The organism is Streptomyces sp. NPDC044044, assembly GCF_056434405.1.
Map to the genome: position 1 here is coordinate 340,713 of NZ_JBWKFG010000009.1, position 111,090 is coordinate 451,802.

108 protein-coding genes and 7 tRNA genes (2 of these 115 running past the window's edge) are annotated in these 111,090 nt (G+C 71.0%); 75 read left to right on the forward strand and 40 right to left on the reverse strand.

Features of this window, described 5'->3' with window-relative positions:
* Positions 1–1,104: the 3' portion of a glycoside hydrolase family 10-like protein gene (locus tag AC07AG_RS32265; RefSeq protein WP_478759656.1), read on the forward strand. The gene continues 129 nt to the left of window position 1, outside the view; 1,104 of the gene's 1,233 nt are visible here — the last part of the coding sequence; its start codon lies beyond the left edge, outside the window; its stop codon occupies positions 1,102–1,104.
* Between the two features lie 19 nt (positions 1,105–1,123).
* Here the strand turns inward: AC07AG_RS32265 and AC07AG_RS32270 are convergent, their stop codons facing one another.
* Together AC07AG_RS32270 and AC07AG_RS32275 are read right to left on the reverse strand one after the other, a co-directional pair.
* Positions 1,124–1,318, reverse strand: a complete 195-nt coding sequence (locus AC07AG_RS32270; protein ID WP_344528111.1) for a DUF1918 domain-containing protein — start codon at positions 1,316–1,318, stop codon at positions 1,124–1,126.
* A gap of 91 nt (positions 1,319–1,409) precedes the next feature.
* Positions 1,410–2,375: a DMT family transporter gene (locus tag AC07AG_RS32275; protein WP_478759657.1), complete on the reverse strand. Its 966-nt coding sequence runs from the start codon at positions 2,373–2,375 to the stop codon at positions 1,410–1,412.
* Between AC07AG_RS32275 and AC07AG_RS32280 the strand changes: the two genes are divergently transcribed.
* From AC07AG_RS32280 to AC07AG_RS32290, 3 genes are all read left to right on the forward strand, one after another.
* The gene (locus AC07AG_RS32280; protein WP_478759658.1) at positions 2,374–3,819 is read left to right on the forward strand and encodes an aminotransferase-like domain-containing protein; all 1,446 of its coding nucleotides are present in this window, start codon (positions 2,374–2,376) and stop codon (positions 3,817–3,819) included. The genes AC07AG_RS32275 and AC07AG_RS32280 overlap by 2 nt on opposite strands.
* A gap of 112 nt (positions 3,820–3,931) precedes the next feature.
* Positions 3,932–4,372, forward strand: a complete 441-nt coding sequence (locus AC07AG_RS32285) for a GNAT family N-acetyltransferase (RefSeq protein ID WP_478759659.1) — start codon at positions 3,932–3,934, stop codon at positions 4,370–4,372.
* Positions 4,373–4,453: 81 nt separating this feature from the next.
* Positions 4,454–5,062: a histidine phosphatase family protein gene (locus AC07AG_RS32290; RefSeq protein ID WP_478759660.1), complete on the forward strand. Its 609-nt coding sequence runs from the start codon at positions 4,454–4,456 to the stop codon at positions 5,060–5,062.
* Positions 5,063–5,151: 89 nt separating this feature from the next.
* Here the strand turns inward: AC07AG_RS32290 and AC07AG_RS32295 are convergent, their stop codons facing one another.
* From AC07AG_RS32295 to AC07AG_RS32315, 5 genes are all read right to left on the reverse strand, one after another.
* On the reverse strand, positions 5,152–5,595 hold the full coding sequence (locus tag AC07AG_RS32295) for a DUF6314 family protein (RefSeq protein ID WP_478759661.1): 444 nt from the start codon (positions 5,593–5,595) through the stop codon (positions 5,152–5,154).
* Positions 5,592–6,185, reverse strand: coding sequence for a GrpB family protein (locus tag AC07AG_RS32300; RefSeq protein WP_478759662.1), 594 nt, complete (start codon positions 6,183–6,185; stop codon positions 5,592–5,594). Before AC07AG_RS32300 ends, AC07AG_RS32295 begins: the two co-directional genes overlap by 4 nt.
* Positions 6,186–6,263: 78 nt before the next feature.
* Positions 6,264–7,250, reverse strand: coding sequence for an aldo/keto reductase (locus AC07AG_RS32305; RefSeq protein ID WP_478759663.1), 987 nt, complete (start codon positions 7,248–7,250; stop codon positions 6,264–6,266).
* A 120-nt stretch (positions 7,251–7,370) separates the two neighbouring features.
* Positions 7,371–7,844 carry a VOC family protein gene (locus AC07AG_RS32310; protein ID WP_478759664.1) on the reverse strand — a complete coding sequence of 158 codons (474 nt, stop codon included), beginning with the start codon at positions 7,842–7,844 and terminating at the stop codon, positions 7,371–7,373.
* Between the two features lie 130 nt (positions 7,845–7,974).
* Entirely contained in the window at positions 7,975–8,199 is a 225-nt protein-coding gene (locus AC07AG_RS32315; RefSeq protein WP_478759665.1) for a hypothetical protein, read from the reverse strand.
* Between the two features lie 148 nt (positions 8,200–8,347).
* Between AC07AG_RS32315 and argC the strand changes: the two genes are divergently transcribed.
* Genes argC through AC07AG_RS32340 form a run of 5 tightly spaced genes read left to right on the forward strand, consistent with a single transcriptional unit; the run spans position 8,348 to position 13,226 of the window.
* Positions 8,348–9,376, forward strand: a complete 1,029-nt coding sequence (argC, locus tag AC07AG_RS32320) for an N-acetyl-gamma-glutamyl-phosphate reductase (RefSeq protein WP_478759666.1) — start codon at positions 8,348–8,350, stop codon at positions 9,374–9,376.
* Positions 9,373–10,527 (forward strand): bifunctional glutamate N-acetyltransferase/amino-acid acetyltransferase ArgJ, encoded by a 1,155-nt coding sequence (argJ, locus tag AC07AG_RS32325; protein WP_478759667.1) that lies wholly within the window; start codon positions 9,373–9,375, stop codon positions 10,525–10,527. The genes argC and argJ overlap by 4 nt, the downstream gene beginning before the upstream one ends.
* Positions 10,524–11,462 (forward strand): acetylglutamate kinase, encoded by a 939-nt coding sequence (gene argB, locus AC07AG_RS32330; protein ID WP_478759668.1) that lies wholly within the window; start codon positions 10,524–10,526, stop codon positions 11,460–11,462. The genes argJ and argB overlap by 4 nt, the downstream gene beginning before the upstream one ends.
* Positions 11,459–12,667: an acetylornithine transaminase gene (locus AC07AG_RS32335; RefSeq protein ID WP_478759669.1), complete on the forward strand. Its 1,209-nt coding sequence runs from the start codon at positions 11,459–11,461 to the stop codon at positions 12,665–12,667. Before argB ends, AC07AG_RS32335 begins: the two co-directional genes overlap by 4 nt.
* 7 nt (positions 12,668–12,674) lie before the next feature.
* Positions 12,675–13,226, forward strand: coding sequence for an arginine repressor (locus AC07AG_RS32340; protein WP_478759670.1), 552 nt, complete (start codon positions 12,675–12,677; stop codon positions 13,224–13,226).
* A gap of 49 nt (positions 13,227–13,275) precedes the next feature.
* Here the strand turns inward: AC07AG_RS32340 and AC07AG_RS32345 are convergent, their stop codons facing one another.
* From AC07AG_RS32345 to AC07AG_RS32375, 7 genes are all read right to left on the reverse strand, one after another.
* Entirely contained in the window at positions 13,276–14,253 is a 978-nt protein-coding gene (locus AC07AG_RS32345; protein WP_478759671.1) for a PfkB family carbohydrate kinase, read from the reverse strand.
* Positions 14,250–15,716 carry a purine-cytosine permease family protein gene (locus tag AC07AG_RS32350; RefSeq protein ID WP_478759672.1) on the reverse strand — a complete coding sequence of 489 codons (1,467 nt, stop codon included), beginning with the start codon at positions 15,714–15,716 and terminating at the stop codon, positions 14,250–14,252. The genes AC07AG_RS32345 and AC07AG_RS32350 overlap by 4 nt, the downstream gene beginning before the upstream one ends.
* A gap of 64 nt (positions 15,717–15,780) precedes the next feature.
* The gene (locus tag AC07AG_RS32355; protein WP_478759673.1) at positions 15,781–16,785 is read right to left on the reverse strand and encodes an ADP-ribosylglycohydrolase family protein; all 1,005 of its coding nucleotides are present in this window, start codon (positions 16,783–16,785) and stop codon (positions 15,781–15,783) included.
* Positions 16,785–17,501: a GntR family transcriptional regulator gene (locus tag AC07AG_RS32360; RefSeq protein WP_478759674.1), complete on the reverse strand. Its 717-nt coding sequence runs from the start codon at positions 17,499–17,501 to the stop codon at positions 16,785–16,787. Before AC07AG_RS32360 ends, AC07AG_RS32355 begins: the two co-directional genes overlap by 1 nt.
* Positions 17,502–17,605: 104 nt before the next feature.
* Positions 17,606–18,622: a bile acid:sodium symporter family protein gene (locus AC07AG_RS32365; RefSeq protein WP_478759956.1), complete on the reverse strand. Its 1,017-nt coding sequence runs from the start codon at positions 18,620–18,622 to the stop codon at positions 17,606–17,608.
* Positions 18,623–18,725: 103 nt separating this feature from the next.
* Entirely contained in the window at positions 18,726–19,439 is a 714-nt protein-coding gene (locus AC07AG_RS32370; RefSeq protein ID WP_478759675.1) for a L,D-transpeptidase family protein, read from the reverse strand.
* 3 nt (positions 19,440–19,442) lie between these two features.
* The gene (locus tag AC07AG_RS32375; protein WP_478759676.1) at positions 19,443–20,027 is read right to left on the reverse strand and encodes a pyridoxamine 5'-phosphate oxidase family protein; all 585 of its coding nucleotides are present in this window, start codon (positions 20,025–20,027) and stop codon (positions 19,443–19,445) included.
* A gap of 138 nt (positions 20,028–20,165) precedes the next feature.
* On the opposite strand from AC07AG_RS32375, the gene argH reads away from it, so the two are divergent.
* The 4 genes from argH to AC07AG_RS32395 all read left to right on the forward strand — a co-directional run bounded on the left by argH (position 20,166) and on the right by AC07AG_RS32395 (position 24,851).
* Complete coding sequence (gene argH, locus AC07AG_RS32380; RefSeq protein WP_478759677.1) at positions 20,166–21,617, forward strand: argininosuccinate lyase; 1,452 nt, start codon at positions 20,166–20,168, stop codon at positions 21,615–21,617.
* 88 nt (positions 21,618–21,705) lie between these two features.
* Positions 21,706–22,680 (forward strand): aldo/keto reductase, encoded by a 975-nt coding sequence (locus AC07AG_RS32385; protein WP_478759678.1) that lies wholly within the window; start codon positions 21,706–21,708, stop codon positions 22,678–22,680.
* Between the two features lie 81 nt (positions 22,681–22,761).
* On the forward strand, positions 22,762–23,313 hold the full coding sequence (locus AC07AG_RS32390; protein WP_249591060.1) for a TetR/AcrR family transcriptional regulator: 552 nt from the start codon (positions 22,762–22,764) through the stop codon (positions 23,311–23,313).
* Positions 23,310–24,851, forward strand: a complete 1,542-nt coding sequence (locus AC07AG_RS32395; RefSeq protein ID WP_478759679.1) for an MFS transporter — start codon at positions 23,310–23,312, stop codon at positions 24,849–24,851. Before AC07AG_RS32390 ends, AC07AG_RS32395 begins: the two co-directional genes overlap by 4 nt.
* A 135-nt stretch (positions 24,852–24,986) precedes the next feature.
* Here the strand turns inward: AC07AG_RS32395 and AC07AG_RS32400 are convergent, their stop codons facing one another.
* Positions 24,987–25,607: a lysophospholipid acyltransferase family protein gene (locus AC07AG_RS32400; RefSeq protein ID WP_361056899.1), complete on the reverse strand. Its 621-nt coding sequence runs from the start codon at positions 25,605–25,607 to the stop codon at positions 24,987–24,989.
* A gap of 454 nt (positions 25,608–26,061) precedes the next feature.
* On the opposite strand from AC07AG_RS32400, the gene AC07AG_RS32405 reads away from it, so the two are divergent.
* From AC07AG_RS32405 to AC07AG_RS32415, 3 genes are all read left to right on the forward strand, one after another.
* Entirely contained in the window at positions 26,062–27,240 is a 1,179-nt protein-coding gene (locus AC07AG_RS32405; RefSeq protein ID WP_478759680.1) for a glycerophosphodiester phosphodiesterase, read from the forward strand.
* A gap of 74 nt (positions 27,241–27,314) precedes the next feature.
* Entirely contained in the window at positions 27,315–27,833 is a 519-nt protein-coding gene (locus tag AC07AG_RS32410) for a sigma-70 family RNA polymerase sigma factor (RefSeq protein ID WP_478759681.1), read from the forward strand.
* Positions 27,834–27,870: 37 nt separating this feature from the next.
* The gene (locus AC07AG_RS32415; RefSeq protein ID WP_478759682.1) at positions 27,871–28,374 is read left to right on the forward strand and encodes a GNAT family N-acetyltransferase; all 504 of its coding nucleotides are present in this window, start codon (positions 27,871–27,873) and stop codon (positions 28,372–28,374) included.
* On the opposite strand, the gene AC07AG_RS32420 is transcribed toward AC07AG_RS32415, so the two are convergent.
* A complete protein-coding gene (locus AC07AG_RS32420; protein WP_478759683.1) occupies positions 28,371–28,802 on the reverse strand; it encodes a hypothetical protein in 432 nt (143 codons plus the stop codon). The two genes, AC07AG_RS32415 and AC07AG_RS32420, sit on opposite strands and share 4 nt — an antisense overlap.
* A gap of 1 nt (position 28,803) precedes the next feature.
* Positions 28,804–29,163, reverse strand: coding sequence for a hypothetical protein (locus AC07AG_RS32425; RefSeq protein ID WP_478759684.1), 360 nt, complete (start codon positions 29,161–29,163; stop codon positions 28,804–28,806).
* Positions 29,164–29,233: 70 nt separating this feature from the next.
* Between AC07AG_RS32425 and AC07AG_RS32430 the strand changes: the two genes are divergently transcribed.
* The 10 genes from AC07AG_RS32430 (at position 29,234) to AC07AG_RS32475 (ending at position 42,810) form a co-directional block, all read left to right on the forward strand.
* Entirely contained in the window at positions 29,234–29,881 is a 648-nt protein-coding gene (locus tag AC07AG_RS32430; RefSeq protein WP_478759685.1) for an HAD family hydrolase, read from the forward strand.
* A 406-nt stretch (positions 29,882–30,287) separates the two neighbouring features.
* Positions 30,288–31,346, forward strand: coding sequence for a methionine ABC transporter ATP-binding protein (locus tag AC07AG_RS32435; protein ID WP_478759686.1), 1,059 nt, complete (start codon positions 30,288–30,290; stop codon positions 31,344–31,346).
* On the forward strand, positions 31,343–32,068 hold the full coding sequence (locus tag AC07AG_RS32440) for a methionine ABC transporter permease (protein ID WP_478759687.1): 726 nt from the start codon (positions 31,343–31,345) through the stop codon (positions 32,066–32,068). Before AC07AG_RS32435 ends, AC07AG_RS32440 begins: the two co-directional genes overlap by 4 nt.
* A 67-nt stretch (positions 32,069–32,135) precedes the next feature.
* Positions 32,136–32,978 (forward strand): MetQ/NlpA family ABC transporter substrate-binding protein, encoded by an 843-nt coding sequence (locus tag AC07AG_RS32445; RefSeq protein ID WP_478759688.1) that lies wholly within the window; start codon positions 32,136–32,138, stop codon positions 32,976–32,978.
* Between the two features lie 2 nt (positions 32,979–32,980).
* On the forward strand, positions 32,981–33,805 hold the full coding sequence (locus AC07AG_RS32450) for a MetQ/NlpA family ABC transporter substrate-binding protein (protein WP_478759689.1): 825 nt from the start codon (positions 32,981–32,983) through the stop codon (positions 33,803–33,805).
* Positions 33,806–33,940: 135 nt separating this feature from the next.
* A complete protein-coding gene (locus AC07AG_RS32455; RefSeq protein ID WP_478759690.1) occupies positions 33,941–34,585 on the forward strand; it encodes a GNAT family N-acetyltransferase in 645 nt (214 codons plus the stop codon).
* 185 nt (positions 34,586–34,770) lie between these two features.
* Positions 34,771–35,982 (forward strand): precorrin-6y C5,15-methyltransferase (decarboxylating) subunit CbiE, encoded by a 1,212-nt coding sequence (gene cbiE / locus AC07AG_RS32460; RefSeq protein ID WP_478759691.1) that lies wholly within the window; start codon positions 34,771–34,773, stop codon positions 35,980–35,982.
* 354 nt (positions 35,983–36,336) lie between these two features.
* Positions 36,337–40,425, forward strand: coding sequence for a nicotinate-nucleotide--dimethylbenzimidazole phosphoribosyltransferase (gene cobT / locus AC07AG_RS32465; RefSeq protein ID WP_478759692.1), 4,089 nt, complete (start codon positions 36,337–36,339; stop codon positions 40,423–40,425).
* Between the two features lie 227 nt (positions 40,426–40,652).
* Positions 40,653–41,885 carry a uroporphyrinogen-III C-methyltransferase gene (gene cobA / locus AC07AG_RS32470; RefSeq protein ID WP_478759693.1) on the forward strand — a complete coding sequence of 411 codons (1,233 nt, stop codon included), beginning with the start codon at positions 40,653–40,655 and terminating at the stop codon, positions 41,883–41,885.
* Positions 41,886–41,991: 106 nt separating this feature from the next.
* Positions 41,992–42,810: a TrmH family RNA methyltransferase gene (locus AC07AG_RS32475; RefSeq protein WP_478759694.1), complete on the forward strand. Its 819-nt coding sequence runs from the start codon at positions 41,992–41,994 to the stop codon at positions 42,808–42,810.
* A gap of 24 nt (positions 42,811–42,834) precedes the next feature.
* Here AC07AG_RS32475 and AC07AG_RS32480 read toward each other — a convergent pair whose 3' ends face one another.
* Positions 42,835–44,181, reverse strand: a complete 1,347-nt coding sequence (locus AC07AG_RS32480) for a serine/threonine-protein kinase (RefSeq protein WP_478759695.1) — start codon at positions 44,179–44,181, stop codon at positions 42,835–42,837.
* A 201-nt stretch (positions 44,182–44,382) separates the two neighbouring features.
* Between AC07AG_RS32480 and AC07AG_RS32485 the strand changes: the two genes are divergently transcribed.
* From AC07AG_RS32485 to AC07AG_RS32500, 4 genes are all read left to right on the forward strand, one after another.
* Positions 44,383–44,649 carry a hypothetical protein gene (locus AC07AG_RS32485; RefSeq protein ID WP_365820979.1) on the forward strand — a complete coding sequence of 89 codons (267 nt, stop codon included), beginning with the start codon at positions 44,383–44,385 and terminating at the stop codon, positions 44,647–44,649.
* A gap of 198 nt (positions 44,650–44,847) precedes the next feature.
* Positions 44,848–45,054, forward strand: a complete 207-nt coding sequence (locus tag AC07AG_RS32490) for a hypothetical protein (protein WP_351164871.1) — start codon at positions 44,848–44,850, stop codon at positions 45,052–45,054.
* Between the two features lie 265 nt (positions 45,055–45,319).
* Positions 45,320–46,258 carry an aminoglycoside phosphotransferase family protein gene (locus tag AC07AG_RS32495; RefSeq protein WP_478759696.1) on the forward strand — a complete coding sequence of 313 codons (939 nt, stop codon included), beginning with the start codon at positions 45,320–45,322 and terminating at the stop codon, positions 46,256–46,258.
* A gap of 69 nt (positions 46,259–46,327) precedes the next feature.
* Positions 46,328–46,642, forward strand: coding sequence for a TFIIB-type zinc ribbon-containing protein (locus AC07AG_RS32500; RefSeq protein ID WP_361056847.1), 315 nt, complete (start codon positions 46,328–46,330; stop codon positions 46,640–46,642).
* 54 nt (positions 46,643–46,696) lie between these two features.
* On the opposite strand, the gene AC07AG_RS32505 is transcribed toward AC07AG_RS32500, so the two are convergent.
* The 5 genes from AC07AG_RS32505 to AC07AG_RS32525 form a co-directional block, all read right to left on the reverse strand.
* A tRNA-Val gene (locus AC07AG_RS32505) sits at positions 46,697–46,771 on the reverse strand.
* 29 nt (positions 46,772–46,800) lie between these two features.
* A tRNA-Val gene (locus AC07AG_RS32510) sits at positions 46,801–46,872 on the reverse strand.
* 41 nt (positions 46,873–46,913) lie between these two features.
* A tRNA-Val gene (locus AC07AG_RS32515) sits at positions 46,914–46,985 on the reverse strand.
* A gap of 1 nt (position 46,986) precedes the next feature.
* Positions 46,987–47,060 (reverse strand) — tRNA-Cys (locus tag AC07AG_RS32520).
* Positions 47,061–47,099: 39 nt separating this feature from the next.
* A tRNA-Gly gene (locus AC07AG_RS32525) sits at positions 47,100–47,172 on the reverse strand.
* Positions 47,173–47,335: 163 nt separating this feature from the next.
* On the opposite strand from AC07AG_RS32525, the gene AC07AG_RS32530 reads away from it, so the two are divergent.
* From AC07AG_RS32530 to AC07AG_RS32540, 3 genes are all read left to right on the forward strand, one after another.
* Positions 47,336–48,406, forward strand: coding sequence for a chorismate-binding protein (locus AC07AG_RS32530; protein WP_478759957.1), 1,071 nt, complete (start codon positions 47,336–47,338; stop codon positions 48,404–48,406).
* Positions 48,403–49,224, forward strand: a complete 822-nt coding sequence (locus tag AC07AG_RS32535) for an aminotransferase class IV (RefSeq protein ID WP_478759697.1) — start codon at positions 48,403–48,405, stop codon at positions 49,222–49,224. Before AC07AG_RS32530 ends, AC07AG_RS32535 begins: the two co-directional genes overlap by 4 nt.
* 74 nt (positions 49,225–49,298) lie before the next feature.
* Complete coding sequence (locus AC07AG_RS32540) at positions 49,299–50,123, forward strand: GNAT family N-acetyltransferase (protein ID WP_478759698.1); 825 nt, start codon at positions 49,299–49,301, stop codon at positions 50,121–50,123.
* Positions 50,124–50,138: 15 nt separating this feature from the next.
* On the opposite strand, the gene AC07AG_RS32545 is transcribed toward AC07AG_RS32540, so the two are convergent.
* Positions 50,139–50,675, reverse strand: coding sequence for a DsbA family protein (locus tag AC07AG_RS32545; protein WP_478759699.1), 537 nt, complete (start codon positions 50,673–50,675; stop codon positions 50,139–50,141).
* A gap of 197 nt (positions 50,676–50,872) precedes the next feature.
* On the opposite strand from AC07AG_RS32545, the gene AC07AG_RS32550 reads away from it, so the two are divergent.
* The gene (locus tag AC07AG_RS32550; protein WP_478759700.1) at positions 50,873–51,319 is read left to right on the forward strand and encodes a hypothetical protein; all 447 of its coding nucleotides are present in this window, start codon (positions 50,873–50,875) and stop codon (positions 51,317–51,319) included.
* 47 nt (positions 51,320–51,366) lie between these two features.
* Here AC07AG_RS32550 and AC07AG_RS32555 read toward each other — a convergent pair whose 3' ends face one another.
* Positions 51,367–52,932 carry a DUF4874 domain-containing protein gene (locus AC07AG_RS32555; RefSeq protein ID WP_478759701.1) on the reverse strand — a complete coding sequence of 522 codons (1,566 nt, stop codon included), beginning with the start codon at positions 52,930–52,932 and terminating at the stop codon, positions 51,367–51,369.
* A 178-nt stretch (positions 52,933–53,110) separates the two neighbouring features.
* Here AC07AG_RS32555 and AC07AG_RS32560 point away from each other — a divergent pair, with 178 nt between their 5' ends.
* A complete protein-coding gene (locus AC07AG_RS32560; RefSeq protein ID WP_351164862.1) occupies positions 53,111–53,281 on the forward strand; it encodes a hypothetical protein in 171 nt (56 codons plus the stop codon).
* 76 nt (positions 53,282–53,357) lie between these two features.
* On the opposite strand, the gene AC07AG_RS32565 is transcribed toward AC07AG_RS32560, so the two are convergent.
* The gene (locus tag AC07AG_RS32565; RefSeq protein ID WP_478759702.1) at positions 53,358–53,921 is read right to left on the reverse strand and encodes a CGNR zinc finger domain-containing protein; all 564 of its coding nucleotides are present in this window, start codon (positions 53,919–53,921) and stop codon (positions 53,358–53,360) included.
* Positions 53,922–54,150: 229 nt separating this feature from the next.
* Positions 54,151–54,564, reverse strand: a complete 414-nt coding sequence (locus tag AC07AG_RS32570) for an SsgA family sporulation/cell division regulator (RefSeq protein ID WP_003959770.1) — start codon at positions 54,562–54,564, stop codon at positions 54,151–54,153.
* A 191-nt stretch (positions 54,565–54,755) separates the two neighbouring features.
* Between AC07AG_RS32570 and AC07AG_RS32575 the strand changes: the two genes are divergently transcribed.
* A complete protein-coding gene (locus tag AC07AG_RS32575) occupies positions 54,756–55,187 on the forward strand; it encodes a TIGR02611 family protein (protein ID WP_361056827.1) in 432 nt (143 codons plus the stop codon).
* Between the two features lie 65 nt (positions 55,188–55,252).
* A tRNA-Val gene (locus AC07AG_RS32580) sits at positions 55,253–55,324 on the forward strand.
* A 116-nt stretch (positions 55,325–55,440) separates the two neighbouring features.
* Here the strand turns inward: AC07AG_RS32580 and AC07AG_RS32585 are convergent.
* Complete coding sequence (locus AC07AG_RS32585) at positions 55,441–58,077, reverse strand: SCO7613 C-terminal domain-containing membrane protein (RefSeq protein WP_478759703.1); 2,637 nt, start codon at positions 58,075–58,077, stop codon at positions 55,441–55,443.
* A gap of 92 nt (positions 58,078–58,169) precedes the next feature.
* On the opposite strand from AC07AG_RS32585, the gene AC07AG_RS32590 reads away from it, so the two are divergent.
* Positions 58,170–58,628: an SRPBCC family protein gene (locus AC07AG_RS32590; RefSeq protein WP_478759704.1), complete on the forward strand. Its 459-nt coding sequence runs from the start codon at positions 58,170–58,172 to the stop codon at positions 58,626–58,628.
* 73 nt (positions 58,629–58,701) lie between these two features.
* Positions 58,702–58,773 (forward strand) — tRNA-Val (locus tag AC07AG_RS32595).
* A 79-nt stretch (positions 58,774–58,852) separates the two neighbouring features.
* Here AC07AG_RS32595 and AC07AG_RS32600 read toward each other — a convergent pair.
* Positions 58,853–59,578: a 3'-5' exonuclease gene (locus AC07AG_RS32600; protein ID WP_361056818.1), complete on the reverse strand. Its 726-nt coding sequence runs from the start codon at positions 59,576–59,578 to the stop codon at positions 58,853–58,855.
* 168 nt (positions 59,579–59,746) lie between these two features.
* Between AC07AG_RS32600 and AC07AG_RS32605 the strand changes: the two genes are divergently transcribed.
* The 3 genes from AC07AG_RS32605 (at position 59,747) to thrS (ending at position 63,650) form a co-directional block, all read left to right on the forward strand.
* The gene (locus AC07AG_RS32605) at positions 59,747–60,313 is read left to right on the forward strand and encodes a DUF4365 domain-containing protein (protein WP_478759705.1); all 567 of its coding nucleotides are present in this window, start codon (positions 59,747–59,749) and stop codon (positions 60,311–60,313) included.
* Positions 60,310–61,542 carry a hypothetical protein gene (locus tag AC07AG_RS32610; protein ID WP_478759959.1) on the forward strand — a complete coding sequence of 411 codons (1,233 nt, stop codon included), beginning with the start codon at positions 60,310–60,312 and terminating at the stop codon, positions 61,540–61,542. Before AC07AG_RS32605 ends, AC07AG_RS32610 begins: the two co-directional genes overlap by 4 nt.
* A 131-nt stretch (positions 61,543–61,673) precedes the next feature.
* On the forward strand, positions 61,674–63,650 hold the full coding sequence (gene thrS / locus AC07AG_RS32615) for a threonine--tRNA ligase (protein ID WP_478759706.1): 1,977 nt from the start codon (positions 61,674–61,676) through the stop codon (positions 63,648–63,650).
* A 39-nt stretch (positions 63,651–63,689) separates the two neighbouring features.
* On the opposite strand, the gene AC07AG_RS32620 is transcribed toward thrS, so the two are convergent.
* The gene (locus AC07AG_RS32620) at positions 63,690–64,346 is read right to left on the reverse strand and encodes an ion channel (RefSeq protein ID WP_478759707.1); all 657 of its coding nucleotides are present in this window, start codon (positions 64,344–64,346) and stop codon (positions 63,690–63,692) included.
* A gap of 67 nt (positions 64,347–64,413) precedes the next feature.
* Between AC07AG_RS32620 and AC07AG_RS32625 the strand changes: the two genes are divergently transcribed.
* Entirely contained in the window at positions 64,414–64,977 is a 564-nt protein-coding gene (locus tag AC07AG_RS32625; RefSeq protein WP_478759708.1) for an HIT family protein, read from the forward strand.
* Positions 64,978–64,983: 6 nt separating this feature from the next.
* On the opposite strand, the gene AC07AG_RS32630 is transcribed toward AC07AG_RS32625, so the two are convergent.
* Both AC07AG_RS32630 and AC07AG_RS32635 read right to left on the reverse strand, forming a co-directional pair.
* Positions 64,984–66,651: a hypothetical protein gene (locus AC07AG_RS32630; RefSeq protein ID WP_478759709.1), complete on the reverse strand. Its 1,668-nt coding sequence runs from the start codon at positions 66,649–66,651 to the stop codon at positions 64,984–64,986.
* A gap of 134 nt (positions 66,652–66,785) precedes the next feature.
* A complete protein-coding gene (locus AC07AG_RS32635; RefSeq protein WP_478759710.1) occupies positions 66,786–68,993 on the reverse strand; it encodes an elongation factor G-like protein EF-G2 in 2,208 nt (735 codons plus the stop codon).
* A gap of 258 nt (positions 68,994–69,251) precedes the next feature.
* Between AC07AG_RS32635 and pgsA the strand changes: the two genes are divergently transcribed.
* The 13 genes from pgsA (at position 69,252) to secF (ending at position 81,278) form a co-directional block, all read left to right on the forward strand.
* Positions 69,252–69,923 (forward strand): phosphatidylinositol phosphate synthase, encoded by a 672-nt coding sequence (gene pgsA / locus AC07AG_RS32640; RefSeq protein ID WP_478759711.1) that lies wholly within the window; start codon positions 69,252–69,254, stop codon positions 69,921–69,923.
* Positions 69,920–70,858, forward strand: coding sequence for a phosphatidylinositol mannoside acyltransferase (locus AC07AG_RS32645; RefSeq protein ID WP_478759712.1), 939 nt, complete (start codon positions 69,920–69,922; stop codon positions 70,856–70,858). Before pgsA ends, AC07AG_RS32645 begins: the two co-directional genes overlap by 4 nt.
* On the forward strand, positions 70,855–72,015 hold the full coding sequence (locus tag AC07AG_RS32650; RefSeq protein WP_478759713.1) for a glycosyltransferase family 4 protein: 1,161 nt from the start codon (positions 70,855–70,857) through the stop codon (positions 72,013–72,015). Before AC07AG_RS32645 ends, AC07AG_RS32650 begins: the two co-directional genes overlap by 4 nt.
* A gap of 109 nt (positions 72,016–72,124) precedes the next feature.
* Positions 72,125–72,670, forward strand: a complete 546-nt coding sequence (locus AC07AG_RS32655; protein WP_451214277.1) for a LemA family protein — start codon at positions 72,125–72,127, stop codon at positions 72,668–72,670.
* 138 nt (positions 72,671–72,808) lie between these two features.
* Positions 72,809–73,723 (forward strand): pyridoxal 5'-phosphate synthase lyase subunit PdxS, encoded by a 915-nt coding sequence (gene pdxS / locus AC07AG_RS32660; protein ID WP_160503800.1) that lies wholly within the window; start codon positions 72,809–72,811, stop codon positions 73,721–73,723.
* Between the two features lie 12 nt (positions 73,724–73,735).
* Positions 73,736–74,341 (forward strand): pyridoxal 5'-phosphate synthase glutaminase subunit PdxT, encoded by a 606-nt coding sequence (gene pdxT, locus AC07AG_RS32665; RefSeq protein WP_478759714.1) that lies wholly within the window; start codon positions 73,736–73,738, stop codon positions 74,339–74,341.
* A gap of 48 nt (positions 74,342–74,389) precedes the next feature.
* The gene (locus AC07AG_RS32670) at positions 74,390–75,142 is read left to right on the forward strand and encodes a YebC/PmpR family DNA-binding transcriptional regulator (RefSeq protein ID WP_478759715.1); all 753 of its coding nucleotides are present in this window, start codon (positions 74,390–74,392) and stop codon (positions 75,140–75,142) included.
* 131 nt (positions 75,143–75,273) lie between these two features.
* Positions 75,274–75,876 (forward strand): crossover junction endodeoxyribonuclease RuvC, encoded by a 603-nt coding sequence (ruvC, locus tag AC07AG_RS32675; RefSeq protein WP_478759716.1) that lies wholly within the window; start codon positions 75,274–75,276, stop codon positions 75,874–75,876.
* Entirely contained in the window at positions 75,873–76,481 is a 609-nt protein-coding gene (gene ruvA, locus AC07AG_RS32680; RefSeq protein ID WP_478759717.1) for a Holliday junction branch migration protein RuvA, read from the forward strand. The genes ruvC and ruvA overlap by 4 nt, the downstream gene beginning before the upstream one ends.
* Before the next feature lie 50 nt (positions 76,482–76,531).
* Positions 76,532–77,614, forward strand: a complete 1,083-nt coding sequence (ruvB, locus tag AC07AG_RS32685) for a Holliday junction branch migration DNA helicase RuvB (RefSeq protein WP_478759718.1) — start codon at positions 76,532–76,534, stop codon at positions 77,612–77,614.
* Between the two features lie 164 nt (positions 77,615–77,778).
* A complete protein-coding gene (gene yajC / locus AC07AG_RS32690) occupies positions 77,779–78,246 on the forward strand; it encodes a preprotein translocase subunit YajC (protein WP_478759719.1) in 468 nt (155 codons plus the stop codon).
* A gap of 142 nt (positions 78,247–78,388) precedes the next feature.
* On the forward strand, positions 78,389–80,149 hold the full coding sequence (secD, locus tag AC07AG_RS32695; RefSeq protein WP_478759720.1) for a protein translocase subunit SecD: 1,761 nt from the start codon (positions 78,389–78,391) through the stop codon (positions 80,147–80,149).
* A gap of 1 nt (position 80,150) precedes the next feature.
* Positions 80,151–81,278 (forward strand): protein translocase subunit SecF, encoded by a 1,128-nt coding sequence (gene secF / locus AC07AG_RS32700; protein ID WP_478759721.1) that lies wholly within the window; start codon positions 80,151–80,153, stop codon positions 81,276–81,278.
* 122 nt (positions 81,279–81,400) lie between these two features.
* Here the strand turns inward: secF and AC07AG_RS32705 are convergent, their stop codons facing one another.
* Positions 81,401–81,832, reverse strand: coding sequence for a hypothetical protein (locus AC07AG_RS32705; RefSeq protein ID WP_478759722.1), 432 nt, complete (start codon positions 81,830–81,832; stop codon positions 81,401–81,403).
* A gap of 304 nt (positions 81,833–82,136) precedes the next feature.
* Here AC07AG_RS32705 and AC07AG_RS32710 point away from each other — a divergent pair, with 304 nt between their 5' ends.
* On the forward strand, positions 82,137–82,676 hold the full coding sequence (locus tag AC07AG_RS32710; protein WP_478759723.1) for an adenine phosphoribosyltransferase: 540 nt from the start codon (positions 82,137–82,139) through the stop codon (positions 82,674–82,676).
* 216 nt (positions 82,677–82,892) lie between these two features.
* Positions 82,893–85,472, forward strand: a complete 2,580-nt coding sequence (locus tag AC07AG_RS32715; protein ID WP_478759724.1) for a RelA/SpoT family protein — start codon at positions 82,893–82,895, stop codon at positions 85,470–85,472.
* Positions 85,473–85,551: 79 nt separating this feature from the next.
* Here the strand turns inward: AC07AG_RS32715 and AC07AG_RS32720 are convergent, their stop codons facing one another.
* Positions 85,552–86,784, reverse strand: a complete 1,233-nt coding sequence (locus tag AC07AG_RS32720) for a DUF349 domain-containing protein (protein WP_478759725.1) — start codon at positions 86,782–86,784, stop codon at positions 85,552–85,554.
* A gap of 133 nt (positions 86,785–86,917) precedes the next feature.
* Positions 86,918–87,739, reverse strand: coding sequence for a peptidylprolyl isomerase (locus AC07AG_RS32725; protein WP_478759726.1), 822 nt, complete (start codon positions 87,737–87,739; stop codon positions 86,918–86,920).
* 146 nt (positions 87,740–87,885) lie between these two features.
* Between AC07AG_RS32725 and AC07AG_RS32730 the strand changes: the two genes are divergently transcribed.
* Positions 87,886–88,590, forward strand: coding sequence for an MBL fold metallo-hydrolase (locus tag AC07AG_RS32730; protein ID WP_160503787.1), 705 nt, complete (start codon positions 87,886–87,888; stop codon positions 88,588–88,590).
* Positions 88,591–88,603: 13 nt separating this feature from the next.
* A complete protein-coding gene (gene hisS, locus AC07AG_RS32735; protein WP_478759727.1) occupies positions 88,604–89,866 on the forward strand; it encodes a histidine--tRNA ligase in 1,263 nt (420 codons plus the stop codon).
* A gap of 41 nt (positions 89,867–89,907) precedes the next feature.
* Here the strand turns inward: hisS and AC07AG_RS32740 are convergent, their stop codons facing one another.
* From AC07AG_RS32740 to AC07AG_RS32755, 4 genes are read right to left on the reverse strand one after another with little or no spacing between them, the layout of a single operon-like run.
* Complete coding sequence (locus AC07AG_RS32740) at positions 89,908–90,534, reverse strand: response regulator (RefSeq protein WP_478759728.1); 627 nt, start codon at positions 90,532–90,534, stop codon at positions 89,908–89,910.
* Entirely contained in the window at positions 90,531–91,727 is a 1,197-nt protein-coding gene (locus AC07AG_RS32745) for a sensor histidine kinase (RefSeq protein ID WP_478759960.1), read from the reverse strand. The genes AC07AG_RS32740 and AC07AG_RS32745 overlap by 4 nt, the downstream gene beginning before the upstream one ends.
* Positions 91,724–92,578 (reverse strand): ABC transporter permease, encoded by an 855-nt coding sequence (locus AC07AG_RS32750; protein ID WP_478759729.1) that lies wholly within the window; start codon positions 92,576–92,578, stop codon positions 91,724–91,726. The genes AC07AG_RS32745 and AC07AG_RS32750 overlap by 4 nt, the downstream gene beginning before the upstream one ends.
* Positions 92,575–93,462, reverse strand: coding sequence for an ABC transporter ATP-binding protein (locus tag AC07AG_RS32755; RefSeq protein WP_478759730.1), 888 nt, complete (start codon positions 93,460–93,462; stop codon positions 92,575–92,577). The genes AC07AG_RS32750 and AC07AG_RS32755 overlap by 4 nt, the downstream gene beginning before the upstream one ends.
* 138 nt (positions 93,463–93,600) lie before the next feature.
* Between AC07AG_RS32755 and AC07AG_RS32760 the strand changes: the two genes are divergently transcribed.
* The 4 genes from AC07AG_RS32760 (at position 93,601) to rpsD (ending at position 97,429) form a co-directional block, all read left to right on the forward strand.
* Positions 93,601–94,260 (forward strand): vitamin K epoxide reductase family protein, encoded by a 660-nt coding sequence (locus tag AC07AG_RS32760; RefSeq protein ID WP_478759731.1) that lies wholly within the window; start codon positions 93,601–93,603, stop codon positions 94,258–94,260.
* 44 nt (positions 94,261–94,304) lie between these two features.
* Positions 94,305–95,654 (forward strand): replication-associated recombination protein A, encoded by a 1,350-nt coding sequence (locus AC07AG_RS32765; RefSeq protein ID WP_478759732.1) that lies wholly within the window; start codon positions 94,305–94,307, stop codon positions 95,652–95,654.
* A gap of 59 nt (positions 95,655–95,713) precedes the next feature.
* Positions 95,714–96,469 carry an HNH endonuclease family protein gene (locus AC07AG_RS32770; protein ID WP_478759733.1) on the forward strand — a complete coding sequence of 252 codons (756 nt, stop codon included), beginning with the start codon at positions 95,714–95,716 and terminating at the stop codon, positions 96,467–96,469.
* A gap of 345 nt (positions 96,470–96,814) precedes the next feature.
* Positions 96,815–97,429: a 30S ribosomal protein S4 gene (gene rpsD, locus AC07AG_RS32775; RefSeq protein ID WP_249591119.1), complete on the forward strand. Its 615-nt coding sequence runs from the start codon at positions 96,815–96,817 to the stop codon at positions 97,427–97,429.
* Here rpsD and AC07AG_RS32780 read toward each other — a convergent pair.
* Positions 97,417–99,597 carry an ATP-binding protein gene (locus AC07AG_RS32780; protein WP_478759734.1) on the reverse strand — a complete coding sequence of 727 codons (2,181 nt, stop codon included), beginning with the start codon at positions 99,595–99,597 and terminating at the stop codon, positions 97,417–97,419. The genes rpsD and AC07AG_RS32780 overlap by 13 nt on opposite strands.
* A 160-nt stretch (positions 99,598–99,757) precedes the next feature.
* On the opposite strand from AC07AG_RS32780, the gene AC07AG_RS32785 reads away from it, so the two are divergent.
* The 11 genes from AC07AG_RS32785 to AC07AG_RS32835 all read left to right on the forward strand — a co-directional run.
* Positions 99,758–100,207, forward strand: a complete 450-nt coding sequence (locus AC07AG_RS32785; RefSeq protein WP_478759735.1) for a DUF948 domain-containing protein — start codon at positions 99,758–99,760, stop codon at positions 100,205–100,207.
* A 7-nt stretch (positions 100,208–100,214) separates the two neighbouring features.
* Positions 100,215–100,580: a DUF6167 family protein gene (locus AC07AG_RS32790; RefSeq protein ID WP_249591122.1), complete on the forward strand. Its 366-nt coding sequence runs from the start codon at positions 100,215–100,217 to the stop codon at positions 100,578–100,580.
* The gene (alaS, locus tag AC07AG_RS32795; RefSeq protein ID WP_478759736.1) at positions 100,580–103,249 is read left to right on the forward strand and encodes an alanine--tRNA ligase; all 2,670 of its coding nucleotides are present in this window, start codon (positions 100,580–100,582) and stop codon (positions 103,247–103,249) included. The genes AC07AG_RS32790 and alaS overlap by 1 nt, the downstream gene beginning before the upstream one ends.
* An 11-nt stretch (positions 103,250–103,260) precedes the next feature.
* Positions 103,261–103,725 carry a Holliday junction resolvase RuvX gene (gene ruvX / locus AC07AG_RS32800; protein ID WP_478759962.1) on the forward strand — a complete coding sequence of 155 codons (465 nt, stop codon included), beginning with the start codon at positions 103,261–103,263 and terminating at the stop codon, positions 103,723–103,725.
* A 124-nt stretch (positions 103,726–103,849) separates the two neighbouring features.
* On the forward strand, positions 103,850–105,568 hold the full coding sequence (mltG, locus tag AC07AG_RS32805; RefSeq protein WP_478759737.1) for an endolytic transglycosylase MltG: 1,719 nt from the start codon (positions 103,850–103,852) through the stop codon (positions 105,566–105,568).
* Positions 105,558–106,391 (forward strand): shikimate dehydrogenase, encoded by an 834-nt coding sequence (locus tag AC07AG_RS32810; RefSeq protein ID WP_478759738.1) that lies wholly within the window; start codon positions 105,558–105,560, stop codon positions 106,389–106,391. Before mltG ends, AC07AG_RS32810 begins: the two co-directional genes overlap by 11 nt.
* Positions 106,392–106,516: 125 nt before the next feature.
* Positions 106,517–107,701: a chorismate synthase gene (aroC, locus tag AC07AG_RS32815; protein WP_478759739.1), complete on the forward strand. Its 1,185-nt coding sequence runs from the start codon at positions 106,517–106,519 to the stop codon at positions 107,699–107,701.
* The gene (locus AC07AG_RS32820) at positions 107,698–108,213 is read left to right on the forward strand and encodes a shikimate kinase (RefSeq protein ID WP_478759740.1); all 516 of its coding nucleotides are present in this window, start codon (positions 107,698–107,700) and stop codon (positions 108,211–108,213) included. The genes aroC and AC07AG_RS32820 overlap by 4 nt, the downstream gene beginning before the upstream one ends.
* Entirely contained in the window at positions 108,210–109,322 is a 1,113-nt protein-coding gene (gene aroB / locus AC07AG_RS32825; RefSeq protein ID WP_478759741.1) for a 3-dehydroquinate synthase, read from the forward strand. The genes AC07AG_RS32820 and aroB overlap by 4 nt, the downstream gene beginning before the upstream one ends.
* Before the next feature lie 162 nt (positions 109,323–109,484).
* The gene (locus AC07AG_RS32830) at positions 109,485–110,429 is read left to right on the forward strand and encodes a Pro-rich N-terminal domain-containing protein (protein WP_478759742.1); all 945 of its coding nucleotides are present in this window, start codon (positions 109,485–109,487) and stop codon (positions 110,427–110,429) included.
* 66 nt (positions 110,430–110,495) lie between these two features.
* Positions 110,496–111,090, forward strand: partial view of a M24 family metallopeptidase gene (locus AC07AG_RS32835; RefSeq protein ID WP_478759743.1) — the 5' portion only. It continues 512 nt past the right edge of the window; 595 of the gene's 1,107 nt are visible here — the first part of the coding sequence; its start codon is at positions 110,496–110,498; its stop codon lies off the right edge, out of view.

The following is a 111,090-nucleotide window of genomic DNA, read 5'->3' on the forward strand; positions in this document are numbered from 1 at the left end:
CTGGCGACCGTCGCCAACCGCGACTGGCCGTCGAAGCCCGGCCTCGCCCCGGCCGAGCAGCGCGCCGAACTGATCGGCCATCTCGACACGGCCGTACGGCGCCGGCTGAACGCCGTGATGTTCCAAGTGCGCCCCACCGCCGACGCGTTGTGGCCCTCGCCGTACGAGCCGTGGGCGGAGTGCCTCACCGGCGTGCAGGGCAAGCACCCCGGCTGGGACCCGCTGGGCACCGCCGTGGCGGAGGCGCACCGCAGGGGCCTTGAGCTGCACGCCTGGTTCAACCCCTTCCGCATCGCCAACCACACGGACCCCTCGCGCCTGGTCCCGACGCACCCCGCGCGGCTGCACCCCGACTGGGTGGTGCCCTATGGCGGGAAGCTCTACTACAACCCGGGCCTGCCCGAGGTGCGGCGCTTCGTCCAGGACGCGATGCTCGACGCCGTGCGCCACTACGCCGTCGACGCGGTGCACTGGGACGACTACTTCTACCCGTATCCGGTCGCCGGGCAGGTCTTCGACGACGACGACGCCTTCGCGCGCTACGGCGGCGGCTTCGCGGACCGGGCGGCCTGGCGGCGCGACAACATCGACCGCCTGGTGCGCGAGATGAGGACGCGGATCAAGAAGGTCCGCAAGCACGTGCAGTTCGGGATCAGCCCCTTCGGGGTCTGGCGCAACGCCTCGACCGATCCGCTCGGTTCGGACACCCAGGCCGGCGTGCAGACCTACGACAACCTGCACGCCGACACGCGCGGCTGGGTCAAGAAGGGCTGGCTCGACTACATCTGCCCGCAGCTCTACTGGAACATCGGCTTCGCCGTCGCCGACTACGGCAAGCTGCTGCCCTGGTGGGCCGATGCCGTCAAGGACACGGGCGTGCGTCTGTACGTGGGGGAGGCCCTCTACAAGGCGGGCGACCCCGCTCAGCCCGCGGCCTGGCAGGACCCCGCCGAGCTGTCCCGCCACCTCACGTACGCCAAGAGCTTCCCGCAGGCGCGCGGGCACGTGTACTTCTCGGCGAAGGAAGTGGGCGTGGACAAGATCGGCGCGATGGCCCGGGTGGTCGCCGACCACTATCAGCAGCGGGCCAGGCCACCACGCTGATCCTGTTCCCGGCCGGGAGCTACTGAGCCGGGTCCTGGTGCCGTACGACGGTGTCGGGGCCCGGCGACATGACCGTCTCGTGGCCGTCCTCGAGGCGCACGCGGTACGGCGGTCCGCCGTCCGTGCCGAGCACCTCGACGACCTCCGCGATCCGGTCGTGCTGCCCGACGACCCTGCCGTGGACCACCAGCTTGTCGCCTACGGTTGCACGCATCTGGAGCGACCTCCTCGTCCCACCCTGCGGTTGCGATCCGTGGCGGCAAGTCTACGTCGGGTGGCGGGACCTGGGGCCTGGCCGTCGGCGTCTAGCCGCGTGCCCGTTGGGTGACCGCGATGCACACGAGGACGGCTGCGGCGGTCAGCGGCGCGGCGGGCGTGAGGTGCTCGCCGAGCAGGAACACCGACCAGACCAGGGTGAGCAGCGGCTGCGCGAGCTGGAGCTGGCTCGCCTTGGGGACGCCGATCGCCGCCATGCCGCGGTACCAGACGACCAGGCCGAGGAACTGCGAGCCGATGGCGGAGTAGAGCAGTCCGGTGGTGCTGTGCCCGGTGAGCCGGAAGGGCTCGGACTGCAGGGCGATGGCTGCCCCCGCCACGGCGAGCGGCAGGCACAGGACGAGCGCCCAGCCGATGACCTGCCAGCCCGGCATCTCACGGGCGAGGCGACCGCCCTCGGTGTAGCCGGCCGCGCAGATGAGGAGCGAGGCGAAGAGGTACAGGTCGGCGGTCGACAGGGCGCCGCCGCTCTGCTGGACGGTGAACGCGATCACCGCGGCCGCGCCGGAGAGGGCGGCGGCCCAGAACATCCGCGAGGGCCGTGCCCCGGTGCGCAGCGCCGAGAACACGGCGGTCGTCAGCGGGAGCAGTCCGACGACCACGGCCGCGTGGGCCGTGGTGGAGGTCTGCAGGGCGAGCGTGGTGAGCAGCGGGAAGCCGACGACGACTCCGGCGGCGACGACCGCGAGCCCCGCCCAGTGGCGGCGGGCGGGCAGCGGGACGCGCAGGGCGAGCAGGGCGCCGCCCGCGATGACCGCGCTCAGGACGCAGCGCAGGGCCACGAACGACCAGGGGCCGATGCCTTCGAGGCCCCAGGCGGTGGAGGGGAAGGTGAGCGAGAAGGCGGTGACGCCGAGTGCGGCCATGACGGTGCCGCTGCGGCGGGAGCTGTTGTGCGGGGGCGCGGCCCGTCGGGTGCTCGCGGCTTCCCGCGGGCCCGCGGGAAGGGTGACTGCTATCCGACTCGGGCGAGTAGCGCTATCCTGTGCTGTCATGCAAGAGAGTAGCAGTGTGGCCGAGTTGGCAAAGCAGTTGCGGAGTGAGCTGGACCGCTACTCACCTGGTGGAAAGCTGCCGTCGAGCCGGGCGCTGGTCGACCGGTTCAGGGTGAGCCCGGTGACCGTGTCGCGGGCCCTGGGGCAGCTGGCCGCCGAGGGCCTTGTCGTCACACGGCCCGGCGCCGGTGTCTTCCGCGCCGAACCGCAGGCCGCCGCCGCGCCCGCGGGGGACACCTCGTGGCAGGAGGTGGCGCTGAGCGCGGACGCGGCGACGGAGCTGGTGCCGCGCGCGGTGGACGCCTCCGGGGTCCTGGTCACGCTCGCGGCGCCGCCGCCCGGCATCATCGAGTTCAACGGCGGCTATCTGCACCCCTCGCTGCAGCCCGAGCGCGCGATGGCGGCGGCTCTCGCACGGGCGGGTCGGCGGCCAGGCGCATGGGGCAGGCCCCCGGTCGACGGGCTCCCCGAGCTGCGGGAGTGGTTCGCGCGGGGCATCGGCGGCGCGATCACGGCCGCCGAGGTGCTGATCACCGCGGGCGGCCAGAGCGCGCTCACCACGGCACTGCGTGCCCTTGCCCCGCCCGGCTCGCCGGTCCTCGTCGAGTCGCCGACGTATCCCGGCATGCTGGCGATCGCCCGCGCGGCGGGGCTTCGGCCGGTCCCGGTGCCGGTCGACGTGGACGGCGTACGCCCCCAGCTGCTCGCGGCGGCGTTCAAGGCCACCGGGGCGCGGGTGTTCGTCTGCCAGCCGCTGTTCCAGAACCCGACGGGGGCCGTGCTCTCGGCGGAGCGCCGCCCGGAGGTGCTGCGCATCGCGCGTGAGGCCGGGGCCTTCGTCATCGAGGACGACTTCGTGCGCCGCCTCGTCCACGAGGACGCGGGCCCGCTGCCCAGGCCGCTGCAGTCGGACGACCCCGACGGCGTCGTCGTGCACGTCTGCTCGCTCACCAAGGCCACATCGCCGAGCTTCCGGGTGAGCGCGCTCGCCGCGCGCGGACCGGTCCTGGAGCGGCTGCGCGCGATCCAGGTCGTCGACCACTTCTTCGTGCCGAGGCCCCTCCAGGAGGCGGCGCTCGAACTGGTCGGATCCCCGGCCTGGCCGCGCCATCTGCGGCGCGTGGCGGGCGAGTTGAAGGACCGCAGGGACGCGATGGCGGCGGCCCTGCGCCTGGAGCTCCCCGACCTCGCCCTGCCGCACATCCCCGCGGGCGGCTACCTCCTGTGGCTGCGCCTGCCCGACGGCACGAACGAGGCGGACGTGGTGGGCGCGGCCCTGCGCGCGGGCGTCGCGGTGGCCCCCGGCCGCCCGTACTTCGCGGCCGAACCCCCGGCGGCGTACCTGCGGTTGAGCTTCGCCGCGGTCGCGGGGGTGGGGGAGATCGGCGAGGGCGTGCGCAGGCTTCGGGGGGCGTACGACGAGGTGGGCGGGACCGCGGGGTGAGGCGGGCAGGCCCTGCCACCGCACCCTGCCATCGCACCTGCCATCCACCCTGCGGTCCCACCAGGTGAAATCCGCTCGACGGTCCCGCGGGGCGCCTGCGAGCCTTGCGGCCATGACCGACGCACCTCACCCGCTGCCCGCCGGGTACGAGATCTCCACCGACGCCGCCCGCCTCGACGCAGCCCGCATCCACCAGTGGCTCTCCACCGACGCGTACTGGGCGATGGGCAGATCCCGCGAGAAGCAGGACCGGGCCATCGCCGGATCGCTCAACTTCGGGATCTACGACTCAGCTTCCGGCGAGCAGGTCGCCTACGCACGCGTGGTGACGGACCAGGCGACCTTCGCCTGGCTCTGCGATGTGTACGTGGACCGCTCCGTGCGCGGAAAGGGCTTCGGGAGCGCGCTGGTCGCGGCCGTCCGGGAGCACCTGGAGCCGTGCGGTCTGCGCCGGATTCTGCTGGCTACGGCCGATGCGCACGGGGTGTACGAGAAGGTCGGGTTCAGCGCTCTCGAAGACCCGGCGAAGTGGATGGCGCTCGGCCTGCAGTGAGCGATTCGCCGGTCGTCAGGGCCGTGTGCGGACTCTCCGTGAAGCCTTGACCTGGGCAGCCGCGCACTCCACGATCACCGCATGCAGGTTCGCGTCTCGCTCATCGCCGCCGCGCGAAGCGGCTCGCTGCTCGCCGAGCGCTTCGACGACGACCGGCCGCTGGACCAGTCGGGCTGGCACGAGGTGCAGCGCGCCGCGCCCGCGCTGCTGCCGCTCGGCGTGGCCGAACTGCGCTACTGCTCACCCACGCCGCGCAGCCGCGCCACCGGCGACGCCCTCGGCTTCGCGCCCCTGGCCCAGCCCGCCCTGCGGGACTGCGACATGGGGCGCTGGCGCGGTCTGACCCTCGGCGACGTGACGGCGAGCGAACCTGCCGCCGTCGACGCCTGGCTGCGGGATCCGCGCTCGGCGCCGCACGGAGGCGAGTCGCTCCTCGCCTTCATCTCGCGGATCGGCGGCTGGCTGGACACGCGCCCCGTCGGCGACGGCGCACGGATCCTCGCCGTGGCCGAGCCCTCCGTCGTCCGCGCGGCCCTCGTCTATGCCCTGAAGGCGCCCCCGTCGACGTACTGGAACATCGACGTCCGCCCCCTGTCGACGGTCACCCTCACCGGCCACGGCGGCCGCTGGAACCTGCGGATCGCCGCCGAGGGCGAGGGGGCCGGGGCGCTCGGGTCCGGCGGTCCGTGAACAAGGGGTGCGGAGCGCGGGCATTCGCCGAGTCACGCGAGCCGTCGAATGCCGGGCACCGGAGCGGATCACGCCTGTCGTGCGGCTGATCACTCCTGCCGTGTGTACGCGGTAGTGAGGATCAGGTCCTTGGCGGGGCCCGCGACCCGCCACCGCATCCGCCAGCGCCGCTCGTCGTACACCTCGAACTCGCCCCGGTAGAGGTCGAGCGCGCACGGATGGTCGGCGGTGTGTCTGCCGGTGCGCAGGTCCAGGTCGTGGAAGGGGCGGCCGTCGGCGAAGGTGACGTGCGCGGTGGCCGGGTTGTCGCCGGGCAGGAAGCGGAGGGTGCGTTCGGCGGGCCGGGCGGTGCCGCGCCAGGTGAAGGTGCCGGACTCGTGGTGCAGGAGGCCGTCGCCGTCCCATGTGAACACCGTCGTGCCCGTGAAGTGGCCCTCCGCGTTGCCGGCGACATCCCGTGCCGTCCGCTCCACGTGCCATGCCCCGGCGAGGTAGGCGAGGACATCCGGTACGCCGTGAAGCGCCTCGTTCATCGCGCCTCCCACCCGGTGGTGGCTTCCCACCCTGTCTCGGCCGCCCATCGCTCGGCGCCCTCCATCAGCACATCGGTCGCCGGGGCCTTGATCTGGCCGTAGTCGGAGAGCCGCGCCGGCACGCTCAGCGCGAGCCGCTGCTTGAAGGCTCCCCACGCCTCGCGTGCCGTGCCGTTCGCGCGCAGGTAGTCGCGGAACAGCAGGGCGTAGCGGGCGTTGGGGCGGCCGTCCTCCCGCAGATGGACGTTGCAGCGGCGGGCGCCGGGCCGCGGGGCGAAGACCAGCTTGGGACAGCGGTGGCCCGCCGAGACCTCGGAGTGGTTCCACGGCTCGGGCCTCAGCCGGAAGCCGATCGCGGTGAGCGCCGGGACAAGGCGCCGCTCGTCGAGCGAGCCCACCCGCACCTGCACGTCCACGCAGTCCTTCGCGGCCGGCCCCGGCACGGACGTCGAACCGACATGGTCGGCGGCGACCGCGAGGTCCCCGAGGGCGTCCCTCAGGACCGAGGCCAGACGCGCGAAGTCCGTCGGCCACGACGGTCGGTACTCCACCACGACCAGGGCTTCGGCTGCTTCATCCGGAAAGGGCATGCCCCGCAGGCTACGCGGCAGGGCCCCGGCAGCCGGTCCCGGCGATGCCTGCTGCCGGTGCCTGCCTGCCACCGATGTCTACTTGTCGACGAACGAGAGACTGCCCTCGTCGTACCGGGTTCCCGCGACCGCACCCGCCGGCGCCACCGCGTCGATCGCCGCGAGCTCCTCGGCGGAGAGCTCGATCGCGAGCGCGCCCAGGTTCTCCGTGAGGTACTTCTCCCGGCGCGTGCCCGGGATCGGCACCACGTCGTCGCCGCGGTGCTGCACCCAGGCAAGCGCGAGCTGGCCCGCGGTGACGCCCTTCTCGTCGGCGAGCGCGTCGAGGGCGGTCACGATGGGCAGGTTCCGCTCCAGGTTCCCGTCGGCGAACCGCGGCTGCTGACGCCGCATGTCGCCCTCCTGGAGCCCGGCGACCGAGGTGTAGCGCCCGGTCAGGAAGCCGCGGCCGAGCGGCGAGAACGGCACCAGACCGATGCCGAGCTCCCGGCAGACCGGTGCGATCTGTGCCTCCAGGTCACGCGTCCACAGCGACCACTCGCTCTGCAGCGCGGCGATCGGATGCACCGCGTGCGCCCGCCGGATCGTCCGCGCGCTCGCCTCGGAGAGCCCGATGTGGCGCACCTTCCCGGCCTCGACGAGCTCGGCCATCGCGCCGACGGTCTCCTCGATCGGCACGTCCTGGTCGACGCGGTGCAGGTAGTAGAGGTCGATGTGGTCGGTCCCGAGGCGCCGCAGCGAGGCGTCGCACGCCTGTCGTACGTACGCCGCGTCGCCCCTGATCTTCGTGGGCTCGCCGAGCCGGTTGGCGAAGCCGAACTTCGTGGCGACGACGGCCTGCTCGCGCCGGCCTGCGAGCGCGCGGCCGATCAGCTCCTCGTTGTGGCCCCCGCCGTAGAAGTCGGAGGTGTCGAGCAGGCTGACGCCGAGATCGAGGGCACGGTGGATCGTCGCGATCGACTGGGCGTCGTCCGAGGCGCCGTACGCGTGACTCATCCCCATGCAGCCGAGTCCCTGGGCCGAGACGGTCAGTGCTCCGAGACGGCGCGTGGGAATGCTGGTCATGGCGGTACCTCCAGGTGGAGCCGTGTGCCCTGTGCGGGCGGACGGCTCCGACCCTAGGAGCTGGAGTCGACTCCAAGTCAAACCATTTCGGCGGGACTTGGCCTCGTGGTGCCGCCGTGCCTACTTCTGGTCCGCCGCCGCGTACAGCGCCGCCACGTCGATCTTCTTCATGCCGAGCATGGCCGCCATGGCGCGCTGGGCCCGCGCCTGGTCGGGGTCGGACAGGAGCTTGCCCAGGTCGGCGGGGGCGACCTGCCAGGAGAGCCCGAACTTGTCCTTGAGCCAGCCGCAGGGACCCTCCTGGCCGCCTTCGGAGAGCTTGGTCCAGTAGTGGTCGACTTCCTCCTGGTCGGCGCAGTCGATCGTGAGGGAGACCGCTTCGTTGAAGGTGAACTCGGGGCCGCCGTTGAGCGCCAGGTACGGCTGGCCGTCGAGCTCGAACTCGACGGTCATCACGGTCCCGGCGGGGCGCGGCCCGGCCTCTCCGTAGTGGGCCACGTCCGTGATCTTCGAGTTGGGGAAGACGGAGACGTAGAACGCGGCGGCGTCCTCGCCCTGGGTGTCGAACCAGAGGGTGGGCGTGATGCGGGGCATGACTCTCTCCTGCCGTCGGCGGAGCTCGGGTGGGCGGGCCGTGCTCAGGGCTGTGTGCCCGTAGTGGCCCTCGTCTGCCTGTAGAGACCCCCGCCCCCGCCGAAACTCATCGCGGGTCGGCTGCCGAAACTCATCGCGCCGGTCGGCCGCCGGGCGGGCTGTCATCGGACGACTTGCCGCCGTCGTCCGGCCCGGCTTCCTCGACGGCGTCGGAGCCGGTCGCCTCCTTGTCGGCGGGCTGCCTCCTCTCCGGCGGTGCATTCGTGTTCCCGATCCAGCGGGCGCCCTCGCCCGATACGTAGCTGTCGCCCGTGGAGGCGTCCGCTCCATCGCGATCCGGTCGCTTCTTGCCCATCGCTGCTCCTTCGCTCGCCGTGCCGGTCGCTTTCCAGTAGCGCACCGACAGGCGGGGGCGGACCTGCTGGGAGCGCCGAACGAGCTATCCATTCGTTGCATAAAACTGCGGCGTTGCGTATAGTCATGCTCTCCAAGAGGAGGGTTCCATGGCGGTACGTGCAGCAGTGGCAGGAGCGAGCGGGTACGCGGGCGGTGAATTGCTGCGCCTGCTGCTCGTCCACCCCGAGGTGGAGATCGGCGCCCTGACCGGCAACTCGAACGCGGGCCAGCGCCTGGGCGCGCTGCAGCCGCACCTGATGCCGCTCGCCGACCGCGTCCTGGAGCCGACCACCGCCGAGGCCCTCGCCGGTCACGACGTCGTGTTCCTCGCCCTGCCCCACGGCCAGTCCGCCGCCGTCGCCGAGCAGCTCGGACCGGACGTCCTGGTCGTCGACATGGGCGCCGACTTCCGGCTCAAGGACGCGGCCGACTGGGAGAAGTTCTACGGCAGCGAGCACGCCGGGACCTGGCCCTACGGCCTGCCCGAACTGCCGGGCGGTCGCGCGGCGCTGGAAGGGGCCAAGCGCATCGCGGTGCCCGGCTGCTATCCGACTGCCGTCTCGCTCGCACTCTTCCCCGCGTACGCCGTCGGGCTCGCCGAGGCCGAGGCGGTGATCGTCGCCGCTTCCGGGACCTCGGGCGCGGGCAAGGCGGCCAAGCCGCACCTGCTCGGCTCCGAGGTCATGGGCTCCATGTCGCCGTACGGCGTGGGAGGCGTGCACCGGCACACCCCGGAGATGATCCAGAACCTGTCCGCCGCGGCGGGCACCCCCGTCACCGTCTCCTTCACGCCCACCCTGGCCCCGATGCCGCGCGGCATCCTCGCCACGTGCAGCGCGAAGGCGACGGACGGCGTCAGTGCCGAGTCCCTGCGGGCCGCGTACGAGAAGGCCTACGCGGACGAACCGTTCGTGCACCTGCTCCCCGAGGGGCAGTGGCCCGCGACCTCCGCCGTGTACGGCTCGAACGCCGTGCAGATCCAGGTCGCGTACGACCAGGCGGCGGGCCGCGTCATCGTGATCAGCGCCATCGACAACCTGACCAAGGGCACCGCGGGCGGCGCCCTGCAGAGCATGAACATCGCCCTCGGCCTCGACGAGGCCACCGGGCTCACAACGATCGGAGTCGCGCCGTGAGTGTGACGGCAGCTAAGGGATTCACGGCGGCGGGCATCGCCGCCGGGATCAAGGAGAACGGCAACCCGGACCTGGCCCTCGTGGTCAACACCGGGCCCCGCCTGGCCGCCGCGGGCGTCTTCACCTCCAACCGCGTCAAGGCCGCCCCCGTCCTCTGGTCGGAGCAGGTCGTCAAGGGCGGGCTCGTCTCGGCCGTCGTCCTCAACTCCGGTGGCGCCAACGCCTGTACGGGCCCGCAGGGCTTCCAGGACACGCATGCCACCGCCGAGAAGGTCGCCGAGACACTCGACCTGAACGCGGGCGAGGTCGCCGTCGCGTCGACGGGACTCATCGGCGTCACGCTCCCCATGGACAAGCTCCTGCCGGGCGTCGAGAGCGCGGCGGGCGAACTCTCCGCGCACGGCGGCGAGAAGGCCGCCATCGCCATCAAGACCACCGACAGCGTGCACAAGACCGCCGTGGTCACGCGGGACGGCTGGACGGTCGGCGGCATGGCGAAGGGCGCGGGCATGCTCGCCCCCGGACTCGCCACGATGCTCGTCGTCCTCACCACGGACGCCGACCTCGAAGCCGGTGTCCTGGACAAGGCGCTGCGCGACGCCACGAAGGTCACCTTCGACCGGGTCGACTCCGACGGCTGCATGTCGACGAACGACACGGTGCTCCTGCTGGCCTCCGGCGCCGCTCAGGTCTCCCCGGAGTACGCCGAGTTCGCCGAGGCCGTCCGCACCGTCTGCGACGACCTCGCGCGTCAGCTCATCGGCGACGCCGAGGGCGCGAGCAAGGACATCCGGATCGAGGTGGTCAACGCCGCATCAGAGGACGACGCCGTCGAGGTGGGCCGCTCCATCGCCCGCAACAACCTCCTCAAGTGCGCCCTGCACGGCGAGGACCCCAACTGGGGCCGGGTGCTCTCCGCCATCGGCACCACGAAGGCCGCCTTCGAGCCCGACCAGCTGAACGTCGCCATCAACGGCGTCTGGGTCTGCAAGAACGGCAGCGTGGGCGAGGACCGCGACCTCGTCGACATGCGGTACCGGGAGATCAAGATCACCGCGGATCTGGCGGCGGGCACCACCGAGCCGGTCGTGATCTGGGCCAACGACCTCACCGCCGACTACGTCCACGAGAACAGCGCGTACGCGTCATGAGCGGCAACCCGACCGCGCGGAAGCACACCGCGCTCCCCAAGGCGCAGATCCTCATCGAGGCGCTGCCCTGGCTGACCCGGCACCGCGGCAAGACCGTCGTCATCAAGTTCGGCGGCAACGCCATGGTGGACGAGGAGCTGAAGGCGGCCTTCGCCCAGGACGTCGTCTTCCTGCACCACGCGGGCCTCAAGCCCGTCGTCGTGCACGGCGGCGGACCGCAGATCAGCGCGGCCCTGGACCGGCACGGCATCGTCAGCGAGTTCAAGGCGGGCCTGCGGGTCACGACCGAGGACGCCATGGACGTCGTACGCATGGTGCTCGCAGGACAGGTCCAGCGCGAGCTCGTCGGCCTGCTCAACCAGCACGGCCCGCTCGCCGTCGGCCTCACCGGCGAGGACGCGCACACCATCACCGCCACCAAGCACCAGCCCCGCATCGAGGGCGAGTTGGTCGACATCGGCCGGGTCGGCGAGATCACCGAGATCGACACCGGCGCCATCGAGGCCCTGCTCGCCGACGGCCGCATCCCGGTCGTCTCCTCGATCGCACGCTCCCAGGACGACCACCATGTCTACAACGTCAATGCTGATACGGCGGCTGCGGCACTTGCGGCTGCGCTGGACGCAGAGACCCTGATGGTCCTCACGGACGTCGAGGGCCTCTACGAGGACTGGCCGAACAGCGACGAGGTGATCAGCCGCCTGACCGCGAAGGAGCTGGAGAAGCTCCTTCCCGAGCTGGCCAGCGGCATGGTCCCGAAGATGGAGGGCTGTCTGCACGCCGTGCGCAACGGCGTCGAGACGGCCCGAGTGATCGACGGACGGGTCCAGCACTCGATCCTGCTGGAGATCTTCACGGACGAGGGCATCGGCACGATGGTCGTGCCGGACGCCCCTGACGTACCCGACAACGCGACAGAGGGGGAAGCGGCATGACCGGCAACGAGGAGCTGACCCAGCGCTGGCAGGACGCGCTGATGGACAACTACGGCACCCCCAGGCTGCCCCTCGTCCGCGGCGCGGGCAGCAAGCTGTGGGACGCCGACGGCAAGGAGTACGTCGACTTCGTCGGCGGCATCGCGGTCAACGCGCTCGGCCACGCCCACCCGGCGGTCGTCCAGGCGGTCAGTACCCAGATCGCGTCCCTCGGCCACGTGTCGAACCTCTTCATCGCCGAGCCGCCGGTCGCGCTCGCCGAGCGGCTGCTCCAGCTCTTCGGGCGCTCGGGCCGGGTGTACTTCTGCAACTCCGGCGCCGAGGCCAACGAAGGCGCCTTCAAGATCGGCCGCCTGACCGGGCGTTCGCACATGGTCGCCACGGACGGCGGCTTCCACGGCCGCACCATGGGGGCGCTCGCCCTCACCGGCCAGCCCGGGAAGCAGGAGCCGTTCCTGCCCCTGCCCGGCGACGTCACGCACGTGCCGTACGGCGACGCGGATGCGCTGCGGGCAGCGGTCACGGAAGAGACCGCCCTCGTCGTCATCGAGCCCATCCAGGGCGAGAACGGCGTGGTCGTGCCGCCCGTCGGCTACCTGAAGGCGGCCCGGGAGATCACCGCGGCCACCGGGACCCTCCTCGTCCTCGACGAGGTGCAGACCGGAATCGGCCGCACCGGCCACTGGTTCGAGTACCTCGCGCACGAGGGCGTCGAGCCCGACGTCGTCACGCTCGCGAAGGGACTCGGCGGCGGTCTGCCGCTCGGCGCGACGGTCGCGTTCGGCGCCGCGGCGGAGCTCCTCAAGCCCGGTCACCACGGAACGACGTTCGGCGGGAACCCCGTGGCATGCGCCGCGGGACTCGCGGTACTCGACACGATCGAGGCCGAGGGACTCCTGGAGAACGTGAAGCGGGCGAGCGAGAAGCTGCGTGACGGAATCGAGTCACTCGGACACCCGCTCGTGGGCCATGTCCGGGGTGCGGGCCTGCTGCTGGGTATCGTGCTCACCGAGCCGCTCGCGCCCCAGGCGCAGCAGGCGGCTCAGGACGCCGGCTTCCTGGTGAACGCGCCCGCCCCCGATGTCGTACGGCTCATGCCGCCGCTGAACGTGCGCGACGACGAGGTGGACGCGTTCCTCCGGGCCCTGCCCGGCGTGCTTGACCAGGCCACCGCGGCCAACGGGGACGGACGATCCGGAGAATGAGACGACGATGAGCCAGGCGCAAGGCAACGAGCACGAACACCCGGATCACGCCGGGCCCGCCGTGCCGCAGACCCGCACCGCACGCCACCGCCGGATCGTGGACATCCTCAACCGGCAGCCGGTGCGCTCCCAGAGCCAGCTGGCGAAGCTGCTCGCCGACGACGGCCTCACGGTCACGCAGGCGACGCTCTCGCGGGACCTGGACGAGCTGAACGCCGTGAAGATCCGCAACGCCGAGGGCGACCTGATCTACGCGGTGCCGAGCGAGGGCGGCTTCCGCACTCCGCGTGCGCCGCTGGGGGAGTCCGCCAAGGAGGAGCGGATGCGCCGCCTCTCGGCGGAGCTGCTGATCTCGGCGGAGGCCTCGGCCAACCTCGTCGTCCTGCGGACGCCGCCGGGCGCCGCGCAGTTCCTCGCCTCGGCGATCGACCAGGCGGAGCTGCACGACATCCTGGGGACGATCGCGGGGGACGACACGCTGATGCTGATCAGCCGGGAGGCTGCGGGGGGCCAGGCGCTGGCGGACCATTTGCTGCGCCTGGCTTCGAACGAGCACTGAAGTCTCCCGCCGGCCGGGCTGGATCTCCAGCCCGGCCGGCGTCTGAGGCCTACCTCAGCAACTCACCCAGGGGATCATCCGCATCCCCAAGAAACGCCACCAGCTCCGCAAGCCCCGGCGCAGTCGCCGGCCCCCGCCGCGTCACCGCACAGGCCGCCGCCGCGTTCGCGCCGCGCGCGGCCGCCAGCGGGTCGAGGCCCCGCCCCAACAGGGCGAGAAACGCCCCGACATGGGCGTCCCCGGCGCCATTGCTGTCCACCGCGTCCACGGGGAACCCGGGCACATGCACCACGTCGCCCGAGCCGGGCGCAGCCAGCCAGCACCCGTCCTTGTCGGCCCGCACCAACACCCCCGCCCCCGGCGCGAGCCGCCCCCGCAGGGCGGCAGCCGCCTCCTGCGGAAGGGAGAGGCCCGTCATCAGGCGGGCCTCACGCGCGTTGCAGCTCAGCCAGTCCGTCCGCGCGAGGACCGGCTCAAGGACCTCCGCGGGGATGTCGGCGACCAGCGGCGCAGGATCGAAGCACACCCGGACGTCGGCCGGAAGACCCGCCGCGAACGCGGACAGCAGAGGGCCGTTGACCTCCATCACCAAGCTGTACCCGGACAACTGCACCGTGTCCCCGGGCCGCAGCGCCCCCGCGACAGCCGCCGTCTCCGCCGCCGTCATCCGCGCGTCCACCCCGAAGCTGGTCACGAACGTCCGCTCGCCCCCGGAGTCCACAAGGGCCACGCAGAACCCCGTGTCCCCGTCCGTGCGCACCGGATGCAGGGTCGCGATGCCCTCGTCGGCGAGGGCACGGCGTACGAGATCCCCGTACGGCCCGGTCCCGTGCAGACCCGCGTACACCGCGTCGGCCCCCAGACGCCGCGCCGCCGTCAGCGCGTTGAAGCCGCCGCCCGCGTACAGCTCCGTACGGGAGCCGATCACGTCGCCGCCCCTTTCGGGCAGCGCGGGGACCTCGATGACGAGGTCGGCGATGACGTTCCCCGCCAGGACGAGGCGCGGGGAAGGGGAAGGCGTGCTCATCGGACGGACTCCTCAAGTGCGGGGGAGGAAGCGGGAGTGGTGATCGGGCCGCGCCCGCCGAAGACGGCGTACACCGCCGCACCCACTCCTATCGAGACCGCCCAGCCCAGGCCGTTGACGCCCGGCCAGGTGTCGGCGAGCGGCCCGGAGAACCACACGTCGTCCGCGCCCGTGCCCGCGGTCGTGAAGAGGAGCCCGGAGACGATCGCCGCCACCCAGGCGAGCACGGCGGGCAGCCGGAAGCCGCCGGTGTACCAGTAGCGGCTGGTGCGCGAGGTGTCCATCAGGGCGTCCGGGTCGTAGTCGCGGCCCCGCAGCATGTCGACCGCGATCACCCCGATCCAGGCGGAGATCGGCACGGCGAGCAGGGTCAGGAAGGTGGAGAACGGGCCGTAGAAGTCGTCCGCGATCAGCATGAAATAGATGCCGCCGAGGAACATCAGCACGATGTCGATGACCACGGCCCAGGCCCGCGGCACCCGCAGACCCAGCGTGATCATGGTGAGGCCCGCGGAGTACGTCGACAGGTGGTTCGACATCAGCAGGCCGCCGAAGGCCGCGATCAGGTACGGGATCGCCATCCAGGACGGCAGCATCGCGTTGATCGCGGAGACCGGGTCGGAGGAGGTGGCGAGCGAGGGGTCGCCCGCCGTCAGGAGCGAGCCGAGCGAGATGAGCAGCACCAGCGGGATGCCCGCACCGAAGGCCGACGCGGTGACCAGACGGCGCCCCGGGATCGTACGGGGGAGGTAACGGGCGTAGTCCGCACCGGCGTTGGCCCAGCCGATGCCCGTGCCCGCGGCGATGAAGCCGATGCCCGCGATGACACCGCTCGACGGTCCCGCCGGGGCTTCGAGCACCTTCGACCAGTCGACGGTCGCGACCAGGAAGCCCATCACGATCAGGTTCAGGACACCGAAAAGGACCGTCGCCCACTTGTTGATCCACATGATCGTGGCGTGCCCCAGGCCGCTGATCAGCAGCGTGCAGGCGATGAAGACCAGCAGGCAGAGCACGGTCAGGAAGGAGTTCTGACGGACGTCGAAGGCCACCCCGAGGAGGGCGAGCAGCGCGTACGCCGCCGTGGTCGTCGTGATCGTCTCCCAGCCGACCCGGCTCAGCCAGGTGACCAGGGTCGGACCCGCGTTCCCGCGCTGCCCGAACACCGCGCGGGAGAGCGTGAGCGCGGGTGCCCCGCCCTTCTTGCCGGCCAGGCTCAGCGCCCCCACCAGCGCGAACGATCCGAACGAGCCGACGATCGCGACCAGCGCGGCCTGCCAGATGTTCAGTCCGCGAAAGGCGACGAGCGTCGCGCCGAGCGGCAGCCCGAGGATCGAGATGTTGGCGGCGAACCACGTCCAGAACATCTGGCCCGCGTGGCCGTGACGCTCACTGTCGGGGACCGGCTCGATCCCTCGGGTCTCTACGGTGCCGACCTGATCGTTCTTCGTCGAAGCGGCCATGACGGGACCTCCTTGCGCGATACGTGGGGCGGGGACGGGGGAGTGCGGCGAGAGCTCGGTGGTTTCAGCGGTGGGTGAGCAACTGGGCCGTCAGCGGCTCCAGTTCGAGGCTGTTGACCGTGCGCAGGGTGCGTACGGCGTCGGCGGGCAGGCCCGCAAGGCCGCGCACCGATCCGGCGACCGCACCCGCGATCGCGCCGATCGTGTCGCTGTCGCCGCCGAGGTTCGCGGCGAGGAGTGCGCTGCGCCAGGGGTCGCCGCCGGTCAGCGCGAGCACCGCGAACGCGGCGGGCACCGACTCCTGGCTGGCGACGCTGGTGCCGATGAGCGCGACGATGCGGTCGAGGGCTGCGGCTTCGTCCAGGCCGTCCACCAGCTCGCGGGCCCAGTCGATCCGGGCGGCGATGTCGGCGCCCGCGATCCAGTTGCCGCGCCGGGCACCGGCATCGGCGGCGGCGATCGCCGCGTCGAAGGCCTCGTCGAGCGTGCCGCCGGCGACGCCCGTGCTCACCGCCGCCGCGACGGCCGCGGCGCCCGCGATGCCGATGTTCGTGTCATGGGTGACCTGGCAGGACTCCACGACCCGGTCGAGGAAGTCCGGCAGCGGACCCGTGGCGAAGGCGATCCCGACCGGGGTGACGCGCATCGCGGCGCCGTTGGTGGTGCCGTACCTGCCCGCCTCCTTGGGGTCGGTGCCTCCCGCGACGGCGTCCAAGGCGGCCTTGGTGGACGGGCCGAGCAGGTCGAAGGAGCCCTTGGCCTTCATCTCCCGCTCCCAGGAGAGGAGTTCGTCGGCGAACCGCAGCGGGTCGACGTGCCCGCCGCCCTCGACGAGCAGCCGCGCCACGATGACCGCCTGGTCGGTGTCGTCGGTGACGGCTCCGGCGGGCATGCCCGCGCTCACGGGGTTGTCGTCCCTGGCGGGTTCGAATCCGGTGAGGGTGCCGTAGACGCGTACGACGTCCTCGCGGGACATGACCTGGGTCGGCATGCCCAGGGCGTCGCCGAGCGCGAGTCCGTAGAAGGCGCCGAGCGCGCGGTCGAGAAGGTCGGGGGGTGCGGTGGTCATCAGTGGCCTCCTCGGCCGGTGCGTACGTGCAGTTGGAACCGTGACGGGTCGAGCAGGCTCGTGACCTGCTCCACGACCTCCCCGTCGGCGTCGCGGAAGACCTGGGCGAGCCGGATGAACGGCTCACCGGCGGCGCGGTGCAGGAGCCCCGCGTCCTCGTCGCCGAGGCCGGACACCGCGATGCGGGCGTCGCTCGATGCCGCGATGTGGCCGGCGGCGATCAGGGTCCGGTTCAGCGAGCCGCCTTCGAGGCCTCGCTCCGGCAGATCGGCGAGGGCGGGCACGGCCGGGACGCGGCTGCGCTCCAGGGAGACGCCCGCGCCGTCGGTCAGTCGCCTGACGCGGTCGAGGGCGATGAAGTGCGGGTCCGCGATGCCGAGTTCGGCAGCGAGCTCCGGGTCGGCGATCCGCTCGAAGCGCAGCGTGTCCGTGGCGAGCTCGGTGCCCTGGTCGGCGAGCGCCCGGGTCCAGCCGAGCTGCTGGTCGAGCGGGGTCCCGTCGAACGTGACGATCGAACCGATGCCGGCGTGCGTCTCGATGAGCCCCTGCTCGCCGAGGGCGCTGAGCGCCTGGCGGACGGTGGTGCGACTGACCCCGAACCGCTCCCGCAGGGCGTGCTCGCCGGGGAGGCGGCTGCCGTCGGCGTGCACCCCGGCGCGGATCTCGTCGGCGAGGACGTGCGCGACGCGATGATGTTTATGAACCTGTCCAGGCATGTCTAGAAGGTAAGCGGAGCTGATCCGTCCCGTCTACGGCTGCCGGAAGATTCTTTGCGGGAGGCCCGCCCGTCAGGCCTTCAGGTCTTCAGGTCTTCGGACCGTCAGGCCTGCTGTGCGGGCGCGCCCTGCTCCTCGGTCCGCTGCTCCGTACGTCGCGCCCGGTGCGACATCCAGGCGGCGACCAGCGCCCCCGAGACGTTGTGCCACACGGAGAACACGGCGGCGGGCAGCGCGGCGAGCGGGCTGAAGTGGGCCGTGGCGAGCGACGCCGCGAGCCCCGAGTTCTGCATGCCGACCTCGAAGGCCATGGCGCGCGAGGCGGGCGGTCCGAGGCGGGCCAGCTTGCCCGCGCCGTAGCCGAGCGCGAGCCCGAGGCCGTTGTGCAGCACGACGGCGACGAAGACGAGCAGGGCGGCCGACTTGATGGCCGCCGCGCTGCCCGCGACCACGACGGCCACGATGACGGCGATGGTCAGGGCGGACAGCCACGGAAGCGCGCTGAGCACCCGCCCGATGTAGCGGCCGAACAGCAGCCGTACGACGAGACCGGCGAGGACCGGGAGCAGCACGGTCTTGAGGATGTCCGTGACCATCGAGCCCGCGTCCACGGGCAGATACTCGCCCGCGAGGAGCAGCGTGAGCGGCGGCGTGATGAGCGGCGCGAGGACGGTCGAGACGGTGGCCACCGAGACGGAGAGGGCCACGTCGCCACGGGCCAGATAGGTCACGACATTGGACGCGGTCCCGCTCGGCGCGCAGCCGACGAGGATGACGCCGGCGGCCAGTTGGGGCGAGAGCCCGAGCGCGTGGGCGATCAGCCAGCCGAGCCCCGGCATGATCACGTAGTGCGCGACCAGGCCGAGCGCGACGGCCCAGGGCCGCTTGACGACGCCCTGGAAGTCGAGCGGGGTCATGGTGAGCCCCATGCAGAACATCACGAGCCCCAGGAGGTACGGGACGTTCGTGCCCCAGCCCTTGAAGGCGTCCGGCGCCATCAGGCCGAGCGCGCCTGCGGCGAGCACGAGGACGGGGAAGACCGTGACGGCGAGGCGGGCCGCCTTGTCGGCGCTCTCCGTGGAGCTGGGGATCGTCTGTTCGGTTTGCACCCGGCGATGCAACGCCGCCGTGGCGCGTGGACGCAAACCTGTCTCGATATGTGGTCGCTACACGAAGCTGCGGGGCGGGCGGGGCGCGTGGTGCGGGCGGTGCTGGCGGGGCGCGTCAGTAGCGCGTGATCGCCGTCGCCCCCGACGCCGTCCCGATCGCCATGTGCGGCCGCCGGTCCTGCTCGGCCCACCGAAGGATCCGCCGCATCGCGTCGCCGGACACCGACACGCAACCCGCCGTCGCCCCGCGCCCGTTGACGTGCAGGAAGATCCCGGCGCCGCGGCCCCGCACCGGGCGGTCGTAGTTGAAGCCGATCAGGAGGGCGTGCGCGTACTGGGTCGCGTACGTGATGAGGTGCTCGGACTCGGCGGCGCGGCAGTCGGCGGGGCGGGGCTGGGTCCAGCGGTTGTAGGAGCGGGAGTCGTTGTCCTGGCACCACCAGGAGTTCTTCGTGACGCGGCGGTAGGGATAGTCCGTGCCGGGCGGCGCGGACTTGATGCCGAAGGCGTACGGGAGCCGGAACAGACCGGTGGGCGTCGTGTTCGTCCCCTGCTTGCGGGAGCCGCCCTCCGTCAGGCCCTTGGCGCCGAACCGTGCCACAGCCGCGCCGGACTTCACCCACCGCCCGCCGCTCCGGTCCCACCACGTCACCGTGCCGGTGGTGGAGCCGGTGCGCGCGGCCTGTGCGGTGATGAGCTGGGTTCCGCCGCCCGTGTCCGCCATGCGGTCCGGCAGCGGAGGGCTCGTGCCGGGCGCCGCGCCGATGGCTCCGGCGGCGGCGAGGACGAGGGCGGCTGCGGACGCGAGGGCGGCGGCACGGGGGCGCATGGCTCAGACCGTAGTGGGAGGCAGCGGCAACGGCACTCCCGGCAGGCCGTCCATGCTCTGCGCGATCTGCCGCTTGGAGAAGTACTCGCTCAGCGACGCGTCGTCCTCGCGCGCGAAGCGCCTGCCGTGCAGGTCGCGGTCCTCGTCGTACGTCATGAAGGGCACCGCGTATCCACAGCTGTCGCGGACGACGTCGGCCGTCACGACGATGATCGCGCGCAGGCCGTGCAGGCTCGGGTCGATGTCGGGGAAGTGCCCGAGCAGCTCCGCCCAGCGCGGGTCGTCGCGGAAGACGGGTTCGCCGCGGCCGTGCACCCGGACGATGTTCGGAGGGCCCTGGAAGGCGCACCACATCAGGGTGATGCGGCCGTTCTCGCGCAGGTGCGCGACGGTCTCCGCGGTGCTGCCCGCGAAGTCGAGGTAGGCCACGGTGTGTTCGTCGACGACGGCGAACGAACCGGTGAGACCTTTGGGGGAGAGGTTGACCGTGCCGTCGCCGGAGAGGGGCGCGGTCGCGGTGAAGAAGAGGGGCTGAGCCTCTATGAAGGCGCGGAGTCTGCCGTCGATGCGTTCGTAAGTCTTTCCCATGTCTAAGGATTATTGTCAGAAATCCTTCGCCTGTCTAACGACTTTGCGCGACGTCTCGCGCTGTGGGTGAATTGACGAAACATACGGAACACTGCATACTCATGCATGACGGCGAATGCAGGGTAAGGAGCACGTGAAGTGAGCAGCAACAACGGCGGTGACGTCCGGCTCTGGGGCGGCCGTTTCGCGGACGGCCCGGCAGAGGCCCTGGCCAAGCTGTCGGCATCGGTCCACTTCGACTGGTGCCTGGCGCCGTACGACATCGCCGGATCCCGCGCACACGCGCGTGTGCTCCACAAGGCGGGCCTCCTCGCCGAGGACGAGCTGAACCGCATGCTGGCCGGGCTCGACCAGCTCGAGACCGACGTTGCATCGGGCGAGTTCGTCGGCACCATCGCCGACGAGGACGTGCACACGGCCCTGGAGCGTGGCCTGCTCGAGCGGCTCGGCCCGGACCTCGGCGGCAAGCTCCGCGCGGGCCGGTCGCGCAACGACCAGGTGGCGACGCTCTTCCGGATGTATCTGCGGGACCACGCCCGGATCATCGGCGGTCTGATCGCCGACCTCCAGGGCGCGCTCGTCGGCCTCGCCGAGGCGCACCCCGACGTCGCCATGCCGGGGCGCACCCATCTGCAGCACGCCCAGCCCGTGCTCTTCGCGCACCACGTCCTCGCGCACGTCCAGTCCCTCTCCCGGGACGCGGAGCGACTGCGGCAGTGGGACGAGCGGACGGCCGTTTCGCCGTACGGCTCGGGCGCGCTCGCCGGCAGCAGCCTGGGCCTCGACCCGGAGGCCGTCGCGGCCGACCTCGGCTTCGAGCGCGGCTCGGCGGCCAACTCCATCGACGGGACGGCGTCGCGGGACTTCGCGGCGGAGTTCGCCTTCATCACCGCGATGATCGGCGTGAACCTCTCCCGGATCGCCGAGGAGATCATCCTCTGGAACACGAAGGAGTTCTCCTTCGTCACGCTGCACGACGCCTTCTCGACCGGCTCGTCGATCATGCCGCAGAAGAAGAACCCGGACATCGCCGAGCTGGCGCGCGGCAAGTCGGGCCGTCTCATCGGCAACCTGACCGGCCTGATGGCCACGCTCAAGGCGCTGCCGCTCGCGTACAACCGCGACCTCCAGGAGGACAAGGAGCCGGTCATCGACTCCTGCGACCAGCTGGAGGTCCTGCTCCCCGCCTTCACCGGCATGATGGCGACGCTCACCGTGCACCGCGAGCGCATGGAGGAGCTGGCCCCCGCCGGGTTCTCGCTCGCCACGGACATCGCCGAGTGGCTGGTCAGGCAGGGTGTGCCGTTCCGTGTCGCGCACGAGGTGGCCGGTGAGTGCGTCAAGGAGTGCGAGGCGCACGGCATCGAGCTCGACCAGCTCACGGACGAGCAGTTCGCCAAGATCTCCGAGCACCTCACCCCCGAGGTCAGGACCGTCCTGAACGTCCCCGGCGCCCTGGCGTCGCGCAACGGCCGCGGCGGCACCGCCCCGTCGGCCGTCGCCGTCCAGCTCGCCGAGGTCAAGGCCGATCTGACGGTTCAGCAGGAATGGGCGGCGGCTCGCACAGGAGTGGCCGCGGCGCGTAAGTGACGCCGGGGCAGCGCGTGCCGCGTTGACGTGGGCATCGCGGGTTACGTTGGTCGTTCTTCCGCAAGGAGCCGACCGAACGGAGCCCGCGATGCCCTTCTCGCGCTTGGCCGCAGCGACCACCCCCACCGCCCACATCGGCTTCGGCCTGGCCGCCGTCGGCAGGCCCGGCTACATCACGCTCGGCCGCGACGCCGACCTGCCGCCGTCGCGCAGCGTCGAGGCCCTGCGCGAGCGCACCCTCGAACTCCTCGACGCCGCCTACGCCCTTGGCGTCCGGTACATCGACGTGGCGCGCTCCTACGGCCGCTCCGAGGAGTTCCTCGCCGACTGGCTGCACGCCAGGCCCGACATCCATGACGTCGTGATCGGCAGCAAGTGGGGCTATACGTACACGGCCGCCTGGAGCGTGGGCGCCGAGGGCCCGCACGAGGTCAAGGACCACAGCGTCGCCGCGTACGCCCGTCAGCGCGAGGAGAGCGCCCAACTGCTGGGCGAGCGGCTCGACCTCTACCAGATCCACTCCGTGACACCGCAGAGCCCCGCCCTCACCGACAAGGAACTGCACGCCAGGCTGGCCGAGTTGGCGGCCGAAGGCGTGACGGTCGGACTCTCGGTCAGCGGACCGGAGCAGGCGGCCGCGATCCGCGCCGCCCTCGAAGTGACCGTCGACGGCGAGCCGCTCTTCCGCACGGTCCAGGCCACGTACAACGCCCTGGAGACATCGGCGGGCCCCGCGCTCGCCGAGGCCCATGACGCGGGCCTGACCGTCCTGGTCAAGGAGGCCATGGCCAATGGCCGCCTCGCCGACCCGCACGCCCCCGCGGCCCTGCGCGAGACCGCCGGGGCGACCGGCCTCGGCTGCGACGCGGTGGCCCTGGCCCTGGTGCTGCGCCAGCCGTGGGCGGGGGTGGTCCTGTCCGGCGCGGCCACCTCGGTCCAGCTCGTCTCGAACCTGCACGCGGCGGCCGTCGACCTCGACGCGGAGCAGCTGGAGCGGCTCGCGGGGCTCGTGGAGGAGCCGGCCGCGTACTGGGAGCGGCGCGGGCAGCTGCCCTGGCACTGACAGACCCCTGGGGTGACCCTTCGGTGAGAGGTCTGCGTATCTCGTGAGACAAATCTGTCTCACATGGACTATGGTTGTCTCATGTCAGTCGATCGCGATCAGGTGCTGCGCAGCGCCGCCGCGCAACTCACCCGCAAAGGCTCCTCGACGATGGACGAGGTGGCGCGCGCGGCGGGGATCAGCCGCGCCACCCTGCACCGCCACTTCGCCGGGCGCTACGCCCTCGTGCGCGCCCTGGAAGAGCTCGGCATCCAGGAGTGCGAGGCCGCCCTGGAGGCGGCCCGGCTCGGCGAGGACAGCGCGGAGGAGGCACTGCGCCGCCTGGTGAAGGAGATCCAGCCGGCCGCGGGACTGCTCGCGTTCCTCGTCACCGAGAACCAGCTCTTCGAGGACGACGCGCAGCACGAGGGCTGGTCGCGGCTCGACGACAACATCGGCGCCCTGTTCCGGCGCGGCCAGGAGGGCGGCGAGTTCCGCATCGACCTGAGCCCGGCCTGGCTCACCGAGGCGCTGTACGGACTCGTCGGCGCCGGCGCCTGGGCCGTACTGGACGGCCGCGTGGCCGCCAAGGACTTCACACACATGATCGCCGAGCTGCTGATCGGCGGAGCACAACGGAGAGTGGAACCATGACCAGCATCGAACAGCGGACCGCGTCGACGGAGGTCGAGCGCAGCCCCGGCCGCTGGCTCGCGCTCGCCGTGCTGGTCCTGGCCGTGCTGCTCGTCGCCGTGGACGCGACGGTGCTCGGCCTGGCCACGCCGTACATCAGCGAGGACCTCAAGCCGACCGGCACACAGCTGCTGTGGATCGGCGACATCTACTCGTTCGTCATCGCCGGTCTGCTCGTCTCCATGGGCAGCCTCGGTGACCGCATCGGCCGCAAGAAGCTCCTGCTGATCGGCGCCGTCGCCTTCGGCGGTGTCTCGGTGCTCAACGCCTACGCGACCACGCCCGAACTCCTCATGCTGGCCCGTGCGCTGCTCGGTGTCGCGGGCGCGACGCTGATGCCGTCCACGCTCGCGCTGATCCGGAACATCTTCCACGACCCGCGCGAGCGCAGCCTCGCGGTCGGCATCTGGGGCGCCATGGCGTCGGCCGGTGCGGCCGTCGGGCCCGTCGTCGGCGGCTTCCTGCTCGAGCACTTCTGGTGGGGCTCGGTCTTCCTGATCAACCTGCCGGTGATGGCGGTCCTGGTCGTCGTCGGCATCAAGTTCCTGCCCGAGTCGAAGAACCCGGCGCCGGGTCCGTGGGACCTGATCTCCGTCGTGCTCTCGCTCATCGGCATGATCGCCGTCGTGTACGCCATCAAGGAGGCGGCGGCGCACGGCATCCGCTGGGACGTCGGCGCGGCGGGCCTGCTCGGCGTGGCCGCGCTCACCTGGTTCGTGCGGCGCCAGCTCACCCTCACGGCACCTCTCCTGGACATGCGTCTTTTCCGCAACCGGGGGTTCTCCGGAGCGGTGCTCGCCGATCTCCTCACGGTGCTCGGGCTCTCGGGCCTGGTCTTCTTCCTCTCCCAGTTCCTGCAACTGGTCCAGGGAAGGCGGCCGTTCGAGGCGGGCCTCGCCGAACTGCCCGCCGCGGTGGGCGCGGTGGCGGCCGGTCTGATCGCGGGCATGGTCGCGCGGCGGTTCTCCGTGCGCGCGGTGGTCGCCGGCGGACTCGCGGCGGTGGGCATCGCCCTGGCCGCGCTCACCACGCTGAGCCAGTCCACCGGCTATCCGCTCCTGGGAGCCTCGCTCCTGGTTGTCGGCATCGGCGCGGGCTTCTCGTTCACGGTGACCGCCGACGTCATCCTCTCCAGCGTGCCCAAGGAGCAGGCGGGCGCCGCGTCCGCGGTCTCCGAGACGGCGTACGAACTGGGCGCGGCACTCGGCATCGCCCTGCTCGGATCCATCGTGACCGGCGTCTACCGCGACTTCACCGCCCCTGCGGGCACCCCGCCCGAGGTGGCATCGGCCGCGCACGAATCGCTGGGCGGCGCCGTCGAGTCCACGGCGGGCCTCCCCGCCCACGAGTCCCAGGCGCTGCTGTCCTCGGCCCAGGACGCCTTCGTCGACGGCCTGCGCCTCGCGGCGGGCGTGGGCGCGGGGGTGCTGATCGCCACCGCCGTGGCGGCGTGGTTCCTCCTCAAGGGCTCGAAGCTGGAGGACGGCGTAGAGCACTGAGGGGAGCGCCCCGAAGGAGCGCGGGGAACCGCGCGACCAGCCACAGGCGGCCCGCGGGCAATACGAAACGCCCGCCCGGTGTCGGGGGAAGCCCCGAGCGCCGGGCGGGCGCACCGTCGAAGAACGAGCCCCGGGCTACGCGGCCTTCGCCTTCGTGGCGTACATGTCCACGTACTCCTGACCGGAGAGCTGCATGACCTCCGTCATCACGGAGTCCGTCACCGCCCGCAGCACATAGCGGTCGCGGTCCATGCCCTCGTACCGCGAGAACTCCATCGGCTCACCGAACCGCACCGTCACGCGGCCCGGCCGCGGGAGGCCCTTGCCGCCCGGCTGGAGCTTGTCCGTGCCGATCATCGCGAAGGGGACCACGGGGGCGCCGGTCATCAGGGTCAGCCGGGCGATGCCCGTGCGGCCGCGGTACAGGCGGCCGTCGGGGGAGCGGGTGCCCTCGGGGTAGATGCCGAAGAGCTTGCCCTCCTCCAGGACGCGCCGCCCGGTCATCAGGGCGGCGACACCGCCGTGGCCGCCGTCGCGGTCCACGGGGATCATCCCGGAGCCGGTGAAGAACCACGCCATAAGGCGGCCCTTGAGTCCCTTGCCCGTGACGTACTCGTCCTTGCCGATGAAGTACACCGGACGCGGGCAGACCAGGGGCATGATCATCGAGTCGATGAACGTGAGGTGGTTTCCGGCCATGATGACCGGGCCCGTGCCCGGAATGTTCTCTGCGCCTTCCACCCGTGGGCGGAACATCAGACGCAAGATCGGTCCGAGCACAGCCTTGATGAGCGCGAGACGGGACAACGGGCCCTCCGGTGTCAACGGGTCGACGACGAGTATGTGCAGGTGAGGACGATACTCGCGGGTGCCCGCTCACCGCACATCGGGTTCACGCACTCGATACGCAGAGTTGACCTGGGTTTGCGTGGTGTTGCCCGTGGACCGCCCTTCTTGTGACGACGTTATCCCTGTGTGCGGCATGTGGCGCGTCCTAGTGGCCCTTGTCACGCGGTGCGGTCACGCGCTGCCACGGAGTTCGCGGTCGCCGCTCCGGACCGAAGGCAACCGAACGGACCCCGTCCCGCACACCAGTCGCCATCCGGCGTCACCCTTCCGTTCGGTCCAGGGTCTCCCATCCGTCACGCGCGGCCACCTACGATCGTGCCGCTTTGTCAGGTGCAAGGCAGCACATCGGGAGGAGCGCTCAATGGCTACGCAGCAGTCGAGGCATTCGGAGTCCGGGGAGCCGCAGGGGCAGCGGCCGGGGCGGCGCGCGGTACTGGGAGCGGCGGTCCTCGGGGCGGGCACAGCCGTCGTAGGAGTGCCCGGCGTGGCGAGAGCCGACGCCAGGCACGGGCATGGCGGCTACAAGGACCTGCCGGTGCCCACGGTCGTCGCGCACCGCGGCACCAGCGGCTACCGGCCCGAGCACACGCTCGGCTCGTACCAGCTCGCCCTCGACATGGGCGCGCACGTCATCGAGCAGGACATCGTGCCCACCAAGGACGGCCATCTCGTATGCCGTCACGAGAACGACATCACCGCGACGACTGACGTCTCCGCGCATCCCGAGTTCGCGTCCCGCAAGGCCACCAAGTCCGTCGACGGCGTCTCGATCACCGGCTGGTTCACCGAGGACTTCACGCTCGCCGAGCTGAAGACGCTGCGCGCCAAGGAGCGCATCCCCGGCACCCGCCAGCGCAACACCCTCTACGACGGCCGCTGGGACGTGCCCACCCTGGAAGAGGTCTTCCAGTGGGCACAGCGGCAGGAGCGCGGGCGCGGCAAGCGGATCTGGCTGCACATCGAGACCAAGCACCCCACGTACTTCCGCAAGCTGGGCCTCGGCCTCGAGGAGCCGCTCGCCAAGCTCCTTCGCAAGTACGGGCGGCACAAGAAGAACTCGCCGAACTTCCTGCAGTCCTTCGAGCCCAGCAGCATCCAGCGCCTGAACAAGCTGGTCGACCCGCCGCTCGTGGTGCTCCTGTCCGGCGCGAGCTCCCGCCCCTGGGACTTCGTCGAGGCGGGCGACCCGCGCACCGTCGCCGACCTGATCAAGCCCGAGGGCCTGAACTGGATGGCGTCGTTCGCGCAGGGCATCGGCCCCACGCTCGACCTGGTCATCCCGAAGAAGCCGGACGGCAGCCTCGGCACCCCGTCCACCCTGGTGAAGGACGCGCACAAGGCGGGCCTGATCCTGCACCCGTACACGATGCGCAACGAGAACACCTTCCTGCCCACGAACTTCAAGAAGGGCACCGACCCGAACGCCTACGGCGACGCCTTCGGCGCCTTCAAGGCGTACTTCGAGACGGGCATCGACGGGATCTTCTCCGACAACTGCGACACCGCCCTGCTCGCCCGCGCGGACTTCGTCAACGACTGATCGTCCGGCCCCGGTTGGGGTGACAGACGGCCGCTCCGGCAACCTCCTGCCGGAGCGGCCGCGTCCCGCCCTGCATGACCACCCACGAGCTCATCCCCACCCTGCGCCCGCTCCTCGCCGCCGAGGCCGTCGCCGCGGCGCACGGCTCCGGCACCGACCCCGGTGACCTGGAACAGGCCGTCTGGCTGCGCCTGCTGGAACGCATGGACGTCGCCGACCCACCCGCCGATCCGGCCACCTGGCTGCGCGCCGCCGTCGCCTCCGAGGCGCGCCGCACCCGGCGTACGGAAGAGCACGAGGTGGCGTACGCGACCGACCCCGCCGACGACACCGAGCGCGGCCCCGAACAGCGCGCCCTGCGGGCCGACCGCGAGCGCACCCTGCACGCGGCGGTGCGCAGACTGCCCGGACGCTGCCCCGGTCTCATGGCGGCGCTGCTGTCCCCCAAGGACCTCACCTACCGGGAGATCGCAGGGCAGTTGGGAATGTCACAGGGCAGTCTGGGGCCGGAACGTTCTCGTTGCCTGGGATGTCTGCGCAGAATGCTCGCGGCGGAGGTTGCAGCTCCTGAACCGCGGGGAAAGGAGCGATAGACAACCGGCAGAGCAGGTGAGCGGGAGGCATGCACACATGGGCATGAGCGTGACCATCTCGGAGGCGGGCGGACAGGACGCCGAGAAGATCCTCAAACTGCAGTACCTGTGCTACCAGAGCGAGGCCGAGCTGTACGGCGACTACTCCATCGAGCCGCTCACGCAGTCCCTCGACTCCATCAAGGCCGAACTCGCCACCGGGGGCGTGCTGGTGGCCCGCCTCGGCGACGAGGTCGTCGCGTCGGTGCGCGGCACGGTCGGCCCCGACGGCACGGCGCGGATCGACAAACTCATCGTCCACCCCAGGATGCAGCGGCACGGCCTGGGCGGCCGGCTCCTGGACGCCATAGAGGGGCGCCTCGGCGCGGGCGGCACCGCCAAGTGCTTCCAGCTCTCCAGCGGCCATCGCAGCGAGCAGAATCTCCAGCTCTACCGCAAGCACGGTTACGCGGCGGTGGGCGCCCAGCAGGTGAACGAACGGCTCACGGTGGTCACCCTCGCCAAGGAGGCGACCGCGGCGGCGTACGCGGCCAGGGTCTAGCGGCCCGCCCTGCGTGCCTTGTTCAGCCAGAAGATCGCGGTGACCGGCAGGATCACCGGGATGAACAGATAGCCCATTCCGAAGTCCGACCACACCGTGGCGTCGGGGAAGGCGGACGGCTCCACGAGCGTCCACGTCCCCACCGCCAGGACGCCCACCAGCTCGGCGGCGCAGCACACCAGCGCCGCCTTGCGGGCCTTCTCGCCGCCGCGCACGAGCGAGTACGTGATGAAGCCGTAGACGAGACCCGCCAGCGCGGACAGCGTGTACGCGAGCGGGGCCTTGTGGAAGTCCGTGGAGATCTGCACGGCGGAGCGCGACACAGCGCCGACCACCATTACCCCGTACAGCCACACCAGAAGGATGCCGGGCCCGCTGATCAGCCTCTGCCTCTGACTCCGCCTCTGTCCGGGCTCGGTCACCGTCACCTCAGCCTCCCCAGATGTCGTAGAGCCGCACCTGGAGCACGGCAAGGACCACGCCGCCCGCGGCGACCGTGATGGAGCCCCAACGGGTGCGCTCGGCAAGGGACATGAAGCCCGCGGCCGGGATGCAGGCGAAGGAGCCGATCAGATACGCCACGAAGATCGTCGTGCCCTGCTCGGGCTGCTCGCCCCGCGCCAGCTGGACGATGCCGACGATCAGCTGGACCGTGGCCAGGAACGTCACCACGGCCATGCCGATGAAGTGCCAGTCCTTGGTCGGCTGATCCCGGTAGGCGGCGAAGCCGCACCACGCGGCGAGCACGAGCGCGGCCACGGCGGTCGCGATCGTCAGGGCAACAAGCATGCGGTGACTTTATTACGGGCCCTATGACCCGATGCGCGCACCCCAGGGGTGGCCCGTACGCTCGGACACCATGAAGATCCACGCTGAAGCGCTCCTGTTCGACAACGACGGCACCCTCATCTCCTCCATGGAGTCGGTGTACCGCTGCTGGACGCGCCTGGCGCAGGAGTACGGAATCACCGCCGAGGAGTTCGCCAGGGTCGAGCTGCACGGCCGCCCCGCCGCCGAGATCATCGCCGACATGCTGCCCGCCGAGCGCGTGGCCGAGGCCGTCGCCCGCATCGAGGAGCTGGAGGTCTCGGACGTCGCGGGCGGCGTCGTGCTGCTGCCCGGCACCCGTGAGCTGCTCGAATCCCTGCCCCCGGAGCGCTGGGCCGTCGTCACCTCCGCCGGGCGCCGCCTGGCCGAGGCCCGGCTCGCGGAGGTCGGCATCGACGCCAAGATGCTGATCGCCGCCGACGACATCACCCGCGGCAAGCCCGACCCGGAGCCCTTCCTGCTCGCGGCCGCGAAACTGGGCGTCGACCCGGCGCGCTGCGTGGTCTTCGAGGACGCGCCCGCGGGTCTCACCGCGGGGCGCGCGGCCGGCATGACCACCGTGGCGTTGGCCACAACCCACACCGCCGACGAGCTCTCCGCCGACGTGGTCGTGAAGGACCTCTCGGCCGTGTCCGCGCAGGTCACCGAGGGCGGCGTGGAGATCACCGCCGAGGCCTGAGCACCCGCCCGTCCGCGTCCGCACCTGTCCACCGGCCGTCCGTATAGCGGACAACGGTGGCGGGGCGCGGACGCACGCGTGTTTTACTGGTCCACATGACCACGACGAGCAGCCGCACCCCTGCGACCGAGGCGATCACGACGCCCGGTGCTCGTTGTATGTGTCGAATGTGCGCCTTCTGAGGGCCCCCGCACCACCCCTGAGCATCGCGCCCCGAAGCGAAGCCGCTGTGCCACGCCCCTATGCGACGTACGCCTTACCGGCGGTCTGACGTAGGAAGCGAGCCTGCCCCGCGCACACCTCCTCCGGTTCTTTTCGCCACCGCGAGAAACCGTGCCGCGTTCCCCACGAATGCCCCGTGCCCGGCGAGAACCGCGCCGCGCACTCGACAGTGACGGAAACCCCTGTGATCACCACTTCCGGCCTTACCAAGGTCTACCGCTCACGCGGTCGTGAAGTAACTGCCCTCGACGGCGTCGATCTGCATGTCCGCGAAGGCGAGGTGTACGGCGTCATCGGCCAGTCCGGCGCCGGCAAATCCTCGCTGATCCGCTGCGTGAACCTCCTGGAGCGTCCCACCGCCGGCACCGTGTCGGTCGCCGGTCAGGACCTCACCGCCCTCGCGGGGCGCGGCAGCCGCGCGAGCAAGGACCTGCGCCGGGCGCGCAGCCGCATCGGCATGGTCTTCCAGCACTTCAACCTGCTGTCCTCGCGCACCGTCAAGGACAACATCGAGCTGCCCCTGGAGATCCTCGGTCTCAGCGGCGCCGAGCGCTCGCGCAAGGCGCTCGAACTGCTCGACCTGGTCGGACTCGCCGACAAGGCGAAGTCCTACCCGGCGCAGCTCTCCGGCGGCCAGAAGCAGCGCGTCGGCATCGCCCGCGCGCTCGCGGGCGACCCGAAGGTGCTGCTCTCGGACGAGGCCACCAGCGCCCTGGACCCGGAGACCACCCGCTCCATCCTGAAGCTCCTGCGCGACCTCAACCAGCAGCTCGGCCTGACCGTCCTGCTGATCACGCACGAGATGGACGTCGTCAAGAGCGTCTGCGACTCCGCGGCGCTCATGGAGAACGGGCGGATCATCGAGTCCGGCACCGTCACCGAGCTGCTCGCGACGCCCGGCTCCGAGCTGGCCGCCGCGCTCTTCCCGGTCAGCGGCGACGCGACGGGCGAGGACCGCACCGTCGTCGACGTGACCTTCCACGGCGAGGCCGCGACCCAGCCGGTCATCTCCCAGCTCTCGCGCACGTACAACATCGACATCTCGATCCTCGGCGCCGCGATGGACACCGTCGCGGGCAAGCAGGTCGGCCGCATGCGCATCGAGCTGCCGGGCCGCTTCGAGGAGAACGTCGTCCCGATCGGCTTCCTGCGCGAGCAGGGCCTGCAGGTGGACATCGCGGGCGAAGACCCCGCGACCACGCCGAAGGACGCCACGCTGCTGGTCAAGGAAGGTGCCAAGTGACCTGGTCGGAGATGCAGCCCCTGCTGGAGCAGGCCTGTTGGGACACCCTCTACATGGTGGGCTGGTCGACGCTGATAGCCGTCGTCGCCGGACTGCCGCTCGGCATCCTGCTGGTCCTCACCGACCGCGGCGGGCTGCTGCAGAACACGGTCCTGAACAAGCTCATCGGGCAGATCGTGAACATCGCCCGCTCGATGCCCTTCATCATCCTCATGGTCGCGCTGATGGGCTTCACGCGCTGGATGACGGGCACGACGATCGGCCGCGACGCCGCCATCGTCCCGCTCGCGATCGGCGCCATCCCCTTCTTCGCCCGGCTCGTGGAGACCGCGGTGCGCGAGGTCGACGGCGGTCTCGTCGAGGCCGTGCAGTCGATGGGCGGCAACATCTGGACCGTCGTACGCAAGGTCCTCGTGCCGGAGTCGCTGCCCTCGCTGATCTCCAGCACCACCACCACGATCGTCACGCTCATCGGCTACTCGGCGATGGCCGGCACGGTCGGCGCCGGTGGCCTCGGTGACATCGCGATCCGCTACGGCTACCAGCGCTTCGAGACCGATCTGATGTGGATCACCGTCGGCATCCTCGCCGTCGTCATCTCCGTCATCCAGTTCGCCGGTGACTACGCGGCCCGCAGGCTGCACCACCGCGGCGGCCACTCCGGCGCCGCTCCCAAGCTGCGGCTGCTCAAGCTCAAGACGTCGCCGTCCCAGGCTTCCTGAAGCCGAACCCGCACTCACCCCGCACACCCATCGCGGGGCGTACCACCCATGGAGAAAGGCACTTTTCGTGCGTAACACCGCCAAGATCACCACCGCTGTCCTCGCCACCGGAGCCCTCACCCTCGGGCTCTCCGCCTGCGGCTCCGACAAGGGCTCCGCCGCGGGCGACAAGGACGGCAAGCTCGTCGTCGCCGCGACCCCCACCCCGCAGGGCGAGATCCTCGAATACGTCAAGAAGAACCTGGCGAAGAAGGCCGGGCTCGACCTCGACGTGCAGGAGTTCACCGACTACGTCACGCCGAACACCGCCGTCCAGCAGGGCGAGGTCTTCGCGAACTACTTCCAGCACAAGCCGTACCTCGACGACTTCAACAAGAAGAACGGCACGGACATCGTGCCCGTCCCCGGGGCCACGGTTCACCTGGAGCCGCTCGGCGTCTACTCGAAGAGCATCAAGAAGCTCGGTGACCTGAAGAACGGCGCCACCGTCGCCGTCCCGAACGACACCACCAACGAGGCCCGCGCGCTCAAGCTCCTCGAGGACAACGGACTCATCGAGCTCAAGAAGGGCGTCGGCTACGAGGCCACCCCCAAGGACATCTCGAAGAACCCCAAGAACCTCAAGTTCAAGGAGCTGGAGGCCCCCACGCTGCCCCGCAGCCTGGGTGACGTCGACGCCGCGGTGATCAACGGCAACTACGCCCTGGAGGCCAAGCCCGCGCTCAGCCCCGCCAAGGACGCCATCGTCGCCGAGTCCGCCAAGGGCAACCCCTACGGCAACTTCCTCGCCGTGAAGAAGGGCGACGAGAACGACCCGCGCGTGAAGAAGCTCGCCAAGCTCCTCACCTCGCCCGAGGTCAAGAAGTTCATCGACGACAAGTACGACGGCGCCGTCGTCGCGGCGTTCTGATCATGCGTACGTCCGTCATCGCCGCCGCGGCCGGGACCCTTGCCCTGACGCTGGGTCTCACCGCGTGCGGCGCGGGCTCGGGCAGCGGCTCGGGCGGCGACACACTCGTCGTCGGGGCCACCCCGACCCCGGCCGGCGAAGTCCTCGACTACGTACAGAAGAACCTCGCGAAGAAGGCGGGACTCGACCTCCAGATCACGGAGTTCACGGACTACGTCTCGCCGAACACCGCGCTCCAGGAAGGCTCGCTCGACGCCAACCTCTACCAGCACACGCCGTACTTGGAGGACTTCAACAAGTCCAAGAAGACGCAGCTGACGCCGGTGACCGAGGTCTATCTGCCGCCGATGGGGGTGTACGCGAAGAAGGCGAAGGACGTCACCAAGCTGCCCGCGGGTGCGACCGTCGCCGTTCCGAACGACACCACCAACGAAGGCAGGGCGCTCGAACTCCTCGCCTCCAAGGGCGTCATCGGGCTCAAGAAGGGGGTGGGCTCGACGGCCACCCCCGAGGACATCACGTCCAACCCGAAGAAGCTCACCATCAAGCCGCTGGAACCCGCCCAGCTGCCCCGCTCCCTCGAGGACGTCGACGCCGCGGTCATCAACAACAACTTCGCGCTCGACGCCAAGCTCAGCCCCAAGAAGGACGCCATCCTTCTTGAGTCGCCCAAGGACAATCCGTACAACAACGTGCTCGCCGTGAAGAAGGGCAGCGAGGACGACCCCCGGGTCAAGAAGCTGGCCGAACTGCTCACTTCACCCGAGGTGAAGCAGTTCATCGAGGACAAGTACAAGGGCTCCGTCCTGCCCGTCGTGGCGAGCTGACGCACAGTCCGTTTCCGCCCTCACCACGGGGTCCACTCCTGATGAAGGAGCGGACCCCGTGGTGCGTTTGCGCGCCGACATGCTGCATGCTGGGCACTTCAGCAGGCCCGAGGGTTCCAGGTTACGGAGCAGCGCATGACAACCACCTTCCCCGACATCTCCATCAGCACGGAGCGGTTGGTGCTGCGCCCGTTCGAGGACGCCGACGTCTCCGCGTACGCGGAGATGATGAACGACGAGATGGTCACCGCCTGGACCTCGGCGCCCCAGCCCTACACCGAGGACGACGCCCGCGACTGGATCACCCGGGTCGCGCCCGCCGAGCGCACCGAGGGCCGCGGCATCGCCCTGGCCGTCACGGAGTTCCTCACCCAGCGCCTGGTCGGCATAGTGCAACTGCGGGACACCGACTGGCGGGTGCGCTCCAGCGAACTCAACTACGTCGTCGCCCCCTGGGCCCGCGGCGAGGGCTATGCGTCGGAGGCGGCGCTCGCCACCGCCCAGTGGCTCTTCAGCGACCAGCGCTTCGAGCGCATCGAGCTGCGCACCGCCGCCGACAACACCGCCGCCCAGCAGGTCGCGCAGAAGATCGGCTGCATCAGCGAGGGAGTCCTGCGGGGCGCCTGGATAGCGCGGACGAGGAATGGCGGGGATCCGTTCGGCGGCTGGATCGACGTCCGGACCGACCTCATCGTGTGGAGCCTGCTCCCCGAGGATCTGGAAGGAGTCGGCGAGCAGCTCGCGGACAGCGGGTTCAGCGCTTTCTCCGACTGGAACTGACTCCTCGGGCCGGAACTGCCCCCTCGGGCCGGGCCGGAACTGCCCCTCGGGTCGGGCCGGAACCGACCCCCCGGGCGCCCCGGAGCCCCACCAGGTACGCTCGCCCCTGGCCGCACGCGGTTGCCCCCTACACACGACGCCCGGCCCCCTCAGACAACCCGCGAGAACCCAGGAGACGGACGAAGATGGCCGACCGCGTCACGGTGATCGGCTGGGACGGTTCGCCGCTGACCGCGGCCGCGCGCTCCGCGCTCGGCGCCGCCACCCTCGTCGCGGGCGCCGCCCACCACCTGGCGCTCACCGAAGTACCCCAGGGTGCCGAAAGGATCCGCCTGGGCAGCGTGAGCCTGGCGGCCCGCCGCATCGCCGCCCATCGCGGCACCGCCGTGGTCCTCGCCGACGGCGACCCCGGCTTCTTCGGTGTCGTACGCACGCTTCGCGCCCCCGAATTCGGCCTTGAGGTCGAAGTGGTGCCCGCGGTCTCCTCCGTCGCCCAGGCCTTCGCCCGCGCCGGGATGCCCTGGGACGACGCCCAGGTCGTGGTCGCCCACCCGCGCACCCTGCGCCGCGCGGTGAACGTCTGCCGCGCCCACACCAAGGTCGCCGTCCTCACCTCGCCCGGCGCGGGCCCCGCCGAGCTCGGACTGCTCCTCCAGGGCGTCCACCGCACCTTCGTGATCTGCGAGGAGCTCGGCACCGAGCGCGAACAGGTCACCGTCCTGACCTCGGACAAGGCCGCCGACCACACCTGGCGCGACCCGAACGTCGTGATCGTGATCGGCGGTCCGGTCGCCGCGTCCGACACCGGCTGGATCGCGGGACGCGACCCGGGCACCCCGCGCGGCTGGGCGCTGCCCGCCCCCGCCTACGGCGGCGAGGCGCAGCTCGGCGAGGGCGAGAGCGACCGCCTGCGGGCCGCGCAACTCGCCCGCATCGGCCCGCACGTGGGCGACCTGGTCTGGGACATCGGCTGCGGCAGCGGCGCCTTCACCGCCGAGGCGGCCCGCTTCGGCGCGGCCGTCATCGCCGTCGACGCCGACCCCGACGCCTGCGCCCGCACCACGGCGGTCGCCCGTCACTTCGGCGTCCAGCCGCAGATCGTGCACGGCACGGCGCCGTTCGTCCTCGAAGACCTTCCCGAGCCCGATGTCGTACGGGTCGGGGGCGGGGGAGCCGCGGTGGTCTCCGCCGTCGCCGACCGGCGCCCGGCGCGCATCGTGACGCACGCGTCGACGCGGGACGCGGCCGAACTCATCGGCAGGGACCTGACGGAGCACGGATACGCGGTGGAATGCGCCCTGCTCCAGTCCGTCGAACTCGACACGCGCGCGTGGACGGAGCGTGAGCGGACCGTCGTCTTCCTGCTCTGTGGACAGTTGCCCGATCGCGCCCCGTGACCCTGCCGCACCACGGTGCGGGGTAGGCTGGCCGATCGTTGTACCGCACCCGAGCGTCCGGCAAATAGTTGGTCAATGTCCGGAAAGCTCGCCCGTTTTGGGGGGTGTGTGGTACGGCAGGACCGGAGGGCGCGCAACGTGGCGCACCCCACAGCGGGCCGTTGCGGATCAAGCCGCCGTGGCGGTTGGCAGACCGGGACAATGCCTGTTGTCCGTACGCGGTTCGTGCCGCGTGGCGCGCACGCTCGTTGAGAATGACGGGCGGTTGGTGCGCCGCTCCGGGCAATGGGGCTTCCCCGGCCGAAGGCTGAGGGGCGGTCGAAGAAGCACTAACCGATGGGCGAGGGGTTACGCATGACCGACACCGGCCAGGTCCCGGGCGAGGGACTGCCGGAGAACGCAGGCATGGTGGAGCAGCCGGGCGTCCCCGCCCCGGATGCGTACACCTACCTCGACCCCTCCGAGAGTCCCGCCGCGAACGTCGCCCCCGCCGACGATGACGATCTGCTCCTCATGCCGGGCGCCCAGGGCGCCTGGAGTGAACCGCAGTCGGCTCCGCCGCAGCAGGGAGGCCCCGGTCAGCCGGTGGCCGTCCAGCACGGGGATGCCCAGAGCGGGACCGCGCAGCACGGCGTCGCTCAGCCGGTGGGTGCGCAGCCCGGGGGTGCCCAGCATGCGGCGGTCGCACAGGGCGTCGGTCAGCAGGCCGTCGGTCAGCAGGGCCTGGGCCAGCCCGTGGGTGAGCCGTCCTCGGCGAACCAGTACGCGGCCGGTCAGCCCGTGGGTGCTCACGCGGCCGGCCACGCGGCCGACCCCTCCATGGCGGAGCAGTCCGTCGGGGGCCAGTCCGTCGGCGGCCGGCACTCGGCCGATCAGTCGCTGGGCGGCCAGCACCTCGTCGGCCAGCACGCCGCGGGCCCGCAGGCCGCCGCCCAGCAGTCGGCAGGGCAGCCGCAGGCCATGCACCAGCCGGGCCCGCACGAGACGGCGGGGCGCGACAGCGGCTCGGTCGACCTGAACGGCGTCCAGCTGCCCGGCGCGCCCACGCCGGCGCCCGCCTCGCACCCCGGCCCCTCCCGCCGCCCGCTCCACCGGGGACCTTCGGGTCCCGCCGTGCCCGACGGCACGGGAAGTCCCGTACGTTCGCTCGCCGACCGCGGCCCGGCCGGTGCGCCGCAGCACGCCGTGCCCGTGCGGCACGCGGGGCCGCCGACCGTGGGGCCCGAGTACCTCGACATCCCGCGGGACGAGGAAGGGATGCTGCCGGGTCCGCAGCTCGGTGAGATCACGCCGCAGGGCGCGACGCCGTGGACGTCTCAGCCGCAGCACTCCGAGCCGTCGCAGCCGTCGCAGCCGGTCCAGCACTCCCAGTCGTCTCAGGACATGCAGGGCGTGCAGGACATGCAGGACTCGCAGGGCGTGCAGGACTCGCAGGATGCACAGTCCATGCCGTCCGCGCAGCCCGTCGCACCAGCAGAAACGGTCGTCCCGGACGCCACACCCGCAGCTGATGGCGCACCCGCAACACCCGTAACGCCCGCAACTGAGGTCGCACAGGGCGCGCAGGACGTGCAGACGCCGCAGGACGCACTCGTCGGCGAGGCCCCGCAGCCCGCGCCGGCCACGGAGCTGCCCCAGCCCGTGGCGACGCCTCCCGCCGCCCCGGCCCCCGAGACGCCCGCATCCGCCTTCCCGCAGGCCGCCGAGGCCGTCGACCCCGCGATCGCGCAAGGCACCGAGGCCGACGACCAGTTCGCGCACGCCGTGGCCGAAGCCGGGCAGCCCGCGTTCGCCGTGGACGCCGAGCAGCCGTCGGCCGTGGACCCGTCCGCGCACGCCCCGGAAGCGAGCCAGGAGCTCCCGCCCGTGGCCGATGCCGAGCAGCTGTCCGTGAACGGTCGGCCCGCACACACGTCGGGCTCCGGTCAGCCGCAGTTCGCCATGGCCGGCGCACAGCCCTGGTCGGACGCGCCGCTCGCGGCCGCCGGGCACACGGTCCAGGGCCCGCACATCCCGCAGGCCCCGCAGCACGCGGAAGCGCCCGTGGCCCAGGCGCCCCAGGGCGAGGGGCTCCCCGGCGACCCGAACCAGCCCTACGCGGAGCCCCAGGCGCCCGCGCCCCTCGGCCAGTTCGTGCCGGTCGAGGGCTCGGTGCCGACCACGCCCCACCTGGCACCGACACCGCCGCAGGCCCTGTCCGTGCCCCCGGAGCACTTCGAGGCCCCGCAGCCCGAGGCCGCCGATGCGCAGCCGGAGCCGGTAGCCGAGGCCGGCGCCCTCGCACCTGAGGTCGCGCCTGACGCCGTACCGGCAGCCGAGGCCCCTGAGGCACCGGTCGCCCCGGAGGCCTCTGAGGCTGCCGAAGCCCAGGAGCCCGCGGTTCTCGTCGAAGCCGCCCAGGCCCCCGAGCCCGCTGTCACCGTGCCCGCACCGCGTGACGGCGGGGAGCCCGCGGTGGCAACTCCCGTACCGGACACGGCGGAAGAGCCCGTGGCCGATGCGCCCGTACCGACGGAGACGGCAGCCGAAGCCACGCCCATCACGGTGGGCGACGCAGCCGCCGAAGCGGAGGCGGCGGCAGCGGCCATGGCAGCGGTCGAGGCCCCCGAAGCCGCCGACCCGGCGGAAGCCGTGGACGAGGCGCTCCCCTCGGAGCCGGTCGACGAACAGGAGCCGCTCAGGGAGCCCGAGCCGGTCAAGGAGTCGGAGACGCCCGCCGCCCCCGCCTACGACGACGCCGAGCGCGAGGCGGTCCTGCGCGTCATGCGCGAACGCCGCGACATCCGCAACGGCTTTCGCAGCGACGCCATCCCGCACGAGGTCCTGCTCCGCGTCCTGGAGGCGGCCCACACGGCGCCCTCCGTGGGCCACTCGCAGCCCTGGGACTTCGTCGTCATCCGCTCGGCGGAGACCCGTCGCACCATGCACGAGCTGGCCATGCGCCAGAAGGACGCGTACGCCAAGTCGCTCCCCAAGGGCCGCGCGAAGCAGTTCAAGGAACTGAAGATCGAGGCGATCCTCGACACCCCGGTGAACATCGTCGTCACCGCGGACCCGACCCGCGGCGGCCGCCACACCCTCGGCCGTCACACGCAGCCGCAGATGGCCCCGTACTCCTCGGCCCTCGCCGTCGAGAACCTCTGGCTCGCGGCGCGCGCCGAGGGTCTCGGTGTCGGCTGGGTCAGCTTCTTCGACGAACGCGAGATGGTCAGGACCCTCGGCCTGCCCGAGCACCTCGAAGTGGTGGCCTATCTCTGTGTCGGATACGTCGACGAGTTCCCTCAGGAGCCCGAGCTGATGCAGGCAGGCTGGTCCAAGCGCCGTCCGCTGTCGTGGGTCGTGCACGAGGAGACGTACGGCCGCCGCGCGCTGCCCGGCGAGGACCCGCACGACCTGCTCGCCGAGACCGTCTCCAACATCCGCCCGCTGGACGCCAAGGCGCTCGGCGAGGCGTGGGAGCGGCAGAAGCGCATGACGAAGCCGCCGGGCGCGCTCGGCATGCTGGAGATCATCTCCGCGCAGCTCTCCGGCCTGTCCCGGCAGTGCCCGCCGCCGATCCCGGAGCCCGCGGCCGTCGCGATCTTCGCGGGTGACCACGGTGTGCACGCCCAGGGCGTCACCGCCTGGCCCCAGGAGGTGACCGCGCAGATGGTCGCCAACTTCCTCGGTGGCGGCGCGGTCTGCAACGCCTTCGCCAACCAGGTGGGCGCCGAGGTCTGCGTCATCGACGTGGGCGTGGCGAGCGAACTCCCGGCCACCCCCGGCCTGTTGCCCCGCAAGATCCGCGCGGGCACGGCGGACATGACGACCGGTCCTGCCCTGAGCCGCGAGGAGGTCAAGGCGGCCATCGAGGTGGGCATCGAGACCGCCCGCGACCTGGTGGCCGCGGGGAACAAGGCCCTGCTCACCGGCGAGATGGGCATCGCGAACACCACGGCGTCCGCGGCCCTCATCTCCGTCTACACGGACACCGACCCGGGTGAGGTCACCGGCCGCGGCACCGGCATCAACGACGAGATGCACAGCCGTAAGGTCGACGTCGTCCGCCGCGCACTCGACCTGCACCAGCCCGACCCGGCCGATCCGATCGGTGTCCTCTCGGCGATCGGCGGCCTGGAGCACGCGGCGATGGTGGGCCTGCTCCTCGGCGGCGCGTCGCTCCGTACGCCCGTGATCCTGGACGGCGTGAGCGCGGGCGCCGCGGCCCTGGTCGCCCGCGCCATCGCCCCCGAGGTCCTCGCGGCCTGCATCGCCGGCCACCGCAGCGCGGAACCGGGCCACGTGGCGGCCCTCAACAAGCTGGGCCTGCGCCCCTTGGTCGACCTGGACCTGCGCCTCGGCGAGGGCACCGGCGCCCTCCTGGCCCTGCCGGTGGTCCAGAGCGCGGCCCGCGCGATGCACGAGGTGGCCACGTTCGACTCGGCGGGAGTCACCGAGAAGTAGCCGCACCTGGCACGGGGGTGGGCAGGCCCTACGCAGGCTCTGCCCGCCCCTTCGCCGCTGCGTTGGTGGGCACCCGTTCCGCACGGCGGAACGGGTGGGCACGGACGCCCACGGTCCGCAGATGTACAAGGGCCGTAAAGTAACCCACACCCAGAACCCGCACGTCAGCGCCGCTCCACCGCCGAAGCGGCAGCGCACGCAGCGCCCCGCACGAGGAGCCCTCCGCCATGGCCGAAAGCCCCGCCTACCCCGTAGGCCTCCGTCTCACCGCCCGCCGCACGGTCGTGCTCGGCGGCGGCCAGGTGGCCCAGCGCCGCCTCCCCGCCCTGATCGCGGCGGGCGCCGACATCCTCCTCGTGTCGCCGACGGCGACCCCCTCCGTGGAGGCGATGGCGGACGCGGGCGAGATCACCTGGGAGCGCCGCCGCTACGAGCACGGCGACCTCAAGGACGCCTGGTACGCCCTCATCGCCACCAGCGACCCCGATGCCAACACGGCGGCCTCCGCGGAAGGGGAAGCGCACCGTGTCTGGTGCGTCCGCTCCGACGACGCCGACGCCGCCACGGCCCTGACTCCCGCGACGGGCCGTTCCGCGGGCGTCACGGTCGCCGTCCTCACCACGGACATCCACGACCGCGACCCGCGCCGCACCGCCGCCATTCGCGACGCGCTCGTCGAGGGCCTGAGCGACGGGACCCTCGTGGCGCGCCAGCACCGCACCCGTACCCCCGGCGTCGCGCTCGTCGGCGGCGGCCCCGGCGACCCGGACCTCATCACGGTCCGCGGCCGCCGTCTCCTCGCCGAGGCGGACGTGGTCATCGCCGACCGGCTCGGTCCCCGCGACCTGCTCGACGAACTCCCGTCGCACGTCGAGGTGATCGACGCCGCGAAGATCCCGTACGGCCGGTTCATGGCCCAGGAGGCCATCAACAACGCCCTCATCGAGCACGCGAAGCAGGGCAAGTCGGTCGTCCGTCTGAAGGGCGGCGACCCCTTCGTCTTCGGGCGCGGCATGGAAGAGGCCCAGGCGCTCGCCGAGGCGGGCATCTCCTGCACGGTGGTCCCCGGCATCTCCAGCTCGATCTCCGTGCCAGGCGCCGCCGGCATCCCCGTCACGCACCGCGGGGTCGCCCACGAGTTCACCGTGGTCAGCGGCCACGTGGCCCCCGACGACGAGCGCTCCCTCGTCGACTGGCCGTCCCTGGCCAAGCTGCGCGGCACCCTCGTGATCCTGATGGGCGTGGACAAGATCGGCAGGATCGCCGAGACGCTCGTCGCGCACGGCAGGGCGCCCGAGACCCCCGTCGCCCTGATCCAGGAGGGCACCACCGCTGCCCAGCGCCGCGTGGACGCCACCCTCTCCACCGTCGCCGCCGAGGTCGCGGCCCACGAGGTGAAGCCCCCCGCGGTGATCGTCGTCGGCGACGTGGTGAACGTGGGCCCTGACCGCCCCGCGTAACCACTCAAAGCCCGCGCGTAACCACTCGGAGCCCGCGCGTAACCACCGGTAACCCAACCCGCTCCCAGGCGTTGGCACCACACCCAGGACAAGGCAGTATCACCCTGTGGCTGATCTCATCACCGTCGACGACCCCACCGACCCGCGCCTGCGCGACTACACGGGCCTGACCGACGTCGAGCTGCGCCGCAGGCGCGAGCCCGCCGAGGGCCTCTTCATCGCCGAGGGCGAGAAAGTGATCAGGCGCGCCAAGCAGGCGGGCTACGAGATGCGCTCGATGCTGCTCTCCGCGAAGTGGGTCGACGTCATGCGGGACGTCATCGACGAGGTCCCGGCCCCGGTGTACGCGGTCAACCCCGACCTGGCCGAGCAGGTCACCGGCTACCACGTGCACCGCGGAGCCCTCGCCTCGATGCAGCGCAAGCCGCTGCCGACGTCGGACGAACTCCTCACCCGGGCGCGCCGTGTCGTCGTCATGGAGTCGGTCAACGACCACACCAACATCGGTGCGATCTTCCGCAGCGCGGCCGCCCTCGGCATGGACGCGGTCCTGCTCTCACCGGACTGCGCCGACCCCCTCTACCGCCGCTCGGTGAAGGTCTCCATGGGCGCGGTCTTCTCCGTGCCCTACGCCCGCCTCGAATCCTGGCCCAAGGGCCTGGAGGGCGTACGCGAGGCGGGCTTCAACCTCCTCGCGCTCACCCCGGACGAGAAGGCGAAGACCCTGGACGAGGCGGCCCCGCACCACATGGACCGGGTGGCACTGATGCTCGGCGCGGAGGGCGAAGGCCTCACCACGAAGGCCCTGATGGCGGCCGACGAATGGGTCCGCATCCCCATGGCCCACGGCGTCGACTCCCTGAACGTGGGGGCGGCGGCCGCGGTCGCGTTCTACGCGGTGGCGACGGGCCGCCCTCAGCTCTGAGACGCCCTCAGTTCTGAGACGCCCTCAGCTCCGAGGACCCGGCCCCGGGTCCTGCCGCTGGCTCTGACTCTGGCTCTGGCTCTGGCTCTGCTGTACGTCGCGCCCATCGTGCACGCCGCTGCCGCCGAGCCCGCGCGCGGGCCCCTGGCACCCCTGGGCCGCCGCGATCCCGAGGGCCACGAGCAGCGTCACGACCACGAACACGAAGAGCCGCTGGCGCAGCAGCCGCGGATTGGCGGGCCGCCGCGCGCCGCCGGAACGTGTCGTGTTCCGGGACTGCGCGGGACGCGAGCCGGACCGCGAGGAACTGGACCCGGACCGCGAGGAATTCGGCCGCGAGGAACCCGTGCGCGAGGAACCGGTGCGGGAGGAACCCGTGCGCGAGGAGCCGGTCCGCGAGGAACCGGTCCGCGAGGAACTCGGCCGCGGCGGGGGAGTGCCCTGCGGATGACGCCGCTGGGTGTGCTGGTCCGCGTACTCCTGGGCCATCCGCCCCGTCGGCCGGTCCTGGTCCTGCCGGGGCGCGGGCGGCCGCGGCTCGGTCAGGCCCTGTGCCTCACGGGCCGCGATCTCCTTGAGCCTGAGCGACAGTTGGAGCGTGCTGGGGCGTTCCGCCGGGTCCTTGGCCAGGCAGGCCCTGATCAGCGGGGCGAGCGCGTCAGGGACCCCGCCGAGCTGCGCCTCCTCGTGGACGACGCGGTAGAGCATGACCTCTGAACTGCCGTGTCCGAAGGGCGAGTCCGCCATCCCCGCGTAGGCGAGGGTGGCACCGAGGGCGAACACGTCCGTGGCGGGCGTGACGGCGGCGCCGCGCACCTGCTCGGGCGCGAGGAAGCCGGGCGAACCGACGGCGGTGCCCACATGGGTCAGCGTCGAGGCGCCGGTGGCCCAGGCGATGCCGAAATCGATGATCCGCGGCCCCTTCGGGGACAGCAGGATGTTCGACGGCTTCAGGTCACGGTGCACGACACCGGCTTCATGTACGGCGACGAGGCCTTCGGCGAGCGCCGAACCGACGACCGCCACATCGGCCGCGGAGAGCGGCCCCTCGGCGGCGACCTTGTCGTGCAGGGAAGGCCCGGGAACGTACTGCGTGGCGAACCACGGTCGGTCGGCGTCGAGATCGGCGGCGACGAGCCGCGCGGTGCAGCCGCCGCGGATCCGCCGGGCGGCGGACACCTCCCGCGCGAAGCGCGACCGGAACTCCTCGTCCTCCGCCAGATCGGGCCGGATCACCTTCAGGGCGACGCGCTGCCCTCGCCGGTCCGACCCCAGGTAGACGACACCCATGCCGCCGGCGCCCAGCCGCCTGTGCAGTCTGAACGAGCCGACGACACGCGGGTCCTCGCGCCGGAGCCGCATCATCGCCATGTCCATCCCCGCTGCCCGGTCCGTTGTCGTGCCACAGCTTACGTTTCCGTGGCCGGGCAGGTGCAGAGGCCGCGCCCTCGCGGCCCGACCGATTGTCAGTGCCGGGTGGGAAACTTGAAGAGTGGTCAGGGACGCGGGGGCGTGCGGCCGTTGTGGGGGTCGCCGTTCCCAACCATCCATCGCTGAAGGGGGATTGATCCCGTGAAGGGTGATCGCGTGGAGATAGTCGTGGACGCCGGGGACACGACACGGACGTACGAGGTGGTGGCGAGCCGGGCGGGCCGCCGGGTGGAGACGGCGGTGCGCAGAGGGGTGGTCGAAGTGAGCGAAGTCACCCGTAGTGGCTCTGTCGTGCGGACGGCGCGGTTCATGTCGACCCGTGTCCTGGCTCTGGTCGAGCAGCCCGTACCCAGAGAGGACACGTCCGAACAGGCGGCCCGTCCCCTCCGGGAAGACCCCGAGACCTAGGACCCCGTCTCCACCCATGGGAGTACGCGAGCGACGATCGGTCATCCTCCGGGAGGCCCGGCAATCGGTACGAGGGCATGACGACCAGGCCTTCCGGTGCACCTAAATTTGAAGTCAAGCGGCGGGTGCAGCACTCGTCCCCCGAGGTCACGTACCCGCCGCTGCCAAGTTCATACAGACTCGGTCAGGAGAGGAACCATGGCGGACACGGCACCGCGGACCATGATCCGCACGCAAGGACGTAAGGCTTTCGCCACGTTCGGCGTCCGCCCGTCCGGCACACGCCACCCCTTGGTGGCGACGGCCATGGTTCTTCCTCTGGCGGCCCTGCTGGTGGTCGTCTTCGGCGGCTGGGAAGCAGTGGTCACACAGGCGTCGTCCGTGGGCGTGATGCTGGGGCGCTGAGCGGCGCCCCAGGCCCGGATGAGCGGTCCGGGCGGGGACATCCGGCCAGGAAACCCCGTGGGGACGGGGGTGCGGCGGACGGCACGAGAAATGCCCGCGCAGCTGGGGAGCTGCGCGGGCACTTCTTTGCGCTGAGCTCCGCCGGGGTCCTCGCGCACCGTCGATCACGGTCGATCACCGGCCTCGCCCTCAGACACCCGAAGGTCGGGAGATCCGGCCCGCGTACGCTCACGGGGAACACCGATCGACGCACGCCGGGGGACCCGTGACCGCCTTGCTGTCCGCGCTGACCGCCAAGGTCCGCCACACAGCCCACCGCGCGCCGCTCGACTGCGCCTGCGCCCCCGACGTCGTCCTCGCGGACCGGGACGACGCGACGGTCGTCCGGCACGGCGACACCGTCGCCAAGGCCCACGCCCCCGGCACGGACCCCGCCGGGCTCTCGGCCCGGCTGAAAGTCGCCGCCGCCCTGGACGGCACCCTGCTCCCTCCGCTCGGCGCGACGGCGGTCCCGCTCGACGGCCGCCTGGTCACCTTCTGGCGGGCCGGCACCCCGGTGGACCGCGACGACCCCGACGCCGCCCCCTGGGAAGCCGCCGCCACCCTCCTCGCCCGCCTGCACGCCACGCCCCCGGCCGAACTCCCGCACCCGCTCCCGGACATGCGGGGCCCCTTGAAGGCCGCACGGGCGATGACGCGGATGCGGGACGCGGGAGCGCACCCCGCGGCCGCCCCCGTCGAGCGCGCCTGGGCCACGCTCCCCGCCTGGGCCCGGGGCGAGGCGCCCGCCCCGCTCCCCAAGCTCCTGTGCCACGGTGACCTGCACCTGGGCCAGCTGGTCCGCACCCCCGAAGGGCGCTGGCTGCTCATCGACGTCGACGACCTCGGCCTCGGCGACCCCGCCTGGGACCTGGCCCGCCCCGCGGCCTGGTACGCCTGCGGCCTCCTGGCCCCGGACGAATGGACCCGCTTCCTCACCGCCTACCGCGCGGCACGCGGACCCGCGGTACCGGCCGACGGCACGGACCCCTGGCCCGCCCTCGACGTACCCGCCCGCGCCCTCACCGCACAGACCGCGGCCCTTGCCGTCGCCAGGTCCGTCAGGGAGGACAGGCCCCTCGACGAGATCGAGCAGGCGGTGGTCGACGCCTGTGATCGAATGGCTGCCCTCCTGCCGGAGTTGGCATCCACCACCACGAAGTAGGGTGCAACGCACCGAAGCCGGGCAGAGATCCGGCCAAGCATTCACGACCGGCGAGGAGTTGAGCCGACCATGCAGTGTCCCAAGTGCCATGCACCGATGCACACGTACAACCGCAATGGCGTCCAGATCGAGCAGTGCAGCGGTTGCCGCGGGATATTCCTCGACTACGGCGAGCTCGAGGCCCTGAGCCGGGTCGAGTCCCAGTGGGGCGGCCAGCAGGCCCCGCCCCCGCCGCCCGCCCCGCAGGCGTACCCGGCCGCTCCCGCCCCGCAGTGGGGCGCTCCTCAGCACGGCGGCCACCACGGCGGTCACGGCGGTCACGGTGGGCACTACGGCCACAACAAGCGTCACAAGAGCTTCGGGCACATGCTCTTCTCCTCCTGACCGGAGGAACGACGAAGCCCCCGGCCGTGGGAACGGCCGGGGGCTTCGTACGGATGGTGCGCGATACTGGGATTGAACCAGTGACCTCTTCCGTGTCAGGGAAGCGCTCTCCCGCTGAGCTAATCGCGCGGGTCAACCTGCGTGTGGTGCGTACTGCGTGCGCGATACTGGGATTGAACCAGTGACCTCTTCCGTGTCAGGGAAGCGCTCTCCCGCTGAGCTAATCGCGCGGGTTCAGACCTCAGGAAGGCGAGCCTTCGAGAAGATCCAGTGGACGATACTGGGATTGAACCAGTGACCTCTTCCGTGTCAGGGAAGCGCTCTCCCGCTGAGCTAATCGTCCTTGGAGGTGGAGACGGGATTTGAACCCGTGTAGACGGCTTTGCAGGCCGTTGCCTCGCCTCTCGGCCACTCCACCAGGAGTGCGGGGGGTCGGGAAGATCCCCCACTTCCTGCGAGCGGACGACCAGGTTCGAACTGGCGACCTCAACCTTGGCAAGGTTGCGCTCTACCAACTGAGCTACGTCCGCTTGTCTTTCCCGGCCCGCTTGCGCGTCCCGGCGACGTGTTGAACTCTAGCGGATTCCTGGGCCAGTACAAAAACGCGTTTGCGCAGCGTGCTGCGCTGTCTTCGGCCCGGGGCGCCACCGGGACACCGGTCATAGACTCACAGGCGTGCACAGCGCCCCTCAGATGTCCTCCCGGCCGCCCTCCGGGGCGTCCCTGCCCATGGCGCGCTTCGGCGGCCTGCTCGCGACCGGCCTCAGGGACGTGACCAGCGATCCCTCGGCCCTGGACTCCCGCGGTTTCTGGGCGGTCTCCGCGAGCTTCGAGGGCGAACTGGTCTGCGCCCGCTTCGACGACGTACGCGAGGAGCCGGTGCCCGCTCCGGTGCCGGGGGCCTGGCGGGGCCCTGCCGCCGGTGACTGGACGTCGTCGCTCGACCGCGCCGCGTATGTGGACGGCGTGCGGCGCGTGCGCGAACACATCGCGGCGGGCGACGTCTATCAGGCGAACCTCTGCCGCGTGCTGTCCGCGCCGGTTCCGGGCGGCGCGGACGGTGTGGACGTCGACGCCCTGTCCGCGCTCCTCGCGCGCGGCAACCCCGCTCCGTACGCCGGGACGATCCGGCTGCCCGAGCACGGGGTCGAGATAGCGACGGCGTCCCCCGAGCTGTTCCTGCGGCGCGACGGCCGCGTCGTCGAGTCGGGGCCGATCAAGGGCACGGGCCGCACCGAGGCGGATCTCCTCGAGAAGGACTACGCCGAGAACGTCATGATCGTGGACCTCGTCCGCAACGACCTCGGGCGGATATGCGTGACCGGCTCCGTGACGGTCCCCGACCTCTGCGTGATCGAGAAGCACCCCGGGCTCGTCCACCTCGTCTCCACCGTCCGGGGCGAGCTGAGCCCCGACGCCGGCTGGCCCGAACTCTTCGCCGCCGCCTTCCCGCCCGGTTCCGTCACCGGCGCCCCCAAGTCAAGCGCCCTGCGCATCATCGACGCCCTGGAGACCGCGCCCCGCGGCCCGTACTGCGGCGGCATCGGCTGGGTCGATGCCGACCGGGGCACCGGCGAACTGGCCGTCGGCATCCGCACCTTCTGGTTCGACCGCGCGCGGGGCGTGCTGCGGTTCGGCACCGGCGCGGGGATCACCTGGGGCTCGGACCCCGAGGGGGAGTGGCGGGAGACCGAGCTGAAGGCGGAAAGACTGCTGGCGGTAGCGTCGGGAGCGTACGAAGCGAGTGGAGGAACCCTTCAGTGAAGATCTGGCTCAACGGTGGCCTGCAGGACATCGAGACCGCCCGCGTCTCCGTGCTCGACCACGGACTGACCGTCGGCGACGGAATCTTCGAGACGGTGAAGTCGGTCCAGGGGCGGCCCTTCGCGCTGACCCGGCACCTGGACCGGCTCGCCCGTTCGGCACGCGGCCTCGGCCTGCCCGAGCCGGACCTCGACGAGGTGCGCGCGGCCTGCGCCGCCGTGCTCGACGCCAACCCGCTGCCGCTCGGGCGGCTGCGCATCACGTACACCGGAGGTCTCTCGCCGCTCGGCTCGGACCGCGGTGACCAGGGGCAGACGCTGGTCGTCGCCGTCGGCGAGGCCGGCAGGCGCTCCGAAACGACCGCCGTGATCACGGTGCCGTGGACCCGCAACGAACGCGGCGCCCTGACCGGCCTGAAGACCACGTCGTACGCCGAGAACGTCGTCGCCCTCGCGCGCGCCCGCGAACAGGGCGCTTCGGAGGCGCTGTTCGCCAACACGGTGGGGCAGCTGTGCGAAGGCACGGGATCGAACGTCTTCGTCGTGCTCGACGGCGAGATCCACACCCCGCCGGTCGCCTCCGGGTGCCTGGCGGGCATCACGCGCGCGTTGGCCGTCGACTGGACGAACGCGCGCGAGACCGACCTTCCGTTCGACGTCCTGGACCGCGCCGACGAGGTGTTCCTGACGTCGACACTCCGTGACGTCCAGGCCGTGCGGCGGATCGACGGGCGCGAACTGCCGGGCGCGCCGGGTCCGGTGACCGCCAAGGCGATGCGGATCTTCGACGAGCGGGCGGCGGACGACCTCGACCCGTGACCGGTCGGGCAAGAGACACCAACTGCTTGTAATCCTGATGACGCACGAGCCGCAGGGCGGGTAGAACACCACTGATGACCACGACCCTGCGGCCGACCGGGCCGCTTCAGCAGAGCGCTGACGGCGCGAAGTCACGCACGTACGAAGTGCGCGTCAACAGCCGTCCTGTGGGCGGGATAGAACTCGCCACGCACGCCGTGTTCGGCCCCGGTGTCGCCGAGATGCGCGATCTGAGCATCAAGGAACCCGACCGCAGACGCGGCCGTGCCACCGTCGCCGTGCTCGCCGCCGAGGAGGTGGTGCGCGGCTGGGGCTGCGAGCGGATCGAAGTGGCCGTGCCCGCCGAGGCCGCCGCGGCCCACCGCCTCGCCGTGTCCCTCGGCTACCAGGAGCGCAACCGCCACATGGTCAAGCCCCTGAGCGCCGAGCCGCCCGCGCTGCCTGAAGGCATCGAGGGGCGGGAGATGACCGAGGACGAGTACGAGGTGTGGCTGGCCCGCGAGAAGGAGGACTACGCCCGGACGTGGATCGAGCGTGGCGTCCCGGAGGCGGAGGCGCGCGCCAAGTCCGACGCGGACCACGCCGACCACCTGCCGCAGGGCCTCGCCACCCCCGGCACCAGCCTCAGCGTGCTCACCCAGGAGGGCACGAAGGTCGGCACCCTCTGGCTCGCGCTGCGCGACGGCGACGCGTTCGTCTTCGACGTCGAGGTCGACGAGGAGCACCGCGGACGCGGCCACGGCCGCTCCCTGATGCACCTGGCGGAGACCCAGGCCCGCGCGGTGGGTCTGACCCGCATGGGCCTCAACGTCTTCGCGGGCAACACCCCGGCCCTGCGCCTGTACGAGTCCCTCGGCTACGAACCGGTCATGTACTACGTCTACAAGCAGCTGCTCTAGTTACGAGCGGCTGCTCTAGGAGCCGTGCTGGCCGGAGGCCGCGAGCAGGAGGTCCGTGATCTCCTCGACCCGATCGAGCAGGCCGTCCTGGCTCTTCCCGCCGTCGAGGCGCTCGCCCCCGATGACGTACGTCGGTGTCCCCGTGACGCCGATCGCCTTGCCCTCGGCCTGGTCGGCGTCGACGATCAGCATGTGGCGTCCGTCGACGAGGGCGGTGTCGAACTCCTCGGCGTCCAGGCCCAGTTCACGGGCCACCTCGACCAGGAAGGGTTCGCCCTTGCGGGTCAGCTCCTCGGCCCGGCCGAGCACGGCCTCGACGTACGGCCAGCCCTGCCCCTGCTCGAAGGCCTCCTCGGCGGCCTGGGCGGCGGCGAAGGCGTGCTTGTGCTTTTCGAGGGGGAAGTGCCGAAGACGCAGCTCGACGCGGTCGCCGTAGCGGTCGCGGAGCGTGCGTACGTCGTCGAGGGCGGTCCGGCAGTCCGGGCACTCCAGCTCGCACCAGATGTCGATGACGAGGGGGCCGGTGGGGGCGGCGGGGGCAGAGTCGCTCATGGGCCACAGTCTTCCAGTCCCGCGACCGGCCCCCAACCGGGGCCCGGGTAGCCGACCGGAACCTGCGGAGGAGGCCTGACCCTGATATGTCCCTGAAGTCCGCTCGGGGCGTGGCCTGTGGGGGCCCACCCGGTGCAGGATGGAAGGGCGACAGTGTCACCGTCTACGCCCGTACGCCCGTACGCCTGGAGGACCGGATGATTGCCGAGACCGTCTGTTCCGCCGTATCCGCGGCCGGCCTCGGCATCGCCGCGATCACGGCCTATCGCAAGCGTTTCCTCGCGGCGACGCGCCTCGCCGCCTATTCCCTGGTCCCGGTCGGCCTGGTGATGACGGGCGTCGTCGGCTGGCTCGCCGACACCGCCTTCAGCATGAAGGCGTGGGCGGGCTTCGGTGTGCTCGGCGTCGCCTGGCTGCTCTTCATGATCACCCGCGCCGTGGAGCGCCGCTCCGGCGGCACCCGCAAGGAGCGCAAGGCCGCGAAGGCGGCCCAGCGCGAGGCGGTGGCCCCCGCGGCGTCCGCGCCCTCCCTGGGCCAGGGCGCCCGCCCGGCCGCCCGGCCTGCGGCGGCTCAGCCGAAGGCGGCCGCGCCCAAGGAGGACTTCAGCGACATCGAGGCCATCTTGAAGAAGCACGGAATCTGACGGCAGCTGCCGCCCCCGCCCCGCCCTGCCGCCCCCCGCCCCGCAGGTCAGCCGCCGAGCCGTACCTTCGCGACCACGTTCACGCCCTCGGCCCACTCCACCGACGCGTTCGCGCACCGCACCGCGCGCCCTCTCCCGGGGAAAGCGGGGTCGGGCAGGGCCAGACCCACGCGATGCGGTCCGCGCGTCCCTGCGGGCACCCTGAGCTCGCCGCGCACGGTCGCGACGGCCGGGCCCGAGTGGTCGTCCCCGGTCTCCGCACGCCCCTGGGGCCGCCAGTCGCGCCAGTCCGCCCCGGTGTCCGTGGAAGCCACCGTCCGCCCGTCCGCGTCGAGGAGCACGAGCCGTACGGGACGCGGGTGCTTCGGCGCCGCGAAGCCGCGGTTGACCACGTCGACCTGGACGGGAAGGCGGCCTCGCCGGACGGCGGAGAGGTCGTGGCGGGCCTCGCGCACCTCGATCCGGTAGCCCAGGTGATCCCGCAGATACTCGAACTGCGTGCGCGCCACCGGCCGCCCGTCACGCCCCCGGAAGTAGCCGTCCGAGACCGGAAGCAGCGCGTCCGCCGTCTGCCGCTCGGTGAGCTCCGCCGCCTTCCAGGCGGGGACGGTCACCGTGGCGTTGTGCACCAGGGAGAGGCTGTCGAACCGGAGCGTCTGCAGCCGCCGTGCGGCTGCCACCCCGGGGATGACGGTGCTCCACGCGTACGGATCCGTGCTCTGCCCCTTGTCCCACGGCATCTCCCCGTCCATCATCCGCGTCTGCGAGACGTCGAGATAGCTGGGCCAGCCCGGGTTGCCGGGGACGTAGTAGTCCCACTCGCCCTCGCCGAGCGTCACGTAGTCGTTGTGGAAACCGATCCGGTCCAGGATCGCCCTGTTGGTGATCATGTCGCGCTTCTCGGCGTAGCGGACCTGTGTGTGCATTCCCGGCGGCAGCGCTTCGACGAGGCTCGTCATGATGGCGGTGACGGCGTCGGGGTAGGTCTCGTGGGCGTAGTGACTGCCGTGCCACTCGCCCCACGTGCCGAGGAAGCCGGCCTGCCACACGGCCACCACATCGCTGTTGCGCGCGACGACCGGCGCCAGCTGTGCGATGTGGCGCTGGATGTCCTGCACGGTGTAGCGGCGGTTCTCCCGCACGCCGTCGTCGTACACGAAGCGCAGGACCGCCGCGTATCCCTTGCGGCGCAGTCCGCGCAGGACGCTCTCGATGTTGTCGAGGGCGCTCAGCGGGATCGTGGAGGTCGCGAAGTCCCAGAGGTAGAAGTACAGCTGGGTGAGGTTCGCGCCGGGGCCGTACTCGCGTTCCAGGAGATCGAGCGTCCGCGCGGAGTCGGGGGAGTGGTCCTGTTCGTTCGGCCAGGGGCTCGTGAGGTCCACGGCGTTGTACGACATCTCGTGGCGGAACCCGCGGCGGGGATTGGCCAGCGGGGCACGGCCCGCCGGGTCGTCGGGGCGGATGCCGCGGTGGGGGACCCGGTGCCAGGCGGCCGATGGGGCGGCGGCGGTCGGTGGGGCGGCGGACGCGGAAGGTGCCGTGGCGAGCGGCACCAGCGCCGCCGCGGTCGTACCGAGCGCGGTCGTCAACAACCGTCTGCGTTCGATGGGCATGAGACTCCCTCGTTCGTGTGGCGGTGCCGCCGAGTCTGACGAGGTGCGTCGCTGGTGAGCCATGGACGGAACGGGCGGGACGCTGGACTTTTGCAGGTCACGGAATGCGGCGAACTCCCCCGCTTTCCGGGCGTGTTGGTCATCGGTACCCCCGGGACTGAGTCATCATCGCCGCGAGATGCTGGAGACCGCACCGGGCGATGCCGCCCCGCCGACCGATGAGCGAGCCGCGACGGAAGAGCCCAAGGGCTGTCTGTTCGCGCTCTCCCAGCCACCCCTGATGATCTTCCTGGCGGTGATCGGCGTCCTGATCCTGATGGGTTCGTTGCACGATCTGCTGCGGCTCTAGGGGCTCTAGGGGCTCTAGCGGCTCTAGGAGCTCTAGGGGTTCTGAAGGGGCTCTGAGGGCCGTCGCGGCCGTGGGCTCAGCCCGCCGCTTCCTTGCGCCGGGCCCGGTAGGCGGCGACGTGCAGCCGGTTGCCGCAGGTCCGGCTGTCGCAGTAGCGGCGAGAGCGGTTGCGGGAGAGGTCGACGAAGGCGTGCCGGCAGTCCGGGGCCTCGCAGCGCCGCAGCCGCTCCTGCTCGCCGGCGACCACGAAGAACGCGAGCGCCATCCCGCAGTCCGCCGCGAGGTGGTCGGCGATGGAGGCGCCGGGCGCGAAGTAGTGCACGTGCCAGTCGTAGCCGTCGTGGTCGGTGAGCCGGGGTGTGGTGCCCGCCGCGGCGATCAGTTCGTTGATCACCGCCGCCGCGGCCTGCGGCTCGGGCGCCGCGAAGACTTCACGGAAGCGGCTGCGGATGTGCCGGACACCGGCCAGGTCACGCTCCGAGAGCACCCCGACGTCACTTATGTCGTGGCTTCGTACGAATTCGCCCAAGGCTGCTAGGTCCGCGAGCCCGTCCGTCCCGGCGCTGTCGTCGTCCGGCGCGGTGTTCACCAGATCGACCACGGCGTCGAGTGCGCACCGGGTGTCGTGGGTGATCAGCACGATTTGCTCCCTGGCCTGGGGGTAGTGGGCGCTCCCCCCGCTCGTGGAGAGCCAGGGGGCGGGTGCCCGCCGATGCTGGCCGATGCTAGCGGCTTCGCGACAGGACACACCGGCGCCGTCCCCGCGGGAGTCCGCGGCGACGGCGCCGGTGTGTCTGCACTGTGCGGTTGTCATGCCCGAGCCGTCGCCCCGAGTCGGACGGCGCCGGGCGCTCTCGCGCGGCCTGGAGCTAACTTTCGGCCAGGATGTGCGAGAGCTCCGTATCCAGATCGAAGTGGCGGTGTTCCGTGCCGGGCGGCACGGCCGCATCGGTTCGCTTCAGGAACGACTCCAGGGCCCGCGCCGGGGCCTCGAGCAGAGCCTCACCCTCGGGGGAACTCAGGGCGATGCAGACAACACCCTGACCGTGGCTCCGGGACGGCCAGACTCGGACGTCGCCGGTACCGGTGGGCCGGTGCAGGCCCTCGGCGAGGAGGTCGCGGGCGAACACCCACTCGACGGTTTCCTCGGCTCCGGTGTGGAAGGTGGCGTGCACGGCATAGGGATCGGCCGTGTCATACCGCAGTCCTGCGGGTACAGGCAGTGAGGACTCGCTCGACACAACGAGGCGCAGGTGCAGCTCGCAGCTGACCGTGGTGTTCATAAGCGCCAGGGCCTTTCGCTCAGTGTGCGCTCGGGGATTCGCACGTCGGCGAAATCGACATGCCACCTACGGTGCCGTTGTAAACCCCTCTGAGGGTTTTGGGTGTCTTTAGGTAGCTCGTACGGCGGGTTGTCTGTTCGGTCCGTACGGCCATTCCGGTGACGGGTTTCCGTCCGGTAGGGTTTGGCCGTATGAATACGGGGAGTAACGAGCCGGGGGTTGCCGAAACAATCACCGGCACGAAGGACGAACAGCCGCTCGGATCGCGTGCGCCGGAGTTCATTCAGGCCCGCAAGGCGCTGCACCTCAGCTGGCAGGTCGGCGTGTTCATCGTCGGCCTCGCTGTGGTTGCCGCGGGCATCGTGATGCTGCCGCTGCCCGGACCGGGCTGGCTGGTGATCTTCGGCGGAATGGCGATCTGGGCGACCGAGTTCGTCTGGGCCCAGCTGGTCCTTCGCTGGACGAAGCGGAAGGTCACGGAGGCGGCGCAGCGCGCGCTCGACCCCAAGGTCCGCCGCCGGAACATCATCCTGACGACCATCGGCCTGGTGATCATCGCCGTGCTCGTCGCGATCTACGTCTGGAAGTTCGGCCTCGAGATGCCGTGGAAGATCAAGGAGTGACCTCCGGGTGACTCCAGGCGGTCGGAGGCACCCGCTGACATGCGGTAATGTTCTCCGTGCGCCCGGGGCGATTAGCTCAGTGGGAGAGCGCTTCGTTCACACCGAAGAGGTCACTGGTTCGAACCCAGTATCGCCCACCCCGGAACTGCGGCCCGGAGGCTTTTAAGCCTCCGGGCCGCAGTCGTATTCGCTCACTTTCCCGTGCGGCACAGGAAATTGACGCCCCGTCGGCTGCCGCGCGGGAAAAGCGGAGTCAGTGCATTCTGCCGAGAACGTCACGCACCCGGCGTGCGTCCCGCAGCCGCTGTTCGTACGTCGCGCCGACGGCGAGGAGCAGGAGTCCGGCGAGCGCGGGCGGCAGCCAGCGCGGCAGGGCGTCCACCACTTGGACGATGTAGGGCGCCAGTTCGTGCAGTGCGTCCAGGGCGAGGACCGCGCCGCCGAGTACCAGCAGCGCCTGCAGCCGGTGCCGGGCGCCCACCAGCGTGATGAGCAGGGCCGCGGTGCCCAGGAGCAGCGGGCGCTGCCAGTGCGCGTCGCTCCAGGCGGCGATGAGGCTCGGCAGGAGGGTCGCGGCGAGGGCGGCGCCGTAGGCGGTCCAGGAGGACGTCTGCGGGGCGCGGCGGCGCCGCAGTACGCCGATCAGGAGGGCGGGGACGGTGACCGGCAGGGTGTACGCCTCCGGCGTCGCGACGTCCCAGGCGGCAAGGCGTACCCAGGTCGCCAGGAGGAACAGCGCACCGGCCGCGTACCCGACGCGGCGGCGGTCACCGCGGAGCGCGGTGCCCGCGGCGATGACGCCGCCCAGCGCGAGGGCCAGGGCGAGGGTCGTCGCGTGCCCCGTGGTGAGGACGACGGCGAGTCCGCCCGCGAGGGCCCCGGTGATCTCCACCGGCGGCGTCAGCGGGTGTCGGCCGAGCCGGGCCGCGGCGAGGGCACCGAGCGCGGGGACGATCAGCATGAGCAGCCCGGTGTGGTCCGGACGCAGGTGCCAGGCGGCGCCTGTGGCACAGGCGAGCGCGGTGGCGTACGCGACGGCCGCACCGACGGCGGCGGGCGCCACGCCAGGAACGGGCGCCTGGCGACGGGCCGCGAGCACCGTCGCCGCCAGGAACAGAGCCGTCAGGGCGCCGAGGGTGCCGAGCGTCGCCTCAGTGGTGGCCAGGGCAAGGAAGGCGACGCTCGCCGAGGAGGCGATCGCCAGGCTCAGGGAGGTGATGGCGGGCGCCTTCGAGGCGACGCGCGACGCGACGGCGAGCAGGGCAGTGGTCAGGGCGATGTACGCCGACACCCCGGCCGCGTAGGGGAGTTGGAGTGCGGAGGGGAGGACGAGGAGGGCGGCCCAGGCGAGGGCCAGGGCACCGGAGCGGGTGATGGCGGGGGTGTCGAGGCGCGGTGCGCCGGACGGCGCCGCGGCGGGGGCGAGGGACGGTCCGGCGCCCCGCTCCGCGCCGGGATCCGCCGAAGGGCCCGCGCCCGGCCCCGCTGCGGGCGCCGCACCGGGACCTGCGGAAGGATCCGCACCGGGTGCCACGGTCGGCGAGGTGCCGGGCCCTGCGGCAGGAGCGGCAGATGGTGCCGCCGGGGCGGCAGCCGACCGGCTGGGTTGCGGCGTCCCCAGCCGCTCAATGATCGCGGGCAGCAGTCGGGCCGCCGCGAACGCGACCCCGGCGACAGTCGCGAGGACGAGCGAGGCCATGAAGGGATGCTGCACGGGAAGTCCGGGCACGGAAAATGCGTCCTTCGCGTCCTGCGGCGTGCCCGACCACGCCTTTCCGGCCCAACTCACGGGCCCGAGCAGGGCGGTGACGAACGCGGGCAGCGTCCAGAGCACCGCGAGTGCGTGCACCAGGAGCGCCGCTCCGGCGATCCCGCGCAGGACGGGTCGCGGCAGCCCGGCGCGTACGACCGCCAACAGCGCGATGCCGCACGCCAGATAGCCGGGGACCGTCCATGCGGAGGGCAGCGTCTCGCGCAGCACGCCACCGGCCGCGGCAGCCAGGAGCAGGCCGCCCGCGAACGCCGCACCCGTCGCCTGCGGGGGCTGCGTGATCAGCCACGCCGCCACCAGCGCGATCGACGCGGCAAGGATCAGGAGCGCGCTCGCCCGCGCCGCGTCGGGCAGATCCGTGGCGGACCAGGACAGATGGATCGAGCCCGCCGCGCCCCACAGGCCCGCGGCGCAGGCGCCGACGGTCGCGATGGTGCGTACGGCCGGGTCGGCGACCCGCAGTGCGATGGCGACGTCGAACGCCGCTGTCACCAGAAGCGCCGCAGCCGTCGCGTGGTCACCCGCCTCCGTGGCGCGCGCCCAGAGGAACAACGGGAGTTGAGCGGTCGCCACGGCCAGCGGCAAGGGCAGCCGCAGCTCGCGGAAGAGCAGTCCGTACGCCGCCCACAGTGCGGCGAGCGCGGCGGACGCGGCCGCGGTGAAGCCCAGGGCGTCGGCCTGTGGCAGGGCGACGGCATGGAGGGCGTAGGCGTCGAGGACGGTCAGGGCGAGACCGAGTGCGGCCACCGTCTCCGCCGTCGAACGCAGCTTCCGGCGCAGCAGGAGCGCGGGCACGCCGAGTGCCGTGAGCGTCACGGCCGCGAGGACGGTGCTGCGGCCGCCGATGCCGAGATGGCCCCAGCTCACCAGCGTGAAGGCGATCGCCGCGATGGTCAGCAGGATGCCGCCCAGCGTGAGCAGTACGTTCTGCACGTTCGGCGGTGTGGCTTCCGGGGCGCGGGCCGGCCGCGGGGGAGCGGGGGCGGGTGCCGCTGCCGCTTGCAGGGTGCCGATCAGCCAGGCGCGGCGTTGCAGCAACTGCGACCTGCGCGCGTCGAGTCGGTGCAGCTCCAGGTCGAGGACGCGGAGCTCCTCGGCCGGGGGCGGAATGTTCGTCATGCCGTGGAGTGTGGTCCGGGACACAGCGACGGACATCGGTGCGGATACTCACTCCGTACTCAGATCGGGCGCCCTACCGGCAGACTCGGACCATGGACTGGAGTCACTACCGCTTCCGCAGTGTCTGGAACGTGCCCGCACCGCCCGCCGAGGTGTACGCCGTTCTCGAACGTGCCGAGGACTATCCGCAGTGGTGGCCCCAGGTGCGTGAGGTGACGCCCGTGGACGAGCGCAGCGGGACCGCGCGCTTCCGCTCCCTCCTGCCGTACGACCTGCTCGTCACCGGCGAGGAACGGCTCCGCGACCCGGAGGCCGGTGTCCTGGAGATCGCGATGACCGGGGATCTGGAGGGCTGGGCGCGCTGGACCGTCACGGCTGCGCCGGGCGGGACGCGGGCGGTCTACGAGCAGGAAGTGGTGGTGCGCAAACCGCTGATGCGGCGCCTCGCCGTTCCCGGGAGACCCGTCTTCCTCCTCAACCACGCGCTGATGATGCGCGCGGGCGAGCGAGGTCTGAAGGCGCACCTCGGAGGGGACTTGAGGGGAGACTGAGGGCTCTCGCGGAGGCGGTTTGGAAGCGGTTTGAAGGAAACCCGCGAAGACCTGTATTGTTCAGTCCGTTCCCGGGCGATTAGCTCAGTGGGAGAGCGCTTCGTTCACACCGAAGAGGTCACTGGTTCGAACCCAGTATCGCCCACCCGGAGAATGCCGGTCCGTCACCGACGGACCGGCTTTTTCATGCCCACACAGCTTCATGCCCGCACTCGTACGTACGGTCAGGCTGCCGCAGGCATTTCGGGCCGCAGCGGCCACGCCGGATCCACCGCCTCCGGCGTACCGCTGCGCGCGAACCAGGCCTGCAGACCGCGCGCCTGCGCCGCGTGCCACACCGCTTGGAGCGCGTGCAGCTCGGCAGGCGAGAGCCGTTCGAGCCGGGACGCGAAACGCTGCCCCACGGCGCGCACGACATCCAGCGCGGCCTGCGCGTCGGCCGCCGCGTCGTGCGCCTCGTCCAGCTCCACCGCGTAGTGCGCGCACAGATCGGTCAGGGTGCGGCGGCCCTTGCGGTAACGGTCGAGCTGCTTGTCCAGGACCCGCGGGTCCAGGACGCACAGCGGCGAGCCCGCCATGTAGTGACTCAGTGAGGACGCGCGGTGCCTGCGCAACTCCCGGTCCAGGATCGTCAGATCGAACGGTGCGTTCATGACGACGATGGGGCGGCCCGCCGCGCCCTGTTCCGCCAGTTCCCTCGCTATCTCCTCCATCACCGGCGCCGGCCAGCGGCCGTTGTGCTGCAGATGTTCCTCCGTCAGGCCGTGCACCGCGGTGGCGCCCGCGGGCACGGGAACGCCCGGGTTCACCAGCCAGCGAGTGATGCGCGGGCGGGTGCCCGCTCCTTGCTGGACGACGACGGCGGCCGACACAATGCGGTCGGTCTCGACGTCGACGCCCGTGGTCTCCGTGTCGAATGCGGCCAAGGGCCCCTCGTACCAGCACGTCATAGTGACGCAACTCCTCGATCATGTCCGGCAGATGGCTTTCCTCCCCTGCCCACACCGGTGATACCCGGGCCGTTTGCGCTGTACGCGGCCCGGAGACAACAGAGGTACAGGGCTTGGGAATTGACCGGCCCGAAGCGGGGATTCACTGGTTCGGAAGGCTCGTTGCACATGGCGCTCGCGCAGCCCGAAAAGGGTGGACTGCTGCCCGAGCGGATCCCACCGCCGCGCGGCACACTCGCCACCACCGCCTGCATGGAGACCCTTCAGGTGGGTTATCTGCACGCCGTCGCCGCCGCGGCGGGGTGCTCGCTCTCGCAGCCCTTCCCGGACAACGGAATCGACTGGCACGTCAGCCACAGCGCCCCCGGGCACACGGTCGACGACGAAGTCACCATCAAGGTGCAGCTCAAGTGCACGTACCAGATACCGCCGAACCCCCCGGGCGCCGCCTTCTCCTTCACGCTCGACAACCCGCACCTGGAGAAGCTCGCCCGCACCCCGGTCTCGGTGCACAAGATCCTGGTCGTGATGCTCGTTCCCCGGTCGCAGGACGACTGGCTGCGCGCGAGCCATGACCGGCTCGACCTGCGGCACTGCTGCTACTGGACCAACCTCGCCGGACACCAGGTGACCGGCCGGCGCAGGACCACCGTGCGCGTCCCGACCTCGCGGATCTTCGACGACAGGGCCCTCTGCGAGATCATGACGCGGGTCGGGACGGGAGGGAGACCCTGATGCACCGCCCGATCGAAGAGCCGCTACGTTCCGTTCGCCCGCACCCCGTTGAAGCCGCGGGCGCCTGGTCCGATCCGCTGGGTCCGCTCGACCCTTCGCAGGTCGACCCCGCCGTGCTCGGCGCGCTGCTCGACCGGCACGGCTGGCACCGGCGCGGGGGAGCGGCGGGGCGCTACGCCCGCTGGACCCCTCCGGGACCCGGAGGTGGCGGCACCAGTCTGCTCGTGCCGGAGAGCAGGGCCTTCCCCGACTGCGAGGACCTGCTGGGCGAGGCGCTCACCGCGCTGTCGCGCAGTGCGTCGCCGTCCGCGCGTGACGTGCTGGTCGGGCTCACCGTGCCCAGCGACGAGATCCGCTGGTGGCGGGATGTCCCGCTGGGCCCCGCGGGCGCCGCGACCTGGACGGCCGAGGAGCAACTGCGGGCGGCGGCACGGCAGATGCTGCTCGCGGGGGCCCTCGCGGCGCGCGGCCGTGCCGGGTACTACGGGGCGCGGCACCGCGGACCCGCCGCCGCTTCCCTGGAGAGCGTCCTGGTCGGGCCCGCTCCCGGCGGGCGGCAGCTCACCGCGTTCGTGCCCGTCCTGACCGGGCGCCTGATCGCGGTGCGGCTGCACCAGGCGCTGTACGCGGTCCGTGAGGCCGTCGACTACCAACGTGCCACCGGTGGCATGGACGCCTTCGACGGCGCCGTGGAGGCGGGCGTCAGCCATGAGCTGACCGAGGCCGTCGTGGCCCTGGTGCGGGGCACGGAAGGGGCGCGGATCGCCGTGGAGTGGGCGCCCGCCGCCGGGGTGCCCGAGGGGTGCGCCGTCGATGCGGAGCCCGTCGAGTTCTCACCCGGTGACCTGACGGTGCTGCGGGAGGCGAGCGCCCGCTATCTGCGGGACGAGCCTGCGATGCCGGTGCGGATCACGGGGACCGTGGTGCGGATGCGGCGGTCGGGACCGCGGGGTGAGGGCACGGTGCGGGTGCGGGTGCTCGCGGGCGCCGACGTCCCCCACGTACGCATGACCCTCGACGAGGAGTCGTACCGCATCGCGGGCCATGCCCACCTCGTGGGGCTGCCGATCCGGGTGCACGGGCGGCTGGAGAGCCGGGGCGGGTTCCGGCGGCTCACCGGGGCCTGTGGCGTGGTGCCGGTGCAGGTGGACGACGCGGAGAAGGACCGCCTGATGAAGTCGCTCCAGGAGAATCTCGACTTCTTCGAGGAGGCGTGCAGCGGCGACTAGGGGCGTCCGGGGCGGGGCGCGGCCGGGGCCGGGGAGAGAACCGTTTCGCGATGGGCGCCCCCGGCTCGGTACGATTCGTTTCGCGCGCAGGAGCAGATCTGCCGCGACCCCCTTCAGGTAGGAGAAGACCGGTGTCAGACGTCCGTGTGATCATCCAACGCGATTCCGAGCGGGAAGAGCGCGTGGTGACGACGGGCACTACGGCCGCCGAACTCTTCGCCGGTGAGCGCACCATCGTCGCCGCCCGTGTGGCCGGCGAGCTGAAGGACCTCGCGTACGCCGTGCGGGACGGCGAGGAGGTCGAGCCGGTCGAGATCTCCTCCGAGGACGGCCTGAACATCCTGCGCCACTCCACCGCGCACGTGATGGCGCAGGCCGTGCAGGAGCTCTTCCCGGACGCCAAGCTGGGCATCGGCCCGCCGGTCCAGAACGGCTTCTACTACGACTTCGACGTCGAGAAGCCGTTCACGCCCGAGGATCTCAAGGCCATCGAGAAGAAGATGCAGGAGATCCAGAAGCGCGGCCAGCGCTTCTCGCGCCGCGTCGTCACCGACGAGGCCGCCCGCGAGGAGCTCGCCGACGAGCCGTACAAGCTGGAGCTCATCGGCATCAAGGGCTCCGCGTCCAGCGACGACGGCGCGGACGTCGAGGTGGGCGGCGGCGAGCTGACCATCTACGACAACCTCGACCCGAAGACCGGCGACCTGTGCTGGAAGGACCTCTGCCGCGGTCCCCACCTGCCCACCACCCGGAACATCCCGGCGTTCAAGCTGATGCGCAACGCGGCGGCCTACTGGCGCGGCAGCGAGAAGAACCCGATGCTCCAGCGCATCTACGGCACCGCCTGGCCCACCAAGGACGAGCTCAAGGCCCACCTGGAGTTCCTCGCCGAGGCCGAGAAGCGCGACCACCGCAAGCTCGGCAGCGAGCTGGACCTCTTCTCCATCCCGGAGCAGATCGGCTCGGGCCTCGCGGTCTTCCACCCCAAGGGCGGCATCATCCGCCGGGTCATGGAGGACTATTCGCGGCGCCGCCACGAGGAGGAGGGGTACGAGTTCGTCTACACCCCGCACGCCACGAAGGGGAAGCTCTTCGAGACCTCGGGCCACCTGGACTGGTACGCCGACGGCATGTACCCGCCCATGCAGCTCGACGAGGGCGTGGACTACTACCTCAAGCCCATGAACTGCCCGATGCACAACCTGATCTTCGATGCGCGCGGGCGTTCCTACCGTGAACTGCCGCTGCGTCTCTTCGAGTTCGGCACGGTGTACCGCTACGAGAAGTCCGGCGTCGTGCACGGCCTGACCCGCGCCCGCGGCTTCACCCAGGACGACGCGCACATCTACTGCACTAAGGAGCAGATGGCGGAGGAGCTCGACAAGACGCTCACCTTCGTCCTGAACCTCCTTCGTGACTACGGCCTGACCGACTTCTACCTGGAGCTGTCCACCAAGGACCCGGAGAAGTTCGTCGGCTCGGACGAGGTCTGGGAAGAGGCCACCGCGACGCTGCAGCAGGTCGCCGAGAAGCAGGGCCTGCCGCTGGTCCCCGACCCGGGTGGCGCCGCCTTCTACGGCCCGAAGATCTCCGTGCAGTGCAAGGACGCCATCGGCCGCACCTGGCAGATGTCGACCGTGCAGCTGGACTTCAACCTGCCGGAGCGCTTCAACCTCGAGTACACCTCGCCGGACGGCAGCAAGCAGCGCCCGGTGATGATCCACCGCGCGCTCTTCGGGTCCATCGAGCGGTTCTTCGCGGTGCTCCTGGAGCACTACGCGGGTGCGATGCCGCCGTGGCTCGCCCCGGTCCAGGCCGTGGGCATCCCCGTCGGGGACGCGCACATCCCCTACCTCCAGGAGTTCGCGGCCGAGGCCAAGAAGAAGGGCCTGCGGGTCGAGGTGGACGCCTCGTCGGACCGCATGCAGAAGAAGATCAGGACGCAGCAGAAGCTGAAGGTCCCGTTCATGATCATCGTCGGTGACGACGACATGAACGCGGGCACGATCTCCTTCCGCTACCGCGACGGCTCGCAGGAGAACGGCATCCCGCGCGACCAGGCGCTCGCCAAGCTCCTGGACGTGGTGGAGAGCCGCGAGCAGGTGTGATCCGTCCCCGCCCGCGCGGGGGTCAGGCCCTCGGGACGTTCACCGTCCCGGGGGCCTTTCGTCGTCCTCCCGCGCGAACACCTGCAACAGCCACGACGAGAACGCCCCTGTCACCGAGCCGAGCAGCGCGAGGCCGCAGAGCATCACGCCCACGGCGATCAGCCGCCCCAGCGGTGTCACGGGCGTCTCGTCGCCGTAGCCCACGGTCGCGAGCGTGGCCGCCGCCCACCAGGCCGCGTCCCCGAAGGTACGGATCGTGGCGCCCCGCGCCGCGTGCTCCTGCTGGTAGACGGCGAGCGCCCCGGTGAAGCCGAGGAGCAGCGCAGAGAGACCGGCGTACGTGACCACGCGCGCGTGCAGCGCGAGACGCGGCTTCCCGTGCCTGCGCTGGACGGCTTCGTAGACGTGCACGACGCGCAGCGGCCGCAGCAGGGGCAGGACGAGGACGAGGGTGTCCAGCCCGTGGCCGCGTACGAAGCGCAGGCCCTGCCCGCTCAGCCGCCACCGCACCGCGTAGTCCACGGCGAACGCGGCCCAGGCCGCGAAGATCACCGCGAGACAGACGCCGCGCCCTGCCCCGGGCAGCCCGGAGGCCAGGACCAGCACCGCGTACGCGGTCAGGTAGAGCAGCGACGCCACGGCCAGCGGTGCCTCCGTGCGGTTCTCCCAGCGTGCCTGACGGCTGTCATGGGTCATCTGCCCAGCTTCGCGGTGCAGCGCCCGGCAGGCGCCCCGCCGACACGCTTCGATCGGGCTAAGTCATATGCTGCACTGCATGACGAGTGAGCCGGAGCAGCAGATCGGAGTGGGGACGCAGGACGCGTTCCAGCGCCTGTGGACGCCCCACCGGATGGCGTACATCCAGGGCGAGAACAAGCCGAGCGGTCCGGGCGCCGACGACGGCTGTCCCTTCTGCTCCATCCCGGCCAAATCCGACGAGGACGGTCTGGTCGTCGCGCGCGGCGAGCAGGTGTACGCGGTGCTCAACCTCTACCCGTACAACGGCGGCCACTTGATGGTCGTGCCCTACCGCCACGTCGCCGACTACACGGAGCTGACCGCCCCCGAGACGGCCGAGCTCGCCGAGTTCACCAAGCAGGCCATGACGGCGCTGCGCGCCGCGTCCGGTGCGCACGGCTTCAACATCGGCATGAACCAGGGCACGGTGGCGGGGGCCGGCATCGCCGCGCATCTGCACCAGCACCTCGTGCCGCGCTGGGGCGGGGACACGAACTTCATGCCGGTCGTCGGCCACACGAAGGTGCTGCCGCAGCTGCTCGCGGACACCCGCAAGATGCTGGCTGACGCCTGGCCCGCCGCGCGCTAGGGCGCCTCACGCGTCGTACACGTCCGCCTTCCTCGGCATCGGGTCCTGGACCAGTCCGCTGAGGAGGCCGGAGCGGTTGCCGAACTTCTCGGTGTCCACGCCGTTCTCCTCGAGGACCTTGATGGCCGCCGAGTGCACCACGCGCAGCACCGGGGTGGCCGCGCGCAGGGCGTCGTCGGCCATGAACCGGTGCCGCCAGGGCTTGTCCGCCCAGGCGTGCCGCAGGCCGAAGGGCTCGGGCAGGACCAGCTTGCCGCCGAGGTGGTCCAGGATCGGCGGATACCAGGTGAACGGGGCGCGCACCGCGAGGCGCACGACCTCGTCGGCGTCGACAAGCGGCAGTTTGCGCTCGGTGGTCTCCCAGAACTTGATGGGCTTGGAGACCTGCTTCACCTTGGGGTCGGGCTTGCTGGTGAACAGCGAGTGGACCGGTCCGAGCGCGTGGCCGGTGACCTCGATGCGCAGCGTCTCGTGCAGGACGGTCACCGTGATCAGCATCGTGATGACCAACTGGCCGTCCCACAGCGTGAACTGGACGCCCAGATAGTGCCGGTTGCCGCTGCCGAACTGCTGCTCGTTGCAGATCCGCTGTATCTCGTGGCCGCGGACCTGGAAGGCCTCGACCTCCGTGCCACCGGGGCGGGAGACCGCCTTCGCGTTCTCCCCGATGGGGGAGACGATCCAGTGCTTTATCGACGGGGTCGGGAAGCCGCCGGTGTGCAGCGGGCCGCGTTCGAGCAGGCGCAGCTGGTCGTGCACCGCGCGTATGACGTCCCAGCTGCGGAACGGGTGGATCTCCGTGCCTTCCTTGCCGGAGACCAGCTCCTCGGCGAGCTGCCAGCTGCCCCAGCGCGTGCCCATGCCCAGTATTCCCTTGGGGCCTGCGTAGAAGACCGAGTTGCTCTGCTGCTCGGCCGACAGGCGCGCGAGGCCCTGACGGAGCTGCTCGGCCGCCGTCTCACCCGGGCTGCCCGGCACGGCCTCGGGGATCTTGGCGCCGATGCCGCCGCCGGAGAGCAGGCTCCCCCAGCGGTCGCGCAGGTCCCTCGCGGTGCGCTCGGCGATCATCTTGGCCCAGAACCAGCCCAGTACGGGGACGACGATCGCCGCACGGATGTACCAGCCGAGGAGGCCGTCGATCGGCAGCTTGACGAGGAAGATCACGGCGAGGACGCCGATGGCGACCAGGGCGGCCGTGGCGATCGCGCTCGCCCGCTTGTTGTCCCGCTTGACGACCGCCTGCTTGACGGTGAAGAGCAGCAGCCAGACGAGGAGTCCGGGCAGGAAGAGCAGCCCGCACAGCACCATCACGACGGTGAGCCAGCGGTCGCGCTCCTTGCGGATGTTGTTCGCGGCGAGGCAGTGCTCGACGATCGACTGCGGTTCCATGCCGAAGGACTGGATGAGCGGCTTGCGCGCGCCGCCGAGCATCCGCACCTGCACGGCCCGCGCGAACGCCTCGCCCAGATTCGGCGCGAAGAGCGACCAAAGGCCGTCCTTCACCTCGGATTTGTGCCATTCGTTGTTGGCGTCGAGGATCTTCGCGGCCTTGTCGTCGCGGTACGCGGCCGACGCGAGGGCGTGGGTCGCCGCCGTCTGCCCCGCGGCCCCGGACAACGGGACCTGGGCCCCGGGCCTGAAGTCGAATACGTCATCCGCCACTGCCGCCCCCATCGCCCGCAAACCTTCGCTGCTGCGGCTCTTCCCGACTTCCTTGCCCGGCACACCTGTTGATCAGGTGATCAGCGTATCGGTGCGCACCGACATCCGGCAGGGCGCATCCGGTGCACCCTGCCGGATCCGATCAACTAGGAGACGTCCTGGGCCTGTTCACGAATCCTCTCGGAGAGCTGCGGCGGCATGGGCTCGTGGCGTGCGTACGTCCGGCTGAAGCGCGCGGTGCCCTGCGACAGGGACCGCAGATCCACGGCGTAGCGCCCGATCTCGATCTCGGGCACCTCGGCCCGTACGAGCGTGCGCCCGCCGGGCGCCTGCTCGGTCCCGACCACCCGGCCGCGGCGCCCCGAGAGGTCGCTCATCACCGCGCCCACATGGTCGTCGCCGACCAGGACGCGCACCTCGGCCACCGGCTCCAGGAGATGGATCCTGGCCTCGGCCGACGCCTCGCGCAGGGCGAGGGCGCCCGCCGTCTGGAACGCGGCGTCGGAGGAGTCCACCGAGTGCGCCTTGCCGTCGAGCAGCGTGATCCGTATGTCGATGAGGGGGTAGCCGGCGGCCACACCCCGGGCGGCCTGCGCGCGCACTCCCTTCTCGACGGACGGGATGAACTGCCGGGGCACGGCGCCGCCCACGACCTTGTCGACGAATTCGATGCCGCTGCCGCCCGGCAGCGGTTCGACCTCGATCTCACAGATCGCGTACTGGCCGTGGCCGCCGGACTGCTTCACATGACGGCCGCGTCCCCCCGACCTGCCCGCGAACGTCTCCCGGAGGGAGACCTTGTGGGTCACGACGTCGACCTGCACGCCGTACCGGCTGCGCAGCCGTTCCAGGGCGACGTCCGCGTGTGCCTCGCCCAGGCACCACAGGACCACCTGGTGCGTGTCCTGGTTCTGTTCCAGGCGCATCGTCGGGTCCTCGGCGACCAGGCGCGAGAGCCCCTGGGAGAGCTTGTCCTCGTCCGCCTTGCTGTGCGCCTGGATGGCGAGCGGCAGGAGCGGGTCGGGCATGTCCCAGGGCTCCATCAGGAGCGGGTTGTCCTTGGCCGACAGGGTGTCGCCCGTCTCGGCGCGGTTCAGCTTGGCGACGCAGGCCAGATCGCCCGCGATGCAGCTGGTGAGCGTGCGCTGCTGCTTGCCGAAGGGGGAGGAGAGGGCTCCGACGCGCTCGTCGACGTCGTGGTCCTCGTGGCCGCGGTCGGCCAGACCGTGCCCGGAGACGTGCACGGTCTCGTCGGGGCGCAGGGTGCCGGAGAAGACGCGTACGAGCGAGACGCGCCCCACGTAGGGATCGGAAGCGGTCTTCACGACCTCGGCGACCAGCGGCCCGTCGGGGTCGCAGGTGAGCGCGGGGCGCGGTTTGCCGCCCGGTGTGGTGACGGCGGGCGCCGGGTGTTCCAGGGGGGTGGGGAAGCCGCCCGTGATCAGTTCGAGGAGCTCCACCGTGCCGATGCCCTGCCGGGCGCCTTCGGCCGCGGGCGCCGCGGCGAGCACGGGGTGGAAGATGCCGCGCGCCACGGCCCGTTCTAGGTCGTCCACGAGCGTCTTGAAGTCGATGTCCTCGCCGCCGAGATAGCGGTCCATGAGGGACTCGTCCTCGCTCTCGGCGATGATCCCCTCGATCAGTTTGTTGCGCGCGTCCTCGATGAGCGGGAGCTGGTCCTCGCCCGGTTCGGACTCCTTCCGCTCGCCGGACGCGTAGTCGAAGATCCGCTGCGAGAGCAGCCCGACCAGGCCGGTCACCGGTGCGTGACCGTCGGGCCCTTCGGCGCCGTGCAGCGGCAGGTACAGCGGGAGCACGGCGTCGGGATCGTCGGCCCCGAACGCGTCGGCGCAGGTCCGCGTCATGTCCGTGAAGTCGGCGCGGGCCGCCTCCAGGTGCGTCACCACGATGGCCCGCGGCATGCCGACCGCCGCGCACTCCTCCCACACCATGCGGGTCGCGCCGGTGATGCCTTCTCTGCCCTCGGCCGCCGAAACGACGAAAAGGGCCGCGTCCGCCGCGCGCAGACCGGCCCTCAACTCGCCGACGAAATCGGCGTACCCGGGGGTGTCCAGCAGATTGATCTTGAAGCCGCCCCACTCGACGGGGACCAGGGACAGTTGCACCGAGCGCTGCTGACGGTGCTCGATGTCGTCGTAGTCGGAGACGGCCGTGCCGTCCTCCACGCGGCCCGCCCGGTTCACCGCCCCCGCGGTCAGCGCGAGGGCCTCCACCAGAGTCGTCTTGCCCGATCCGCTGTGGCCGACCAGCACCACATTCCGTACGGACGCGGGGTGGTCGGCCGCTGTAGCCCTGCCGGCGGCTCCGGGGTGTGCGTTCGCCTTGTCGCCCATGCCTTGGCCTCCCGGTTACGTGCACGGTGAGGAGGCACAGCCCCCTCGGGGATGCTGGCTGCTCGCGGACACGCGGGGCCGTGTGCGGGTCGGCTCCGGCGACGCCCGCGGTGCTTTCGAGCTTTCCACTCGGGTCACTGTGCGTCCATACGTCGTACGCGATCGTGAGGGGGCGAGCCGGTCCGTCGAGGGCGTGACTACGATGGGCCAGCCGGTGGCCAACAGGGCCGCGCGGCTCACCGACCCCTCGGGAAGGCCATGCTGAACAAGTACGCGCGTGCATTCTTCACGCGTGTTCTCACACCGTTCGCCGCGTTTCTCATCCGTCGCGGCGTGAGCCCCGACGCGGTCACGTTCATCGGCACCGCCGGTGTGGTGGCGGGCGCGCTGGTCTTCTTCCCCCGCGGAGAGTTCTTCTGGGGCACGATCGTCATCACGCTCTTCGTGTTCTCCGACCTCGTCGACGGGAACATGGCGCGGCAGCTGGGACGCTCCAGCCGCTGGGGAGCATTCCTCGACTCGACACTCGACCGGGTGGCCGACAGCGCGATCTTCGGTGGCCTGGCCCTCTGGTACGCGGGCTCAGGCGACAACAACGCCCTGTGCGCCGTCTCCATCTTCTGCCTGGCCAGCGGCCAGGTGGTCTCGTACACGAAGGCGCGCGGCGAGGCGATCGGCCTGCCCGTCGCGGTCAACGGCCTGGTGGAGCGCGCCGAGCGCCTGGTGATCTCGCTGGTCGCCGCGGGCCTTGCGGGGCTGCACAAGTTCGGGGTCCCCGGCATCGACGTACTGCTGCCGATCGCCCTGTGGATCGTCGCCGTCGGCAGCCTCGTCACGCTCGTCCAGCGCGTCGTGACCGTGCGCAAGGAGGCCGCGGAGGCGGACGCGGCCACGCAGGCCCCGGCCCAGGGCAGTGAGGCCACGTCGTGAAGGACCGACTGACCGACGCGCTCTACGGAGCCGCCTGGAGCACGGTCAAGAAGCTTCCGGAACCGGTGGCGGTGCGGCTCGGCCGGACCATCGCCGACGCCGCGTGGAAGCGGCGCGGCAAGGGCATCCTGCGCCTGGAGGCCAACTACGCGCGCGTGGTGCCCGACGCGACCCCGGAGCGCCTCGCCGAGCTGTCCAAGGCGGGCATGCGCTCGTACCTGCGCTACTGGATGGAGTCGTTCCGGCTGCCGTCGTGGAGCAGGGAGCGCATCAAGGCGGGCGTCCACATCAACGACCTCCACCACCTGACGGACGGTCTCGCCTCCGACAAGGGCGTCATCCTGGCCCTTCCGCACCTGGGCAACTGGGACCTGGCGGGCGCGTGGGTCACCACGAAGCTGGAGACCCCGTTCACCACGGTCGCCGAGCGGCTCAAGCCCGAGACGCTGTACGACCGCTTCGTCGCCTACCGCGAGGGTCTGGGCATGGAGGTCCTGCCGCACGAGGGAGGCTCCGCCTTCGGCACCCTGGCACGGCGGCTGCGCGCCGGCGGCCTGGTCTGCCTCGTCGCGGACCGCGATCTCTCGGAGTCCGGCGTCGAGGTGAAGTTCTTCGGGGACACCGCGCGGATGCCCGCGGGGCCCGCGATCCTCGCGCAGCAGACGGGGGCGCTGCTGCTGCCCGTCACTCTCTGGTATGACGAGTCGCCCGTCATGAAGGGGCGTGTTCACGCCCCTCTCGATGTCCCCGAGACAGGTACCCGCACGGAGAAGACGTCTGTCATGACGCAGGCGCTGGCAGACGCCTTCGCCACGGGCATCGCCGACCATCCGGAGGACTGGCACATGCTGCAGCGCTTGTGGCTCGCTGATCTCGACCCCGCGAAGGGGCCCGCCGACGGTTCCGGGCACCCCGCCGAGGGGACCGCCCCGTGAGGATCGGCATCGTCTGCCCCTACTCGTGGGACGTGCCGGGCGGCGTCCAGTTCCACATCCGCGACCTCGCGGAGCATCTGATCCGCCTCGGGCACGAGGTGTCCGTCCTGGCCCCCGCGGATGACGAGACCCCCCTTCCGCCGTACGTCGTGTCGGCGGGCCGCGCCGTTCCGGTTCCGTACAACGGCTCGGTGGCCCGGCTCAACTTCGGGTTCCTCTCGGCCGCACGGGTGCGGCGCTGGCTGCACGACGGGACCTTCGACGTCATCCACATCCACGAGCCGACGTCGCCCTCCCTGGGGCTGCTCACGTGCTGGGCGGCGCAGGGCCCGATCGTCGCGACGTTCCACACGTCCAACCCGCGCTCGCGGGCGATGATCGCGGCGTACCCGATCCTGCAGCCCGCCCTGGAGAAGATCAGCGCGCGCATCGCGGTGAGCGAGTACGCGCGCCGCACGCTCGTCGAGCACCTGGGCGGCGACGCGGTCGTCATCCCGAACGGCGTGGACGTCGACTTCTTCACCAAGGTCGAGCCCAAGGCGGAGTGGCAGGGCGGCACGATCGGCTTCATCGGCCGCATCGACGAACCGCGCAAGGGCCTTCCGGTGCTGATGAAGGCGCTGCCGAAGATCCTCGCCGAGCGCCCCGAGACCCGGCTGCTCGTCGCGGGCCGCGGCGACGAGCACGAGGCCGTCTCCTCGCTGCCCGTCGAGATGCGCGACCGCGTGGAGTTCCTCGGCATGGTCAGCGACGAGGACAAGGCACGGCTCCTGCGCAGCGTGGACGTGTACGTCGCACCCAACACCGGGGGCGAGAGCTTCGGGATCATCCTGGTCGAGGCGCTGTCGGCGGGCGCACCCGTCCTCGCCAGCGATCTGGACGCCTTCGCGCAGGTCCTCGACCAGGGCGCCGCGGGCGACCTGTTCACCAACGAGGACGCGGACTCGCTGGCCGCGGGCGCGCTGCGGCTCCTCGGTGACCCCCAGCGCCGCGAGGACCTGCGCGAGCGCGGCAGCAAGCACGTGCGCCGCTTCGACTGGTCGACGGTGGGCGCCGACATCCTCTCGGTGTACGAGACGGTGGCGGACGGGGCGGCGGCGGTGGCCGCCGATGAACGCTCAAGCCTTCGGGCACGCTTCGGGCTCGCACGGGACTGACGGACCGACCGCTCGTGGGGCTCCCCGTCACGGGGGCGGGGAGCCCGGCGCTCGGGGCGGGGGAGCCCGGCGGTGAACCGGCGCCGCCGTTGCGACTAGCCTTCCACCGGTGACCTCGACACTGATCTGGATCGCGGTAGCCCTCTTCGCGATCGGCCTCTACCTGAGCTGGACCGCGGGCCGGCTCGACCGGCTGCACGCACGCATCGACGCGGCCCGCGCCGCTCTCGACGCCCAGTTGCTGCGCCGCGCCTCGGTCGCCCAGGAGCTGGCCACCTCAGGGGTGCTCGACCCCGCGGCCTCCATCGTGCTCTACGAAGCGGCGCACGCGGCCCGGCAGGCGGAGGAGGAGCACCGCGAAGTCGCCGAGAGCGAGCTCAGCCAGGCGCTGCGCGCGATCTTCGGCGAGGTGCAGCAGGTCGAGGCGGTGCGCGAGGCTCCCGGCGGCGACGAGGCGGCGACCGAACTGGCCGCGGCCGTGCGCCGGGTGCCGATGGCCCGGCGCTTCCACAACGACGCCGTACGCGCGGCCCGTGCCCTGCGCAGGCACCGCACGGTCCGCTGGTTCCGCCTCGCGGGCCACGCGCCGTTCCCGATGGCCTTCGAGATGGACGACGAGCCGCCGGTGGCGCTGGCCGACCGCGCGACCGCATAGAGCCACGGCAGGCGCCGCTGACCAGGGGCGTCCGGGAAAAATGAGCCACGGGTCGTCTATTGGCCCTTGCTGTGGACTGGTCGCCGGGAGTTTCCTCGTAGACGCAGTAACCCGTCTTCAGCGAGCGAGGTCAACTCCGTGTCCAGCACCCTCCCCAGCAGCAACCAGTCGCCCGAGACCGGCACCGCGCGCGTCAAGCGCGGCATGGCCGAGCAGCTCAAGGGCGGCGTCATCATGGACGTCGTCAACGCCGAGCAGGCGAAGATAGCCGAGGACGCGGGCGCGGTCGCCGTCATGGCGCTGGAGCGGGTCCCCGCCGACATCCGCAAGGACGGCGGCGTGGCCCGGATGTCCGACCCGAACATGATCGAAGAGATCATCGAGGCCGTCTCCATCCCGGTCATGGCCAAGTCCCGCATCGGCCACTTCGTCGAGGCCCAGGTGCTCCAGTCCCTCGGCGTCGACTACATCGACGAGTCCGAGGTCCTGACCCCGGCCGACGAGGTCAACCACAGCGACAAGTTCGCCTTCACGACCCCGTTCGTGTGTGGCGCCACCAACCTGGGTGAGGCCCTGCGCCGCATCGCCGAGGGCGCGGCCATGATCCGCTCCAAGGGCGAGGCCGGCACCGGCAACGTCGTCGAGGCCGTGCGCCACCTGCGCCAGATCAAGAACGAGATCGCCAAGCTGCGCGGCTTCGACAACAACGAGCTGTACGCCGCCGCCAAGGACCTGCGCGCCCCGTACGAGCTGGTCAAGGAGGTCTCCGAGCTGGGCAAGCTGCCGGTGGTCCTCTTCTCGGCCGGTGGCGTCGCCACCCCCGCCGACGCCGCTCTGATGCGCCAGCTCGGCGCCGAGGGCGTCTTCGTCGGCTCCGGCATCTTCAAGTCGGGCGACCCGGCCGCGCGCGCTGCCGCCATCGTGAAGGCCACCACCTTCTACGACGACCCCAAGATCATCGCGGATGCTTCCCGCAACCTCGGCGAGGCCATGGTCGGCATCAACTGCGACACCCTCCCCGAAGCCGAGCGCTACGCCAACCGCGGCTGGTAAGGCACCACGCAGATGACTGACACCCCTGTAGTCGGCGTCCTGGCACTCCAGGGCGACGTACGGGAACACTTGATCGCCCTGGCCTCGGCGGACGCCGTGGCCAGGCCGGTCAGGCGTCCCGAAGAGCTGGCTGACGTGGACGGCCTGGTCATCCCCGGCGGTGAGTCCACCACCATCTCCAAACTGGCGGCGCTGTTCGGCCTGTTGGAGCCCCTGCGCGCACGCGTGCGCGCCGGTATGCCGGTCTACGGCACCTGCGCGGGCATGATCATGCTCGCCGACAAGATCCTGGATCCGCGCTCGGAGCAGGAGACCTTCGGCGGCATCGACATGATCGTGCGCCGCAACGCCTTCGGGCGGCAGAACGAATCCTTCGAGGCGGCCGTCGCGATCGCGGGCATCGAAGGCGCCCCCGTGGAGGGCGTCTTCATCCGCGCCCCCTGGGTCGAGTCGGTCGGCGCGAGCGTCGAGGTGCTCGCCGAGCACGAGGGTCACATCGTCGCCGTGCGCCAGGGCAACGCGCTCGCCACGTCGTTCCACCCCGAGCTGACGGGCGACCATCGCATGCACGAGCTGTTCGTGGGGATGGTGCGGGGGCACGCGGCGGCGGGATCCTAGTAGGATCTCTGCGTTCGTACAGTTGGGTAACGCGAAGGAGACAGGCAGATGTCCGGCCACTCTAAATGGGCTACGACGAAGCACAAGAAGGCCGTGATTGACGCCAAGCGCGGCAAGCTCTTCGCGAAGATGATCAAGAACATCGAGGTCGCGGCCCGCACGGGCGGCGCCGATGTGTCCGGTAACCCGACCCTCTTCGACGCCATCCAGAAGGCCAAGAAGAGCTCGGTCCCGAACAAGAACATCGACTCCGCGGTCAAGCGCGGCGCCGGCCTCGAAGCCGGTGGCGCCGAGTACGAGACGATCATGTACGAGGGCTACGGCCCGAACGGCGTCGCGGTGCTCATCGAGTGCCTCACCGACAACCGCAACCGCGCGGCCTCGGACGTACGCGTCGCGATGACCCGCAACGGCGGCTCCATGGCCGACCCGGGCTCCGTCTCGTACCTCTTCAACCGCAAGGGCGTCGTGATCGTCCCCAAGGGCGAGCTGTCCGAGGACGACGTCCTCGGCGCGGTCCTCGACGCGGGCGCCGAAGAGGTCAACGACCTCGGCGAGTCCTTCGAGGTGCTCAGCGAGGCCACCGACCTGGTCGCGGTCCGCACCTCGCTCCAGGAGGCCGGCATCGACTACGACTCGGCCGACGCCAACTTCGTCCCGACCATGCAGGTCGAGCTGGACGAGGACGGCGCGCGGAAGATCTTCAAGCTGATCGACGCGCTCGAGGACAGCGACGACGTCCAGAACGTCTTCGCCAACTTCGACGTGAGCGACGAGGTCATGGAGAAGGTCGACGCGTAGCGCTGTCGCGAGCTGAGCAGTTTCGGCGGGCCGGGTGGGACACACGTCCACCGGCCCGCCGCTGTTGTCGGTGGCAACGGATAGCCTGGCGTGAAGTCAAAGATCGTCGCCGCGACTAGGGGAGGACGCGCATGCGCGTACTGGGGGTGGATCCCGGGCTCACCCGGTGCGGTGTGGGGGTCGTCGACGGAGTCGCCGGACGCCCGCTGACCATGCGCGGAGTCGGGGTCGTCCGGACGCCCGCCGACGCCGAGCTCGGCCACCGTCTGGTCGCCATCGAGCAGGGCATCGAGCAGTGGCTCGATGAGCACGACCCCGAAGTCCTCGCCGTGGAGCGGGTGTTCAGCCAGCACAACGTGCGTACGGTCATGGGCACCGCCCAGGCGAGCGCCGTGGCCATGCTCTGCGCGTCGCGCCGCGGCATCCCCGTCGCCCTGCACACCCCCAGCGAGGTCAAGGCCGCCGTCACCGGCAGCGGCCGCGCCGACAAGGCGCAGGTCGGAGCGATGGTCACCCGCCTCCTGCGGCTCGACGCACCGCCCAAGCCCGCCGACGCGGCGGACGCCCTCGCCCTCGCCATCTGTCACATCTGGCGCGCCCCCGCGCAGAACCGCCTCCAGCAGGCGGTGGCCCAGAACCGCCTCCAGCAGGCCGCGGCCCTGCACGCATCGAAGACCTCGACAGCCCCGACGGCTCCGAAAGCCCCCACAGCACAGAAAGGCCGTACCGCATGATCGCCTTCGTCAGCGGCCCCGTCGCCGCCCTCGCCCCCGATGCAGCGGTGGTCGAGGTGGGCGGTGTCGGCATGGCCGTCCAGTGCACACCGAACACGCTCTCCACCCTGCGCCTCGGTCAGCCGGCCAAGCTCGCCACCTCCCTCGTCGTCCGCGAGGACTCCCTGACGCTGTACGGCTTCGCGGACGACGACGAGCGCCAGACCTTCGAGCTCCTGCAGACCGCGAGCGGCGTCGGACCTCGCCTCGCGCAGGCCATGCTCGCCGTGCACAGCCCGGACGCCCTGCGTCGGGCGGTCGCCACCGGCGACGAGAAGGCGCTCACCGCGGTCCCGGGCATCGGCAAGAAGGGCGCCCAGAAGCTGCTCCTGGAGTACAAGGACCGCCTCGGCGAGCCCCTCGGCACCGGCGGCCCCGCGATCGGCACCCCTGTCACCTCCGGCTGGAGCGATCAGCTGCACGCGGCGCTCATCGGCCTGGGGTATGCCACGCGCGAGGCCGACGAAGCCGTCGCCGCCGTCACCCCGCAGGCCGAGGCGTCCGAGAAGCCGCAGGTGGGCCAGCTCCTCAAGGCCGCGCTCCAGACGCTGAACCGCACCCGCTAGCCCGTGCCCCGACGCCCCTGACCACCAGAACCACATCGCGAGGCGAGCTCATGAACTGGGACGAGACGACCGACGACGCGACCGCCGCACCCGGCGCGGCCGAGCGGCTCGTGGGTGCGTCCGCCGACGGCGAGGACCAGGCGGTCGAGGCCGCCCTTCGCCCCAAGGACCTGGGCGAGTTCATCGGCCAGGAGAAGGTCCGCGAGCAGCTCGACCTCGTCCTGCGCGCGGCCCGCGCACGCGGCGCCACCGCCGACCACGTCCTGCTCTCCGGCGCCCCCGGCCTCGGCAAGACCACCCTCTCGATGATCATCGCGGCCGAGATGGGCGCCCCGATCCGCATCACCAGCGGCCCGGCCATCCAGCACGCGGGCGACCTCGCGGCGATCCTCTCCTCCCTCCAGGAGGGAGAGGTCCTCTTCCTCGACGAGATCCACCGGATGTCCCGGCCCGCCGAGGAGATGCTCTACATGGCGATGGAGGACTTCCGCGTCGACGTCATCGTCGGCAAGGGCCCCGGCGCCACGGCCATCCCGCTGGAGCTGCCGCCCTTCACCCTGGTCGGCGCCACCACCCGGGCGGGTCTGCTGCCGCCGCCGCTGCGTGACCGCTTCGGCTTCACCGCGCACATGGAGTTCTACGAACCGGCCGAGCTGGAGCGGGTCGTCCATCGCTCCGCCCAGCTGCTCGACGTGGAGATCGACCCGCAGGGTGCCGCGGAGATCGCGGGGCGCTCCCGCGGCACGCCCCGTATCGCCAACCGCCTGCTGCGTCGCGTCCGGGACTATGCGCAGGTCAAGGCCGACGGCGTGATCAACAGGGACATCGCGGGCGCGGCCCTGAAGGTCTACGAGGTGGACGCCCGCGGCCTGGACCGCCTCGACCGCGCCGTCCTCGAAGCCCTGCTCAAGCTCTTCGGCGGCGGGCCCGTGGGCCTGTCGACGCTCGCGGTCGCCGTGGGGGAGGAGCGCGAGACGGTCGAGGAGGTCGCCGAGCCCTTCCTGGTACGGGAGGGACTGCTCGCGCGCACCCCCCGCGGCCGGGTCGGGACGCCCGCCGCATGGGCGCATCTCGGCCTTGTTCCGCCACGCCAGGCGGGCGGAATCGGACAAGGGGACCTGTTCGGGGCGTGACGGCGCGCGTAGTGGAACGGTCAGGAACTGCGGTGCCATGCTGAGCGTTGTTCCTTAGGTGCGGACTCGCTTAGACTCCGCCGATGCCGCCCTTGTGGGCGGCGTGCCCACCCCCGTCCATCAGGCCGCTTATCTGCGCGGTCATGCGAAGGAAACTCCGTCCCGTGAATATCGTGACCCTCCTCCCCTTCATCGTGCTCATCGGGGCCATGTTCCTGATGACGCGCTCCGCCAAGAAGAAGCAGCAGGCGGCCGCGCAGATGCGCAATGAGATGCAGCCCGGCACCGGCATCCGCACGATCGGGGGCATGTACGCCACCGTCAAGGAGGTTCACGACGACGCCGTCCTCCTTGAGGTGGCTCCTGGTGTACACGCGTTCTACGCGAAGAACTCCGTGGGCGCCGTCCTGGACGACGACGAGTACAACCGCATCGTCCACGGCACGAGCGACGTGAAGTCGGACGACCCCGTCGTCCCGGACGACGCCTCCTCCCTGACCGAGACCGACGAGCCCGCCGCCGGCGCTTCCGACGACTCGCCCATCGACCTCGGCAAGAAGGACGCGGACAGCGCCCCCGAGGCCAACGGCGCCGAGCCGAAGAAGACCGACGGCGAGTCCGACGCGAAGTAGCCACGACCGGGGTCCGTGGGGCGCGTCCAGCGCTGCCACGGCCCCCGCGGTGCGTGTGTCTCGTGACGGGTCTCGACACCACTTCATGGCCGCCCACGGCACGTAATGGGTTCCGGGCGGTTGGACAGGGAGAAACGAGAAGGTGGCAGCACCGAAGAAGGGCCGGAGGCAGAGCGGCCAGGGGAGGCCGGGCCGTTCCCTGGCCATGATCTTGATCGCCATGGTGGCGCTCGCCGGGGGGATGTTCCTCTCCGGTCACACCACCCCGCGCCTGGGCATCGACCTCGCCGGTGGTACGAGCATCACGCTCGGCGCCAAGAGCGAGCCCGGCAAGCCCAATGCGGTCAACAAGACCAACATGGACACGGCCGTGGGCATCATCGAGCGCCGAGTCAACGGCCTCGGTGTCTCCGAAGCCGAGGTCCAGACCCAGGGCGACCGCAACATCATCGTCAACATCCCCAAGGGGACGAACCAGAAGCAGGCGCGCGAGCAGGTCGGCACGACCGCGCAGCTCTACTTCCGTCCGGTGATGACGATGGCGGCCGGCACGCCGACGCCTGATCCTTCCAGCAGCCCTTCGGCGTCCGATTCGCCCAAGGCGACCGACAAGGACGGCAAGGGCGACAAGGCCGACAAGGACACGGCGACCGCGCCCGACGCGACCGAGAGCCCCAAGGGCCGTGCCGTCACCGACGCCCTGAAGGCCGACCCGACTCCGTCGCCCAAGGGCTCGGACAAGCCCAAGGGCAACGAGTCCCCGTCGCCGACCCCCACGGGGGACGCGGCCACCAAGGCGCTCCAGGAGAAGTTCACCGCACTCGACTGCACCAAGCAGAGCAGCCGGATCAAGGCGACCGAAGGCGTCAAGCCGAGCGACCCGATGGCGGCCTGCGGCAAGAACAGCGCCGGCCAGTGGGAGAAGTACGTCCTCGGCCCGGCCGAGGTCGAGGGCAAGGACGTCAAGGACGCCAAGGCCGTGCTCGACCCCGAGCGTGGCATCTGGATCGTCACGATGGACTTCACCAAGGACGGCTCCAAGAAGTTCGCCGCGACCACCGGCAAGCTCATGAAGCAGGCCGAGCCGCAGAACCAGTTCGCGATCGTGCTGGACGGTGACGTCGTCTCGGCCCCGCGCGTGAGCTCGCAGCTCAGCTCCAACGCCGAGATCAGCGGCAGCTTCACCCAGGAGTCGGCCAAGGACCTGGCGAACATGCTGTCCTACGGCGCCCTGCCGCTCACCTTCCACGAGGACAGCGTCACCACCGTGACCGCTGCGCTCGGCGGCGAGCAGCTGCACGCCGGTCTGATCGCCGGTGCCATCGGTCTGGCCCTGGTCGTCGTCTACCTCGTGGCGTACTACCGAGGCCTGGCCTTCATCGCACTACTGAGCCTCGTCGCCTCCGGCATCCTCACGTACACGATCATGACCTTGCTCGGTCCTGCCATCGGCTTCGCACTGAACCTGCCCGCGGTGTGTGGTGCGATCGTTGCGATCGGTATTACCGCGGACTCGTTCATCGTGTACTTCGAACGCATCCGGGACGAGATCCGCGAGGGTCGCACACTGCGTCCCGCAGTCGAGCGGGCCTGGCCGCGCGCCCGGCGCACCATCCTGGTCTCCGACTTCGTGTCCTTCCTGGCCGCCGCGGTCCTCTACATCGTCACGGTCGGCAAGGTGCAGGGCTTCGCCTTCACGCTGGGTCTGACCACGTTGCTCGACGTCGTGGTGGTCTTCCTCTTCACCAAGCCTCTGATGACGATCATGGCCCGCAAGAAGTTCTTCGCGAGCGGCCACAAGTGGTCCGGGATCGACCCGACGCGGCTCGGCGCCAAGCCTCCGCTGCGCCGTACCCGCCGTACCTCTGATTCCGCTGGCCCCGTCGACCCGAAGGAGGCGTGAGATGTCGAAGCTCGGCAACCTCGGCGCCCAGCTCTTCCACGGCGAAGTCGGCTATGACTTCATCGGCAAGCGGAAGATCTGGTACGGCGTCTCTGTCCTGATCACCATCACGGCGATCGTCGCCCTGGCTGTCCAGGGCCTCAACATGGGCATCGAGTTCAAGGGCGGCGCGGTCTTCACCACGCCGAAGACGGCGGCCTCGGTCGAGCAGGCGCAGGAGTCGGCGGAGAAGGCCTCGGGACACCAGGCCATCGTCCAGAAGCTCGGCAACGACACCATGCGCGTCCAGATCTCGGGCGTGGACACGGAAAAGTCCGACCAGATCAAGGAAGAGCTCGCCAGGGACCTCGACGTCCCGGCGAAGGACATCAACGCGGATCTGGTCGGCCCCAGTTGGGGTGAGCAGATCGCCAACAAGGCGTGGACAGGCCTCGGTGTCTTCCTCGTCCTGTGCGTGATCTATCTGGCGATCGCCTTCGAGTGGCGGATGGCCGCCGCCGCGCTGGTCGCGCTGATCCACGACATCACGATCACGGTCGGCATCTACGCCTTGGTCGGCTTCGAGGTGACTCCGGGCACCGTGATCGGTCTCCTGACGATTCTCGGATACTCGCTCTACGACACGGTGGTCGTCTTCGACTCGCTCAAGGAGCAGGGCAAGGACGCGGCCAAGCAGACGAAGTTCACCTACAGCGAGATCGCCAACCGGTCGATCAACAGCACCCTGGTGCGTTCGATCAACACCACGGTGGTCGCGCTCCTTCCGGTGGCGGGCCTTCTCTTCATCGGTGGCGGTGCGCTCGGCGCCGGCATGCTGAACGACATCTCGCTGTCGCTGTTCGTCGGCCTCGCGGCCGGTGCCTACTCCTCGATCTTCATCGCCACTCCTCTGGTCGCCGACCTGAAGGAGCGAGAGCCGGCGATGAAGGCGCTGAAGAAGCGGGTGCTCGCCAAGCGCGCGGCTGCCGCCGCCAAGGGGGAGTCGCTGGACACCGAGGGCCCGCTCGGCGACGGCGAAGAGCCGGAGGACGACGTCCCGGCGGCTGCCGGAGTGGTCGGCGGTCAGCGCCGTACACAGCAGCAGTCCCGCGGCCGCGGCCGTGGCCGTCCCTCGGGGAAGCGCCGCTGACACCGGGTCGGGGGAACCGATCGCGATCGGTTCCCCCGACCGCAGGCAACGACGTGGGCCCCGCTCCTCTTCCGAGGAGCGGGGCCCACGCTTGGTTCAGCTCAGGGTCTTGCCAGGCCTGCCTACTGCCACTTGAGCAGCGAGAAGCCCTTGATCTTGATCTCGGGATGAGCCGCGACATTTCCCCAGGGCACGTTCTTGATGAACCCGCTCTTGCCGCAGCCCGCGTTGTACCACTTTGCCACGTACTTCTTCGTCGACTTCTTGTACTTGAAGCCCTTGACCTTGATGCAGGGCGTGCCGCGCTCCGCCGCCCAGCGGTAGCGAACCTTCATGCCCTTGTGGCCCCACAGCGAACACGGGTCCTTCGACTTGGTCCAGCGTCCGGCGACGCCGCCGGCATTCTGCCAGCCGTTGCAGCTGGCCATGGTCGTGACCGACGCGCTCTTCGTGGTCTTGTCCGTGGTGGCGCCCGCGGGGGCTGCCGCACCGGCGAGAGCGGTCATCGCCACCAGGGGCACGACCCCTGCGGCGACCTTTCGAGAGATATGCACTGTTCCTCCGTTTTAGCCCCGGAAGGGGCGGTCGTTAATGATCTTTCCATGTGCTCGTCTCCCGACTCCAGTCGCTTGAGCAACTTCTGAGGTTTGCTCACGGGTAACTCCGTTCAAATTTCTACCAGTTGGGCGAGGGGGCGGCCGGACGGGCCGGGCGGGTTGATGCGGGTCGAGGCCGCCCGGCAGCTCGCTGAGGAGTGCCGCTCCGTGTCCGGCCGATCTGTGGGGCAATCGGATTTTGCTAAGGTGACTCGCCGCGACATTCCAGGCGCTTGATCAGCAACAGCAAAGAGGTGGGCAGATGACCCAGGTACAGGAACTTCTGCTCAGCCGCATCCGAGACGTTCCCGACTACCCCGAGCCCGGGGTGATGTTCAAGGACATCACGCCGCTCCTCGCGGACCCGGAGGCCTTCGCCGCACTGACCGAGGTCCTCGCGGATCTCGCCGTGCGGCACGGAGCGACGAAGGTCGTGGGCCTGGAGGCCCGCGGCTTCATCCTGGGCGCGCCGGTCGCCCTGCGCGCCGGGCTCGGCTTCATCCCCGTACGGAAGGCGGGCAAGCTCCCCGGAGCGACGCTCAGCCAGTCGTACGACCTGGAGTACGGCAGCGCCGAGATCGAGGTGCACGCCGAGGACCTCGCCGCCGACGACCGCGTCCTGGTCGTCGACGACGTCCTGGCGACCGGCGGCACCGCCGAGGCGTCCCTGCGGCTCGTCCGCCGTGCGGGCGCTCAGGTGGCCGGTGTGGCGGTTCTGATGGAGCTCGGCTTCCTCGGGGGCCGCGACAAGCTGGAGACGGCCCTGGAGGGCGCCCCGCTGGAGGCCCTCCTCACCGTCTGAGGCGCCTGAGCAGCCACCACGCACCCCCTGAGGAATCCGGCGCCCGCCTCAGGTGTTCCTTCTGTAGAGACCGAGGGTCGGCCGTGTGGAGACCTCAGGCGTTTCTCCCGTGAAGCGCTGTCTCACGAGCTGAGGGAGAGCCGAAGGTCCAGGATCGATACCATGGGCTCTTCGGGGCCTGACCGGGGGACCCGGATCGCGCACAGGGAGCGCCTCTTGCCAGACGAGTCCAAGGCACTCACCGCCGCCAAGGCCGCAGAGCAGGCCAAGGGCGCGGCGGCGTCCACTGCTGCGCCCGCGAAGAGCGCGCCGCCCGCCGCGGGCGCGACGCCGGCGAAGCGGGAGAGTACGCCTCCCAGCACCACGTCCGCACCGAGCGCGCCCGGCGGTGCCACGGCCGACAAGCCTGCCGCCGACGCCCGCCCCAAGCCCCCCACCGAGGCCCGCGCGGGCAGCACCACCCCCACGCCCCGCCCCACGGCCGCCAAGAACGAGCGCTCCGGCTCGTCCAACCGAGTCCGCGCCCGCCTGGCCCGCCTCGGCGTCCAGCGCTCGAACCCGTACAACCCGGTCCTGGAGCCGCTGCTGCGGATAGTGCGCAGCAACGACCCCAAGATCGAGACGGCGACGCTGCGCCAGATCGAGAAGGCCTATCAGGTCGCCGAGCGCTGGCACCGCGGCCAGAAGCGCAAGAGCGGCGACCCGTACATCACGCATCCGCTCGCCGTGACGACGATCCTCGCCGAGCTCGGCATGGACCCGGCCACGCTCATGGCCGGTCTGCTGCACGACACCGTCGAGGACACCGAGTACGGCTTGGACACCCTCAAGCGCGACTTCGGCGACCAGGTCGCTCTTCTCGTCGACGGCGTCACCAAGCTGGACAAGGTCAAGTTCGGCGAGGCCGCGCAGGCCGAGACCGTGCGCAAGATGGTCGTCGCCATGGCCAAGGACCCCCGCGTCCTGGTCATCAAGCTCGCCGACCGCCTGCACAACATGCGCACGATGCGCTATCTCAAGCGCGAGAAGCAGGAGAAGAAGGCCCGCGAGACGCTGGAGATCTACGCTCCGCTGGCGCACCGCCTGGGCATGAACACCATCAAGTGGGAGCTGGAGGACCTCGCCTTCGCGATCCTCTACCCCAAGATGTACGACGAGATCGTGCGCCTGGTCGCCGAGCGCGCCCCCAAGCGCGACGAGTACCTCGCCATAGTGACCGACGAGGTCCAGGCCGACCTGCGCGCCGCCCGCATCAAGGCCACCGTCACCGGGCGCCCGAAGCACTACTACAGCGTCTACCAGAAGATGATCGTCCGCGGCCGTGACTTCGCGGAGATCTACGACCTGGTGGGCATCCGCGTCCTCGTCGACACGGTCCGCGACTGCTATGCCGCCCTCGGCACCGTCCACGCGCGATGGAACCCGGTCCCCGGCCGGTTCAAGGACTACATCGCGATGCCGAAGTTCAACATGTACCAGTCGCTGCACACGACGGTCATCGGCCCCAGCGGCAAGCCCGTCGAGCTCCAGATCCGTACGTTCGACATGCACCGCCGCGCCGAGTACGGCATCGCCGCGCACTGGAAGTACAAGCAGGAGCCGTCCGCCGGCGCCTCCAAGGTGCGTACGGACGTACCGAAGAAGACCGGTGGCAAGGACGACCACCTCAACGACATGGCGTGGCTGCGCCAGCTCCTCGACTGGCAGAAGGAGACCGAGGACCCCAGCGAGTTCCTCGAATCGCTGCGCTTCGACCTGTCGCGCAACGAAGTCTTCGTCTTCACGCCGAAGGGCGACGTCATAGCGCTCCCGGCGGGCGCGACACCGGTCGACTTCTCGTACGCGGTCCACACCGAGGTCGGCCACCGCACCATAGGAGCGCGGGTCAACGGACGGCTCGTGCCGCTCGAATCGACCCTCGACAACGGCGACTTGGTCGAGGTCTTCACCTCCAAGGCGGCCGGCGCGGGGCCCTCCCGCGACTGGCTCGGCTTCGTCAAGTCACCGCGGGCGCGCAACAAGATCCGTGCGTGGTTCTCCAAGGAGCGCCGCGACGAGGCCATCGAGCAGGGCAAGGACGCCATCGCGCGCGCCATGCGCAAGCAGAACCTGCCGATCCAGCGGATCCTGACGGGCGACTCCCTGGTCACCCTCGCGCACGAGATGCGCTACCCCGACATCTCGTCCCTCTACGCGGCGATCGGCGAGGGCCACGTCACCGCGCAGTCCGTCGTGCAGAAGCTCGTCCAGGCGCTCGGCGGCGAGGAGGCCGCCAACGAGGACATCGCCGAGAGCACGCCGCCCTCACGCAGCCGCAGCAAGCGCCGTGCCAACGCCGATCCCGGTGTCGTCGTCAAGGGCGTCGAGGACGTGTGGGTCAAGCTGGCCCGCTGCTGTACGCCGGTCCCCGGGGACGGGATCATCGGCTTCGTCACGCGCGGCAGCGGCGTATCGGTGCACCGCAGCGACTGCGTGAACGTCGACTCGCTCTCCCGCGAGCCCGAGCGCATCCTCGAGGTCGAGTGGGCGCCCACCCAGTCATCGGTCTTCCTCGTCGCCATCCAGGTCGAGGCCCTTGACCGCTCGCGGCTGCTCTCGGACGTCACGCGCATCCTCTCGGACCAGCACGTGAACATCCTGTCCGCAGCCGTCCAGACCTCCCGCGACCGGGTCGCCACCTCACGCTTCACGTTCGAGATGGGCGACCCCAAGCACCTGGGCCATGTACTCAAGGCGGTCAGGGGGGTCGAGGGCGTCTATGACGTGTACAGGGTGACGTCGGCGCGCAGGCCGTAGGCCGGTCCCGCACGCAGAGGGGCTCCCGTACGCGATGTACGGGAGCCCCTCTGCGTGGACAGCGCGGTCGGCGGAGAACTCAGCCGCCGAACTCGTGCAGACCCTTCAGCGCCTGGTCGAGCAGCGCCTGACGGCCGTCGAGCTCCCTCTGGAGCTTGTCCGCCTTGGCGTTGTTGCCCGCAGCGCGCGCCTTTTCGATCTGCTCGCCCAGCTTGTCGACCGCGGCCTGCAGCTGACCGGTCAGGCCCTCGGCACGAGCACGCGCCTCAGGGTTCGTGCGGCGCCACTCGGCTTCCTCGGTGTCCTGCAGGGCACGCTCCACCGCGTGCATCCGGGCCTCGACCTTCGGCCGCGCGTCACGCGGGACGTGGCCGATGGCCTCCCAGCGCTCGTTGAGCGTACGGAAGGCGGCGCGGGCCGACTTGAGGTCCTTCACCGGGACGAGCTTCTCGGCCTCCTCGGCCAGCTCCTCCTTCAGCTTCAGGTTCTCCGTCTGCTCGGCGTCCCGCTCCGCGAAGACCGCGCTGCGCGCCGCGAAGAACACGTCCTGGGCGCCGCGGAAGCGGTTCCACAGGTCGTCCTCGTGCTCGCGCTGGGCGCGGCCCGCGGCCTTCCACTCGGTCATCAGATCGCGGTAGCGCGCGGCCGTCGGACCCCAGTCCGCCGAGCCGGAGAGCGACTCGGCCTCGCCGACCAGCCTCTCCTTGGTCCTGCGGGCCTCTTCGCGCTGGGCGTCCAGCGAGGCGAAGTGGGCCTTGCGGCGCTTGGAGAACGCCGAGCGGGCATGCGAGAAGCGGTGCCACAGCTCGTCGTCCGACTTGCGGTCGAGGCGCGGCAGACCCTTCCAGGTGTCCACCAGGGCGCGCAGCCGCTCGCCCGCCGCACGCCACTGCTCGCTCTGGGCGAGCTCCTCGGCCTCGACGACCAGCGCCTCCTTGGCGTGCCTCGCCTCGTCCGACTGCTTGGCCTTCTGGACCTTGCGCTCCTCACGGCGCGCGTCGACGGTCTCGACGAGCTTGTCCAGGCGCTTGCTCAGGGCGTCCAGATCGCCGACCGCGTGTGCCTCGTCCACCTGCGCGCGCAGGTGGTCGATGGCGGTCATGGCGTCCTTGGCCGACAGGTCGGTCGTCTTCACCCGGCGCTCGAGAAGTCCGATCTCGACGACCAGACCGTCGTACTTGCGCTCGAAGTAGGCAAGGGCCTCATCAGGAGATCCCGCTTTCCACGAACCGACTTCGCGCTCACTGCCGTCGGCCTTGCGCACGTACACGGTCCCCGTCTCGTCGACGCGGCCCCACGGGTCGCTGCTCACAGCGCCTCCTCCACATGATGCCTGCGCAGGGCCTCGGGCCCCCGGCATCGTCCACAGTTTCGTCACCGCCAACATAGGCGACGCGCGGGGCGGCTGTCCGCATCCCGCGCGTCCGAAGTTTGCCTGCAAGCGGTCAGGATTTCGACACGGTCGCCTTGTCGATGACGACCGTCGCGTTCGGGGCGCCGTCGCCCTGCCCGGTGCTCTCGCCGGCGTCGGCAATCTTCTTGAGCACCTTCATCCCGGAATCGGAAATGGTCCCGAACGGTGTGTAGTCGGGCGGCAGCTGACTGTCCTGGTAGACCAGGAAGAACTGGCTGCCTCCGGTGTCCCGGCCCTTCTTCTCCTGGGCGTTGTACTGGTTGGCCATCGCGACCGTACCCGCCGGATACACGTTCCCCTTCAGGCGCTTGTCCTTGAGGTTCTCGTCCGGGATCGAGTAGCCGGGGCCGCCCTCGCCGGTGCCCTTCGGGTCGCCGCACTGCAGGACGAAGATGCCGCCCGCGGTGAGCCGGTGGCACTTGGTGTGGTCGAGGTAGCCCTTGTTCACCAGGAAGTTGAAGGAGTTGACCGTGTGCGGGGCCTTCGCCGCGTCGAGGTCGAGGCCGATGTCGCCGCAGGTGGTGCTCAGCTTCATCGCGTAGTTCGCCGACTTGTCGATCGTGAGCGCCGGCTCCTTCTTGAAGCTGAGCGGCTTCACCTTGCCGCCCGCGGGCTTCTCGCAGGGGTCCGGCTTCTTGGTGGGACCCGGGCTCGCCACGTCCTTCGGCTTGCCGTCGTCGTCGAAGGCGCCCGCCGCGTACGACACCGCGCCACCGGCCACGACCACCGCGAGCGCCGAGGCGATCACCGCGTTGCGCATCCGCGCCCTGCGCCGTGCGGCCTCCCGGCGCTGCTGCTGCCGCAAGAACTTCTCCCGGGCGAGCTGACGCCGCCGCTGATCGTTGCTGACCACCGGGTGATCTCTCCTCTGCGTGGATGACCGCTTCTGTTAGCCCCGTACCGTATATGGGTTAGCTGTGGAATCGGGAGCGCCGGTAGGCTCTGATCTGCCGCGATCCTGCGCGGTCACCTCCGCCGGACGACGAACGAAGGACGATCGTGCTCATTGCCGGGTTTCCCGCCGGGGCCTGGGGCACCAATTGCTACTTGGTCGCCCCCGCCGCCGGTGAGGAGTGCGTGATCATCGACCCGGGCCATCAGGCCGCCGAGGGAGTCGAGGACGCACTCAAGAAGCATCGGCTCAAGCCCGTCGCGGTCGTCCTCACCCACGGCCACATCGACCACGTCGCCTCGGTCGTCCCGGTCTGCGGTGCACATGACGTGCCCGCGTGGATCCACCCCGACGACCGGTACATGATGAGCGACCCGGAGAAGGCCATAGGCCGTTCCTTCGGCGCGCAGCTGCTCGGCGAACTGACCGTGGGGGAGCCCTCCGACGTCAAGGAGCTGGCCGACGGCGCGCGCCTGAAGCTCGCCGGTCTGGACTTCTCCGTCGCGCACGCGCCGGGGCATACGAAGGGGTCGGTGACCTTCCAGCTCCCCGAGTCCGCCGAGGTCCCCTCGGTGTTCTTCTCGGGCGACCTGCTGTTCGCCGGCTCCATCGGACGCACCGACCTGCCCGGCGGATCGCACGACGAGATGCTCGAGTCGCTGGCGCGCGTGTGCCTGCCGCTCGACGACTCGACCGTGGTCCTGCCCGGTCACAACGAGCACACGACCATCGGCCGTGAGCGCGCCACCAACCCGTATCTGCGTCAGGTGGCCGCCGGCCTGGGAGCCGACGCTCCCCGACGAGGAATGTGACGAGAGAAAACCCGTGAGCACCTTCAAGGCCCCCAAGGGCACCTACGACCTGCTCCCGCCGGACTCGGCGAAGTACCTGGCGGTGCGCGAGGCGATCGCCGCGCCGCTGCGGAACTCCGGGTACGGCTATGTGGAGACCCCCGGCTTCGAGAACGTCGAGCTGTTCTCGCGTGGCGTCGGCGAGTCCACCGACATCGTCTCCAAGGAGATGTACGCCTTCGAGACCAAGGGCGGCGACCAGCTCGCCCTGCGTCCCGAGGGCACCGCGTCCGTGCTGCGCGCGGCCCTGGAGGCCAACCTGCACAAGGCGGGCAACCTCCCGGTCAAGCTCTGGTACTCCGGCTCGTACTACCGCTACGAGCGCCCGCAGAAGGGCCGCTACCGCCACTTCTCGCAGGTCGGTGCGGAAGCGATCGGTGTGGAGGACCCGGCGGTCGACGCCGAGTTGATCATCCTCGCCGACCAGGCGTACCGCACGCTCGGCCTCTCGCAGTTCCGCATCCTGCTGAACTCCCTCGGCGACAAGGAGTGCCGCCCCGTCTACCGGGCCGCGCTGCAGGACTTCCTGCGCGCGCTCGACCTGGACGAGGAGACGCGTCGACGTATCGACATCAACCCGCTGCGGGTCCTGGACGACAAGCGCGACGACGTCCAGAAGCAGCTGGTCGGCGCCCCGATGCTGCGCGACTACCTGTGCGACGCGTGCAAGGCGTACCACGAGGAGGTGCGCGGGCTCCTGACGGCGGAGGGCGTCGCGTACGAGGACGACCCGAAGCTGGTCCGCGGCCTGGACTACTACACGCGTACGACCTTCGAGTTCGTCCACGACGGCCTCGGCTCGCAGTCCGCGGTGGGCGGCGGCGGCCGCTACGACGGCCTCTCCGAGATGATCGGCGGCCCCGCGCTGCCGTCCGTCGGCTGGGCGCTCGGCGTGGACCGCACGGTCCTCGCCCTGGAGGCGGAGGGCGTGGAGCTCGAACTGCCCTCGGCGACCAGCGTGTTCGCGGTGCCGCTCGGCGACGAGGCCAGGCGGGTCCTGTTCGCCAAGGTGACGGAGCTGCGCAAGGCGGGCGTCGCGGCCGACTTCTCGTACGGCGGCAAGGGCCTCAAGGGCGCCATGAAGAACGCCAACCGCAGTGGCGCGCGCTTCACGATCGTCGCGGGCGAGCGCGACCTCGCCGAGGGCGTCGTGCAGCTCAAGGACATGGAGTCCGGCGAGCAGGACGCGGTCGCGGTGGACGAGATCGTGGCCGTCCTGAAGGGCAAGCTGGCCTGAGGCGCCGTGCCCCGGGTGCGACACCGCACCCGGGGCCCTCGTCACTGATCGAGCAGGCCGAACCGCATCGCGCTCGTGACGGCCGCTGTCCGGTCGTCGACCCCCAGCTTCCCGAAGACCCGCAGCAGATGCGTCTTCACCGTGGACTCGGCGACATGCAGACGCCGCCCTATGTCCGCGTTCGTGCAGCCCTCGGCGACCAGCCGGAGCACCGCGGTCTCGCGCGCCGAGAGCCGAGGCCGCTCGGGCCGCGTACGGAGCTGGTCCACCAGCCGCGCCGCCACCGAGGGGGCCAGGACCGTCTCCCCGCGGGCAGCGGCCCGCACCGCATCGGCCAGCTCACCCCGCGCCAGATCCTTGAGCAGATAGCCCGCCGCGCCCGCCTCCACGGCACGCAGGATGTCGCGGTCGGTCTCGTACGTCGTGAGGACGATGACCCGGCAGGGCAGCCCCGCGGTCGCCATCCGCTCGATCGAGTCGGCCCCGCCCCCGCCGGGCATCCGCAGGTCCATCAGGACGATGTCCGGCCGCAGCTCGGCGGCGAGCGCCTCCGCCCGCGGTCCGCTTGACGCCTCCGCGACGACGTCCAGGTCCGGTTCGGCGCTCAGCATGGCGCGCAGCCCTTCGCGTACGACGGGATGGTCGTCCGCCAGCACGATGCGGATCACAGGGCGTTCCTCTCGGGGATCGGAAGCAGGACGGTGACGGTCGTTCCGTCGCCGGGTCCGCTCTCTACCTCGGCGGTGCCCTCGACCTCGGCGGCCCGCGCGCGCAACCCCCGCAGGCCGTACCCCTGCCCCGGCACGCCCGTGTCGAAGCCGCACCCCGTGTCCCGCACCGCCAGGGTGAGCGAGCCCCGCGCGTAGGCCAGGGCGACGGTCGCCGACGTACCGGGCCCGGCGTGCCTGCGTACGTTGGCGAGGGCCTCCTGGCAGGAGCGCAGGGCCACCACCTCCAGGCCCGGCGGCAGCGGGCGCACCTCACCCGTCACGGAGACCTCGGCCTCGTGCCGGGCGGCCAGCCGCCGCAGCGCGTCCGGCAGTGAGCCGCCGTGCAGGTCGGCGGGCGCACGCCCCGCGACCAGGGCCCGCGCCTCCGCGAGGTTCTGCCGTGCCGTCGCCTCCATCAGCTCCAGGTGGCGGCGGGCCGCGGGCGCATCCCGCTCCAGCTCGGCGTCGACGGCCTGGACGAGCATGAGGACGCTGGTGAAGCCCTGCGCGAGGGTGTCGTGGATCTCGCGCGACATGCGCTCGCGCTCCGCGAGGGCGCCGCGCTCGGCGGAGAGCCGGGCGACCTCCTCGCGGCTGGACTCCAACTCGGCTATGAGCTCGGCCCGTTCGAGGCTCTGCTCGATGATGCGGACGGCCCAGCTGCCCATCGCCACCGAGAAGACCAGCGTCACCACGGCGAACACCGAGTTGTAGAAGAGGTCCTGCGGCGAGGGCCGCCACAGCAGCGCCCAGCCCGCCACGGGCGCGAAGTTGATGACGGTGACGCCCGCGATCGCCCAGCGCATCCGCAGGCAGATGAAGCACTGCGGGATGAGGGCGAAGGTCATCAGGCGGGTCTCGCCGATCAGCACGCCGGGCGGCAGGAACAGCGCGACGGCGCCCGCGATGTAGATCAGCGCCCGCCGTTCGTCGGTGCCCTCCTCCATGAGGACGGAGCGGCCGAGCCCCGCGTACCAGGGGACCAGGAGCAGCAGAAGACCCGCGGTGGTGAGCCGGACGGGCCACCCGGGCTCCGCCGTGCCGAGCACGAAGAGCAGGGTGGCCACCCACACCACGGTGAAGTACGCGTCCCAGAGCCGGAACGTGCGCAGCCAGATGTGCGCGTCGCGCGGCCTGGCCGCCCTGCTCATCCGTCGCGCCGGTTCTTCCACCGGAAGGTCAGCAGACACAGCACCAATCCTCCGACGCACCAGGCGCCGAGCACCAGGGCGATGCGGCCGTACTCCCAGCTCCCCGTCTGTTCAAGGACGTTGGCCGACCCGGGCAGGAACACCCCGCGGAAGCCCTGGCACATCCACTTCAGCGGGAAGAGCGCGCCGATGTTCAGCATCCAGTCGGGGATCGTGTCGATGGCGATGTAGACGCCGGAGATGAACTGCAGCACCAGGAAGGGCAGTACGACCACGGAGTTCGCACTGCGTCCGGACTTCGGGACGCTGCTGATCGCGATGCCGAGCAGCGCGCAGCCGGTGAGCCCGAGCACGAAGACCCAGCCGAAGGTGAGCCACTTGCCCGCGCTCGTCGGCAGATCGACGTCGAAGAGTGTCACGCCGACGAGCAACAGGGCCAGGGTCTCCAGGATCCCGGTGACCAGCACGAGCCAGATCTTGCCGAGGAAGTACGCGGCGGGCGGCATCGGCGTCCCGCGCAGGCGCCGAAGCACCTTCTCGTCGCGCTCGATCGCGATGGAGATGCCCAGCGACTGGAAGCTGGTGGACATGACGCCCGCGGCGATCATCGCGGCCACGTAGAGCTGCGACGCCGTGATGCCCGCGCCCTCCACGTCGTTGCTGAAGATCGACGCGAAGAGGAAGAGGAAGACGATGGGGAAGGCGAAGGTGAAGACCACCTGCTCGCGCAGCCGGAAGAACTGCCTCAGCTCCATCGCGCCCTGGTGCAGACCGAGCGCCCAGGCCGAGGGCAGCCGCTGGGGGAGACGCTCGGAGGGGCGTATGCCCGTGGTGGTCGCCGTCGTTGTCATCGCGCGTCGCCTTCCTGTCCGGTGAGCCGCAGATACACGTCCTCGAGGGAGGGGCGGCTGACGCGCAGCCCCGGAATCTCCCCGTCGAACCGGGCCGTGAGCTCGGCGACGGTCCGCGTCGGGGTCTTCGTCGGCTCGCTGCGCGGGGTCCCGTCCAGGTCGGTCCACTCGACGGTGGCCTCGGTCCCGTGGCGGTGGCGCAGGGCCGCGGGCTCGCCCTCGGCCACCACACGGCCCCCGGCGATCACCGCAAGGCGGTGCGCGAGCGCCTCCGCCTCCTCCAGGTAGTGCGTGGTGAGCACGATGGTCGTGCCTTCGTCGGCGAGCCTGCGGATCAAGCTCCAGAACTGGCGGCGCGCGGCCGGGTCGAAGCCTGTCGTCGGCTCGTCCAGGAGCAGGAGTTCGGGGTCGCCGATGACGCCGAGCGCCACGTCGAGGCGGCGGCGCTGGCCGCCCGAGAGGCCCTTGACGCGGCTGGCCGCCTTCTCCTCCAGGCCGACGAGCGCGATGACGTCCTCGGGGTCACGTGGCGTCGGGTAGTAGCGGGCGAACTGACGTACTGTCTCGCGCACCGTCGACTCGGCGGGCGCCGACTCGTCCTGCCACACGATCCCGACGCGCGAGCGCCATCCGCGCCCGGCGGACGCGGGGTCGGCGCCGAGCACCGTGACCTCGCCGCCGTCCCGCGCGCGGTTGCCCTGCAGGATCTCCACGGTGGTGCTCTTGCCCGCGCCGTTGGGGCCGAGGATGCCGAAGACCTCCCCGTGCCGGATGGCCAGGTCGATGCCGTCCACGGCGGCCACGTCGCCGTAGCGCTTGCGCAGCCCCCGCACGTCCACCGCGAGGTCGCCCGCGGCCGCTGTCGTTCCGTCGTCTGCCGTCATGCCGTCGAGCGTCCCGGCGAACCGAACGCTCCGGGACCTCCGTGCGTACCTCCTTATGTCCATCGAACGGTGGACACCCGCGCGCGTGCGGCACAATGTCCGTGCCCGCAGGCCCCCACTCAGCGACGGAACGGCGTGATGAGCAAGACGACCCCGGCAAGCGCAAGCCGCCCCTCCGACCACGATCGCGAGCGGGGCGGAACCGACGCGGACGCGCCACGCGGTGTCGGCGGGAGCCGTGCGTTCGCGCTGCTTCTGGTGATCACGGGTGCGGCGGGTCTGCTCGCGGCGTGGGTCATCACGCTGGACAAGTTCAAGCTCCTGGAGGACCCGGACTTCACGCCGGGCTGCAGCCTCAATCCGGTGGTCTCCTGCGGCAACATCATGAAGAGCGAGCAGGCGTCGGCCTTCGGGTTCCCGAACCCGATGCTGGGCATCGCCGCGTACGCCGTCGTGATCTGTGTCGGCATGAGCCTGCTGGGCCGCGCCCGATTCCCGCGCTGGTACTGGCTGACGCTGAACGCGGGCACTCTCTTCGGGGTCGGCTTCTGCATGTGGCTGATGTACCAGTCGCTGTACGAGATCAATTCCCTGTGCCTGTGGTGCTGCCTGGCCTGGGTCGCCACGATCGTCATGTTCTGGTACGTCACGTCGTCCAACGTCCGCAACGGCTTCCTGCCCGCGCCCTCCTGGCTGCGTACGTTCTTCAGCGAGTTCACCTGGGTGCTTCCGGTGCTGCACGTCGGCATCATCGGCATGCTGATCCTCACGCGCTGGTGGGACTTCTGGACCAGCTGACAGCGCCGAGAGCGTTGTCAGTGGGCTGACGTAGGGTTCCGAGCGTGGAGCCCGACCTGTTTACCGCAGCTGCCGAGGACCGCCAGGAGAAGGACCCTTCGACGAGTCCCCTGGCCGTCCGGATGCGCCCGCGCACCCTCGAAGAAGTCGTCGGCCAGCAGCATCTGCTGAAGCAGGGCTCGCCCCTGCGGAGGCTGGTGGGCGAGGGCGGGGGAGGACCGGCGGGACCGTCGTCGGTGTTCCTCTGGGGACCGCCGGGCATCGGCAAGACCACCCTTGCGTACGTGGTCTCCAAGGCCACGAACAAGCGCTTCGTGGAGCTCTCCGCGATCACCGCCGGTGTGAAGGAAGTCCGCGCCGTCATCGAGGGCGCCCGGCGTGCGATGGGCGGCCACGGCAAGGAGACCGTCCTCTTCCTCGACGAGATCCACCGCTTCAGCAAGGCCCAGCAGGACTCCCTGCTGCCGGCCGTCGAGAACCGCTGGGTGACGCTGATCGCGGCGACCACCGAGAACCCGTACTTCTCGATCATCTCCCCGCTCCTGTCCCGCTCCCTCCTCCTCACGCTCGAACCGCTCACGGACGACGACCTGCGCGGTCTGCTGCGCCGGGCGCTCACCGAGGAGCGGGGCCTGGGCGGCGCGGTCGAGCTGCCCGAGGACACCGAGGCGCATCTCCTGCGGATCTCGGGCGGCGACGCCCGGCGCGCGCTCACCGCCCTGGAGGCGGGCGCGGGCTCGGCCATCGCCAAGGGGGAGAAGGAGATCACCCTCCAGACCCTGGAGGAGTCGGTCGACAAAGCGGCCGTGAAGTACGACCGCGACGGCGACCAGCACTACGACGTCGCGAGCGCCCTGATCAAGTCCATCCGCGGTTCGGACGTGGACGCGGCCCTGCACTATCTGGCCCGGATGATCGAGGCGGGCGAGGACCCCCGCTTCATCGCGCGCCGCCTGATGATCTCCGCGAGCGAGGACATCGGCCTCGCCGACCCCACCGCGCTGCCCACGGCGGTCGCCGCCGCCCAGGCCGTCGCGATGATCGGCTTCCCGGAGGCCGCGCTCACCCTCAGCCACGCGACGATCGCCCTCGCCCTGGCCCCGAAGTCGAACGCCGCGACGATCGCCATCCAGTCCGCCCAGGCCGATGTCCGCGCAGGCCTGGCGGGCCCCGTCCCGCCCCACCTGCGCGACGGGCACTACAAGGGGGCGGCCAAGCTCGGCCACGCCCAGGGCTATGTGTATCCGCACGACGTGCCGGGCGCGATCGCGGCCCAGCAGTACGCACCGGACGCCGTGGCGGCCAAGCGCTACTACCAACCCACGCGCTATGGGGCCGAGGCGAGGTACGCGGACGTGGTCGAGCGCGTGCGCGAGCGCCTCAAGGGCGAGTAGGCAGCCGCACGGCTCGGCTCGGCGGGCGGCCCCCGGCGCTCCCGCCTACGCTCGGCGCCATGGGCACAGCAGCCGGGCCACGCGCGGGGGCCACCCTGCTCGTCGTCGCCGCCCTCGCCGCGGCCTGCACACCACCGCAGCTGGAACGCGCGGCGTCCCGCCACACGAGCAAGCCTCCGACGTCGGCGCAGCAGCCCACCCCGAAGCCGTCCCCCGCCGCCACCCTCGCGAGCCCCGGCTTTCCGCCCACCGCCGCGCGGGCCCGCGACCAGCTCGCCGGCCTCACGGTCGCCTGGGGCAAGAACTGGCAGACGTACAAGCGCTCCGAGTTCGGCGTCGGCTGGTCCGACGACACCGATGCCCCCGGCGGCCGCAACGGCTGCGACACCCGTGACGACGTCCTGCGGCGCGACCTGAAGGACCTGCGTGAGGGCGACCGCAACCCCTGCGTCGTGCTCTCCGGCGTCCTGCACGACCCGTACACCGGCAAGGAGCTGCCCTACTCCTACCGCCGCGCCTCGCAGATCCAGACCGACCACGTCGTCGCGCTCGGCGCCGCCTGGCGGGCCGGAGCCTGGGCCTGGACCGCCCAGCGGCGCCTCACGTACGCCAACGACCTGGACGTCCTGCTCGCCGCCGACAAGGCGACGAACCACACGAAGAGCAGCCAGACCCCCGACAAGTGGAAACCGCCGCGCGAGGAATACTGGTGCGAGTACGGCCGCCGCTGGACCGGGATCAAGGCGAAGTACCAGCTCACGGTCACGGCCCCGGAGAAACTGGCCCTCCAGGACCTCATCGCCACCTGCGGCTGAGGCACCCCCTGCCACCCGGTACACTTGCCCGAAGTGCTGCGTCCCGTGTCCGGTCTCGTACCGGACGCCACCAGAACGGGACATCCAGCCGGAGCCTTGGACCTCACCGTCCAGGATCTCCAGGAGCGTCGCGCACCGTCGAAGGTGTCGCGGGCAGCCCACCACCATCCCGCACTCCGGGAAGCGGTCGGTGGGCCACTCGCGTGCTGCACATAGTGCCCAGACCAGGGAGCGGCTGCCCGCCGGATCCAGCATCACCGGATCCGATGGGTTTCCCAGGCTGCGGATTGCGACCTCCCCTAACCCTGGTGAAGCCGATTTCACATGGAACAGAGAGGTTGGTTCATGCCGAACCAGTCCCGCCCCAAGGTCAAGAAGTCGCGTGCCCTCGGCATCGCGCTGACCCCGAAGGCCGTCAAGTACTTCGAGGCCCGCCCCTACCCGCCGGGCGAGCACGGCCGTGGCCGTAAGCAGAACTCGGACTACAAGGTCCGTCTGCTCGAGAAGCAGCGTCTGCGCGCGCAGTACGACATCAGCGAGAAGCAGATGGCCCGTGCCTACGACCGCGCCAAGAAGGCCGAAGGCAAGACCGGCGAGGCCCTGGTCATCGAGCTCGAGCGCCGTCTCGACGCCCTGATCCTTCGTTCGGGCATCGCCCGCACGATCTACCAGGCCCGTCAGATGGTCAGCCACGGCCACATCGAGGTCAACGGCGGCAAGGTCGACAAGCCGTCGTTCCGCGTCCGTCCCGACGACGTCGTGATGGTCCGCGAGCGCAGCCGTGAGAAGCCGCTGTTCGTGGTCTCGCGTGAGGGTGGCTTCGCCCCCGACGGCGAGATCCCGCGTTACCTCCAGGTGAACCTGAAGGCCCTGGCCTTCCGTCTGGACCGTGACCCGAACCGCAAGGAGATCCCCGTGATCTGCGACGAGCAGCTCGTCGTCGAGTACTACGCCCGCTGACCCGGACGTAGCTCTCCCTGCTTCAGCCCGTCGCCCGCCCTGCCCTCGTGGTGGAGCGGGCGGCGGGTTTTTGCGTGGGTCCGCTGCCCCGCGCCCAGGGCCCGGGAGACCGCGGCGTCCGGGGTGAGGCGCGTCCCGGCGGCCACGCACTCCTCGTACCGCGCGTCGCCCAGCTGTTCGCGGGCCCGCGTCTCGCACAGCTCGTGCGGGCCGCCGAAGTTCCCCGAGCCGAACAGCGGAAGGCCCACCGAAGGCCAGATGCGGGACGCGGCGCCCTGCAGGACCGCGGCCTCGGCCGGGTCGCCCTCCACCGCGGTGAACAGGGCGAGCAGCTCGATCGCGAGCACCGTGCCGAGCAGATCGTTGAAGGCGTGGTCCAGGGCCAGGCACCGCATGACCAGCTCACGGGCCGTCGCGGCCTCGCCGCGCGTCCAGGCCGCGAAGCCGAGGACATACAGGGCGTACGCGAGAGTCCAGCGCTCGCCGTGGTCCTCGCAGACCTGGCGTACGTCCTCGCAGAGCTCCACCGCGCCGGCGAGCTCGCCGCGGAAGGCGAGGGCCATCGCCAGCTCGACCTGGCCCATCAGGACGTTGCTGTTGAGCTCGCCGATCTCGCGGTACTGCTCAAGAGCCGAGCGCAGCAAGGTTTCGGCGCGCTCCATGTCGTCGGCCAGGAGCGCGAGGCAGCCGATGCGGTGCACCGCGTACGCGGTCGCGATGGCGCTGCCGGTACGTTCCGCCTCGTCCTTGCACTCCTGCAGCGCGGCGAGCGCGGCGACCGTGTCGCCCTGCAGCACCGCGACGTAGCCAAGGACCCACAGCGCCTTGAGGCGCGAGTCGTCGTGGTCGCCGTCCAGTTCGAGCGCCCGGTCCAGCCAGTGCCTGCCCTCCGCGAGCCGCCCGCAGCCGACCCAGTAGAACCACAGGCTGCCCGCCAGGTACTGGCCCAGATGCGTCTCGTCCGGCTCCGTCAGGCAGTATTCCAACGCGCCCCGCAGATTGGGCAGTTCGCAGTCGACGAGTTCGGCGACCCGTGCCTGGCGCGGCGAGAACCAGTCCAGCTCGCACCAGGTGGCGAGCCCCATGTACCAGTCGCGGTGCCTGCGCCGCATCCGCGCCGCGTCGCCGGTCGCCTCCAGCCAGTCAAAGCCGTACGCCCTGACCGTGTCGAGCATGCGGTAGCGGACGCCCGTCGGTCCCTCCTCGCGGGTCACGACGGACTGCGCGAGCAGCTCACCGAGCACGTCGAGCACGTCGTCGGCGTGCAGGCCGTCGCCGCTGCAGATGTACTCGGCCGCCTCCAGGTCGAAGGGCCCGCAGAACACCGAGAGCCGCGCCCACAGCAGGCGCTCGCCCGCCGTGCACAGCTCGTGGCTCCAGCCGATGGCCGTACGCAGGGTCTGGTGCCGCGGCGGAACGTCACGCCGGGTTCCGGTGAGCAGTGCGAACCGGTCGTCGAGCCGGGAGAGCAGCTGCGCGGGTGAGAGCGCCCGCAGCCGACCCGCCGCCAGCTCGACGGCCAGCGGGATGCCGTCCAGACGGCGGCACAGCTCCGCCACGTCGGCTTCGTTCTCCTCGTCGAGGGCGAACCCCCGAAGCCCCGCCGCCGCACGGTCGGCGAAGAGCACGGCGGCGTCCGGCGCGGGCAGCGGCGCGAGCGGGAAGATCCGCTCGCCGCAGGTGTCGAGCGGCCTGCGCCCCACCGCGAGCACCCGCAGGCCGGGGGAGCGGTGCAGCAGATCCCCCACCAGGGAGGCACACGCCTCGACCAGGTGCTCGAACCCGTCGATGACGAGGAGGACTTCCCGCTCCGCGAGATGGTCGAGCAGCACCTTGCGCGGCGTGCGATGCGTGTGATCGGTCAGACGCAGCGCGTCGGCGACCGCGTGCTCCACGAGATCGGGGTCCCGGACGGCCGCGAGCTCCACCAGCCAGGCGCCGTCCGGCGGCGCGGCGGCGGAGGCGGCCCGGACGGCGAGGCGTGACTTCCCCACACCGCCGACGCCGGTCACCGTGACCAGGCGTCCGGCCTCCAACGCGGCGGCGAGATCGGCGAGTTCGCCGGTGCGGCCGACGAACGCGTTGAGCTCCAGGGGGAGGTTGCCCGGTCTCGGCGGGCGGGCGGGGGAGTCGTGCCGACCGCTACCGGTGCCCTGATCGCGTCGCATGAGATACGGAGCGTACTCATCCGTAAGCAGTCCGTACAATCACTTCGCTGAACTCCCTTGCCCGTACACGGTAATGCGGTGCGGAGCCTCGGCCCCGGCGCGATAGGGTCGGGGGACGACTTTTCGATGTTCAGGGCCGATGTCCAGGGAGCGGTGCACAGTGTCGGGTGGCGAGGTGGCCGGGATTCTGGTGGCCGTCTTCTGGGCGATCCTGGTCTCCTTCCTGGCCGTGGTGCTTGTGAGGCTGGCGCAGACGCTCAGGGCGACCACCAAGCTCGTCGCGGACGTGACCGAGCAGGCCGTCCCGCTCCTCGCGGACGCCTCCAGCGCGGTGCGCTCCGCGCAGACCCAGATCGACCGGGTCGACGCCATCGCCTCCGACGTCCAGGAGGTCACGTCGAACGCCTCGGCGCTCTCCACGACGGTGGCCTCCACCTTCGGCGGCCCGCTCGTCAAGGTCGCGGCGTTCGGATACGGCGTGCGCAGGGCCCTGGGCCGCAAGGCAGGACCCGAATCAGACAATGTGCCATCGGCACCCGCCCGACGTACCGTGATCGTGGGGCGCACCGTCCCCTCCGCGCGGCGGCGGGGCAAGCGGAAGAAGGACTGACGCAGCGATGTTCCGCCGTACGTTCTGGTTCACCGCGGGCGCCGCTGCCGGTGTGTGGGCCACCACCAAGGTCAACCGCAAGATCAAGCAACTGACCCCCGAGAGCCTCGCGGCGCAGGCCGCGAACAAGGCGCTCGAAGCGGGTCACAAGCTCAAGGACTTCGCTCTCGACGTCCGCGACGGCATGGCCCAGCGCGAGGCCGAACTGGGCGAGGCCCTGGGCCTCGAAGCCCCGGTCGACGCCGAACTCCCCGGGCAGCGCACGGTCGTCGTGGCCATCGAGAACGGTAAGACCAGCAAGACCGACAAGAACAAGCAGGGCAAGTACCTCTCGAAGTCGAAGTACTCGTACAACCGGAATGAGGACCACTGATGGAGTCGGCCGAGATTCGCCGCCGCTGGCTGAGCTTCTTCGAGGAGCGCGGGCACACCGTCGTCCCTTCGGCGTCGCTCATCGCGGACGACCCGACTCTGCTCCTCGTCCCCGCGGGCATGGTGCCCTTCAAGCCCTACTTCCTGGGCGAGGTCAAGCCGCAGTTCTCGCGCGCCACGAGCGTGCAGAAGTGCGTGCGCACGCCGGACATCGAAGAGGTCGGCAAGACCACCCGGCACGGCACGTTCTTCCAGATGTGCGGCAACTTCTCCTTCGGTGACTACTTCAAGGAAGGCGCCATCAAGTACGCCTGGGAGCTGCTCACCAGCTCCGTGGCGGACGGTGGCTACGGCCTCGACCCCGAGCGCCTGTGGGTGACGGTCTACCTCGACGACGACGAGGCCGAGACCATCTGGCGCGAGAAGGTGGGCGTCCCCGCCGAGCGCATCCAGCGCCTGGGCAAGAAGGACAACTACTGGTCCATGGGCGTCCCCGGACCCTGCGGCCCCTGCTCCGAGATCAACTACGACCGCGGCCCCGAGTTCGGCGTCGAGGGCGGCCCGGCCGTCAACGACGAGCGGTACGTGGAGATCTGGAACCTGGTCTTCATGCAGTACGAGCGCGGCGAGGGCACCTCGAAGGAGGACTTCGAGATCCTCGGCGAGCTGCCCAGCAAGAACATCGACACCGGCCTCGGTCTCGAGCGTCTCGCCATGATCCTGCAGGGCGTACAGAACATGTACGAGACCGACACCCTGCGCGTCATCATGGACACCGCCACCGAGCTGACCGGCGTGCGCTACGGCGCCGCGCAGGGCACGGACGTCTCCCTGCGCGTGGTCGCCGACCACATGCGCACGTCCGTGATGCTCATCGGCGACGGCGTCACGCCCGGCAACGAAGGCCGTGGCTATGTGCTGCGCCGCATCATGCGCCGCGCCATCCGCAACATGCGTCTGATGGGCGCCACCGGCCCGGTCGTGCACGAGCTCGTCGACACGGTCATCAAGTCGATGGGCGAGCAGTACCCCGAGCTGCGATCCGACCGCAAGCGCATCGAGACCGTCGCCCTCGCCGAAGAGGCCGCCTTCCTCAAGGCCCTCAAGGGCGGCACGAACATCCTCGACACCGCCGTCACGGAGACCAAGGCCGCCGGCGGCAAGGTCCTGGCCGGCGACAAGGCGTTCCTGCTGCACGACACGTGGGGCTTCCCGATCGACCTCACCCTGGAGATGGCCGCCGAACAGGGCCTGTCCGTGGACGAGGACGGCTTCCGGCGCCTGATGAAGGAGCAGCGGGAGCGGGCCAAGGCCGACGCGCAGGCCAAGAAGACCGGCCACGCCGATCTGCACGCCTACCGCGAGATCGCCGACGCCTCCGGCGCCACGGACTTCACCGGCTACACCCTCACCGAGAACGAGGCCGTGATCGTCGGCCTCCTGGTCAACGGCGTCTCGTCCCCTGCCGCCCGCGAGGGCGACGAGGTCGAGGTCGTCCTCGACCGCACTCCCTTCTACGCCGAGGGCGGCGGCCAGATCGCCGACTCCGGCCGGATCCGCCTGGACAACGGCGCAGCCGTCGAGATCCGCGACGTGCAGAAGCCGGTCCCCGGCGTGCACGTCCACAAGGGTGTCGTCCTGGTCGGTGAGATCACCGTCGGCGACCAGGTCTGGGCCTCGATCGACGTGCACCGCCGCCGTGCCATCGCCCGCGCCCACTCCGCCACGCACCTCACGCATCAGGCGCTGCGCGACGCGCTCGGCCCGACGGCCGCCCAGGCCGGTTCCGAGAACCAGCCGGGCCGCTTCCGCTTCGACTTCGGCTCCCCGTCGGCCGTGCCCACGGCCGTCATGACGGACGTCGAGCAGAAGATCAACGAAGTGCTCGCCCACGAGCTCGACGTGCAGGCCGAGGTCATGTCGATCGACGAGGCCAAGAAGCAGGGCGCCATCGCCGAGTTCGGCGAGAAGTACGGCGAGCGCGTGCGCGTGGTCACCATCGGAGACTTCTCCAAGGAGCTGTGCGGCGGCACGCACGTCCACAACACCGCCCAGCTGGGCCTGGTGAAGCTGCTCGGCGAATCGTCCATCGGTTCGGGTGTGCGCCGCATCGAGGCCCTGGTCGGCGTCGACGCGTACAACTTCCTGGCCAAGGAGCACACGGTCGTCGCCCAGCTCCAGGAGCTGGTCAAGGGCCGTTCCGAGGAGCTGCCCGAGAAGGTCTCCGCCATGCTCGGCAAGCTGAAGGACGCCGAGAAGGAGATCGAGAAGTTCCGCGCGGAGAAGGTCCTCCAGGCCGCCGCCGGTCTCGTCGAATCCGCCAAGGACGTACGAGGCGTCGCACTCGCCACCGGACAGGTGCCGGACGGCACGGGCGCCGACGACCTGCGCAAGCTGGTCCTCGACGTGCGCCACCGCATCCCCGGCGACCGCCCGGCCGTCGTGGCCCTGTTCACCACGGCCAATGGCCGCCCGCTGACGGTCATCGCCACGAACGAAGCCGCCCGCGAGCGCGGTCTCAAGGCCGGCGACCTCGTCCGTACGGCCGCCAAGACGCTCGGCGGCGGTGGCGGCGGCAAGCCGGACGTCGCCCAGGGCGGCGGCCAGAACCCGGCCGCGATCGGCGACGCCATGGCCGCGGTCGAGCGCCTCGTCGCCGAGACGGCCTGATGTCTGAAGGCATGCGCCGGGGCCGACGCCTCGCGATCGACGTCGGTGACGCCCGGATCGGGGTCGCCTCGTGCGACCCCGACGGGATCCTCGCCACTCCGGTGGAGACGGTGCCGGGACGCGATGTCCCGGCAGCTCAGCGCCGGTTGAAGCAGCTCGTCGAGGAGTACGAACCGATCGAGATCGTCGTCGGTCTGCCCCGCTCCCTCAAGGGGGGCGAGGGCCCGGCGGCCGTCAAGGTCCGCGCCTTCACCCAGGACTTCGCGCGCTTGGTGGCGCCCATTCCGGTGAGGCTCGTGGACGAGAGGATGACCACAGTGACGGCCAGTCAGGGGCTGCGCGCCTCGGGCGTGAAGTCCAAAAAGGGCAGGTCTGTCATCGATCAGGCGGCGGCCGTCATCATCCTGCAGCAGGCACTGGAGTCCGAACGGGCGTCAGGTAAAGCTCCGGGCGAGGGCGTCGAAGTGGTCATCTGATCGCGATACGGTAACGTTCCGCGCGATGCGGCGGTGTTCGAACAGCTGCCGCACAGCATCAAGAGGCGGAACGGTTGCCCTCCCACTCAGACGGCGGCCCCGCCTCGCGGCATGTAGGGGATCGATGACTGAGTATGGCCGGGGCCCAGGCTCCGAACCGTGGCATCCCGAGGACCCGTTGTACGGGGACGGCGGATGGGGAGGACAGCAGGCCGCGAGCGGCCCGTCCCCCTACGGCGGCCAGGGGCAGTACCACCCTCAGCAGCCGCAGCAGCATGCGCAGTACGAGGACTGGAGCACGGGCCAGCAGCAGGCCTACGGTCAGCAGCAGTACGGCGGGCCCGCCGCCCAGCAGCAGTACGACGGTGGCGGCGGCCAGGACCCGCAGTACAACGGCGGCCCGGCGGAGCAGCAGTACAACGGCGGTCAGGACCAGTACGACGGCGGCTGGGACACCGGCCGGCACGGCCAGGTCCCGTACGCCGCCGACCCGTCGGACCCCTACGGCAACCAGCCGGGCGGCTACGGCGCGGAGAGCCCGGACTACTACGGCACCCCCGACGCGTACCCCCCGCCGGAGCCGCCGTCCCGCCGCCGCCCCGACCCCGAGCCGCAGAAGGACTGGGACCCGGGTCCGGACCAGGGCGAGCACGCCTTCTTCTCGGGCGCCGATGACGACGAGGACGAGTACGACGACGAGCCGCCGGGCCGTCGTGGTGGCCGCGGGGACCGCCGAGGCGGCCGGGGCGGCAAGAAGCCGAAGAAGCGCAGGAGCGGCTGCGCCTGCCTGGTCGTGACGCTGGTCTTCGGCGGCGGTCTCGCCGGGGTCGGCTATTTCGGCTACCAGTTCTACCAGGACCGATTCGGTACGGCGCCGGATTACGCGGGCGAGGGAACGGGCCTCGCGACCGTCGACATCCCGAAGGATTCCGGCGGCTATGTGATCGGCCAGAAACTGAAGGACGCGGGTGTCGTCAAGAGCGTGGATGCCTTTGTCTCCGCGCAGGCGCAGAATCCCAACGGGAATTCTATTCAGGACGGCGTCTATGTCCTGAAGAAGGAAATGTCGGCCAAGAGTGCAGTCGAACTGATGCTCAGCCCGAAGAGCCGCAATAACCTCATCATTCCCGAGGGGCGGCGCAATTCGTGGGTCTACAGCCAGATCGACAAGCGTCTTGAGCTCGAAAAGGGGACGACGGCGGGCGTCGCCAAGAAGGAATGGAAGAGTCTCGGACTTCCTGACTGGGCGAATACCGAAAAGGACATCAAGGACCCGCTGGAAGGATTCCTCTACCCCTCCAGTTACCCGGTCGCCAAGGGGCAGAAGCCCGAAGTGGTCCTCAAGAAGATGGTCGCCCACGCCACCCAGAAATACGACGAGTTGGGCCTCAAGTCGAAGGCCGCCGAGCTGCAGTTGGAGAACCCGCTGCAGGTCCTGACCGTGGCCAGCCTCGTCCAGGCCGAGGGTATGACGCACGACGACTTCAAGAAGATGGCGTCTGTCGTCTACAACCGCCTCAAGTCGTCCAACACCGTGACCAACCAGAAGCTCGAGTTCGACTCGACGTACAACTACCTCAAGGGTCAGAGCGAGATCAATATCCCGATCTCGAAGATCCGGAGCGACCCCGACCCGTACAACACCTACTTCCACAAGGGCCTGCCGCCGGGACCGATTGGAAACCCGGGCGACGAAGCGCTGAAGGCGACGCTGGCTCCTGACGGAGGCGGCTGGATGTTCTTCATCTCCGTCGACGGAAAGAAGACCCAGTTCACCAAGACGCTGGCCGAGCACGAGAAGCTGGTCGCGGAATTCAATGATCGGCAGAAGAATGGCGACTGAGCAGGGCCGCCGAGCCGCAGTCCTCGGCTCACCCATCGCCCATTCCCTCTCCCCGGTGCTGCACCGCGCCGCATACGGGGAGCTGGGCCTGGTCGAGTGGACGTACGACCTGTTCGACGTCGACGAGGAGGCCCTGCCGGGCTTTCTGGAGGGGCTCGGCCCCGAGTGGGCCGGGCTCTCGCTGACGATGCCGCTCAAGCGCGCGGTGATCCCGCAGCTCGACGAGATCAGTGAGACCGCCGCGTCCGTCGAGGCGGTCAACACCGTCGTCCTGACGGACGACGGCCGCCGCGTGGGCGACAACACCGATGTCCCCGGCATGGTCGCGGCCCTGCGGGAACACGGCGTCGAGCAGGTCGATTCGGCCGCGATCCTCGGCGCGGGCGCCACCGCGTCGTCCGCCCTCGCCGCGCTCGCGCGGATCTGCACGGGCGAGGTCGTCGCGTACGTACGCAGCGAGGCGCGCGCCGCCGAGATGCGGCAGTGGGGCGAGCGGCTCGACGTGGACGTGCGGACGGAGGACTGGGCGCACGCCGAGCGCGCGCTGAGCGCGCCGCTGGTGATCGCCACGACGCCGGCGGGCGCGACCGACGCGCTGTCGGCCGCCGTGCCCGAGCGGCCCGCGACCCTCTTCGACGTCCTGTACGACCCGTGGCCCACCGCTCTCGCGGCCCGCTGGTCGATGTACGGCGGCGCTGTCGTCAGCGGGCTCGACCTTCTCGTGCACCAGGCGGTGCTGCAGGTCGAGCAGATGACCGGGCGCACGCCCGCGCCGCTGTCCGCGATGCGCAAGGCGGGGGAACACGCGCTGGCCGCCCGCTGAAGCGTCCGCTTTGTGGACCGGAGGCCAGGTCCCGCCCCCCGACGTGGGAGGATCGGGGGATGGCGGGCCAGGGCCGCGCACCCGGTCGCGCCACGCAGTTCCAGGCGCGAGCATGAGGAGCACCGTTGAGCAGGTTGCGTTGGCTGACCGCGGGAGAGTCCCACGGACCCGCACTTGTCGCGACGCTGGAGGGTCTTCCCGCCGGCGTGCCGATCACCACGGAGATGGTGGCGGACCACCTGGCCCGGCGGCGCCTCGGCTATGGGCGCGGTGCGCGCATGAAGTTCGAGCGCGACGAGGTCACCTTCCTGGGCGGCGTCCGGCACGGCCTGACCATGGGCTCGCCGATCGCGATCATGGTGGGCAACACCGAGTGGCCCAAGTGGGAACAGGTCATGGCGGCCGACCCGGTCGACCCGGAGATCCTCGCCGACCTGGCCCGCAACGCCCCGCTGACCCGGCCCCGGCCCGGCCACGCCGACCTCGCGGGCATGCAGAAGTACGGCTTCGACGAGGCCAGGCCGATCCTGGAGCGCGCCTCCGCCCGTGAGACCGCGGCCCGCGTCGCGCTCGGCGCGGTCGCCCGCTCGTACCTCAAGGAGACGGCCGGCATCGAGATCGTCAGCCATGTGACCGAGCTGGCGAGCGCCAAGGCGCCCTACGGCGTCTACCCGACCCCCGCCGACGTCGAGAAGCTCGACGCCGACCCGGTGCGCTGCCTCGACGCGGACGCGAGCAAGGCGATGGTCGCCGAGATCGACCAGGCCCACAAGGACGGCGACACCCTGGGCGGTGTGGTCGAGGTCCTCGCGTACGGAGTGCCCGTGGGCCTTGGCTCGCACGTCCACTGGGACCGACGGCTCGACGCACGCCTCGCCGCCGCGCTCATGGGCATCCAGGCCATCAAGGGCGTCGAGGTCGGCGACGGCTTCGACCTCGCGCGGGTGCCGGGCTCCAAGGCGCACGACGAGATCGTCTCCACCGAGGACGGCATCAGGCGCACCTCCGGCCGCTCCGGCGGCACCGAGGGCGGCCTGACCACCGGTGAACTGCTGCGCGTGCGTGCCGCGATGAAGCCCATCGCGACCGTGCCGCGCGCGCTCGCCACCGTGGACGTCGCCACCGGCGAGGCCACCAAGGCGCACCACCAGCGCTCCGACGTGTGCGCGGTCCCGGCGGCCGGCATCGTCGCCGAGGCGATGGTCGCGCTGACCCTGGCCGACGCCGTCGCCGAGAAGTTCGGCGGCGACAGCGTGCCCGAGACCCGGCGGAACGTGCGGTCGTACCTCGACAACCTGCAGATCCGGTGACCGGCCCGCAGATCGTTCTGGTCGGTCCGATGGGCGTGGGCAAGTCGACGGTGGGCGCCCTGCTCGCCGAGCGCCTCGGCACCGTCTACCGGGACACCGACGCCGACATCGTGGCCGCGCAGGGCCGGGAGATCGCGGACATCTTCGTGGACGAGGGCGAGGCGCACTTCCGCGACCTGGAGCGGGCGGCCGTGCGCACCGCGCTCGCCGAGCACGAGGGCATTCTCGCCCTCGGCGGGGGCGCGATCCTCGACGGGTCGACCCGCGCGCTCCTCGCCCCGCACCCCGTCGTCTATCTGTCGATGGACGTCGAGGAGGCGGTCAAGCGCACCGGCCTGAACGTCGCGCGCCCGCTGCTCGCGGTCAACCCGCGCAAGCAGTGGCGCGAACTGATGGACGCCCGCCGCCAGTTCTACGCCGAAGTCGCCCGCGCCGTCGTCGCCACCGACGACCGCACCCCCGAAGAGGTCGCCCAAGCGGTCCTCGACGCACTGGAGTTGAAGGAAGCATGACGGAGATTGCTGGGACGCCGGGGAACACGCCCACCCGCATCCAGGTCGGCGGCACCGCGGGCACCGAGCCGTACGAGGTGCTCGTCGGACGTCAGCTCCTCGGTGAGCTGCCCGGCCTGATCGGCGAGCGGACCAAGCGCGTCGCGATCATCCACCCGGAGGCACTCGCCGAGACCGGCGACGCCCTGCGCCAGGACCTGGCCGACCAGGGCTTCGAGGTCGTGGCCATCCAGGTGCCGAACGCCGAGGAGGCCAAGACCGCCGAGGTCGCCGCGTACTGCTGGAAGGCCCTTGGCCAGTCCGGCTTCACCCGCAGCGACGTCATCATCGGCGTCGGCGGCGGGGCCAGCACCGACCTCGCCGGGTTCGTGGCCGCCACCTGGCTGCGCGGGGTCCGCTGGATCGCCGTCCCGACCACCGTGCTCGGCATGGTGGACGCCGCGGTCGGCGGCAAGACCGGCATCAACACCGCCGAGGGCAAGAACCTCGTGGGCGCCTTCCATCCGCCCACCGGTGTGCTCTGCGACCTGGCCGCGCTCGACTCGCTGCCGGTCAACGACTTCGTGTCGGGTCTCGCGGAGATCATCAAGGCCGGCTTCATCGCCGACCCGGTGATCCTCGAACTGATCGAGGAGGACCCGCAGGGCGCGCGCAGCCCGCAGGGCCCGCACACCGCCGAGCTGATCGAGCGCTCCATCAAGGTCAAGGCCGAGGTCGTGTCCGGCGACCTCAAGGAGTCGGGCCTGCGCGAGATCCTCAACTACGGCCACACCCTGGCGCACGCCATCGAGAAGAACGAGCGCTACAAGTGGCGGCACGGTGCCGCGGTCTCCGTCGGCATGGCCTTCGCGGCCGAACTCGGCCGCCTCGCGGGCCGCCTCGACGACGCGACCGCCGACCGGCACCGCGCCGTCCTGGAGTCGGTCGGCCTGCCGCTGAGCTACCGCTACGACCAGTGGCCCAAGCTCCTGGAGACCATGAAGGTCGACAAGAAGTCCCGCGGTGACCTGCTGCGCTTCATCGTCCTCGACGGCCTGGGCAAGCCGACCGTCCTGGAGGGTCCCGACCCCGCGGTGCTGCTCGCGGCATACGCCGAAGTGGCCAAGTAGCGCTCCGGCAACGGAGAAAGTGGCGCACGAGAACAAGCCACGGGCACCCTGCGGCCTCCCCGGCCGTTCACACAACGTCGGCCGGGGACGGTACCGTTCGGTAACGGGTGGCCCCGGCCGCCGCCCGACCAGCGTCAGTCGTACGAGACGGAGTGGCACCGGATGCAGCACGCAGTGGGGTCTCCGCTGCCGCCGCCCCATCAGCCGGGGCACGGACCGGCCACCGGCTGGTCCCCGGCCGCACACCACCCGAGCGGTCCGCCGCCGGGTGCCGCGCCGGGCGGCCCACCGCCTCCCGCGCCGGGCTTCGCCGGCGCACCGCACCCCCCGGGCACGGCCCCCCATCCACAGGGACCGGCCCCGCACCCGCACGCCCCGGCGCCGCAGCACGTGGCGCCCGGCGCCCCGCAGCACGGCGCCACCCCCCAGCACAGCCATGCCCCAGGCGCCCCCGTGCCCCCGGAGACCACGGGGCACATCCAACTCCCGCCCGGCGGCCCCGTCGCCATGCCGAGCCCGCCGCCCGGCACCGCCCAGGCGGACACCGGCGGCACCACGCTGGCCGTCCTCCTGATCGGCCCCGCGGGCGCGGGCAAGACGAGCGTCGCCAAGTTCTGGGCGGAGCACCGCAGGGTGCCGACCGCCCACATCAGCCTCGACGACGTCCGTGAATGGGTGCGCTCGGGCTTCGCGGACCCCCAGTCGGGCTGGAACGACCACTCCGAGGCGCAGTACCGCCTGGCCCGCCGCACCTGCGGCTTCGCCGCACGGAACTTCCTGGCCAACGGCATCTCGTGCATCCTCGACGACGCGGTCTTCCCCGACCGCCCGGTCGTCGGCCTCGGCGGCTGGAAGCGCCACGTGGGCCCCGGCCTGCTGCCGGTGGTCCTGCTGCCAGGCCTGGAGATCGTCCTGGAGCGGAACGCGGAGCGCAGCGGAAACCGCCGCCTCACGGACGAGGAAGTGGCCCGCATCCACGGACGTATGGCCGGTTGGTACGGCTCGGGCCTGCCCATCATCGACAACTCCCAGCTGGACGTCCCCGCCACGGCCCGGGTCCTTGACGACGTCCTCGCCCGCTCCATCGCGAGCCCGCCGCAGTGGTAGGCGGCTGACCGCTCGGTCGGGTGCGCTGAACGGGCCGACCCGCGCCTGCGCTCATAGGCTCGTCCCATGTCAGAGGTGTACGCGGCCCGCCGTGAGCGGCTGAGGGAGCGTTGTGCCGCGGGCGGCAGCGCAGCGGCGCTGGTCTCCCGCCCCGCCAACGTGCGGTATCTCGCGGGAGCGGCGCCGCAGGGTGCCGTGCTCCTGCTGGGCAGGACCGAGGATCTGCTGCTGTGCGGCAGGCCGCTCGGTGACGAGCAGGGCGAGGGGCGGCCCGACGAGGGGCTGCGGGTGCAGCTGCTCGACGCGTCCGGCGGGGACGCCGCCGTCGCGGGCGCCGATCTCGCGGCCGCGCAGGGCGCTGACTCGCTCGCCGTCGAGGAGCACGACCTCACGGTCGCCAGACATCGCGCCCTGGGATCCGTCGCGCCGCGGCTGCGGCTCGCGGACCTCGGGGGAGCGGTCGAACAACTCCGGCTCGTCAAGGACGAGGAGGAGATCTCCTGCCTGCGGATCGGCTCCGAGATCGCCGACCAGGCCCTCGGCGAACTGCTCGAATCGATTCTCGTGGGGCGTACGGAACGTCATCTCGCCCTGGAGCTCGAACGCCGCCTCGTCGATCACGGCGCGGACGGGCCCGCCTTCCCGACCTCCGTCGCCACCG

What these genes read in the sequence shown, in the direction of transcription:
- rpsD (WP_249591119.1), top strand. Translation starts at nt 96,815, where the DNA reads ATGCCGAACCAGTCCCGCCCCAAGGTCAAGAAGTCGCGTGCCCTCGGC.
- AC07AG_RS32550 (WP_478759700.1), top strand. Translation starts at nt 50,873, where the DNA reads ATGATTGCCGAGACCGTCTGTTCCGCCGTATCCGCGGCCGGCCTCGGC.
- AC07AG_RS32575 (WP_361056827.1), top strand. Translation starts at nt 54,756, where the DNA reads ATGAATACGGGGAGTAACGAGCCGGGGGTTGCCGAAACAATCACCGGC.
- ruvA (WP_478759717.1), top strand. Translation starts at nt 75,873, where the DNA reads ATGATCGCCTTCGTCAGCGGCCCCGTCGCCGCCCTCGCCCCCGATGCA.
- AC07AG_RS32360 (WP_478759674.1), bottom strand. Translation starts at nt 17,501, where the DNA reads ATGCCTGGACAGGTTCATAAACATCATCGCGTCGCGCACGTCCTCGCC.
- AC07AG_RS32400 (WP_361056899.1), bottom strand. Translation starts at nt 25,607, where the DNA reads ATGTTCCGCCCACGGGTGGAAGGCGCAGAGAACATTCCGGGCACGGGC.
- pdxT (WP_478759714.1), top strand. Translation starts at nt 73,736, where the DNA reads ATGACTGACACCCCTGTAGTCGGCGTCCTGGCACTCCAGGGCGACGTA.
- AC07AG_RS32390 (WP_249591060.1), top strand. Translation starts at nt 22,762, where the DNA reads ATGTCAGTCGATCGCGATCAGGTGCTGCGCAGCGCCGCCGCGCAACTC.
- AC07AG_RS32340 (WP_478759670.1), top strand. Translation starts at nt 12,675, where the DNA reads ATGAGCCAGGCGCAAGGCAACGAGCACGAACACCCGGATCACGCCGGG.
- AC07AG_RS32355 (WP_478759673.1), bottom strand. Translation starts at nt 16,785, where the DNA reads ATGACCACCGCACCCCCCGACCTTCTCGACCGCGCGCTCGGCGCCTTC.
- AC07AG_RS32590 (WP_478759704.1), top strand. Translation starts at nt 58,170, where the DNA reads ATGGACTGGAGTCACTACCGCTTCCGCAGTGTCTGGAACGTGCCCGCA.
- AC07AG_RS32335 (WP_478759669.1), top strand. Translation starts at nt 11,459, where the DNA reads ATGACCGGCAACGAGGAGCTGACCCAGCGCTGGCAGGACGCGCTGATG.
- AC07AG_RS32430 (WP_478759685.1), top strand. Translation starts at nt 29,234, where the DNA reads ATGAAGATCCACGCTGAAGCGCTCCTGTTCGACAACGACGGCACCCTC.
- AC07AG_RS32585 (WP_478759703.1), bottom strand. Translation starts at nt 58,077, where the DNA reads ATGACGAACATTCCGCCCCCGGCCGAGGAGCTCCGCGTCCTCGACCTG.
- AC07AG_RS32280 (WP_478759658.1), top strand. Translation starts at nt 2,374, where the DNA reads ATGCAAGAGAGTAGCAGTGTGGCCGAGTTGGCAAAGCAGTTGCGGAGT.
- AC07AG_RS32295 (WP_478759661.1), bottom strand. Translation starts at nt 5,595, where the DNA reads ATGAACGAGGCGCTTCACGGCGTACCGGATGTCCTCGCCTACCTCGCC.
- AC07AG_RS32625 (WP_478759708.1), top strand. Translation starts at nt 64,414, where the DNA reads ATGCTGCACTGCATGACGAGTGAGCCGGAGCAGCAGATCGGAGTGGGG.
- AC07AG_RS32370 (WP_478759675.1), bottom strand. Translation starts at nt 19,439, where the DNA reads ATGCGCCCCCGTGCCGCCGCCCTCGCGTCCGCAGCCGCCCTCGTCCTC.
- AC07AG_RS32395 (WP_478759679.1), top strand. Translation starts at nt 23,310, where the DNA reads ATGACCAGCATCGAACAGCGGACCGCGTCGACGGAGGTCGAGCGCAGC.
- AC07AG_RS32670 (WP_478759715.1), top strand. Translation starts at nt 74,390, where the DNA reads ATGTCCGGCCACTCTAAATGGGCTACGACGAAGCACAAGAAGGCCGTG.
- AC07AG_RS32790 (WP_249591122.1), top strand. Translation starts at nt 100,215, where the DNA reads ATGTTCCGCCGTACGTTCTGGTTCACCGCGGGCGCCGCTGCCGGTGTG.
- AC07AG_RS32305 (WP_478759663.1), bottom strand. Translation starts at nt 7,250, where the DNA reads ATGACCAGCATTCCCACGCGCCGTCTCGGAGCACTGACCGTCTCGGCC.
- AC07AG_RS32605 (WP_478759705.1), top strand. Translation starts at nt 59,747, where the DNA reads ATGGCGCTCGCGCAGCCCGAAAAGGGTGGACTGCTGCCCGAGCGGATC.
- mltG (WP_478759737.1), top strand. Translation starts at nt 103,850, where the DNA reads ATGACTGAGTATGGCCGGGGCCCAGGCTCCGAACCGTGGCATCCCGAG.
- ruvB (WP_478759718.1), top strand. Translation starts at nt 76,532, where the DNA reads ATGAACTGGGACGAGACGACCGACGACGCGACCGCCGCACCCGGCGCG.
- AC07AG_RS32555 (WP_478759701.1), bottom strand. Translation starts at nt 52,932, where the DNA reads ATGCCCATCGAACGCAGACGGTTGTTGACGACCGCGCTCGGTACGACC.
- AC07AG_RS32290 (WP_478759660.1), top strand. Translation starts at nt 4,454, where the DNA reads ATGCAGGTTCGCGTCTCGCTCATCGCCGCCGCGCGAAGCGGCTCGCTG.
- AC07AG_RS32760 (WP_478759731.1), top strand. Translation starts at nt 93,601, where the DNA reads ATGAGCAAGACGACCCCGGCAAGCGCAAGCCGCCCCTCCGACCACGAT.
- ruvX (WP_478759962.1), top strand. Translation starts at nt 103,261, where the DNA reads ATGCGCCGGGGCCGACGCCTCGCGATCGACGTCGGTGACGCCCGGATC.
- AC07AG_RS32545 (WP_478759699.1), bottom strand. Translation starts at nt 50,675, where the DNA reads ATGAGCGACTCTGCCCCCGCCGCCCCCACCGGCCCCCTCGTCATCGAC.
- AC07AG_RS32385 (WP_478759678.1), top strand. Translation starts at nt 21,706, where the DNA reads ATGCCCTTCTCGCGCTTGGCCGCAGCGACCACCCCCACCGCCCACATC.
- cobT (WP_478759692.1), top strand. Translation starts at nt 36,337, where the DNA reads ATGACCGACACCGGCCAGGTCCCGGGCGAGGGACTGCCGGAGAACGCA.
- pgsA (WP_478759711.1), top strand. Translation starts at nt 69,252, where the DNA reads ATGCTGAACAAGTACGCGCGTGCATTCTTCACGCGTGTTCTCACACCG.
- AC07AG_RS32560 (WP_351164862.1), top strand. Translation starts at nt 53,111, where the DNA reads ATGCTGGAGACCGCACCGGGCGATGCCGCCCCGCCGACCGATGAGCGA.
- AC07AG_RS32600 (WP_361056818.1), bottom strand. Translation starts at nt 59,578, where the DNA reads ATGACGTGCTGGTACGAGGGGCCCTTGGCCGCATTCGACACGGAGACC.
- AC07AG_RS32755 (WP_478759730.1), bottom strand. Translation starts at nt 93,462, where the DNA reads ATGACGGCAGACGACGGAACGACAGCGGCCGCGGGCGACCTCGCGGTG.
- AC07AG_RS32530 (WP_478759957.1), top strand. Translation starts at nt 47,336, where the DNA reads ATGTCCTCCCGGCCGCCCTCCGGGGCGTCCCTGCCCATGGCGCGCTTC.
- AC07AG_RS32275 (WP_478759657.1), bottom strand. Translation starts at nt 2,375, where the DNA reads ATGACAGCACAGGATAGCGCTACTCGCCCGAGTCGGATAGCAGTCACC.
- AC07AG_RS32415 (WP_478759682.1), top strand. Translation starts at nt 27,871, where the DNA reads ATGGGCATGAGCGTGACCATCTCGGAGGCGGGCGGACAGGACGCCGAG.
- AC07AG_RS32375 (WP_478759676.1), bottom strand. Translation starts at nt 20,027, where the DNA reads ATGGGAAAGACTTACGAACGCATCGACGGCAGACTCCGCGCCTTCATA.
- AC07AG_RS32770 (WP_478759733.1), top strand. Translation starts at nt 95,714, where the DNA reads ATGGGCACAGCAGCCGGGCCACGCGCGGGGGCCACCCTGCTCGTCGTC.
- AC07AG_RS32480 (WP_478759695.1), bottom strand. Translation starts at nt 44,181, where the DNA reads ATGGCGATGATGCGGCTCCGGCGCGAGGACCCGCGTGTCGTCGGCTCG.
- argB (WP_478759668.1), top strand. Translation starts at nt 10,524, where the DNA reads ATGAGCGGCAACCCGACCGCGCGGAAGCACACCGCGCTCCCCAAGGCG.
- ruvC (WP_478759716.1), top strand. Translation starts at nt 75,274, where the DNA reads ATGCGCGTACTGGGGGTGGATCCCGGGCTCACCCGGTGCGGTGTGGGG.
- AC07AG_RS32830 (WP_478759742.1), top strand. Translation starts at nt 109,485, where the DNA reads ATGCAGCACGCAGTGGGGTCTCCGCTGCCGCCGCCCCATCAGCCGGGG.
- AC07AG_RS32635 (WP_478759710.1), bottom strand. Translation starts at nt 68,993, where the DNA reads ATGGGCGACAAGGCGAACGCACACCCCGGAGCCGCCGGCAGGGCTACA.
- AC07AG_RS32345 (WP_478759671.1), bottom strand. Translation starts at nt 14,253, where the DNA reads ATGAGCACGCCTTCCCCTTCCCCGCGCCTCGTCCTGGCGGGGAACGTC.
- AC07AG_RS32350 (WP_478759672.1), bottom strand. Translation starts at nt 15,716, where the DNA reads ATGGCCGCTTCGACGAAGAACGATCAGGTCGGCACCGTAGAGACCCGA.
- AC07AG_RS32780 (WP_478759734.1), bottom strand. Translation starts at nt 99,597, where the DNA reads ATGCGACGCGATCAGGGCACCGGTAGCGGTCGGCACGACTCCCCCGCC.
- AC07AG_RS32745 (WP_478759960.1), bottom strand. Translation starts at nt 91,727, where the DNA reads ATGAGCAGGGCGGCCAGGCCGCGCGACGCGCACATCTGGCTGCGCACG.
- argC (WP_478759666.1), top strand. Translation starts at nt 8,348, where the DNA reads ATGGCGGTACGTGCAGCAGTGGCAGGAGCGAGCGGGTACGCGGGCGGT.
- AC07AG_RS32630 (WP_478759709.1), bottom strand. Translation starts at nt 66,651, where the DNA reads ATGGGGGCGGCAGTGGCGGATGACGTATTCGACTTCAGGCCCGGGGCC.
- AC07AG_RS32500 (WP_361056847.1), top strand. Translation starts at nt 46,328, where the DNA reads ATGCAGTGTCCCAAGTGCCATGCACCGATGCACACGTACAACCGCAAT.
- AC07AG_RS32315 (WP_478759665.1), bottom strand. Translation starts at nt 8,199, where the DNA reads ATGGGCAAGAAGCGACCGGATCGCGATGGAGCGGACGCCTCCACGGGC.
- AC07AG_RS32810 (WP_478759738.1), top strand. Translation starts at nt 105,558, where the DNA reads ATGGCGACTGAGCAGGGCCGCCGAGCCGCAGTCCTCGGCTCACCCATC.
- AC07AG_RS32425 (WP_478759684.1), bottom strand. Translation starts at nt 29,163, where the DNA reads ATGCTTGTTGCCCTGACGATCGCGACCGCCGTGGCCGCGCTCGTGCTC.
- AC07AG_RS32540 (WP_478759698.1), top strand. Translation starts at nt 49,299, where the DNA reads ATGACCACGACCCTGCGGCCGACCGGGCCGCTTCAGCAGAGCGCTGAC.
- AC07AG_RS32490 (WP_351164871.1), top strand. Translation starts at nt 44,848, where the DNA reads ATGGCGGACACGGCACCGCGGACCATGATCCGCACGCAAGGACGTAAG.
- AC07AG_RS32310 (WP_478759664.1), bottom strand. Translation starts at nt 7,844, where the DNA reads ATGCCCCGCATCACGCCCACCCTCTGGTTCGACACCCAGGGCGAGGAC.
- AC07AG_RS32570 (WP_003959770.1), bottom strand. Translation starts at nt 54,564, where the DNA reads ATGAACACCACGGTCAGCTGCGAGCTGCACCTGCGCCTCGTTGTGTCG.
- AC07AG_RS32285 (WP_478759659.1), top strand. Translation starts at nt 3,932, where the DNA reads ATGACCGACGCACCTCACCCGCTGCCCGCCGGGTACGAGATCTCCACC.
- AC07AG_RS32410 (WP_478759681.1), top strand. Translation starts at nt 27,315, where the DNA reads ATGACCACCCACGAGCTCATCCCCACCCTGCGCCCGCTCCTCGCCGCC.
- AC07AG_RS32270 (WP_344528111.1), bottom strand. Translation starts at nt 1,318, where the DNA reads ATGCGTGCAACCGTAGGCGACAAGCTGGTGGTCCACGGCAGGGTCGTC.
- aroB (WP_478759741.1), top strand. Translation starts at nt 108,210, where the DNA reads ATGACGGAGATTGCTGGGACGCCGGGGAACACGCCCACCCGCATCCAG.
- cobA (WP_478759693.1), top strand. Translation starts at nt 40,653, where the DNA reads ATGGCCGAAAGCCCCGCCTACCCCGTAGGCCTCCGTCTCACCGCCCGC.
- AC07AG_RS32750 (WP_478759729.1), bottom strand. Translation starts at nt 92,578, where the DNA reads ATGACAACGACGGCGACCACCACGGGCATACGCCCCTCCGAGCGTCTC.
- AC07AG_RS32450 (WP_478759689.1), top strand. Translation starts at nt 32,981, where the DNA reads ATGCGTACGTCCGTCATCGCCGCCGCGGCCGGGACCCTTGCCCTGACG.
- AC07AG_RS32300 (WP_478759662.1), bottom strand. Translation starts at nt 6,185, where the DNA reads ATGCCCTTTCCGGATGAAGCAGCCGAAGCCCTGGTCGTGGTGGAGTAC.
- secF (WP_478759721.1), top strand. Translation starts at nt 80,151, where the DNA reads ATGTCGAAGCTCGGCAACCTCGGCGCCCAGCTCTTCCACGGCGAAGTC.
- AC07AG_RS32455 (WP_478759690.1), top strand. Translation starts at nt 33,941, where the DNA reads ATGACAACCACCTTCCCCGACATCTCCATCAGCACGGAGCGGTTGGTG.
- AC07AG_RS32405 (WP_478759680.1), top strand. Translation starts at nt 26,062, where the DNA reads ATGGCTACGCAGCAGTCGAGGCATTCGGAGTCCGGGGAGCCGCAGGGG.
- AC07AG_RS32620 (WP_478759707.1), bottom strand. Translation starts at nt 64,346, where the DNA reads ATGACCCATGACAGCCGTCAGGCACGCTGGGAGAACCGCACGGAGGCA.
- AC07AG_RS32710 (WP_478759723.1), top strand. Translation starts at nt 82,137, where the DNA reads ATGACCCAGGTACAGGAACTTCTGCTCAGCCGCATCCGAGACGTTCCC.
- cbiE (WP_478759691.1), top strand. Translation starts at nt 34,771, where the DNA reads ATGGCCGACCGCGTCACGGTGATCGGCTGGGACGGTTCGCCGCTGACC.
- alaS (WP_478759736.1), top strand. Translation starts at nt 100,580, where the DNA reads ATGGAGTCGGCCGAGATTCGCCGCCGCTGGCTGAGCTTCTTCGAGGAG.